This is a genomic window from Ruegeria sp. HKCCA6837 (genome assembly GCF_013034475.1).
In the GTDB taxonomy this organism is placed as follows: Bacteria; Pseudomonadota; Alphaproteobacteria; order Rhodobacterales; family Rhodobacteraceae; genus Ruegeria.
The window spans coordinates 1-112,508 of sequence record NZ_WQGD01000009.1; the positions used below are offsets into that span (position 1 = coordinate 1).

The window sequence follows — 112,508 nt, forward strand, 5'->3', positions numbered from 1 at the left end:
CGATCCGCGAAGGCGGCCGCACCGTCGGCGCCGGCGTTGTGTCGAAAATCATTGAATAATTCGCGTCAGCGAATGATCAGACGGAAAGGGCGTCCTTCGGGCGCCCTTTTTCTTTTTCGGAAACGTCCACCGGGATGCTAAGCTCTTTCGTATTGAAATATTGCAATTCGAAAGAGGTCATAAGATGTACGTATCGGCACGTTCGCTCTGTCTTGTTGCGGCAATTGCTTTTTCATCTAGTCCGGCGTGGTCCCAACAAATCGCGGATCGCATTTACCTAGGCGGGCCAATCGTCACGATGCATGACGATGACCCCTCTGCCGAGGCGGTCGCGGTCAAAGACGGGCGCATTCTGGCTGTTGGATCGCTGTCTGACCTGTCTGTGCATCAAGGTGATGGAACGGAAACATTCGATTTGAACGGACGGGCGATGCTGCCGGGCTTCGTGGACAGCCACGGACATGTTGTCATGGGAGGATTGCAGGCGCTTTCAGCCAACCTTCTCGCGCCACCCGATGGCGAGGTCGTTGATATCGCAAGTCTGCAATCCACGCTGACTGACTGGGCCGAGGAGAATGCGCAGGCCGTTGAACAGGTCAAAATGATCATTGGCTTTGGCTACGACAATGCTCAACTGCAGGAATTGCGCCACCCTACACGGCAAGAACTGGACGTGGTGTCCGAAGACTTGCCTATCATCATCATTCATCAGTCCGGGCATCTGGGTGTCGCAAATTCCAAAGCTCTGGAGTTGGCAGGCATCACCGCCGCTTCTGAGGCACCACCCGGTGGTGTAATTCAGCGTGATGAAGCAGGAGAGCCAAACGGTGTTCTGGAAGAATACGCCTTCTTTTCGGTTCTCGTACCCATGTTGGGAAATCTGGGTGAGGACGGCTTGGCTGCCTTCGCCCGAGCTGGAACCGAACTTTGGGCAAAGTTTGGATATACGACCGGACAAGAAGGCCGTTCTTCTGGCGAAATTGTAGAAGTTCTTAGGAAAGTTGCGGCCGAAGACGGACTTACAATCGACGTTGTAGCGTTTCCGGATGTTCTAGAGGCCAGGGAATTTATCGGTGCCAATACCTCAGAGGACTATGAAGACCGGGTTCGGGTCGGGGGCTGCAAGCTGACAATTGACGGCTCGCCTCAGGGTTTTACTGCGTTGCGGGATCGACCCTATTTTGATCCGGTTGGAAATTACGCTGCCGGGTATGCAGGATATGCAGCCATTACAATGGAGCAACTCCAAGATGCCGTGAACTGGTGTTACGAAAACGGCTTTCAGATTTTGGTGCATTCTAATGGTGAAGGGGCCTCTGACATGCTGATTGCCGCATTGGAAGAAGCGCAGATGAAGTATGGTGACCCCGGCAACCGTCCGGTTCTGGTGCACGGTCAGTTCTTACGAGAAGACCAGGTTGCCAGCTTCAAGCGCCTTGGCGTGTTCCCGTCCCTTTTCCCGATGCACACATTCTACTGGGGGGACTGGCACCGGGATCACACCGTTGGGCCGGTCAATGCCGACAACATCTCACCCACCGGGTGGCTGCGCGAAAGGGACATGATGTTTGGTACGCATCATGATGCCCCGGTGGCCTTTCCAGACAGCATGCGGGTCCTTGCGGCAACGGTCACGCGTCGCACACGGTCGGGCGACATTTTGGGCCCGCATCAGAGGGTGGATGTCATGACCGCCCTGAAGGCCATGACGATTTGGCCCGCATGGCAACACTTTGAGGAAGATGAGAAGGGTTCGATCGAAGTGGGGAAGGTCGCCGACTTTGTGATCTTGTCCGATGATCCAACATCCGTCGACCCCGAGACGTTGGCCGAACTGGAGGTGCTTGTGACTGTCAAAGGGGATGAAGTTGTCTATGAAGCCCAAGAGGGTGTCAAAGAAGGCAATCTGCAGTTTTCACCTTTTTCGAATGACCCGGTGATTGCGCATGTTTTCTTGCATGCGATCTATCAGGGAATGAAGGTAGAAGAGCCGTGGCTTGTACGGAATTAGGCTAGGGGTTTAGATTTCGGTTGCTTGAAGCCCTGAAATAGTCATGCCTGACCAAAACGCGTCGTTCAGCGTTGAGCTGATCGCACCGATCGCAACGGAAATAGGCCTGCGCTTCGCGACCCGCGGAGGCGACCGCACCGTCGGCGCTTGCGTTGTCTCGAAAACCATCGAGTAAGGCGCGCTTGCCGCAACTCGGTTGAACTAAAGAAGGCCGTCCCATATCGGGGCGGCCTTTTCTTGCAACAGCTTATAAATCAGGCTTTTGCGTTCAGTCCGTGGACACTGGGACAGCCTTGGGGAAAGTCCACGTTCCATCAAGGATTTCGGGACCAGGTTGGTACAGGCGCACTGCATAGTTCCACCCATCTGTCAACGGGATGCAGTTTACGCGTCCGTCACCGCATCCGCCAAGATGAACAGTCATGCTGCCGTCATCGTTTTCCGCGCCTGAAACAGAGTTTACATTGTAGACGCCGGTTTCGTTTTCCTCAAAAAAGCCATCCGCGTTGTAGACGCTGATGGACCAAAAGGCGTCCACCGGGACCGCAGCCGGGATATCGATTTTATATTCACCAACAGGGCGATTGGGGTCAATCGACAGATAGAAGGCGGATTCTTCCGGCAATCCCCCCCAGCCAAAAGCAGCGCCCAGAAAGTGGCGGATGGGGTCCACTTCACTTTTGGGACCAAACGTGGCCCGGCTATCAGGAATAAACCGGCTGAGCGATAGCGCAGCTTGCAATACGCCATCAAAACTTTTCTCGTCATAATTAGGCGAGATAAAGGGTTTTGCGGACTTTGCCTCTAAAGTGATTTTGTCTTGCAAAGCAGAAACTTCCGCGATGTCATCGGGATCGCTGGCATCCACTAGAAGCCTCACAATCATCACGACAAAAGGGGTGTCGAACGTGTCAAAATCCAATTCATAGGTTCCAGCGCCCAGAAACACCTTGTTCATATAGTGATCCTGATTGACGATCTGGGCCGAGATGTAGCGGTTCCCTCCGTCCGGTAAGGTGAGGGTTGCTCCTTCGGTGATGTCAATGACTGCCATACTGTAAAGGGTGTCCCGATTCATGCGGATCGTGGGTTGTTGGTCAATCGGGGTAGGTTCTCGAATGTGCAAAACTTTGTTGATACCGCCAGATAGTGCCACGTATTTCCCAAACTCGATATCCGTGGCGGCCCGTACAAAATTGTCGACCGTGACAGGAACATTGCGACTGTCAAAGAACTTTCTCAGGTCATTCGATGCGCCTTGTGCGGCAGAATCGTCAAAAGGCATTGTCAGTGCAGCGCCAAGGAGCACAGCAGTTGCAACATGCTTAAGCATCGTGATTCTCCTTTGGTAAAAATGGGTCGACCACTATCCCACGGGGGTGCCAGTTCAATTTGGTCTATGACTATCCGAGACAGAGTTTAATGATTGCGGCTTTCGTATGCATTGAGGTAAATCAAAGGCTGACCCGCGATGACGAGCAAGCGCCTCACTATCGGGTAGCTGCCTCGAGCAGTGTTGAAATTTCCCCCCTTGCCAAACCCCACCAATCCCACTAATACGCGCGAGTTCTCAATAAGAACATCAAGGCGGGATGATTCCCGCCTTTTGGGTTCGAAGAGGGTTGGCGATGCGCGTCTGTCCTCCTCTCAACCTCAACGCCTGATAAAAGGCTGTTAATATGCAAAGCCAAAACATCCGTATTCGGCTGAAGGCATTTGACTATCGCGTTCTGGACGCCAGCACGCAAGAGATCGTCAACACTGCCAAGCGGACCGGCGCGAACGTGCGCGGCCCGATCCCGCTGCCGAACAAGATTGAGAAGTTCACGGTTCTCCGTGGCCCTCACGTTGACAAGAAATCCCGCGACCAGTTCGAGATCCGCACGCACAAGCGTCTGCTCGACATCGTTGATCCGACCCCCCAGACCGTAGACGCGCTGATGAAGCTCGACCTCGCTGCTGGTGTGGACGTCGAGATCAAGCTGCAGTCGTAAGATCGGAGGGTATAGATTATGCGCTCTGGTATTATCGCAAAAAAAGTTGGCATGACCCGCCTGTTCATGGAAGACGGCAAGCAGATCCCTGTGACCGTTCTTCACCTGGACAACCTGCAGGTCGTTGCACAGCGTACCGCTGACAAAGACGGCTACACCGCCGTTCAGCTGGGCGCCGGTGCTGCCAAGGCAAAACGCACCTCGAAGGCCATGCGCGGCCACTACGCCGCTGCAAAGGTCGAGCCCAAGCGTAAGCTGGCCGAGTTCCGCGTCTCTGAAGATGGCCTGATCGAAGTGGGCGCCGAGATTTCGGCAGAACACTTCCTGGAAGGTCAGAAAGTTGACGTTTCGGGTACCTCGATCGGTAAAGGCTTTGCCGGTGCAATGAAGCGCCACAACTTTGGTGGTCTGCGCGCCTCGCACGGTGTTTCGATCAGCCACCGTTCGCACGGTTCGACCGGTCAGTGTCAGGATCCGGGCAAGGTGTTCAAAGGCAAGAAGATGGCCGGTCACATGGGTGCTGCCCGTGTAACCACCCAGAACCTGGAAGTTGTCAAAACCGACGCCGACCGGAACCTGGTCTTCATCAAAGGCGCCGTTCCCGGACCGAAATCGGGCTGGGTCACCGTCAAGGACGCCGTGAAGAAGAAAGCACCGGAAGGCCTGCCTTTCCCGGCTGCTGTGAAATCGGCTGCAACCGAAGCACCTGCGGAAGAAGCTCCCGCGGAAGGTGGTGAAGCATGAAACTTGATGTAATCAAACTGGACGGCGGCAAAGCCGGCGACATCGAGCTGAACGCCGATCTGTTCGGTCTCGAGCCGCGTGCGGACATCCTGCACCGTGTGGTCCGTTGGCAGCGTAACAACGCGCAGGCCGGCACCCACAAGGTCAAGACCCGCTCGGAAACCAGCTACTCGACCAAGAAGATCTATCGCCAGAAGGGCACCGGTGGCGCACGCCATGGTGACCGCAACGCGCCGATCTTCCGCAAGGGTGGTATCTACAAGGGCCCGACCCCTCGTTCGCACGGCCACGACCTGCCGAAGAAGTTCCGCAAGCTTGGCCTGCGCCACGCTCTGTCGGCAAAAGCCAAAGCAGGTGAACTGGTTGTGATCGAGAACGCCGAAGCCGAAGGCAAGACCGCTGCTCTGGCCAAACAGGTTGCAAACCTGGGCTGGAAACGTGCTCTGGTCATCGACGGCGCGACCGTGAACGAAGGGTTCCTGAAAGCGTCCAAGAACATCGAAGGTCTGGATATCCTGCCGTCGATGGGCGCAAACGTCTATGACATCCTCAAGCGTGACACCCTGGTGCTCACCAAAGCGGCTGTCGAAGCACTGGAGGCTCGTCTGAAATGAGCGCGAAGGCAGAACACTACGACGTGATCCGCAAGCCGATCATCACCGAAAAGTCGACCATGGCGTCCGAAAACGGCGCGGTTGTCTTTGAAGTGGCGATCGACAGCAACAAGCCGCAGATCAAAGAGGCCGTTGAGGCTCTGTTTGGTGTGAAGGTCAAGGCGGTGAACACCACCGTGACCAAAGGCAAGGTCAAGCGGTTCCGCGGCCAACTGGGCCGTCGGAAAGACGTCAAAAAAGCATATGTGACCCTGGAAGAGGGCAACACCATCGACGTGAGCACCGGTCTTTGATCCGACGCTTACTGCGACTATTTACGGCCTCGGCGGATCAACCCGCCGAGGCCGATTTCGTTTCAGACCCTGAGACCACGCGTACACAAGTGCTGGAGAAGATGCGCGCGTTCAGCGCCGAACCGTATTTCCAGATTGCTGACGAGCAACTGGGGCTTTTGTCTGTTTTCGATGATTTGAAATATGACCGGGCCGACGTAGACATGATCTCTCCGGCGATGCGTCGTCATGTGGTCGGCAAGCTTGGCCCATTGGGGTTCCGTCAGACCTCTGGTACGGTGCTTGAACACGCCGAGGCGGACATGCGCGTACACATCCCCAAATTCCACGCCTTGGGCGCGTCGCCGTTTGACATTGCGCGCTACACAGACAAGCGCCCGCAGGATTACTGCCTGCTGACCCCCACACAAGTTGCTTGCCAGTTCGTGGACCACTACGAGCTGGACGGTGCCGTGCAGCGGATCGAGTTGCTTGTTAAGAAACACCCGATCAACTTACTAAAACTGGCTGACTATCTGGAAGGGAAACCCAAGCACCGCGCGTTTCGCGAGGTATTAGGATACATCAAGCGTCAGCAGCGGCTGGCTGTGGAATCCGAACCTCTCTGCCGCAGGCGATCTTTAGGGTAGGGCCATGAGGTCGCTGAAGTTGGGGAGACACATTCCAGGCAGCTTATGAGGTGCCTGATGGCATTTGTCCTGCTTATGACAGTGCACCGGCTGATCCTGTTGGGTGACAAACGACGCAGAGCCCGAATTTAGCGCCTTACAGCCGCTTTTCGACCTTCTCGAGAGATATGGGTCATCCGGCGCTGTCTGATCGCACTGTGGGCTTCTGGTTGAAACAGAAAAGGCGCCCTGTGGCGCCTTTGTGTTCTTGCTTCGGGTATCCGCGATTATGAGCAATAAACGTGCTTGTGCGCGATGTCCGCGATATCACAGCGACGGACGCCGATGTCATCCAGCTCGCGGTTGGTCAGGTTTTGCAGTTCGCGGTAAGTGCGCTGATACTCAGCCGCACGGGCGCGCGCGGTTTTCATCCGTTCGATCATGTTTGCAATCCGGGCGCTGAAGCCGAAGCCGGAGTGTGTCAGTGTAGCAGTTGTCATCTTCTTATTCCTTTCTCAAATCAGGGCGTATTCCCTGACGTTTCCTTTTTCGTGTTCCTTCATTGGACAAGCGTGAAATAGGGTTGAGAGGTATCGCTAACAACCGAGTTTTCGGTCTACCGGCTATGCGTTTTCGGTATGTCCAACGTCAATCCTTGCGCAGAACGGATAGGAATAGTTTCATCGTTTCTCATCCTTTTAACACAATGGATCAAAGCGACACGTCAGTTGGTGTTAAAGGCAAGAAAAAAAACGCCCCCGACCAAAGTCAGAGGCGTTCTTAGAAATTCTCGAAGGCTTCGCGCTTAGCCGCGTTCTTCGACGATCTCTACCAGATGCGGGATCTTGCGGATCATACCACGAACCGAAGGAGTATCTTCCAGCTCACGGGTTTTGTGCATCTTGTTGAGGCCCAGGCCGATCAGGGTTGCGCGCTGTTCGGCGGGGCGGCGGATCGGTGAACCGATCTGCTTGACGACGATGGTTTTTGCCATGGGTCGCTCTCCTTATGCTTCTGCTTCAGCAGCAGCCGGTGCTTCGTCCCGCTTGGGCAGGATGTCGGCAACTTTTTTACCACGACGCGCGGCAACCGAACGCGGGCTCTGCTCTTTCTGCAGGCCGTTGATGGTGGCGCGGATCATGTTGTACGGGTTCTGCGAGCCCAGCGACTTGGACACAACGTCCTTAACGCCCAGCATTTCGAACACGGCACGCATCGGACCACCGGCGATGATACCAGTACCTTCAGGTGCGGTGCGCATAACCACTTTACCAGCGCCGTGACGGCCTTCGATGTCGTGGTGCAGGGTCCGACCTTCGCGCAGCTGCACGCGGATCATTTGACGCTTGGCTTGTTCGGTCGCCTTACGGATGGCCTCAGGTACTTCTTTCGCTTTACCTTTGCCAAAGCCGACGCGGCCTTTCTGATCGCCGACAACCACCAGAGCGGCGAAGCCAAAGCGCTTACCACCTTTTACGGTTTTCGACACGCGGTTGATTGCGACCAGACGATCTGCAAATTCCGGTGCTTCTTCACGGTCGCGGCCACGGCCCCGACGGTTTTCACGTTCTGCCATTTGGCATCCCTTTTCTCATGTGGCGCTTGTGACGCCGTTTGCTTCAATCCAAGTGAGCCCCGACTGTTGCCGAGGCCCCCGGATCATCGGGGCAGCCGCAAAGCTGCCCGCAAGTCTTAGATCTTCAGACCACCTTCACGCGCAGCGTCGGCAACTGCTTTCACTTTGCCGTGGAACAGGAAGCCACCACGATCGAAATAGGCCTCTTCGACGCCTGCCTTCTTGGCACGCTCGGCGATGGCTGCGCCCACTTTGGTGGCCGCTTCGACGTTGTTCTTGCCAACAACACCCAGATCTTTCTCCAGGGTCGAGGCCGAGGCCAGGGTCACGCCACGAACGTCGTCGATCAGCTGAACGCTGATGTTTTTGTTCGAACGGTGAACCGACAGGCGTACACGGCCGGCGTTGACTTTGCGAAGTTTGTTCCGAACGCGCAGGCGGCGCTTCAGAAACAGGGTTCTTTTGCTGTTTGCCATTGTTTGCGTCCTTACTTCTTCTTGCCTTCCTTGCGGAAGATGAACTCGCCCTTATAGCGGATGCCCTTGCCTTTGTACGGCTCGGGACGGCGCCACTCGCGGATTTTGGCCGCGGTTTCGCCCACCAACTGCTGGTCGATACCTTCCACAACGATTTCGGTCTGCTTCGGCGCGGTGATGGTGACACCTTCCGGAGCAGTGAAATCAACATCGTGGCTGTAGCCCAGGTTCAGTTTCAGGGTGTTGCCCTGCATCTGAGCCCGGTAACCGACACCCTGGATCTCCAGCTCTTTTTTGAAGCCTGTGGTCACACCGGTTACCAGGTTGGCAACCATGGTGCGGCTCATGCCCCACTGCTGGCGGGCACGCTTGGACATGCCACGGGGGTCGATCTTGACCACGTTGTCTTCAACCGACAGCGTTACGTCGTCGGTGGCGGTGAAGCTGCGGGTGCCTTTCGGACCTTTCACTTCGATGGTCTGGCCGGACACAGAGGCGGTAACGCCGCTGGGCAGCTCGACCGGTTTTTTACCAATACGAGACATTGCAGACCTCCTTAGAAGACGGTGCAGAGCACTTCGCCGCCAACATTGTTGGAGCGAGCGTTTGCGTCCGACATCACACCTTTCGGAGTGCTGACAATCGACACGCCCAGACCCTGACGGACCTGCGGGATGTCATTGACGCCCATGTAAACACGACGACCGGGCTTTGAGACCCGCTTCAGTTCGCGAATAACAGGGGTGCCTTCGTAGTACTTCAGGCTGATTTCGATGGCCGGATGACCGTTTTCGCCGGTCGTCTTTTCATAGCCACGGATGTAGCCTTCGTCCGCCAGCACATCCAGAACCCAACCGCGCAGCTTGGAAGCCGGGGTGGAAACGGTGGATTTGCCGCGCAGTTGCGCGTTGCGGATACGGGTGAGCATATCGCCGATAGGATCATTCATATCTATGTCTCCCTTACCAGCTCGATTTCACCATGCCGGGGATCTGACCAGCAGAACCCAGCTCGCGCAGCGCGATACGGCTGACCTTCAGCTTACGGTAGTAAGCGTGGGGACGACCGGTCAGCTGACAACGGTTGTGCAGACGGGTAGCCGAGCTGTTGCGCGGCAGTTTCGCCAGTTTCAGACGCGCCTTGAAGCGCTCTTCCATCGGGCGGCTCTCGTCATTCGCGATTTCTTTCAGCTCGGCACGCTTTGCGGCATATTTGGCCACCAGGCGTTCGCGCTTCTTCTCGCGTTCGATCATTGCTTTTTTAGCCATGTCTCAATCCTCCCGGCGCTTACGCGTTGAATGGCATGTTGAATGCTTTCAACAGGCTCTTCGCTTCAGCGTCGGTTTTCGCTGTGGTGGCAATTACGATATCCAAGCCCCAGACCTCGTCGACCTTGTCGAAGTCGATTTCCGGGAACACGATGTGCTCTTTCATGCCCATGGCAAAGTTGCCACGACCATCGAAAGACGGCTTAACACCGCGGAAGTCACGAACGCGCGGCAGCGCGATGGTGATCAGACGATCCAGGAATTCGTACATCCGGTCGCCGCGCAGGGTCACTTTTGCACCCAGCGGCATGTCTTCACGGACGCGGAAACCCGCGATCGACTTCTTCGCCTTTGTTGCAACGGCCTTTTGACCAGCAATCGCAGTCAGATCCTCGACAGCAGCTTTCGCTTTCTTCGAGTCTTTGACCGCCTCAGCACCACAACCGATGTTCAGAACGATTTTTTCCAGCTTGGGCAGCTGCATGTCGTTCTTATAGCCGAACTCTTCTTTCAGAGCGGCACGGATGGTTTCAACGTACTGAGCTTTCAGACGCGGGGTGTAGGTTGCGTTATCAAGCATCGATCACGTCCCCTGTGGTCTTGGCGAAGCGGACCTTCTTGTCACCTTCCATGCGGAAGCCAACGCGGGTTGCTTTGCCGTTCTTGTCCAGCAGCGCCAGGTTAGACAACTCGATCGGGTTTGCCTGAGGCAGGCGACCACCTTGCGAGGTTTGCGACTGACGGGTGTGGCGGATGGCGATGTTGATGCCATCGACAACAGCTTTACCGGCTTTCGGGTCAACCGAGGAAATGGTTCCCTCTTTGCCCTTATCCTTGCCGGCCAGCACGACGACCTTGTCGCCTTTGCGGAGTTTAGCAGCCATGATTACAGCACCTCCGGAGCCAGCGAGATGATTTTCATGAAGTTCTTGCCACGCAGTTCGCGAACAACGGGGCCAAAGATACGGGTACCTACGGGCTCGTTGTTGTTGTTCAGGATGACGGCGGCGTTGCGATCAAAACGGATCGCGGTGCCGTCTTCGCGACGGACTTCTTTGGCGGTGCGTACGACGACGGCCTTGCGGACGTCACCTTTCTTCACGCGGCCGCGCGGGATGGCTTCCTTCACCGAGACGACAATGATGTCGCCAACGGAGGCGTATTTACGCTTGGAACCACCCAGGACCTTGATGCACTGAACTCGGCGTGCGCCGGAGTTGTCAGCAACATCCAGATTGGTCTGCATCTGGATCATGTGGTTTCTCCCGACCTGTGGGGGCTGGTCTTGTTAAATCCCCCAGGGTTTCGACAAATGAAAAATCCCGGAAGCTTATGCTTCCAGAACTTCCCAACGTTTCGTCTTCGATTTCGGCGCGCATTCGATGATGCGTACGGTGTCGCCGACCTTGAAGGCGTTCTTTTCGTCGTGAGCCCGGTATTTCTTGGACTTACGAACGGTTTTTTGCAGCAGCGGGTGCTTGAAGCGGCGTTCGACAGATACGGTTACGGTCTGTTCGTTGGCGTCGCTGGTCACGGTGCCTTGCAGGATACGCTTGGGCATCTGATTACTCCTCGGATGCCGCGGCAGCGGCCTTTTCGTTCAGAATGGTTTTGACGCGGGCAGCATTGCGGCGGGCCGCTTTGATACCAGCTGTATTTTCCAGCTGACCGGTTGCCTGTTGAAAGCGCAGGTTAAAGCTTTCTTTCTTCAGGTTGGCCAGTTCCTCGCGGAGCTGGTCCGGGGTCTTGTCACGCAGTTCTTGGGCGTTCATCGCCTTTTTCCTTTGCTCAAAACACCAGAAGGCCCCCTTGCAGGGTCACCTTGGACCTGGTGGATGAATGATAGACATGCGAATCCCCCGACTCGGCCGGGGGACTTGCAGGATGCCGCCGTATAAGGGTTTAGGGGGTGGGTGGCAAGAGGAAGTTTCTAAAGGAAGAACATCCGCAAAAAATACACACGATCCTTACATTAAACCGAGGTTTCGAACGATTGTGGCACTGTCATAATAGTCGCGCCCTTCGACAACCATACCGTTCTTTACGCGCATTACAGAACAGTAGCGTACTTCGTATCGCTTACCCGTAGGTTCAAAATCTCCCAAACTGGAATGCAGGATACCAGTATGCGTACCAGTATTGTGAAACTCTACAATGGCCCACTCGCCACAATCGCTCACGATGACATTGTCAACGATACACTCCCCATCTGGAAATGCTTTTCGCCAACGCGCATAGTCTTCTTTATACGCGAGCTTTCCTATTTGCCTTTCACCACGGGCTACATCCTCAAACTTACAGTCATCAGAAATAACCTGCGCGCCACGTTCAGGGTCGCGCATGCCCCAGCTTTCGTGAAATTGGCGTACAACACGCTCTGCTTCTCTCATTACCGTTACTCCTCTATTAATGAGAGAGTAACGGCTGTAATTGAGATTGGCTTGTCCTAGTTTACCAGACCCCACAGAGTTCTAAGAGAACCCCTAACAGAGTGCACGCTACTCCCACTTGTAGTTGAAGCTGACGCTGATCCGTTCGTCCTCGGCCATGTTCATCGGCACCTCGTGGCGCAGCCAACTTTCCCACAGTAGGACATCCCCCACCTGAGGCTTCATATAAATGAACGGCTGCAATTCCCGCCGACCACCTTTGAGACGCGTCGGCGCTGCCATCATGCGGCCTGAGCGCGGATCTTCCAGCTTCAACGCGCTCGCCCCTTCGGGCATCGCCACATAGGTCGTGCCCGAAATGACGCTGTGCGGATGCAGGTGGCTGGAGTGCATTCCGCCTTCCGGCAATATGTTGATCCACAGATCCTCAAGCTTCAGCTCTCCTTCACCAAGATCAAACTCCAGATCCTTGGCAAAGGCCGCCACGTGTTGATCCAGCACTTTCACCAGATCGGCAAAGATCGGGAACCGCCAGGGCAGGTCCGTCAGCGAGGCATAGCTGGTATAGCCGGGATAGCCATTCTCTTCACACCAATCCTGTCCGGCCTCGTCATCTTCCGCGATAACAAGGCAAGAGTTTTCAAGCTCCTCTGAGTCTATTTTGGGATCAAACTCGGACAAAGCTGCGCGATAGAGACGGGTAACGAAAAGTGATTCAATCTGTGCCATGCGTCCTGTCTTAGACCAGTGATGCGGGGAAGGCGATGGCGGAATTGCGAGGCTCTGCCTCGCGCTCCGAGGTATTTTTGGCCAGATGAAAAATGGATTCCTGCTTCATCTGGCTAAAACTACCCCGGGGGAGGCGTGGCTTACCGCGGCGGGGGCAGCGCCCCCAACATAAAACCCCCGCCGGTGTCCCGACGGGGGGCAATCTTTTTGCGAACTGGGCCTTAGCCCCAATCGCTTACCAGTCTTCGCGAACCACGACGCGGGTCTTGATCGGCAGCTTCATCGCAGCCAGGCGCAGGGCCTCGCGGGCGATGTCGTCATTGACGCCGTCGATCTCGAACATCACGCGACCAGGCTTGACCTTGCAAACCCAGCGGTCCACCGAACCCTTACCTTTACCCATACGAACTTCGATCGGCTTTGCAGTGACCGGAGTGTCGGGGAAGATACGGATCCAGACACGACCCTGACGTTTCATGTGACGGGTCATGGCACGACGTGCAGCTTCGATCTGACGCGCTGTGACGCGTTCAGGCTGCAGAGCTTTCAGACCGTAAGTGCCAAAGTTCAAATCAGAGCCGCCTTTGGCTTCACCCTTGATCCGGCCTTTGTGCATCTTGCGGAATTTTGTACGCTTTGGTTGAAGCATCTCAATTCCCCCTTAGCGACGGCCGCCTGCACCGCGAGGTGCCGGACCATCCTGGAGTTCCTGTGCTTTACGGTCACGTGCCTGCGGATCGTGCTCCATGATCTCACCTTTGAATATCCAGACCTTGATCCCGATGATCCCGTAAGGAGTCATCGCTTCGGCATGTGCGTAATCGATGTCGGCACGCAGGGTGTGCAGAGGCACGCGGCCTTCGCGGTACCACTCGGTCCGTGCGATTTCGGCACCGCCCAGACGACCAGCGACGTTCACCCGGATGCCCAGGGCGCCCATGCGCATGGCGTTCTGAACGGCACGCTTCATCGCGCGGCGGAACGAGACACGGCGTTCCAGCTGCTGAGCGATCGACTCGGCAACCAGTTGACCGTCGAGTTCCGGCTTGCGCACTTCGACGATGTTCAGGTGCAGTTCGCTGTCGGTCATCTTGGCCAGCTTCTTGCGCAGAACTTCGATGTCTGCACCTTTCTTGCCAATGATGACACCCGGGCGTGCGGTGTGGATCGTGACGCGGCACTTCTTGTGCGGACGTTCGATGATCACACGTGCAACACCGGCCTGCTTGCACTCTTTGTTGATGAACTCACGGATCTTGATGTCTTCCAGCAGAAGATCACCGTAGTCCTTGGTATCAGCGTACCAGCGGCTGTCCCAGGTGCGGTTGACCTGAAGGCGCATGCCGATCGGATTGACTTTATGTCCCATTAGGCTTGCTCCTCAACTTGACGCACCTTGATGGTGATCTCCGAGAACGGCTTCATGATCTTGCCGAAACGGCCACGGGCACGCGGACGACCGCGCTTCATGACCAGGTTCTTGCCAACCCATGCTTCGGCGACGATCAGCTCGTCAACGTCCAGGTTGTGGTTGTTTTCGGCATTCGCGATTGCGGACTGCAGGCACTTCTTGACGTCCTGCGCGACACGCTTGTTCGAGAAAGTCAGGTCGGTCAGAGCCTTCTCAACTTTCTTGCCGCGGATCATTTGCGCAACCAGGTTCAGTTTCTGCGGGCTGGTGCGAAGCATGCGCGTTTTCGCCATTGCTTCGTTTTCAGCCACGCGGCGGGGGTTCTTTTCCTTGCCCATGACTTACTTCCGCTTCGCTTTTTTGTCTGCGGCGTGGCCATAATAGGTACGGGTCGGCGAGTATTCACCGAACTTCTGACCAATCATGTCTTCCGAGACGTTGACGGGAATGTGCTTCTGGCCGTTGTACACACCAAAGGTCAGACCCACGAACTGGGGCAGAATGGTGGAACGACGCGACCAGATTTTGATGACTTCGTTGCGGCCCGACTCGCGCGCTGCTTCGGCTTTTTTCAGCACGTAAGCATCGACGAAAGGACCCTTCCAAACAGAGCGAGACATAGATTAACGTCCCTTCTTCTTGGCGTGCCGCGAGCGGATGATCAGCTTCTGGGACGCTTTGTTCTTGTTGCGGGTACGCTTACCCTTGGTGTCCTTACCCCACGGCGTAACCGGTGTACGGCCACCCGAGGTACGACCTTCACCACCACCGTGCGGGTGATCGATCGGGTTCATTGCAACACCACGAACCGACGGACGAACGCCTTTGTGGCGCATACGACCGGCTTTACCGAGGTTTTGGTTGCTGTTGTCGGGGTTGGACACGGCACCAACGGTGGCCATGCATTCCTGACGGACCATGCGCAGCTCGCCCGAGCTCAGACGGATCTGAGCGTAGCCGCCATCGCGACCAACGAACTGAGCGTAAGTACCAGCCGCACGTGCGATCTGACCGCCTTTACCAGGCTTCATCTCGATGTTATGGACGATGGTACCAATGGGCATGCCCGAGAACGGCATTGCGTTGCCCGGCTTGATGTCGGCCTTGGCGGATGCCACGACTTTGTCACCAACAGCCAGACGCTGCGGAGCCAGGATATATGCCTGCTCGCCGTCTTCGTATTTTACCAGTGCGATGAATGCGGTCCGGTTCGGGTCATATTCGATCCGCTCGACGGTTGCCGCGACATCAAATTTGTTCCGTTTGAAGTCAACGATCCGGTAGAGACGCTTTGCGCCACCGCCGCGGCGGCGTGAAGTGATCCGTCCGGTGTTGTTCCGGCCGCCCGATTTGGTCAAACCCTCAGTGAGAGACTTGACCGGACGTCCTTTCCAAAGCTCCGAACGGTCGATCAGCACCAGCCCGCGCTGGCCCGGCGTCGTCGGCTTGTACGACTTGAGTGCCATGCTTTCTGTCTTCCGTTTAGCAAGTGCAGGGGATTTCCCTGCTATGTGATAGGCCCCCGTAGGTGCCAAGGGTATAGGGCCCCGAAGGTCCCCGGTTACAAATATCAGAGGCCCCGGAACGAATCCGAGGCCGCAAGATTGGGTGCGTTTAGCAGTGTTGGGGGTGGGTGTCTATAGGGTGGAGCGCTTATTTTGGTTAACCGAGCAAAAAGCGCATTGCCCTCACTGTTTCAGGTTTCTTAACCAACCACTCACAATTTCTTGGCAAACTTTCGCCGGGACACATGCAATGTTCATCGACCAGAACACCTACCAGATAGCCTTCGATGCCTACCTGAGAAAAGGCACCCCAATTGAGCTTGCGCTTAAACAGGACAAATCGACGGGATTCTATATCTGGCGAACCCGCGGCGACAACAAAGTACGATCATCTCATGCCGCCCAGGATGGTAAGGTTTTTGCTTGGGACAACCCGCCCTCTACTGGTCATCCCGGTGAAGGATTTGGATGTCGGTGCAAAGCTGAACCATATGTTCCAGCTGTAAGTGAATCGCTGAACGTGCAAATGGTAGGTGTGACCGACACTGGCAGACCATGGACCAACCGCGATTTCATCAATCACTATCGGAACGGCAACGGGGTACCCGTCAGGGTGCGAGATTTTGGCCACCTCCGAAAAATCGTTAACGAATATTGGGGCACCGTCTCCAATCGACTGGTTGGCCAAATCGCAGATGCCGCTCGTATACAAACATCTGGTCAATTTTCCTATCCGTTCACGAATATCTATCAGATGCAGCACATTGTATTCATTATTGGACACACGACAATCGAAGGGGAAGCAAAGGGTCAAGTCACTTTTCAGAAGAACGGTACCCTTCGCATAAGTGGTGATTGCGGCTTTGAACTTGTCGTCGAATTCGCCGATCCATTGGATATAGGAATTGAACTGCCGGGAGGCACCCCATATCCAATCTTAGATAGCTGGTCAGCGCGAATGTCAGGCACAATCGTTGCGGACGGAAACAAAAGCTGGATTCGTTTGGATGGCTAATGTGAGTACAATCATCTCACGGTTGGCTACAGGTGCAAGATACCTCCTTCTGACACTCAGTGCGTTTTTTATCATTCTAGTGCTGGCATATTCGGCTCTGTTTCTGCGACACCGTATCGAAGAATATGGATCCTGTGTGCGCTTGCCTAACGGCGTGATTGTCTCCTATCAGGCTCTGTTTGACCTCTCTCGGCCGTTTGGAACTCCAGTTCCGGTTGTCCGGGACCCAGACTTTCAAATTTTGTCCGTCGGCAACGATGAGAGACTCCTTTTCTCAAAGACAACTGTTTTTTGGGTCGATATCGATGAGCGTCAGGGCTCAGCGACCGGCCTTGTTTTCCAACCGGATGTCGGCCTCGTTACCCGCTCCGAGAACCGGGCTTTATACTCTGACATAATCGGCGAAGCCGGAGAATGGCTTGAACAAGGGGAACGGTTAAACAACACCAACGTTCTAGGTGTGCTTTACGCACTTAAGAATGACCCCGGGTACCAAGCGCCTTCCTGCCCAGTGCCTTTGGTCATCTGGTAAACACGAACAAAAAACCCTGCTTTCGCAGAGGTCTTTATCTCTCTCACCAAAAACGGGTTCGATCAAAGCCCGTGGGCACGTCGATGCTTTAGCCTTCCTCTAGGGTTCACGTGTTTTCCCAGCTGTTCACCCAAGCACGGGACAAGGCCGAAGGCTGCCGCTTTGGGGACGTTTGCGCCTCGCTATGAACTCGGATGTATCTGGCACCATAAAGCGCACTGATCAGGCGTGACAGCGCCATCCCACAGGCAGTTGCTGGCGCGGCTTATCGATCGGTCGGAACGGTCAGGATCAGGGTCAGGTTGACCCTTGCCCATACAACGCCCGCGCCTCGGCGAAGGACAGCAGGCGACGGCTTTGCTCATCCCACAGATGCAGCCGTGCGTTGGCGAGGCTTTCGCGGATGGTCATCCGGTTGCTGTTGGCCAGCTCATCATGATCGCGCAGCACTTCGGGCAGGCGATAAAAGGGAATACGGCTGTACAGGTGATGCACGTGGTGGATGCCGATATTGGCCGTGAACCACTGCAACACCGACGGCAATAAATAATGAGAGCTTCCGTGCAGCGCCGCTTCGTGCAGCTGCCAGTTCTCATCCGACTCCCAATGTGTGTCCTCGAACTGGTGCTGCACGTAGAACAGCCATACTCCGGCGGCTGCGGCAATCAGGGTTGAGGGCAGGAAGATCAGCAGCATCGGCATCAGGCCGCCAAAATAATAGACCGTCAGTAATATGGCCAGAATGGCGACATTGGTGGCCATGGCGCTGACCCAGAACCTGACGCTGTCGGTCAGGCCCAAGGGTAGGCGGTTCTGAAACAGAAACAGATAGCCGGGGCCAAACACAAATAGAGTGATCGGGTTTCGGTACACCCGATACCAGAACTGGTTCATTGGCGTTTTGGCTTGATACTCCGCCACGGTCAGGGTGTGGATGTCGCCCATCCCGCGCTTGCCCAAATTGCCCGAGCTGTTGTGATGCGTGGAATGTGTGCGACGCCAGACATCATAAGGTGTCAGGGTCAGAACGCCGATCCCGCGCCCGACCCAGTCACTGACGGCCCGGTTCTTAAAGAACGCGCCGTGCCCGCAATCATGCTGGATGGCAAACAGGCGCAGCAGAAAGGCCGCATTGAGCACGGAAATCGCAAAGGCCAGCCAATAGCTGACAGACAGCGACATCCAGGACAAAGCCCAAAGCGCGAAGAAGGGAACAATGCTGACGCCCAGCTCGAACGTGCTGCGCAGTTGGTCCGGTTCGCGATATTTGGCAAGCGTTGTTACCCAGTCACGTGCGGCCGTAGTCTCCGGCTTAACCCGAAGCGAGTGAGAAGGGTGAGTCATGCGCCTGCCAGTCTGGTGTTTACAGGCATCCCGATAGACTACCACTCCGGTATGGCAAGGGGTTTCTGCCAAAGTTGGTGAAATTCGTGCTCAAATAATGGTTAGAAACCGGCGAGGTCGCCCTTTTGGGAGCAGTTTACAGTCTGGTTCGGGTACCTTTGACTGCGCCGCAGAGCGGACGGCAATCTACAGACTTGCCAAGCTTGGCCATCGGGCCTATACGCCTGCGGTGGCTTTCCGCCATGAGAATCAAAACCAAGAAATGCCGTGTTTGGCCCATCACGCTTCGGGGGTCATATCCGGCTTAGGAGAAGCGAAATGAAACTGAACGAATTGCGCGACAATCCAGGCGCCGCACCTAAACGCACTCGCGTTGGCCGTGGTCCGGGTTCTGGCAAAGGTAAAATGGGTGGTCGTGGTATCAAAGGCCAGAAATCCCGCTCGGGTGTGGCCATCAATGGCTACGAAGGCGGTCAGATGCCATTGTACCAGCGTCTGCCCAAGCGTGGCTTCAGCAAGCCGAACCGCAAGGCATTCGCCGTTGTTAACCTGGGCTTGATCCAGAAGTTTGTCGAAGCCGGCAAGCTGGACGCTTCGGCTGCGATCACCGAAGACGCTTTGGTTGCGTCCGGTCTGGTCCGCCGCAAGCTGGACGGTATCCGCGTTCTGGCCAAAGGCGAAATCAGCGCCAAAGTAAACCTGGAAGTAACCGGTGCTTCGAAGTCTGCCGTTGAGGCAGTTGAAAAAGCGGGCGGTTCACTGAAGGTCACAAAAGCTGCTGCGGCAGAGTAATCGCTTGTGAGCGGGCCAAGACCCGCTTACATAGACCTCAGAGTTTTCCAAGACGCCGTCCGAGCCGGAAAACGGTTCCGGGCGGCGTTTGCATAAGAGAGACCGATTTATGGTATCAGCAGCAGAACAAATGGCAGCCAATACAAGCTGGGCTGCTCTGGGCAAAGCCACCGATCTGCGCAACCGCATCCTGTTCACGCTGGGTTTGCTGATCGTCTATCGCCTAGGCACTTTTATTCCGGTGCCGGGGATTGACGGGCAGGCGCTGCGCGAGTTCATGGAGCAGGCGGGGCAAGGCATCGGCGGCATGGTTTCGATGTTCACCGGCGGTGCGCTGGGGCGGATGGGTATCTTTGCCCTCGGCATTATGCCCTATATCTCGGCCTCGATCATCGTGCAGCTGCTGACATCCATGGTTCCCGCGCTTGAACAACTCAAGAAAGAGGGCGAGCAGGGCCGCAAGAAGATCAACCAGTACACCCGGTTCGGTACCGTGGCCTTGGCCACTGTACAGGCCTATGGTCTGGCGGTTTCGCTTGAAGCTGGTGATTTGGCGACAGATCCGGGGCTGTTCTTCCGCATGTCGACCATGATTACTCTTGTTGGCGGCACCATGTTCCTGATGTGGCTGGGTGAACAGATCACCGCGCGCGGCATCGGCAATGGTATCTCGCTGATCATCTTTGTGGGCATCATTGCTGAGGTTCCGGCAGCACTGGCACAGTTCTTTGCTTCGGGTCGTTCGGGTGCAATCAGCCCTGCAGTGATCGTTGGGGTGATCGTGATGGTCATCGCCGTGATTACCTTCGTGGTGTTCATGGAGCGCGCGCTGCGCAAGGTTCACATCCAGTACCCGCGCCGTCAGGCCGGGATGAAAGTCTATGAGGGCGGATCCAGCCACCTTCCGGTCAAAGTCAACCCGGCAGGCGTGATCCCTGCAATCTTTGCCAGCTCGTTGCTGTTGCTGCCGGTGACAATCTCGACCTTCTCGGCGGGTGCCTCAAACGGACCGATCATGTCGTGGATGCTGGCCAACTTTGGCCCCGGACAGCCGCTGTATCTGCTGTTCTTTGCGTCGATGATCGTGTTCTTTGCATATTTCTACACGTTCAACGTGGCGTTCAAACCCGATGATGTTGCGGACAATCTGAAAAAGCAAAACGGTTTTGTACCGGGTATCCGCCCGGGTAAGAAGACCGCCGAGTATCTGGAATACGTGGTCAACCGCGTGCTGGTTCTGGGTTCAGCCTATCTGGCAGCGGTTTGCCTGCTGCCCGAGATTCTGCGGAACCAGTTCGCCATCCCGTTCTATTTTGGCGGCACCTCTGTTCTGATTATCGTCTCTGTGACTATGGACACGATCCAACAGGTGCAGAGCCATTTGCTGGCGCATCAATACGAAGGGCTGATCGAAAAGTCACAACTGCGCGGTAAGAGCAAGAAACGCGGCAGGAAGGGACCCGCTCGTCGATGAACATCATTCTTCTTGGCCCTCCGGGCGCTGGTAAAGGGACGCAGGCGCGTCACCTGGTTGAAACACGCGGCATGGTGCAGCTGAGCACCGGCGACATGTTGCGCGAAGCCAAAACCTCGGGCACCGAGATGGGCCAGAAGGTTGCGGCGATCATGGATGCGGGCAAGCTGGTCACAGACGAAATCGTGATCGGCCTGATCGAAGAGAAGCTGACAACTGAAACCGGTGCTGGTTTCATTTTTGACGGCTTCCCGCGCACGCTGGCTCAGGCCGATGCCCTGTCGGCATTGCTGACCAAGCTGGGCCAGTCCTTGCACACAGTGATCGAGATGCGTGTGGATGACGAAGCCTTGGTGCAGCGGATCACTGCGCGTTCGACCTGTGGTGGTTGTGGTGAGGTTTACAACGATATCACCAAGCCGATCCCGGCCGACGGCAAATGTACCAATTGTGGTAAGGAAAACGATTTCCAGCGCCGCGCAGACGACAACGAAGACAGCCTGCGCACGCGCCTGATGGAATACTACAAAAAGACCTCGCCGCTGATCGGGTATTACTATGCCAAAGGCGATCTGCGCCCGGTCAATGGCCTGGCCGAGATCAAAGAAGTGACCGCCTCTATTGAGGCTATTCTCGGCTGACTTCAGGTTGGGGCTTGACGGCCCCACCAAAAGCCCATATCGACCCCCATCCCTAAAGGGAATCAAGTCTGCGTGAGGGATTCGTCCCAAACGCCCCGACCACCTCGAATAATGCTGAACCCTCTGGCCACACTGCCACGGTAAAGCGTTGTGAAAAAAGGTTCTGGAGTTACGGAACCGCAACGAAAAGGAAAGTGACACGTGGCACGTATTGCCGGCGTAAACATCCCGACTGCAAAGCGGGTACCAATCGCCCTCACATATATCACCGGAATCGGCAACACCTCGGCCAAAGCAATCTGCGAAGCCGTGGGCATTGAAGCGACCCGTCGCGTCAACGAACTGTCCGACGCCGAAGTTCTGGCCATCCGTGAACACATCGACGCCAACTACACCGTCGAAGGTGATCTGCGTCGTGAAGTTCAGATGAACGTCAAGCGCCTGATGGACTTGGGCTGCTATCGCGGTCTGCGTCACCGCCGCAACCTGCCGGTTCGCGGTCAGCGCACCCACACCAACGCTCGTACCCGCAAAGGCCCCGCAAAGGCCATCGCTGGTAAGAAGAAATAAGGGAGGGTCTGACTGATGGCACGTGATAAGACTCGCGTTAAACGCAAAGAGCGTAAGAACATCGCATCGGGCGTTGCCCATGTGAACTCGACCTTCAACAACACCAAGATCCTGATCTCGGACGTACAGGGCAACGCCATTTCGTGGTCGTCTGCCGGTACCATGGGTTTCAAAGGATCGCGGAAATCGACCCCCTACGCCGCTCAGATGGCTGCAGAAGATGCAGGCAAAAAGGCGCAGGAACATGGCGTCAAGACGCTGGAAGTCGAAGTTCAGGGCCCCGGTTCGGGTCGTGAATCGGCTCTGCGCGCGCTGGCTGCAGTGGGCTTCAACATCACGTCGATCCGCGACGTGACCCCGATTGCTCACAACGGCTGCCGTCCGCCGAAGCGTCGTCGCGTCTAAGCGATTTTGAATTGAGCTGGGGCTGTGTTTTTGCACGGCCCCAGCACGTCATTTTGAACCTCGGGCGTCTGCACCTTGTTGGTCATGGGGCGCGGACAGGAATGGAGGGATTACATGATCCACAAGAATTGGGCAGAATTGATCAAGCCGACTCAGCTGGAAGCCAAGCCGGGCAACGATCCCGCACGCCAGGCGACCCTGGTTGCCGAACCGCTGGAGCGTGGCTTTGGTCTGACTCTGGGCAACGCCCTGCGCCGCGTTCTGATGAGCTCGCTGCAAGGTGCGGCCATCACCAGCGTTCAGATCGACAACGTCCTGCACGAGTTTTCCTCGGTCGCAGGTGTTCGTGAAGACGTTACCGATATCATTCTGAACCTCAAGCAGGTTGCTCTTCGCATGGAAGTCGAAGGCCCTAAGCGCCTGTCGATCAATGCCAAAGGCCCGGCAATTGTCACTGCGGGTGACATCAGCGAAAGCGCTGGCATCGAGGTTCTGAACCGCGATCATGTCATCTGTCACCTGGATGATGGCGCCGATCTGTTCATGGAACTGACCGTCAACACCGGCAAAGGCTATGTTTCGGCTGAGAAGAACAAGCCCGAAGACGCACCTATCGGTCTGATCCCGATCGACGCGATCTATTCGCCGGTCAAAAAGGTCGCCTATGACGTTCAGCCGACCCGTGAAGGTCAGGTTCTGGACTATGACAAGCTGACCCTGAAGATCGAAACCGATGGTTCGATCACACCTGAAGACGCGTTGGCCTTTGCCGCTCGCATTCTGCAGGATCAGCTGTCGATCTTCGTCAACTTCGACGAGCCGGAATCGGCGAGCCGTCAGGACGAGGACGATGGTTTGGAGTTCAACCCGCTGCTGCTGAAGAAAGTGGACGAGTTGGAACTGTCGGTCCGTTCGGCAAACTGCCTGAAGAACGACAACATCGTTTACATCGGCGATCTGATCCAGAAAACCGAAGCCGAGATGCTGCGCACCCCGAACTTCGGCCGCAAGTCGCTGAACGAGATCAAAGAAGTGCTGTCCGGCATGGGTCTGCACCTCGGCATGGATGTCGAGGATTGGCCGCCCGACAACATCGAAGATCTGGCCAAGAAATTCGAAGACGCGTTCTAAGCGCGTCTTCCCAATGCCCGGCTTTCCGGGGACTGTCTGGGCGATGATGCCCCAAGGAGAGCCGGTGACACGCATCGCCGGCCAGACAAAGCAAAACGCAAGATAGGAATTGAAAAATGCGTCACGCACGTGGTTACCGCCGCCTGAACCGTACTCATGAGCACCGCAAGGCTCTGTTTGCGAACATGGCTGGCTCGCTCATCGAGCATGAGCAAATCAAGACAACTCTGCCCAAGGCAAAAGAACTGCGCCCGATCATCGAAAAGCTGGTCACTCTGGGCAAGCGCGGCGACCTGCACGCCCGCCGTCAGGCCGCATCACAGCTGAAAGAAGACAAAGACGTCGCGAAGCTGTTCGAAGTTCTGGGCCCCCGCTATGCCGAGCGTCAGGGCGGTTATGTCCGCATCCTGAAAGCTGGCTTCCGCTATGGCGACATGGCCCCGATGGCGATCATCGAGTTTGTTGATCGTGACATCGACGCCAAAGGCGCAGCCGACAAAGCCCGCGTCGCCGCCGAAGAGGCTGCAGACGAAGAATAAGAAAGCCCTGCATTCGAATAATTGGCCCCTGCGTCCCGAACGCGGGGGCTTTTTGGTTTTTGGCTTTGGGCCAAATTCCGAGATTTGTTGCCAGAATCATGAACTTGGGCGATCCTCAAAGAAATTGAAGGATCGCTATATGTTTAGATATCTGATTTTTGCGCCCCTGTTTTGCGCAAGCACTGCGCTTTTCGCGCAGGAAACCACAGATGAAACGACCGAGGCGGCGTCGCAAGAAACAACGGACCTTCTGACCGACGCAGAGCTGCAAACTCTGGTCGCGCCGGTTGCATTGTACCCGGATACTCTGCTCATCCAGATACTTGTCGCCTCGACCCAGCCGCTGGAGATTGTGAAGGCCGAGCGTTTTCTGATCGACAATGCAGACCGAGATCCGGCTGAGCTTGAGCCTGAAATCGAAGCGATGGGTTGGGACCCGTCCGTCAGCGTGCTTGCAACAGCGTTCCCCGAGATCGTTGGGCAAATGGCGACACATGTCGACTGGACCGAAACGATGGGAACAGCGATGTTGGCCCAATCTGACGATGTGATGGATGCCGTCCAGGTGATGCGGGATCAGGCAATCGACAGCGGTGCACTGGTGTCCGGCCCGGAACAAACCGTTGAGGTCGAAGAGGATGAGACCGTCGTCATCACACCGACCAACACGGAAACCGTTTACGTTCCGCAATATGATCCTGCCACGGTGTATACCGGACCATCAACGGGTGACGTCGTTGGGGCCGCTCTGCTGACCTTTGGCACCGTGGCGTTGATTGACGAGATTTTCGACGATGACGATGATTGGTACGATTATTGGGGGTGTCGAAACTGCGGTGGCTGGGGCGGTGGCCCGATCTACAGAAACCCGAATATCGACATAGACGTCGATGGTAACGTCAATATCGGTAACAACATTAATCGCAAAGATGTTGAATGGAAGCCTGATACGAACCGTCAGCAACAAGCGCGGAACAAAATCGCCGATCATAAACGCACTGGTGGCGGTGCCGGAACATTGCCCGTTGACCGGCCAAACGGCCGCACAGATGAGTTGCGCTCAAAGCTCAGCAGAGAATCCGGGGCTGCCGACATAAGTCGGGACGGCTCGGGCGCTGCGGCATTGGCGGCCGGGGCGGGCGCCGGGGCGATTGCGGGTGGTGCACTGGCCAACCGCGGCAATGATAAGCAATTGCCCAAGGTCAATCGGGGTAATGTCGACACTGACAGAGCCGCCGCGAAACAGAAGGCTGTGGACAGAACCAAGCAATCCTCTGGTGCCGCCAAGAAGCCGGTTAAAAGCAACGCCAAGACCGCCAAGAAACCTCAGGCCCAAAGGGCTGCAGTTCAGCAGAAAAAACCTGCGGCCAAAGGGAAAGCCATGCAAAAGAAAGCGTCCGGCAAGCGAACCCACAGCGCGTCAAAACGCGGGCACGCGGCCAAGGGAAAGCGGAGGAGATAAGATGCGAAATTTCATAGTTTCTTCTGCCATTCTTTTGATCACGGCGAGCACAGCGGCATCCGAGGGTGCCCGATACAATAGCCCGCAAGCGGCGTTGGATGCGTTTGTCGGTGCTCTGAAGTCGGATGATCGGAATCAGTTGCTGGATGTGTTTGGGGCTGAGGCCGAAGACTTGCTTGCAACCGGCGACCCCGAAGAAGACCGCGCCAGACGAGAGGAAGTGCTTGGCATGTATGCCGAGGGCTATCGTTTCCAGCCGGACGAGCACGGTGTTGTCGTTTTGCTGGGGGAAGACAGTTGGCCCTTCCCGATCCCTATTTCTCGGGCCGGTGAGGAATGGCACTTTGACCTCGAAGCTGGCATCGAAGAAGTTTCGGCCCGCGAGATTGGCTTGAATGAACTGGAAGTGATGGAATTGCTTGATGCTTATGTCGATCTTCAGGCCGCGTTCCGTTTGGCCGACCATAATGGCGACGGCGTGATGGAATTCGCGCGCAACATCATTTCCGACCCGGGCGTGAAGGACGGTTTGTTCTGGCCTGAGGAAGACAGCTTTGTCGGCGCGGCGCTCGCACGAGCGGTGGCCTCTGGGTGGAGTGACGGAGAAGAGGACCACGAACCTGAACCCTTCCTGGGTTATTACTACACAATCCTTCAGGGGCAGGGACCCAGTGCTCCGGGTGGTGCGTATTCTTACTTTGTTGGGGATCATTTTGTAGCAGGTCATGCACTGCTTGCCGTTCCTTCTGAGTATGGCGAGACCGGAATTCATTCGTTTCTTGTGGGTGAGAACGGGATCATTTTCGAGGCGGACTTGGGTCCTGACACGCTCGAACGCGCTGCGGATATCCAAGAGTATGACCCGGGCCCTGATTGGTCGCCAGCAGAGTAAAACCAAAAGCGTTTGCGAACGCGGACCAGATGGGTGTCGTATTTTAACAAGTTTCGGTGACTTCAGATGATGAACTGTGCTTTCTCACGCGTGAATATGGAAACAGCGTGATTGGAGGCAGCGATGACCGTGTTTTCTGAATTACCAGCGCAAATCACCGGTCCATCTGTTTGGAACGGACGGGAAATGGCAGCGCGGCAGAATGAATGGCTGTTGCATCTGAGCCCTGGGGATGTCGCTGACCTTGAGCAAGCCGCGCGCCATTATCTAAGCCTGGGGCGAGATATCGGTGAAATAACCAAAACAGATTTTCCGCTGCACCAGTTCGATCGCCATTTAGAGACCCTAATGGACACCCTGATCAACGGTATTGGGTTCGAAGTGATCCGGGGCCTGCCGGTCGAGACCTATTCTCAGGAGATGGCCGCCGCGATCTTCTGCGGGGTGGGTGCCCATTTGGGATCGGCGCGATCCCAGAATGCACAGGGGCATATTCTGGGTCATGTCCGGGACATTGGGGCGGACGTAAATGACCCGAACACGCGGATCTATCAGACCCACGAGCGGCAGACCTTTCACACAGACAGTGCCGATATCGTGGGGCTTTTGTGTCTTCGGGACGCCAAAGAGGGCGGGGATTCACTGCTGGTCAGTGCCGAAGCCATCTACAACCGGATGCGCGCCGAATGCCGGGACCTGCTGGAGCGATTGTTCGACCCGATAGCAACCGACCGGCGCGGTGAAGTGCCGGAAGGCATGCAGCCCTTTATGACCATTCCGCCCTTCAACTGGCATGATGGCAAGCTGACCGTGTTCTATCAGCGGCAGTATATCGACAGTGCGCAGCGGTTTCCCGAAGCCATGCGCCTGACCCCAGAGCATGTCGCTGCTTTGGACAAGTTCGACTCTTTGTCGAACGACCCAGATCTATATCTGACCATGCGGTTGCAACCCGGCGATATGCAATTTGTCTACAACCATTCTCAGTTGCATGACCGGACGGGTTTTGTGGACTGGCCTGATCCGGTCGACCGTCGGCATCTTTTTCGCCTATGGCTCTCACCCGACGGAGACCGGGAGTTGCCTGACGTTTTCAAACAGCGCTACGGGTCGATCGAAGTGGGTAATCGGGGCGGGATCATTACAAAAGGGACCCGCCTGCACGCGCCGCTGGATTGAGCGCGCCGGACAGGTGCTTGCATTAGCGCGCGCGTAGTCGCATATCCTACGCAGCTTTTGAGGTAGAGGTATCCATGCTTCGCGCGACACTTATCGCTTTGACCTGTGCAGTTTCCACATTTGCGACGGCTGAAACACGCGTGCCGCAGTCGCAGGCCGAGATTTCGCTGGGCTTTGCTCCTGTGGTGAAAAAAGCCTCTCCTGCGGTCGTGAATATCTATGCCAAGATCGTGCGGCAGGGGCGGGCCAGCCCGTTCTTTTCGGACCCGTTTTTTCAAGACTTCTTTGGCCGGGGCTTTGGCACGCCACAGCCGCGCGTTCAAAACTCGTTGGGCTCTGGTGTGATCCTGTCCGATGACGGTTACGTCGTCTCCAACTATCATGTGGTTGGGTCCGCAACAGAGATCCGGGTCGTCACCACGGACCGACGCGAGTTTTCGGCCACAGTTGTACTGGGTCATGAACAAAGCGACATTGCGATCCTGCGTTTGGAAGAGGCCGAAAACCTGCCTTTCCTAAGCCTGCGGGATTCCGATCAGGTCGAAGTGGGTGAACTGGCTTTGGCCATTGGGAACCCCTTTGGTGTTGGGCAAACCGTGTCCTCGGGCATCATTTCGGGTCTGGCGCGCACCGGAACAGCAACGGGCAACGGCCGCGGGTATTTCATCCAGACGGATGCGGCGATCAACCCGGGCAATTCCGGCGGCGCATTGATCGACGTGAATGGCGATCTGATCGGGATCAACACGTCGATCCTGACACGGTCGGGCGGTTCCAACGGTATCGGTTTTGCCATCCCCGCCAATCTGGTGGCTGAGTTCCTGAAACAGGCGCAGCAAGGCAATGACAGCTTTGTCAGCCCTTGGGCGGGAATGTCGGGTCAGCACATGAGCGCGGATATCGCGGAATCTTTGGGGCTGGTTATCCCGCTGGGCGTTGTGATCTCGGACCTGCATGACCTCAGCCCGCTGCGCGAGGCGGGGCTGAAGGTGGGCGACGTCGTCACCCATGTGGACGGGGACGAGGTGAACTCCCCCGCTGAAATGAAGTTCCGCATGTCTATTGCAGGTGTGGGGGGAAGCTCGGTTCTGACGCGGCTGCGCGGCGACCAAAGCGATGGGGTCGAGGTGGCCTTGATCAAAGCACCTGAAACACCCGCTGCCGAAGAAACCGCGCTGGACGACAATACAGTTCTGCCGGGCTTAGTTGTGTCTCGGATCAATCCGGCGGTGATTACCAAGCTGGGTCTGCCCCTGTCTCTGACCGGCGTTGTTGTGGTTGATCCGGGCCCTTATGGCGCGCGGGCCGGGTTACGACCTGGCGATGTAATCGAGACCATCAATGCGGTCGATATTCAGCGCCCCGGTGATGTCGAACGCGCAATGACAAACCCGGGACGCCGTGTGCAGATGGGGCTTCAACGCGAAGGCCGTTCTGTGTCCCTGCGATTCCGGCTGTAACGTATGAGCGATCTGTTCGACACCGGTCCTAAGGAGCACGCCGCTGCCCCAAATCGCCCTTTGGCAGATCGATTGCGGCCCCAATCGCTGGGCGACGTCATCGGTCAGGAGCAGGTGCTGGGGCCGGAAGCTCCGCTGGGCGTGATGCTGGCGGCGGGCAGTCTGTCCAGCCTGATCTTTTGGGGTCCGCCCGGGGTAGGAAAGACGACCATAGCGCGGCTTTTGGCGCAGGAAACCGATCTGCATTTTGTCCAGATCAGTGCGATCTTCACGGGTGTGCCTGACCTGAAGAAGGTCTTCGAGGCCGCCAAGATTCGCCGACAGAATGGGCAGGGGACGCTGTTGTTCGTGGACGAGATCCACCGTTTCAACAAGGCGCAGCAAGACGGGTTTCTGCCCCATATGGAAGACGGCACCATCTTGTTGGTGGGCGCAACAACCGAGAACCCGTCATTTGAACTGAATGCCGCTGTGCTAAGCCGGTCGCAGGTTCTGGTACTGGAACGCCTCAGCCTTGCCGACCTTGAGCGCCTGACGCAGCGCGCCGAGAAAGAGCTGGACCGCGTATTGCCTTTGACCCCGGCTGCGCGCGATGCGTTGCAGGAAATGGCAGACGGTGATGGGCGGGCGTTGCTGAACCTGATCGAACAGGTCTCGGCCTGGAAAGTGGACGCGCCGCTGGATCCCGATGCATTGTCGACGCGGCTGATGCGGCGGGCTGCGAAATACGACAAGTCGGGTGATGAGCATTACAATCTGATCTCGGCCCTTCATAAATCGGTACGTGGGTCTGACCCGGATGCTGCGCTGTACTGGTTCGCACGAATGCTAACCGGCGGCGAAGACCCGCGCTATCTGGCGCGCCGGATTACGCGGATGGCGGTTGAGGATATCGGTCTGGCGGACCCTCAGGCGCAGGCCATTTGCCTGCAATCGTGGGAAACGTATGAACGGCTGGGGTCTCCCGAAGGGGAATTGGCGCTGGCGCAAGCCTTGGTTTATTTGGCGCTGGCCCCAAAATCCAATGGGGCTTACGTGGGCTACAAAGCGGCCATGCGGCTGGCCAAGCAATCCGGCAGCGAGCCACCGCCCAAGCATATCCTAAACGCACCCACTTCGCTGATGAAGGATCAGGGATATGGTGCGGGTTATGCGTATGACCATGACGCCGAGGATGGGTTTTCGGGTCAGAACTATTTCCCGGAATCCATGAAACGCCCGGTCCTGTATCAGCCGGTGGAACGCGGGTTCGAGCGAGAGCTGAAAAAGCGCCTCGATTACTTTGCCAAGCTTCGGACACAGCGCAACAGTTAGTTACGCAGGGTCAGTATTGGACATGCCGCCGCGTCACAGGCGACAGGTTCGCAATAGATCGTTTCCCTTGGGTCAATACCAGCAAGGGAGGACGGAAAATGCCGGTTTCAATTGAAAAGACCCAAGACGTCTGGACCATCATCCATGACAGGCCGGATGCTCGGAATGCCGTTGATACGGAACACGCTGTAGCTCTGGTTGACGCATTCCTGAGTTTTGAAGCCAGTTCTGCCAAAGCCGCTGTGTTCTGGGGCAAGGGTGGCAATTTCTGCGCGGGCTGGGATCTGAAACTCGCCGCCTCGCTGGCCGATCCTGAACTGCGTGAGGCATATTTCGACAAGCATGCCTTTCCAATAGGTTCAGCCACTTCGACACTTGGGCCGATGGGACCGTCCCGGCTGGAGCTTTCGAAACCGGTCATCGGCGCGATTGAGGGTGCCGCCGTGGCCGGAGGCATGGAGCTTGCTCTTTGGTGCGATATCCGCGTGATGGCGGAAACGGCATATCTGGGTGTTTACTGCCGCCGCTGGGGGATTACGCTGATGGATGGCGGCTCGGTCCGGTTGCCGCGTTTGGTGGGGCAAGGCAAAGCGCTGGAGATCGCCTTAACAGGTCGGAAAGTCGAGGCCGAAGAATGTTATCGGATCGGGCTGGCAGAAAAGGTCGTCCCGCATGGTGAAGCGCGTTCTGCAGCTGAAGAAACGGCCCATGAAATTGCACGTTTTCCGCAAGAGGCTGTGCGGGCTGACCGCCGTTCGATCATCGAAACGCGGGGTATGCCGGTGCGCGAAGCGCTCAAGGTGGAATGGGCCAACGGGTTGGAGGCGATCCGTCGCGAAGGAACCTCGGGCGCGGGGCGTTTCCGGGATGGTGCCGGGCGGCACGGGGATTTCTCGAACATCTGATCGCAACGACCAGATACCTTGACTCTTGGTGCATTGCGCGCGACAGACGCCCATGATTTCTGGGACACGGACAAAGGTGCAATCCGGGCGGCTCACCCGCGCGGTGCAAGGGTTAGTGGCATGAGTGGCGTACAGATGATTACAGTCGCTGAAGGGGATGGCGACCAGCGCGTTGACCGCTGGCTGCGCCGTCTGTTTCCGCATGTCAGTCAGGGCCGCATTGAAAAGATGTGTCGCAAGGGTGAACTGCGTGTCGATGGCAGCCGCGCCAAAGCCTCGACCCGGCTGGAGGTTGGGCAAGTGGTGCGTGTGCCGCCTTTGCCTGACGCAGATCACAAACTGGCTGAGGTCAAACATCGTATCTCGGATGCCGATGCCAAGATGATCCAGTCCTGCGTGATCTACCGCGACGATCACATTCTGGCGCTCAACAAGCCGCAGGGCCTGCCGGTTCAGGGCGGCAGCGGGCAGACCCGGCATGTCGACAGCCTGTCCGAGGCGTTGCGGTTCGGCTATGACGAGAATCCGCGACTGGTCCACCGCTTGGACAAAGATACGTCAGGTGTTCTGCTGATGGCCCGCACGCGTGAGGCCGCCAAGGGCTTGACGGCCGCTTTCCGCCATCGTGACACACGCAAGATCTATTGGGCGCTGGTGGCCGGTGTTCCGACTCCCTACCTGGGTGAGATCAAGACGGGCCTTGTCAAAGCACCCGGTCATGGCAAGCACGGCGAAGGCGAAAAGATGATCCCCGTGCATATGAACGAAATCGACAGCACACCAGGCGCCAAACGCGCGCACACGCATTACGCGACCCTCTACCGGGTGGCCGGCCGTGCCGCATGGGTTGCAATGGAGCCGATCACCGGGCGGACGCACCAGCTGCGGGCCCACATGGCGGCCATCGGGCATCCGATTATCGGGGATGGTAAATACGGCGGTTCGGGCCAGGAAAACCTTGGCGACGGCTGGGGCGCGCAACTGGGCGGGATCATTAGTAAAAAGCTTCACCTGCATGCCCGGCGACTGTCGTTTCAACACCCAATGACCCGCAAGCCTGTGACAGTCACGGCACCTTTGCCGGATCATATGAAGCACAGCTGGGATACGTTCGGGTGGACCGAGGATCTGGCTGCTGACGATCCGTTTGAGGATCTGCAATGAGCGCACCCTTACGGCTGGTTCTGTTTGATGTCGACGGCACGCTGGTCGACAGTCAGGGCAGTATCGTTCACTCCATGACAACCAGCTTTCAGGCTGCTTCGGTGCCTGTCCCGTCGCGCGACGCGATCCTTTCGATTGTGGGTCTGTCCTTGCCACACGCCATTGCGCGACTGGCACCGGATCAACCATCCTTGGTCCAGGGTGATCTGGTTGAAGGGTACAAAGAGGCTTACCACGCACATCGGCTGGACCTGGGTGCGGCCAGTTCGCCGCTTTATCCCGGCGCGCGTGAGGCGATTGAAGCATTACACGCTGTGCCCGAAGTACTTTTAGGAGTAGCCACCGGCAAGTCACAGCGCGGTCTTGATGCGTTGATCGAGGCGCACGGGCTGGAGGCTTATTTTGTGACGCGTCAGGTTGCAGATCATCACCCGTCCAAGCCACACCCGTCCATGGTGCAGACCGCCTTGTCTGAAACCGGTGTTGATCCGGATTGCGCAGTGATGATTGGTGACACGAGCTTTGACATGGACATGGCTGCGGCGGCGGGTGTGCGCGGAATTGGGGTGACCTGGGGATACCATGATCGCTCGGCTTTGGCTTCGGCGACTTGCGTGATCGAGACATTTGACCAGTTGCCCACGGCGCTGGCTGGAATATGGAACTAGGAAATGAGCGACTGGAAACCAAAACGCTTCTGGAAAGACAGTGCCGTTGTCGAGGCCGACGGCGGGTTTGCGGTTGAATTGGACGGTCGACGTGTCAAAACGCCCGCCAAGAAAGGTTTGATCTTACCGACCCGCAGCATGGCCGAAGCGGTCGCGGTAGAATGGGATGCGCAGGAAAAAGAAGTTGATCCTGCGACAATGCCGTTCACACGTTCTGCCAATGCCGCAATCGACAAAGTGCGCGTTCAGCATGCAGAAGTGGCCGACATGCTGGCCGATTACGGCGATTCTGATCTGCTGTGTTACCGTGCCACGCACCCGCAAGAGCTGCAGAACCGCCAAAGGGACGAATGGGACCCGGCCTTGGATTGGGCCGAATCTACGTTGTCCGTTCGTCTGGTACCGGTCGCAGGGGTGCTGCACCAACCACAAGCGCGTCCGGCCTTGGAGACGCTGCGCGCACGGGTCCATGCGCTGAATGCGTTTCAACTGGCGGCCTTCCACGACCTTGTCAGCCTGTCAGGGTCGTTGATTCTTGGGTTCGCGGCAGCCTTGGATTGGCGCAATCCGGACGAGATATGGCGCATTTCGCGACTGGACGAAATCTGGCAGATCGAGCAATGGGGCCATGATGACGAGGCGCATGAGGTTGCTGAGGTCAAAAGGGCGGCGTTTCTACATGCAAAACGCTTCTTTGATATGTCGGTTTGAGCCATAATTCCTGATATTTGGGCAATTGTGCAAAGGGCTTGGGGGGTGAACCATCGATTTCGATGATCCGACCCTTGACGTTTGTTTATGAATACGCCCAAACTCAGTCCCACTAAAGGGGAGACACCTTTGGGGTAACCTATCCGGCATCCACTTGCCGGGCAGAGCCGTTTCTTATGAGACGGAAAATCAGGAAGAGGTAAAAATGAAAAAATCCGTAATCTTGGGCGCGGCGACGATTGCCGGTCTGGCTGCTGGTGCAGCTGCGGCGGGCACCATTGACGACGTCAAGGCGCGCGGCAAGTTGAATTGCGGCGTGACCACCGGTCTGGTTGGTTTTGCTGCACCCGACGCAAATGGTGAATGGCAAGGCTTTGACGTTTCGCTGTGCCGCGCTGTTGCTGCTGCCGTTCTGGGCGACGCAAACGCCGTTGAGTTTGTTCCGACCACCGGTAAAACGCGCTTTACCGCGCTGGCATCCGGCGAAATCGACATGCTGGCCCGTAACACCACATGGACCTTCAGCCGCGACGTCGACCTGAAGTTCGAATTCACTGGTGTGAACTACTATGACGGTCAGGGCTTCATGGTTCCCAAGGCGCTGGGCGTCAGCTCGGCCAAGGAACTGGACGGCGCAACCGTTTGTATCCAGACCGGCACCACAACCGAGCTGAACCTGGCGGACTTCTTCCGCTCGAACAACATCAGCTATGAGCCGGTTCCGATCGAAACCAACGCCGAAGCGCAGCAACAATATCTGGCTGGTTCGTGTGACGTTTACACCACTGACGCATCGGGTCTGGCTGCGACGCGCGCCACGTTTGAAGCACCGGACGAGCACGTTCTGCTGCCCGAAATCATCTCGAAAGAGCCTCTGGGACCGCTGGTTCGCCACGGTGACCACGAGTGGGGCGACGTTGTCCGCTGGACTCTGAACGCGCTGGTCTCGGCAGAGGAACTGGGTGTGACCTCGGCCAATATCGATGAGCTGAGCGGTGGCACCGACAACCCGGAAATCAACCGCCTGCTGGGTACCGAAGGTACTCTGGGTGAGATGCTGGGTCTGGACGCTGACTGGGCTGCCAAAGCCATCAAAGCAGGTGGCAACTATGGTGAAGTATTCGCCAAGAACATCGGTGAAGAAACTCCGATTGGTCTGGCGCGCGGCTTGAACGCTCAGTGGACCGAAGGCGGCCTGCTGTATTCGCCGCCGTTCCGCTAAAATCTACGGAGATGGGCGCAGGGTATAACCTGCGCCCTCTTCACATCAAAGAGCTGCGGAAGCATTCAGAGCGGGAAAAACTCGCCAAGACAAAAAAACCGCACGCTACGGGGATTTCAAAATATGTCGACTATGACTGATCCACCGAAAGCTGACTTTCGGTTGTCCATGCTCATTAACGACACTCGCTATCGCTCCCTGACGTTTCAGGTGATCGCGGCGATCGTTATTGCGCTTTCCATCTGGTATCTCGGAAACAACTTGATCCAGAACCTTCGGGCCGCAGGGCTCAACATCTCTTACTCGTTTTTGGGCGACTCCTCCGGGTATGACATCAACCAGAGACTGATAGAATATGACAGCCAGTCCAGTCACGGGCGTGCGGCTGTTGTTGGTATTCTCAACACGCTGTTGGTTGCCTTTCTGGCATGTATTACGGCCACGGTGTTCGGCGTGATCGCGGGGGTTCTGCGGCTTTCGAACAACTGGCTCGTTTCGAAACTGATGGCGGTCTATGTCGAGATATTCCGGAATATTCCGGTTCTGATCTGGATCATCATAATCTTCACCATCATGACGGCTGTACTGCCCGCGCCACGCGCGTTCCGGGGCGATGCCGCAACATCCAGTATGTTGTTCGACGCCTTTGCCTTTACCAACCGGGGTGTCTATATCCCGCGGCCCGAGTTCGCAAACGGGCTGTTTGGCGCAACCATTCTGAACTGGTTGCTGGTGATTGTCGTTTTGATCGGTTCGTGGTTCGCCTCGCACGAGATCGAAAAGCGGGCCACATTGAAACAGGAAGAGACCGGCGAACGTCCGAAGACATTCTTGGTCAAATTGGCTGTTTGGCTGGTGCCCTTTGCCTTGCTGATGCTCATCATGGGTTTGACCTGGGATATTCCCGCTCTGAAAGGCTTTAATTTCAGCGGTGGTATCAAGGTTGGCGGCCCGCTGATTGCATTGTGGTTCGCCCTGTCGATCTACACCGGTGCCTTCATTGCGGAAAACGTACGTGCGGGTATTCAGGCGATCAACAAAGGTCAGACCGAGGCCGCCGCCGCACTGGGTTTGCGTCCCGGACGGATCATGAACCTTGTCGTTCTGCCCCAGGCACTGCGGGTCATCATACCGCCGCTTATTTCGCAATACCTGAACATCACCAAGAACTCGTCGCTGGCGATCGCTGTTGGTTATGCAGACATCACAGCCACGCTGGGCGGCATCACGCTGAACCAGACCGGTCGTGCGATCGAATGTGTGCTGCTGCTGATGCTCTTCTATCTGACAGCCTCGTTGCTGATTTCGATGGCGATGAACATCTACAACGCCTCCGTTAAGTTGAAGGAGCGCTGAGCCATGAGTGATCAAACAACAAACCCGATCGCCTTTGTGGCCGAAGGCACTATCCCGCCTTCACCGCCACCTGCAAATGAAGTCGGAGTGGTCAAGTGGCTACGCGAGAACCTCTTCTCGGGCGTGACAAACACCATCCTGACGGTGCTGTCGCTGGTGCTGATCTACATTCTGTTGAAAAACACGTTGCCGTGGATTTTGAACGGGGTGTGGAATGCCAACTCTCTGGCGGAATGTCGCGAGATCCTGGACGGCAAGACCGGCGCCTGTTTTGCGGTTCTGACGGAACGCTGGCCTCAGCTGATCTATGGCTTCAAGTACCCGGCCGACGCTTATTGGAGACCAAACCTGGCCTTTGTGCTGATGCTGGTTGCCCTTGCCCCGGTGTTGTTCTTTGACCTGCCACGCAAGATGCTGCTGTTCACTGCGGTTTACCCGTTTGTGGCCTTTTGGCTGATCTGGGGCGGTACGATCCTGGTTCCTCTGGTGGCGCTTGTCGGTTTCATTGCAGCAGGTGCTGTGTTCCAGAAGCTGGGCAACAACAGTTTTGCTGCCGGCTTCTTTGGGGCTATCGTGACTGCGTTGGTCATCTGGAACGTCGGCGGAGCCCTGATCCCGGAAAGTGCATCAGAGAATGCTTGGCTCACAGCTGTTCCCAGCCGTGATCTGGGTGGCTTTATGCTGAACATGATGCTGGGCGTGACCTGTGTGTCTCTGTCGGTGCCACTGGGTATCGCGTTGGCTTTGGGTCGTCAGTCGAACATGCCGCTGATCAAGTGGGTTTGCGTTATCTTTATCGAATTCATCCGTGGCGTGCCTTTGATCACGCTGCTGTTCGTGGCTTCAGTGATGTTGGCGTATTTCTTCCCGCCTGACAGCACAGTCGACCTGTTCCTGCGTGTTGTGATCATGATCACCATGTTCTCAGCCGCCTATATCGCCGAGGTAATCCGTGGCGGTCTGGCAGCACTTCCGCGTGGACAGTACGAAGCAGCAGACAGCTTGGGCCTTGATTACCCGCAGGCGATGCGGCTGATCATCCTGCCGCAGGCTCTGAAGATCTCGATCCCCGGGATCGTGAACGTGGCCGTGGGCCTGTTCAAGGACACCACACTGGTTTCGGTCATCTCGATGTTCGATCTGGTGGGTATGATCCGGGGACCCATCCTGGCGTCGACCGAATGGAACGGCGTCTATTGGGAGCTTCTGGGCTTTGCCGCGCTTCTGTTCTTCGTCGTCTGTTACGGCATTTCTCAATATTCTCAGTGGCTCGAGCGTCGCCTTGCCACAGATCATCGTTAAGGAGTTCAACACATGTCTGAACTTGCAGTAGAACGCGAAATCGACCGCTCGAAGATGCAGGTGAGCGACGAGGTCGCCATCGAAATCAACGGCATGAACAAGTGGTACGGATCATTCCATGTGCTGCGCGACATCAATCTGACCGTCAATCAGGGCGAGCGGATCGTTATCGCGGGTCCGTCGGGCTCGGGCAAATCCACGCTGATCCGCTGCCTGAACGCGCTGGAAGAACACCAGCAGGGCAAGATCGTTGTGGACGGGATCGAGCTGTCGAATGACCTGAAGAACATCGACAAGATTCGGTCAGAGGTTGGCATGGTGTTCCAGCACTTCAACCTGTTCCCGCACCTGACCATTCTGGAAAACTGCACACTGGCCCCGATCTGGGTGCGCAAAACGCCCAAGAAAGAGGCCGAAGAGCGCGCGATGCACTTCCTCGAGAAGGTGAAGATCCCCGATCAGGCGTTGAAGTACCCCGGTCAGCTGTCCGGTGGTCAGCAGCAGCGTGTGGCGATTGCGCGTTCGCTGTGCATGATGCCGCGGATCATGTTGTTCGATGAACCAACATCGGCGTTGGACCCCGAGATGATCAAAGAGGTGCTCGACACCATGATCGAACTGGCCGAGGAAGGTATGACCATGCTCTGTGTGACCCACGAGATGGGCTTTGCCCGTCAGGTCGCCAACCGCGTGATCTTTATGGACGCGGGCCAGATCGTGGAGCAGAACGAGCCGGAAGAGTTCTTCAACAATCCGCAGAGCGAACGGACCAAACTGTTCCTCAGCCAGATTTTGGGGCACTAAACGGCCTGAAATTGAAGAAAGGGCGGGGTTTTGCCCCGCCTTTTTTTATTGCAGCAACTCGCGCGGAATGGCGAAGCCAAGGACTTTTCCGCGGTGCCATTGCACCTCGGCCCAACTGGTGACGTCAAATTCCATGACGGTCGTTGCGCAGGTCGGATAGTCCAGAAATCGCGGATGTGTCGGAGCATCCCGCACCAGCTGGTGAGCAAGCTGTGCTATCCCAGGATTGTGCCCCAACATCAAAACGGTTTGCCCTTTCGCATCGAACAGCTGGCGTATCATCTGGTCAGGTCCTGCCATGTAAAGCGCATCGCGAAACTGGACGTGCCGGGCTGTCATCGCCATTCTATCCCAGGTTTCGCGGGTTCGGGTCGAGGTCGAGCTGAGAACCTCATCCGGCACCCAACCATGTGTACGCAGCCATTTGGCAATTGCGGAGGCTGACTTGCGCCCGCGTTTGTTCAATGGGCGCGCATGATCGTCCAAAATCGGGTTATCCCAGCTGGATTTGGCGTGGCGTGTCAGGATCAGCGTGCGGGTCATGACGTGTGGAACGACCTCATGTGATGGGCCGACTGTTCTGATGTGCGCTTCGCTCCTGCACTGAGAGGGCATGCAAGGCGGGCAAGACATCCGCCGGTCATGCAGGTCTGTCCTTGGGTTGTGTCCAGGTGGCTGTGGCAGGCTGAGATGTTGTAGAATTCCTGAGCGTTCAGGGCACCGACCGGGCAGGCCTGCGCACATGGTGCGACGCAGGTAGTGCAGGGGGATCGTCCGGGTGTGTCCGGGATACTGAATTCTTCGGCAAAGTGCAGTGCACCTCGATATGAGATCATCATGCCCACCGTGTCATGCACCAAAGCGCCCACCGGGCTGCTGAAGGTCCGTCCCGATTTCAGGGCCCAATCGATGAAAGGGGCATAAGGTGGCCCGCCAAAAGGGAAATAGGCCTCGGCATTAAATGTCTGGGCTATTTCGCCAATGATCCTAGTGGACCAGCGGTCAACCGGGTCCGGTGCCCCCCATTCTGGTGCGGCCTTCAAGACAGGCCAAAAGTCCTCTCCGGCGCCTAAAAGGACCAACGTACCGGATTCAAGCTGTTTGGCTTCCACCTTACGGGGATGCAGTGCTCCCATGACAATCAGTCCCTCACGATGAGCAACCTCAACGATGTGGTCATAGGATATCGCATTTGGGTCAGAGGAAGGCTGCGCAAGATTGGCCATGTTTCATCCTTCCTTGAACGGTTCAGTCCGGCCTTATAAGCGACCCGGCCCCGTGTTCTGTAAACAGTTCAAGCAATACGGCATTCGGCGCGCGTCCGTCCAAGATCACCACGGCACGGACGCCGCTGTGCAGCGCGTCCAGGGCCGTTTCAGTCTTGGGGATCATACCGCCCGCGATCGTGCCTTCGCGGGTCATTTCGCGAATTTGTCCTGCCTTCAGTTCGGTCACAACATCTCCGGCGGCATTCTTGACACCTGAGACATCGGTCAGCAGCAGCAGACGGTCGGCTTTCAGGGCCGAAGCAATTGCACCCGCCGCCGTATCGCCATTGACGTTGAAGGTTTCACCATCGCGGCCGGCACCCAACGGGGCAATCACCGGGATCACATCATGAGAGAACAAGTCATGCAGAATCTTCGGATTCATGTCAGAGGGGGTGCCCACATATCCCAGAGATGCGTCCGTCTGGTCGCAGACCATCAGGTTTGCATCCTTGCCAGACAGCCCCACGGCAGACCCCCCTTGATCGTTGATCGCCTGGACAATGCGCTTGTTCACAAGACCAGACAAAACCATCTCGACCACTTCGACGGTTGCGGTGTCTGTCACACGCTTGCCGTTCACGAATTCGGACTGGATATCCAGCTTGTCCAACATAGAGTTGATCATCGGACCGCCCCCATGCACAACCACGGGGTTAACCCCAACCTGACGCATCAGAACCACGTCGCGGGCAAAGCTTTCCATAGCCTCATCGCTGCCCATCGCGTGACCGCCCAGCTTGATGACGACAATAGCCCCATCGTAGCGCTGCAGATAGGGCAGAGCGCTGTTGAGTGTGGCTGCGGTGGCGATCCAGTCCCGGTTCATATCTCTTGTCTTCATGGCTAAAGTCCCTTTGGAGACCTGTGTTAGGGCCTTTGTCCGGCCCTGCCAAGTGTGAAGCTATTCCAGATGCGCAATGATGGACCGCAGGGTTGCGATACCGTCGCCTTTCTCGGAAGACGTTAGCACGATTTCCGGGAACGCCGCGGGGTGCTTGGACAGGGCGGCGCGTGTTTGGTCCAGCACCTTTTCGCGTTCCTTGGCCTTGACCTTGTCCGACTTGGTCAGAACGCATTGAAAGGTCACGGCGCTGGTGTCCAGCAGTTTCATGATCTCGGCATCAACCGGTTTCACGCCGTGGCGCGCATCGATCAGCACAAAGGCGCGACGCAAGGTCTGGCGACCACTGAGATACTGTTTCAGCAGTTTTTGCCACTTCTCCACCACTTTCAGCGGGGCGTTGGCGTAGCCATAGCCGGGTAGGTCCACCAGATAAAGCTCGGGGCCTTGGGTGAAAAAGTTGATCTCTTGCGTGCGACCGGGCGTGTTCGAGGCGCGCGCCAAACCCTTGGTGCCGGTCAACGCGTTGATCAGGCTGGACTTGCCGACATTTGACCGGCCTGCAAAGCAGACCTCCAGCCGATCGGGGGCGGGCAGGCCGTTCATGGCGACCACGCCTTTGACAAATTCAGAAGGGCCCGCAAACAGCTTGCGCCCGCGTTCTTTGGAAAAATCATCCGGCTCTTCAGCCAGTGGAAACGGAAGCGATGTCATAGCACGCGCACCTCATCATTCAGGCGGACTTCACCACCCTGAATGACTTCGGCGTAAACACCGAAATCCTGATGGCCCCAATTGCTCAGCGCACCCAGAGTATCCGCGTCTCGCGTGCCTGTGTCAGGGTTGGCGGTGGTGGCCATGCAGCGGGTAATGCGTTCGCGGATACGGAACACGGCCTGCCCAATGCGGACGTCGCGCCCCAGCCAGTCAAACTCTTCCCACAAGGGCAGACCGTCAAACCAGATGTTCCCGCGCCAGCGGATGGTGGACAGCGATTGTCCTAGCTTTTGCTCGACCGCGCGGTGGGATGCCATATTGCACAGGCTGATGGATGGGAAATCGCTATCCGTCATGCCACGTCCTGGAACCCGGACAATTCGGGCGGATGCTGCGCGGTCCGCTGGCATCAACGGCTTCACCCAATCCAGAAAAACCTCTTGTTCGGTATCCGGCGCAAATTGCAGATCAGGCCGGTTGGGGTGGCGGAGTGTCACTTGCTCTTCAAGCAACTCGGCCGAGATAGCCGCCAGTTCGGGGGCCTTTGCAACGCGGCTGAAATTCGAACACGGGGCCCAGTCCGAACCATCTGTCTTGGCCGCCTCATGAGCCACCGCCCAAACGCGATCCCCGGGCATGGTCTGCCCGGGGATGACTGTGACTTGGCTCAGCGCTTCTCGACCATGGCTTTTGATCGGGTGACGCCAGAGGTTTGAGACTGTGCCGCTCATTTGTTGTCCGTCTTCGGCGTCTTCTTGAAGCCGGACTTTATGTTCCCGAACACGTCCGGGGTATAGCCCTGACTGCGCATGATCAGATATTGCTGCGTGAACGTGATCGTGTTGTTCGCAATCCAGTAGACAACCAGACCGCTGGCGAAACCGCCCAGCATGAACATGAAGACCCAAGGCATCCAGGCAAAGATCATCGCTTGTGTAGCGTCAGTTGGTGCCGGGTTCAGCTTTTGCTGCAGCCACATCGAGATACCCAGCAAGAGCGGCAGAATACCGATGAAGATCAGCGCCATGAAGCTTTCGGGCGCGGGTGCGGCCCAGGGCAGCCAGCCAAAGAAGTTGAAGATTGAGGTCGGATCCGGCGCGCTCAGATCCTGGAACGGGCCGAACCAGGGGGCCTGACGCAGTTCGATCGTGACAAAGATCACCTTATACAGCGAGAAGAAGATCGGGATCTGCAACAGGATCGGCAAACAGCCCGCAGCCGGGTTCACCTTTTCCTTCTTGTACAGTTCCATCATGCCTTGCTGCATCTTCTGACGGTCGTCGCCAGCGGCCTCTTTCAGGGCCTCCATCTGCGGCTGCAGTTCCTTCATCTTCGCCATCGAGACGTAGGATTTGAACGCCAGCGGGAACAGGATCGCCTTGATGATCAGCGTCAGGCCGATGATCGACCAACCCATGTTGCCAATCAGCACGTTGATGTTATGCAGCAGCCAAAAGATTGGTTTGGTCAGGAAGAAGAACCAACCCCAATCAATACTGTCGATGAATTTCTGAACACCTTCAGACTGGTATTCCTGAATGGCTTCCCATTCTTTTGCACCGGCAAATAGACGTGTTGAGACCTGCTCGGTCGCACCCGGCGCTACGGTCAGCGTCGGCAGAACCGTTTCTGTCTGATAGATCTTGCGGCGCGAGTCATACTTGGCGGCAGCTTTGAATGCGGAACCAGGCTCAGGGATCAGAGTGGTCATCCAATAATGATCGGTGAAACCGATCCAGCCATTTTCCTTTACCTGATATACCTCGGCCTGCGCACGCTCATTCGGGTCGATGTCGAAATCACGGACGTCGCCATAGTCCACCTCCGTCAGTGTCCCGTCGGCCATGCCGATGACGCCTTCATGGAGAATGAAGAAATTCTTCAAGCCAGGCAGATCACCGTCTTCGCCGATACCGTGGCGTGCCAGGATGCCGTAGGGGGCCATGCCGACCTCGGCCTCGGTGGCGTTTTCAACCGACTGTGTGACGCTGAACATATAGTTCTCATCAACCGAGATAGCGCGGCGGAAGGTCAAACCATTGCCGTTGTCCCAAACAAGCGTCACCGGGCTGTCTACGCCAAGGGTCTCGCCCTGTTCAACGGACCAGATTGTGTTGGGTCCGGGAACGTCGGCACCGCTCAAGCCCGCGCCAGGGGCCCAACCGTATAAGGCATAGTACGCGGACTCGGACCCCACCGGTGACATCAGTTCGACAATCGGAGAATCGTCGGCCAGCGAAACCTTATAGTCTTTCAGCGACAGCTCATCGATGCGACCACCGGCCAGCGACAGGCTGCCGGTCAGGCGCGGCGTGTCAATACTGATCCGAGGGGCTTGGGCCTCAGGTTCAGCTTCGGTCGCTGCTGCGGTTGCCTCTCCTACAGTGCCGGTTTCGGCAGCGCTGGGCGTCTGAACGTCATTGCCTTCGACATTGGCAATTTCAGCCTGTTCCGGTGCGGGCGTTGGTTCCGGCGGAGGGAACAGCACAAACCAGACCAGGATCACGAGAAAGCTGAGCGCAGTTGCGAGGATGAGATTCTTGTTCTGATCGTCCATAGGGGACAGCCACCTTGAGCAGTGAAAGACACCCGCAGGGTTCAACAGAGTGCGGGCCCAAAGGTCAAGCGGAATCGCCCTTCAATTCGTCACGTACCGGTCTTCTTTGGCTTGATTTGGGGTTCTTTAACCTGTTTCCCGCCCAATTTTGGGTACTCGGTTCAATTTGCTGCGATAGGACATGATCCAGTCCCTGGTTTTTTCGACTGGCATCGGCTTGCTGATACCAAAACCCTGAACATGGTCACATCCCAACTGGGCCATCAATGCATGCTCGCCTGGCGTTTCGACGCCTTCGGCCAGTGTTTCCAGATTCAAACGTTCAGCCATGGTCAGAATGGCGCTTGCCAGTTGCTGCTGGCTGGGGTCTTGATCGGCTTTTGCGACAAAAGACCGATCGATCTTTATGCGCGACACGTTGAATCGTTTTATGGATGCGATCGAGGCATGGCCGGTTCCAAAATCGTCCAAATCAATGCAACAGCCCATTGTAGCCAACCCGGTGACGTTGCGGGTTATGACGTCATCGGGTCGACGGGAAAAAACGGTCTCCAACACTTCGACTGCCAACCTGTCGGGTGTCAGGTCGAAATGATCCAACTCCCATTTCAGGCGGTCGATCAGGCCCGGATCGCGCAGCTCGTCCGAGGAAAAGTTGATGCCGATACGCGGCACATAAAGCTCTGCCCTATCCCAGTCGCGCATGGCAGAAAACGCGCAGTGCCGCATCGTCTGTCCCAGCCGACCCATAAGATCGGCATGTTCTGCAAACGGCAGAAAGACGTTGGGGCCCAGAACCCCCTTTTTTGGGTGTTCCCATCTGGCCAGCGCCTCAAAGCCAGTGACGCGCCCGGTGTCGGTGGAAATCTGAGGTTGAAACCAAGGACGAATCTCACCGCTGTCCAGGGCAGTTTCAAACTCCTTGCGCAGATTGGAGCGAACCTGAGCCCGGCGGCGGGTCTCGGATGAAAAGGCGCGAATCGTGGATGGGCCATTCTGTTGCGCTTCAAGCAGGGCGTTATTCGCAGCATCGCGCCAGTCCATAGCCGACCCGTCCGGAAAGCTGCCGCTTAGGCAGGAACCGATCGAGCACGACATGTAGACGCCGGTTCCATTTAACATGATCGGCTCTTCCACCGCCGATTGCATACGCCCGACATTTGAATGCAGGCCTCTAGATCCAGTTGGTCAGAGGGCCGCAAGACCACCATCATCTTATTCCCGCCAACGCGTGTCGCGCAGTCGTTCGTGCGGATCATGGACATGACACGCGCGCAAAACTGCTGTGCAACGTGGTTTGCGGCTGCCTGACCATGAAGATCAAGCAACTGAGTGTAATCATCCAGAACCACGGCAAAACAAGCAGAGTCTTCGCCTTTGCGACAGGTTTCAGCAAACACTTCGTTTAATGCGGATGCGAAGTCGTCGTTTGACAATAGGCCAACCGACCGCCCCAAGCGCGGACGGGTTTGTTTGGACGAAAACGCACCAAGGCCTGTGATTGCCAAGGGGAGGCCCAATGCAATTGAAACCAAAGCACGTTCGCCCCCGATCCAGAACGCACCCAAACTGAGCGCGGGAATAAACGCCAGCGCTGATGGACTGTTAAAAACGGAGTTCAAAGAACGTATAAAACGGTCGATAGAAGAATGGTTCCGCATCGTGCTTTTGGCCTTGGGCATGAATGACACGCCGTTGAGCCTAGGAAACCAGTCTGAGTCAGTCGTTAACGCAGCTGCGGAATTCCGTCCAAGTTTTCGGTTTTTTTGTCAGAATTTATTGAAAGGTTAAGGAAATCAAACAGTTTCGCGTCCAGCAGATGCGAAGGACGTGCATTTGTTAAGGCGCGGAACATAACTTGACGCCGACCCGGGCTGTTCTTTTCCCATTGATCGAGAATCTGTTTCACCTGCTGGCGTTGCAACCCGTCCTGACTGCCGCAAAGATCGCAGGGTATGATCGGGTATTGCATTGCATTGGCAAATTTCTCGCAATCGGCTTCGGCAACATGGGCCAGCGGTCGGAAGACAAAAAGATCGCCCTCTTCATTCACCAGCTTCGGCGGCATGGTGGCCAGACGACCGCCGTGGAAGAGATTCATGAAAAATGTCTCAAGAATGTCGTCGCGGTGATGGCCCAGAACAACCGCCGAGCACCCCTCTTCACGCGCGATGCGATACAGGTTGCCACGGCGCAGGCGTGAACACAGGGCGCAGTAGGTTCGGCCCTGCGGAACCTTGTCCATCACAACGGAATAGGTGTCCTGGTACTCGATTCGGTGCGGTACATCCATGCGTTCGAGAAATTCGGGCAGGACTGTCGCGGGAAATCCGGGCTGACCTTGATCCAGATTGCAGGCCAGCAGATCCACAGGCAGCAGGCCACGCCATTTCAATTCGTAGAGAACGGCCAGCAGCGTATAACTGTCCTTGCCGCCTGACAGACAGACCAGCCAGCGTGGCGGTTTGCCGTCCTTGTCGTGGGCAGACGGGTCTACCATCCCGTATTGCTCGATCGCTTCGCGGGTTTGCCGTACGATACGCTTGCGCAGCTTCTTGAACTCGGTGGTCGAGGGCGCGCCAGCAAACAGCGGGTGGATATCGTCTGCATCATCAAACATGCGCTGCCCCTACAGCAGTTGGCCCAACCGGGCAAGATGGTGACAGGATGCCGGGTCTAGCCCTTATCGGTCGAGGTATCGGACTCAGGGACCGGATCGTAGCCGTCGCCACCCCACGGATGACAGCGCCCGATCCGACGCGCGGCCAACCATGCGCCCTTTATCGCACCGTGCTTTTCCAATGCCTCCAGCGCATAAGCTGAACACGTTGGCTGATATCGACAGTTAAAGCCAACCCACGGGCTGAAAATCAGCCGATAGGCCCGAACGGGCAGCGCGAGGATATGGGCCAGAAATGTCATTTGCCCTGTGCGTGAACCTTGCGCAACGCATTGCGCAGGTCACTCAACAGTGCGTCGTAGGGGCGGTTGGCCGTGACTTCGGCCCGGCCGATCAGAACGTAATCCCACCCATCGCGACCAGATTCGGGCAGTATGGCCCGCGCGGCTTCGCGTAAGCGACGTTTGGCGCGGTTGCGGGCCACGGCGTTGCCGACCTTCTTCGAGCAGGTAAAACCTACGCGAATCCCGGATGCCTCTTCTGGAGTGCGTCTGCGCGCCTGGACCATCATCGACGACGTTCCTTGCCTGCGCGCGCGTGCGGCTTTCAGAAAGTCGGACCGATTTTTAAGAACGACAAGAGGTTCAGGTGAACAAACGGACGCCGCCGGGGGCGTATTCCCGGGCTGGTGCATACCATCCTCAGGGGCCTCCGGCGGCGTCATGTTCATAACCTGATCGGTGAGCGGTTTACGCGCTCAGCGACTTGCGGCCGCGTGCGCGGCGTGCGTTCAGGATCTTGCGGCCGGCCTTGGTGGCCATGCGCGCGCGGAAACCGTGGCGGCGTTTGCGAACCAGGTTCGAAGGCTGATAGGTGCGTTTCATCGCTCCGTCTCCAATCTATAGCGGTGGGGTGCGGCGCGGATTCGCCTGGCCCTAGTGTTCGAAGCCCGTCCTCTACTGCTAAGCGGGTGGTAAGTCAAACCCCAACAGTGGGGTTTTCGCGCCTTTTGCAACAATTCTGTACCCGCAGAGCTGAAAAGGTTTCAAAACACCCAATTATCGATGAAATCTCTCACATTCAGCGCCACAAAGATCAAGGCCCCGTGATCCCTCTGTTGCTTGACCGATTGGAAGCGCATCTTGGGCACAGAATGAAACAGAACGAACCGGAAAACCTGATGTCTGAAACAAGCCAGGCACCGCGCAGCGGGTTTGCGCGCCATATTCCGTTGCTGGTGATCCTTGGTGTTGCCGTTGCGGGCTTTTTCACGCTGGGGGATTACCTGAGCTTTGAAACCTTGCGGGACAACCGCGAGGCGCTTTTGGCTTGGCGGGATGGTCATTATTGGGTCATGGCCGCAGCGTTTGTGGCCATTTATATCGTCATTGTGGCGTTCTCGCTGCCGGGGGCGGCGGTCGCGTCGATGACAGGCGGGTTCTTGTTTGGATTGTTTGCGGGCACGGTTCTCAATGTTGTGGCTGCAACCATCGGAGCTTCGGCTATTTTCCTGGCGGCACGCTGGGGATTGGGTGAGTCGCTGACCGCCCGTTTGGAATCGTCGGAAGGGACGGTCAAGAAACTGAAGGATGGTCTGCGCGAGAATGAGATCTCGGTCCTGTTCCTGTTGCGGCTGGTCCCGGTTGTTCCGTTCTTTGTTGCAAATCTGGTGCCTGCTCTGGTCGGCGTGAAGTTTCGCAACTTCCTGATCACCACTGCCCTTGGCATTATCCCCGGGGCGATTGTCTACACGTGGATTGGTGTCGGGCTTGGTGGTGTATTCGATCGCGGCGGAACACCGGATGTGTCTCTGTTGTGGGAGCCGTTCGTGATCGGACCGATTATCGGCTTGTGCGTTCTGGCCGCTTTGCCCATCGTCATCAAAGCCTTGCGCGCAAATAAGGACAGCTGAGCCATGACCGAACTGAAAACAGACCTCCTGGTCATTGGGGCCGGGTCCGGCGGCCTGTCAGTTGCAGCTGGGGCCAGCCAGATGGGTGCAGATGTCGTTTTGCTGGAAGGCCACAAGATGGGCGGCGATTGCCTGAATTTCGGCTGCGTCCCGTCCAAGGCGTTGATCGCAAGCGGGAAGGCCGCTTATGGTCAGGCGCATTCCGCGGCGTTTGGGGTAGCGGATGTGACTCCTCAGATCGACTATGGGGCGGCCAAGGACCATGTGCATAACGTCATCGCCCAGATCGAACCGATGGACAGCCAAGAGCGCTTTGAAGGATTTGGCGTCAAGGTGATCCGAGAATACGGCACCTTTATCTCTCCCAACCAAGTGCAGGCAGGAGATCACATCATCACTGCGCGCCGGATCGTGATTGCAACTGGGTCCTCGCCCCTGGTGCCGCCGATTCCCGGGCTGGATGCGGTTCCTTACTTTACGAATGAAACTATTTTCGACCTGCGCGAGCGGCCGGATCATTTGCTGATCATTGGCGGTGGCCCGATCGGTATGGAAATGGCGCAGGCCCATCGACGCCTCGGCAGTAAGGTCACGGTCATAGAGGGTCAAAGGGCGCTGGGCAAAGACGACCCCGAAGCCGCGGCGGTGGTGCTGGAAGCGCTACGTAGCGAAGGTATCGATATCCGCGAAAGCGCCATGGTGGCACAGATCCGAGGCAGCGAAGGCGCGGTAGAAGTGGTGACCGAAAACGGTGAGATTCTCAAGGGATCTCATCTTTTGATCGCGGCCGGGCGCAAGGCAAACATTGACCAGTTGAATCTGCAAGCGGCGGGTATTGACCGCACCCGGACCGGCATTAAGACAGATGAAGCCCTCAGGACGACAAATCGCCGGATCTATGCCATTGGTGATGTTGCAGGTGGGATGCAGTTCACTCATGTGGCGGGCTACCATGCGGGTATCATAATTCGCTCGGCGTTGTTTGGTCTGCCGTCCAAAGCCAAGACCGCGCATATCCCCTGGGCGACCTACACAGATCCTGAACTGGCGCAAGTTGGTCTGACCGAAGCTCAAGCGCACGACCAGCATGGCGACAGGCTCGAAATTGCCCGCTTTGACTATCATCACAACGACCGGGCCATTTCCGAGCGTAGGACAAACGGCTTCATCAAGGTCATGGTTGTCAAAGGCCGTCCTGTTGGGGCCACAATCGTGGGTCATCAGGCAGGCGAGTTGATCAACTTGTGGTCGCTTGCATTGGCCAATAACCTGAAGATGGGGCAGATTGCTGCAATGGTTTCGCCCTATCCGACGGTCGGAGAGCTTAACAAACGCGTGGCGGGTGCTTATTTCACGCCAAGGCTGTTTGAGAATCAGACAGTTAAACGAGTGGTCGGGTTCGTCCAGCGCTGGATTCCCTGACCTGAGGAGGGGCGCATTTTGAATTCGCTGTCGGGCCGATTTCTGATCCTGACGACGGTCTTCGTCATGTTGGCCGAAATCCTGATTTTTGTCCCGTCTATTGCCCGGTTCCGCGAGGATTTCCTGCTGAACCGTCTGGAGCGCGCCCAGATTGCTTCGCTGGCGTTGCTGGCAGACGATATGCTGGCTGATGACCTCGAGGCAGAACTGCTGGCGAATGCGGGTGTTTATAACGTGGTTTTGCGTCGGGACGAAGTTCGGCAGCTTATGTTGTCTTCACCGATTCCGGATTCAATTGCCAAGACATACGATCTGCGCGAAGCGGGGCCCTGGGTTCTGATCCGGGACGCCATGAGCCGGATTGTCACGCCCGAAAATGAAATCATTCGAGTTATCGGCGAGCCGGTCAAAGGTGCGGGCTTGCTGATTGAAGTCACCACAGACAGCACGCCATTGCGAATGGCGATGGTGGACTATGGCCTGCGTATTCTTGGCTTGTCTTTTGTCATTTCGATTATCACCGCTTCGCTGCTTTTCTTGGCTGTTCGGGTTGTGCTTGTACGGCCAATCAAAAGCGTAGTGGGGTATATGCAGCGCTATGCCAGCGCGCCCGAAGACGCGCGGGGGATCATCTCGCCGAACTCGAAAGTGACAGAGCTGCGCGAAGCTGAAGAGGCGCTGCAAATGCTGCAGACTGACCTCACACAGGCGCTGCGACAGCGCGAGAGGTTGGCGCAGCTGGGTGGTGCCGTCGCCAAAGTCAGTCACGATTTGCGCAATATTTTGACATCGGCACAGCTGTTCACGGACAGGATCGAATCCAGCGATGATCCACTGGTTCGTCGGATGGCCCCTAAATTGGTGAATTCCATCACCCGTGCCGTATCTTTGTGTGAAAGCACGCTGGCCTTTGGGCGCGCGGAAGAACCGGCCCCGACGCTGACGATGGTTCCAGTGCGGTCGCTGGCCGCGGATGTAGCAGCCAGTGAACAACTTGCCGTCGCCGATGCCTGCGTCGAAATTGTGAATGAAGTTCCCGAAGATCTGATCGTCCGCGCAGACCCCGAGCAGCTTTTTCGGGTCATCATGAACCTCGTGCGCAACGCGCGTCAGGCCCTGGTTGCGGCGGGCAAGCCTGGGCGCGTTACAATTGCCGGCTGCGAATATGGCGACACTTGGTGTGTTGAAATCCGTGACACAGGCCCGGGCCTTCCGCCGAAAGCGCGGGAAAACCTTTTCACGCCTTTTCAGGGCGGTGTCCGAAAGGGTGGTTCAGGTTTGGGGCTGGCAATTTCTCAGGAACTGGTGCGTGGGCATGGCGGAGATCTGACTTTGAAACAGACCGGACCCGAAGGAACCGTGTTTGAAATAAGCCTTCCGCGCGGCGACATGACTTTTTGAAATATTTTTGAAGAATCGACTTGCACGTCCTGGGCGGCAGGTCTAAACACCGCCTCACCAACGCGGACCGATAGCTCAGCTGGATAGAGTACTTGACTACGAATCAAGGGGTCGGGGGTTCGAATCCTCCTCGGTCCGCCATTGGTATCTGTGTAGGGCGACACATAGTTCTGCCACCAGTGACAGAACCTTTCCATTTTCGCCTCACTTCCTTCATCCAGCACCTAGAGCGATTTCAATGATACTGACCTCCCTTTTGGGAAAATCAGGGCTGATTTGCAGATCAGACGCCGAAGGCGTTTATGCTTGCTGATCTGCCACGTGACGAACGCATACGGGCGCCAGGCCATGTTATTAGACAATAGGAGTGCGGCGCGCAGGCGCAGCCGAGGACACGGTGTTGTTTAATAGGGTAGCCCGAGGCGGAAGGCAGCACCTTGCCCCAGACGGTCAGGGTCGTTTGGGTTGTCCAAATCCCACTGACCCCAAAACCTGTGCGGCGGTGTGGGCTGCGCCGTAAACCTTTGCGCCGGAAAACGTTGTTTTTTTAAAGAATGGGCTGGAAGCAGTCATAAAACTGCCAGTCACTCCTTACTGAATTCTCTACTGAAAAATTCCGTTCAAAACGAAATCCGCTGTGCTTGGGCTGCTTGCGAAAGGTAGGTCGTAAACAATCGCCAGGCGGCTGAGAGCTTTGACATCCACATCATGGGGCATCGGTGACAGTGGATCTATGAAGAAGAATAGGCCATTGAGCTTACCCTCACAAATCATCGCACCAAGCTGCTGATCGCCCCCCAACGGACCGCTTTTGAGGGCGGTCAGTTGAAGCTCGGGCAGGGCTGCGTTTATACGCCCGCCAGTGGTACCTGTGGCAAAAAGGTTGGCTTGACGCAATGTTTCGGAATGCCTTCTGGCCCATTCGACCATCAGGTCTTTCTTGGCGTCATGCGCAACCAATGCTAGTTGCAGCCGACTATCTGATGAACTGCTCGACATAATCCGCACCCAAGCCGACTTCCTCATAGTGCTTACGGCACATGTCGATTTTTGTGAAGACGTCCTCGTAACCCATGGTTTTGCCCCATGGGTCGACATAGAGCATTACTCCGTTCACCTGAAAGTATGTGATCATCTCCTCCACATCATCGGGCACGACTAGCGTATGAGTTTCACCCGGCGGCTCATACACATAGCCGCCTTCTTGTGCGACCCAGTCATGTTCCAGATAGTGCCAGCGCCCCTTCAGAACAAACCCATGCACGGGTTGAGGGTGCCGATGCCGGGACAGGACACCTGATTTCCGGACGCGCAGAAGGTTCATCCAATAGCCTTGCGACCTGTTCAGGCACAAAGGCCGGAACGACACGTTCTCGGTTTGGGGAACCCAGATACGCTCATCCAATGCAATCGCGTCGGGGATCACGATCTCTTCCTGCGCCTCTTTGGGAAACGGCAGTTGATACGGCATTCTCGGATCGTCGTCGTTTTCTTGTAATCGCATTTTCTGCTCCTTTGTCACATCGCGGAATAACCGCCATCGACCGGGTAAACGGCTCCGGTTACAAATGTTGCCTCGTCTGACAGTAACCATGCGGCCAGCGCACCAACCTCCGCTGGCTTGCCCCAACGATCCAGCGGTGTGCGGCCAAGGATCGGTTGGTTACGCGCTGGATCGGCGCGCAAGGCTTCGGTCATTTCGGTTTCGATCCATCCCGGTGCAACCGCATTGACGCGCACGCCATCCTCAGCCCATTTCCCGGCCAAAGCCTTGGTCAACTGGGCGACCCCGCCTTTGCTGGCAGAATAGGCCGGAACAAGTGGCCCACCAAAATAGCTTAGCATCGATGCGGTGTTCACGATGGCTCCGCCTGACGCGGCCAACAGAGGTTGCGCGGCCAGACAGCAGCGCATTGTGCCGGTCAGGTTGATGTCGATTACTGTCTCAAAAACATCGATCTCATATTCCGCGCCGCGCGCCAGAATACCTGCGCAATTGACCAGCCCGTCGAGGTGCTCAATCCCACCGAAAAATGCGGTAACGGCCGAAGTATCCCGCACATCCAATTGTGCGCAGACACCGTCAGGGTGCTGCGTAGCATAGGCCGAAACCTCGTCAGCCCCGACGCCGGTTGCTGTGATGCGCCATCCCTTGCGGCGAAGTTCCCCTGCGATACCAGCGCCAATGCCGCGGGTGCCGCCAATAACAACAGCGTGCTTCATGGGTCAGTCTCCTTCCGCAAGAAACACCTCGACCGCGTCTTTGCGAGGCATTGGGGCAACTGCACCGTACCCTTGGGTCGAAAGGGCGGCGGCGGCGTTGGCATAACGTGCGGCCTGAAACGGGTCATCGCCCAAAACAATACGAGACAGGAAGGCACCGTCAAATGTGTCGCCCGCGGCCGTGGCATCCACCGCTTCGACCCGGCGGCCTTTGACACGCTCACGCTTTTCAGGTGTCGCAACCAGTGTCCCTTCGGCCCCCAGCGTCAAAGCGACAATTTTTGCCCCGAGGTTCAAGTAGAAGTCTGCGATGGCATCTGGATCGGAAAGGCCTGTCAGTTGCTCTGCATCATCCAGACCGGGAAGGGCAATATCGCACTGTGACATGGCGGCATGTGTTACGGCGCGCGCGCGCGCGATCGGCCAGAGCTTCAGGCGCAGATTGGTGTCGTAGGACACGAGGCCCCCGGCATCCTTCACGATCTGTATTGCGCGGAATACAGCATCAGCCGCAATATCCGATATTGCCTGACTGATGCCCGAAACATGCAGGATTTTGGCCGATTGCAACGCGGCTACCGGCAGATCTTCTGGTCCCATCCGGCTGCTGGCAGAGCCTGCACGAAAATAGCTGAACTCGTGCCCGGTCGCACCATGCGTCACGAAATAAACCCCGGTATGAGCGTCCGCGACCTGACGTACGGTCGAGGTGTCGATCCCCTCAGCCTTCCAAAGGTCCATGAAGGAATTGCCGAACGTATCCGCGCCGATATGCGTCACATAGCCGACGGATGCCCCCTGTCGCGCGGCTGCGATGGCGCAGTTCGAGGTGTCGCCGCCATGTCCGGGCAGGTAGTTCCCATCAGGCTGCTGGTTGAATTCCAGCATCGGTTCGCCAAGGCACAGAATATCGGGGGTCATTGCTGTCTCATTTCACGTAAAAGGGTCAGCCCGTTAGGGCTGACCAAGTTGTATGGGAGGATTATTCGGTCGTATAGCTTTGGCCGACACCCGGGATCTTCCAGATTCGGAAGTTCGGGATTTCGGGGTCTTCAAAATTCATGTCGCCATCGACCCAGATGTGCAGGTGGTTCGACACCACATACGTCTCACCATCCGGTCCCCAGGCCAGCGTGTCGGGCCAGTTCATTTCCGGGTGGTGGACGAAACGGCTGACCTCACGCGTGGATTCATCGAACTTCATGATCCCGTCCAGTGACAGCGCGGACATGTAGATGTTGCCTGCGTTGTCCGCCGTCATCCCATCGGTGTTCGAGGGCAGCACTGCGGCAACCTCAACCGCGTTTTCGATGACCGTCTCATTGGTCTCGAAATCACGCAGGATTTCGGTCGGCAAACTATACAGGTGATTGCCGGTCAAATTGGTCCAGTAAAGCGTTTCCTTGTCGCCCGACAACGCGATGCCATCGGCACCGGTGCGCATGCCGCCATTCTTCAGTACCGGGCGGTCGTCGATGTTGAAGAAGAAATTAGGTTCATCATTGGTGAACCGGTGCTGATCCAGAATGCGGCGCACCGAGTTGGTGTTGCTGTCATAGACGATCAGGCCGCCATGCAGCGGGTCGCAGAAAATGCCGCTGTCCGCGATATAGGCAAAGCCGGTGTCGTTATCGACGGCCAGATCGTTCAGGAAAGAACACTGACGATCCGCTTCTTCCGCTGTGAAGACATAGCGCTGGATTTCCTTGTTCTCTTTCAGATCCCAAAGCACCAGCTTGGCGTCACCGTCTTCAAACGGAGGGCCGGCCACGTGGCCCTGATCCAGGATCCACATAACATCGTTGCGGTCGATCTCAAAACCCAGAACGGCCTTAAGGCCATCAGGGTTCGACATGCTGTTCATTTCCTCAGACGGAAACGCCTCCAGTTCCCACGTGTCGCCGTTCTTGGCCAGTTTCGAGACGGTCGAGGGGATCTCGGCCCCGCCCCAGCGCGCGGTGGACACATAGATGTTGCCCTGGCTGTCGACCTTGGCGCCCTGAACCAGCGCTTTACCGAAGATTTCGCTGCCTTCCCATGCGGATTTTGTCGCCTCGTCCTTGACGGCATAGGGCAGACTGTTCCATTCCGCTACTACCTCGGGCTCGATCGCAAGCGCCGGGGTGGCCAGAACGACGGTAAGGGCCACCGTGTTGAGCATTCGTTTCAGCATGTATTCCTCCCTTGCTGAGTTTTGGTGTTCCGCAGGCCGTTGCCGCGGCCTGCGGAACGTTTGGTTTAGATACGACCGTATTTCGCCAGACCTTCGCGCAGCGAGCCACTTTCGATAATCAGGCGGGCCTGTTCGGCTTCGCGCTCGTCGATCTCGCGCGCCATTTCCAGGATTGCCTCGGCATGGTCGCGCGGCACGGCCACCGCACCGTCAATATCGGCTACGATGATATCGCCGGGGTGCACGATGACTTCGCCCATCGCCACTTCGACATTCGAGGCCAGCGTCCGGATGCGGCCTAGCGTGGTGCCCGGGCTGACGCAGCGGGAATAGACCGGGAAGTCATAGTCACGTTTGATTTCGACCAGATCGCGGACACCGCCATCCAGAACCGCGCCTTCGTGCTTGTTGGCGACAGCGCCCGCAGTCATCAGACCACCCCACAGGGCAACGTCAGTGGTGCCGTTGGTCGAGATCACAATGACCGAACCAGCCTCGGACTCATCAATGGCGTCCAGCGCGTGCTGGGGTGGCATAAATTCATCAGTCGGACCTTCCAGTATGGTCACGGCAGGGCCAACGATTTTCTTTTCGTTGATGCGCGGCTTGATCGAGGCAGGCAGAAAGCCGGTTTTACCTGCGATCTTGTCAACCGCGTCTGCGACGGATGCGGTGGCCACTTTGCGAAACCCGGCAACGAGTTCTTGAGTGTTCATGAGTATTATCCTCTTGGGTAAGATAGTTAGAAGGCGGGGCGTCTCACCACGGGTTTTTCCAGCTTTTGGGCTGATCCCCGTTGAGAACGCGGGTGATTTCTTCGGCTGCATTTCGTTGCAGAACCGCGACTGAACGTTCCGAATACCAGGCGGCATGGTCGGACACGATGGTGTTGGCGCTGTGCAGCAGTGGATTATCCGGGGCGACCGGCTCGTGTTCGAACACGTCGATGCCTGCGCCAAATATGCGCCCGTGGTTTAGAGCGTCGGCCAGCGCCTCCTCATCGATCAGGCCCCCGCGCGATACATTGATCACGATCGAACTTGGCTTCATCAGCGCTATGTGTTCGGCATCCAGGATATGCCGCGTTTCAGGGGTAAGCGGTGCGTGCAGGCTGATCACGTCGGCTGCCATGCAAAGCTCGGTCAAACCGACCTTTTGCACAGCGGCAGCGGCTGCGGCCTCGTCGCTCATATACGGGTCAAAGACCAACACGGACGCAAACCCCAGCGCTCGAAATTTCTGGGCTGCCTGTAAACCGATCTTGCCACACCCGATCAGGCCAAGGGTGGCGTTTTCGCGGCTGGGGATCAGGGCTGCTTGGCCTATACCCCATTGGCCCTGTCGCACTTCAGCATCACGCGATGGGATACGCCGCTGAACCCCCAGGTAAAGCGCCAGCGCATGTTCGCTGACCTCAGTTTCGGCCCCATAATCGGGGACGTTCGCGACGTAAATGCCACGCGACTTCGCGTAGTCCAAGTCGATGTTATCGACGCCCACACCATAGCGGACGACGACTTTGAGATTTGGGCAGGCATCGATTACGGCTGCGTCCACGGCGCGTTCGCGAACGAGGATGGCAACCGGGTCCAACGCCTGCAAAGCTGGGACCGCCGCTGTTTCCGGCGTGACCGGTGCAATCTGAACATCTTGCTTAGCCAGCACCGAAGCCTCGGTGTCATAGGCGGCATAGCCTGGTTCAAGGATTGCGATGGTCTGGTTGGTCATGTGACGATCCCTCGGCATGGATTACTGTGCCTTGTAAGCTTCGACGGCTGCGTCGAGGCGGTTTGGCCAGTCCTCACCGATTTCGCTGACGATGTACTCACGCACAGCAGGCTGAGCGGCGGCGCGGAACATGGCCTTTTGCTCGGGGCTGACGGGAACAACTTCCATGCCTTTTTCGGACAGGATCGCAGTTGCGTTTGCGTCCTGCGCGGCGGTCATGCCGCGGTGGATCGTTTTCGAAATCTCGACGCACTGCTCGACAGCCTTCTTCTCGTCATCGGTCAGGCTTTCGAAAAACATGTCCGACATCAGATAGGCGTGCCAGCTAAACACATGTCCATCCAGAGACACGTATTTCTGATGCTGATAGAGCGAGGCGTTGACGATGTTCGTCACGCCGTTTTCCTGCCCGTCCACAACTCCTTGCTGCAGAGCGCCCGGCAGTTCCGGCCATGGCACTGGAGTTGCCGATGCGCCCAGGCTTTCGACCAGAGTCACCCAGACCGGCGCGGTCATTACGCGCATTTTCAAGCCTTCCATATCGGCAGGCTCGGCCACGGGTTTGACGTTATTAGTGAAGTTGCGCACGCCATTATCGGCCACACCAAAGCTGCGGATGCCGGTCTTTGCCAGCATATCGTCGGCCAGCGCGTCACCGAATTCGCCGTCCATCACTGCCCAGGCCATCGCCTGATCGTCGAACAGGTAGGGCATCGCCAGAACTGAGAAGGGTTTGTAGACCGCTGAGATCGGGCCGTCGTGGATCGCTGCCATCTGAACGGTGCCCAGCTGCAGACCTTCCATGATCTCGGACCCTCCGCCCAGCTGCGAGGCCGGGAAGATCTGAACGTCGATCGAGCCTGAGGTCTTGCCCTCGACGCAGGCTTCAAACGCCAGCGCCGCGGCGTGTTTGGGCGAGCTCAGGTCAGCGGCCTGAAAATGCGCGTATTTCAGCTCTTTAGCCGAAGCCGCACTGGCGGCGGTCATTGCAACAACGGCTGTTGCCGTCATCAGTTTCGACATGGTTTTCATGAGGTTCCTCCCTTTCATGTCAGTTCGCAAATCCAAAGAAGTTGGGGATGAAGGTGCTGACACCCGGCACGAGAATGACCAGAAGCAGCACCACGAGCTCAGCCAGCAGCAGCGGCAAAACCGCTTTTGACAGGCGTTCGATTTTCAGTTGTCCGACGGTGGCGATCACGAACAGTACTGGACCAACCGGAGGGGTGATCATTCCGATGGTGAGGTTCAGCACTAGCATCATCCCGAATTGCAGCGGGTCGATCCCCGCAGAATAAGCGATAGGGCCGAGGATCGGCGTCAGGATGATTAAAGCGGGCAGCGTGTCGATGAAGAAGCCGCAGATCAGTGCGAATGCCGCAAGAATGAACAGAATGCCCAGACGGTTGTCGGTGATCTGGGTGATCAGTTTGGCCAGTTCCTGCGGGATTTGCAGATAGGTCAGCAGCCAGGCAAAGATCGACGCCATCGCCACGATCAGGAAGACCGACGACGTCACCACCGCGGCCCGCACAAACGCGGCGTACAGAGCGCGGACCGTGAAAGCGCGCAGGATGAAGCCAAGAAACAGAGCGTAGGCAGAGGCCACCGCGCCCGCCTCGGTCGGGGTGAACACACCGAACAGGATGCCGCCCAGAATGATTGCTGGCATGATCAGGGCTGGAATGGCCGCCAGAGTTGCGCTGCGCAATTCAACCATGGTGGCGCGATGTTCGCGCCCGCGGTAGCCGTTGCGGGTGGACACGATATGGTTCGCGATGGCCAGCGCAACGCCCAGCAGAACCCCAGGCACAATTCCAGCCAAAAACAGTCCCGCGACCGTCACTCCATTTGTAGAGATCGCAAAAATAACAGCCAGAATGGACGGTGGGATGATCGGACCGATGGTGGCTGTCGCGGCGGACAAGGCACCGGCATAGTTCTTCTCATATCCAGCTTCACGCATCATCCTCATGACGATGGCAGAAGGCCCTGCGGCATCCGCGAGGGCAGAACCGCTGATCCCCGCGAACAGCATCGACACAAGGATGTTCACATGCCCCAGCCCACCACGTACGTGCCCAACCAGAGCGTTGGCAAAGCGCAACAAAGCGTTTGTTAGCCCGCAGGCCGTCATCAGCTCAGACGCGAGAATGAAGAACGGTACCGCCATCAGCGGGAAGCTGTCGATCCCGGCGAACATGCGTTGGGTTGCGACCAGTGGGTTCAACGAACCGTCGATAAAAATCGCCGACAGGCCGGCGATCCCCATCGTGAAGGCTACGGGAACACCCAGAAACAGCGTCGCGAAGAACAAGATGATCAGGGTTTTTGCCACGGCTCAGACCTCCGCCTCGTCGCCGTCGGGGTTGGGGCCATGTTCAAAATCCTGATTGACGAAGCGTTTGGCGAAGAAGGCCAGTTGGATCAGAAACAGCGCGCAACCAATCGGGATGGCCAGATACGGAATGCCGCGCGAGATACCGGTGGACATAGTTTCCTTGTTCCAACCGAATTCGACGAACTGGATGCCCAGCCGCAGCATCGTTGCCATGAACCCAAACATCACAATGACGATGCCCCAGCGCAAAAGGCGGGCCAACGCATCCGGCAGCAAGTCCGGAATTGTGGTGATTGCGACCAGCCGGCCCTCGCGCAAAGCAAGACCAGCACCACAAAACGCACCAAGGATCATCAGGTGGCGGGCGACCTCTTCAACCCAGGCAAAAGATGCGCCGAAACCGTAGCGCCCAACCACGTTGGCAAAGACGATTGCGAAAACCGTAGCCAGGGCCACGGCGACCAGCGCCCGGTTCAGTGCAACAATCCATGTCTCCAACCTTTGCAAAGACGCCCCTCCCGATGCCGTCTCTTTATGAGAATCAAAACTGGCATACAGTATGCTAATATGTCAACACTAACACATTGTATGCCAGATACATCACTGCTACTGTCGAACTGAGGAGAGCGACATGAGCCCATTCAACAGACCGAAATCATTGACGGAATTGGTGACCGAAAACCTGCGCGAGCGGATTATCAAAGGCGAGTTCGAACTGGGTGAACAACTTTCTGAGGCTCGAATCGCGAAGAATCTTGAGGTCAGCCGCACCCCTGTTCGTGAGGCAATCAATCGACTTGAAATGGAAGGGCTGCTCGTCGTCGAACCGCAACGTGGGTCCTTCGTGTTCAACTTGGAGCCCGAAGAATTGGCAAAGCTCTGCGACGCGCGTGTCTGCCTTGAGACAACCGCTTTAACTTCGGCCATGCAAGCAAACCCGCAAGAACTTCAAGCCGCACTTGCCGAATGCATCGATCGGATGAAGGCGGCGCGAGAGGCGGTGAACGATGCAGAGTACCTGTATCAGGATACTCTTTTCCATCAGTGCCTATTTGATTGTGCGGATAATCGGTTTCTGAATGACGCGTACCAGACGATAGCTCTAAAAATGGCGGCATTGCGCAGCCGGTTGGGACACCACCAGGATCATATGGCTAAGTCCTATCGCGAGCACATTGAGTTGCTTCAGTGCGTCGAGAATGGCGATGTTTCAAAAGCGTTGGACGTACTGAAACTCCACATAGACAGGAAAGAGGGGTCCTATTGGAGTGACGCAACTAATGTGGACAGTCAGACCCAGCAGGTGAATTGAGCGGTTCCGTCTCCTGCATAAAACCAAACACGTTGTCTGCAAGTCAGATAACTGCGAAAACTGGCCAAGGTCAGTGCGGTAAACAGAAGTTGCCACTGAGGTATGCAGACATCTGACATTCCGAGTCGTTGCTTAACAGCGAAGGGAATGGGCATCCTTCGGCCGCTGGGTCGATATCATTGGGGCGTTTTCATGCAAAACCTGACGATAAGCCCGAAGCGGTTCTCGCAGAACATTTTGCCCTTCTGTATCCTCAGGTAAACGCGCATAAGGTTCAGCACTGGCGGGGCGGCAAGTTGCGTGATTTCATGATTTGCAAGGAGGTATTTTCGTCACTCCTGTCGGGATACGCTCGAGTTGGCGATGGTACGATTAGTCTGATGACGTTGTTCTCACGCTGGACCCGGCGAAGTTTGAATGCTTTGTATGGTCCGGATTTGGTGTGTTCCTTGATCCGCAACAATTCCGAGACTTGCCACAGCTCTCGGTCCTTGATCTTTGTGCTGCTTTTGCGGCGCGCTGAGGGCGCTCGGATCGTCAACGTGTCGTCTGCTGCGGGGTCCTGGCCGGCAAGCCCGGCTATGGTATCTCCAAAGCGGTGCTGAATGCTGTGACTATCAAAACCGCTGCCGCGTCGAATCCTCATGGCATTCTCGTCAACGCCGCATCCCCCGGCTGGGTCGCCACGGATATGGGCGGTCACCGCCCTTTTTCTGAGGGGACGAAAGGTACAGCCTGGGCAGCGAATTTGCCCAAAGGCGGCGCGACGGGAGGGTTCTTTCGCGACGGAGTCCCAATTGATTGGTAGGTTCAGCCGCGTGCCATGAAGTCAATCAGCTTCCTGACCCGCGCTGGTAAAAGGCGGTGGCTGGGATAGACGGCGAACATGTTCCGGGTCAAAGGCAGGGTGTCTGTGACCTGCAACTGCTGCAGGTCTCCGTCCACCATATCCAATGGCAGCATCGCGACACCCAGATTACGGCGGGCGGCCAGCGCAATGACATCAAGGTCGGATAAGCTGTGTGCGGTGTGCTTTGGGTGCAATGTTTCCCCGCTCTCAAGCACCCAGGGCTGACCAGCTGCAAGCGCGGGCAAAACAAGAAGATCCGGTCTGGATATCGGCCTATCCAACCTATGCTCGTGGATGAAACCCAAACCGGCGCAAAAGCAGTAAGGGATCGACCATAGCCGTTTCGCGACAAGGCTGGAATCTGTCAGCGGGCCGACCCGAAAGGCCAGATCAATATTGTCGCGAAAGAAATCCATCATGAGATTTGTTGTCGTCAATTCGAGTTCCACACCTGGATTCTGTTGCGCAAAATCCAGCAAGCGCGGGCCGATGGTTGTCCGAGCAGCAAGCGGTGGTGCCGTAACTCGGATTCTGTGGCGTTTGGTATCGTCGGCAAAGCCCACAACACCTTGAAGCGCCTCGACCGGGCCCTGACAAATGCCGAGAAGACGGCGACCCTCTTCAGTCAGGCGAACCTGTCGGGTTGTCCGCTCGAACAGTTTAGTGCCCAGGTAGTCTTCCAACTCTGCGATCCTGCGGCTGACCCGGCTAAGCGGTATCCCCAAGCGGTCTGCGGCCTTGGAAAAGCTGAGATGGTCGGCGACTACAGTGAACAGGGCAAGGTCGTTATAGATCATTATCCTATTGTTGGGATTATAAGTTTCAATATCAACTATTATCATTGAATTTGCGGACCTCTACCTTCTGCGCAACAGAAGGAGACAGATGATGCCTTTCGCAGTTGAAATCACCCAGACCGGCAAGCCGGATGTTTTACGCAAAACCAGCCGTACGACCCCAACCCCAAATGCTGGGGAAGTCCTGATCCGGAACAAAGCCGGGGCGGTCAACTTTATCGACACCATCATCCGTTGCGGCGAGATGCCTGAGGGGATGATGCCTGATCTGCCGCATGTCCCTGGGGTCGAAGGGGCCGGAGTTGTAGAGGCGCTGGGTGAGGGGGTGCAAGGCTTCTCTGTTGGGGACCGAGTGGCATGGATGGGACCGATTGGAGCCGGTGGATATGGGACGCATTCGGTGATCGCTGCGCCCTGCATCACACGGTTGGCCGACGCCGTGGATTTCGAAACCGCAGCCGCAATCCCCGTCAACGGGATGACTGCTTATCACATGCTGGTCAATCTGGGCGGCGCAACGGCTGGTAATTCCGTTCTTGTTCATGCGGCAGCCGGAGGTGTCGGCACCATGGCGCTGCATATCGCGAAACACCTGGGCATGACGGTGATCGCCTCGACCAGCACTGACAAGGTTGGGTATGCGAAGGATCAAGGTGCTGATCACGTTATCGACTATCGCACCGAAGATGTCACCCAGCGGGTGATGGAAATTACCGAAGGATGCGGCGTGGATCTGACGCTGAACCCAATCTCGGGCGAGTCTATTAAATCAGATCTCGACGTTCTGGCACCTCTGGGCACCGCAGTTCTGTTTGGGTTCCTTGCCGGTCCGCCCGCAGGCAGTTTTGCCGAGGATTTGGCGAAGCACTTTCAGAAATCCGTCTCAGTTCGGGTCAGCGACATATACACATATTTCGGTAACCGACCCGATCAGTTCAACACGGACATGGCCACAGTGTTTAATCTGCTTGAAACGGGCGTTCTGCGTCCGCAGGTCGCGACCCTGTCCATTGATCAAGCTGCCGAGGCGCATCGTCGTCTGGAAGCCGGCGAAACCACGGGCAAATTGGTGCTGAGCATCGACTGACCGACCCAACAAGGAGAGGAGACATAGCAATGAGTACGGTTTTCGAAACCGAGCTGAAAAGCAAGCATATCGTCATCGTCGGTGGTAGCAGCGGCATCGGGAAGGCTACCGCAAAGATGGCTGCGGCCCTTGGCGCGAAGGTTACGATTGCCAGCCGAAGCGTTGCCAAGATGCAGGCCGCTGCAGTCGAAATCGGGAACGGAGCGCAGATCGCGCCAGTTGATACGACCGATGAGGCGGGCGTCACCTCCTGGGCCAGAGGGCTGGGGCCGGTGGATCATTTGGTGATCTCTGCTTCAAGTGCTGCGCATGGGGCGTTCACCGAGCTGCCCACAGACGATCTGCGCACCATGTTCGAGGCCAAGTTTATCGGCCCCTATATGGCTGCGCGCGAAGTGTTACCCGCGTTGGTCAAAGGTGGGTCCGTTACGTTCTTTTCCGGTGTGCTCAGCCGCTGCCCGTCTGCCGGCGCGACAGGTCTTGGTGCTGTAAATGCCGCGGTCGAGGCACTGGCCAAGGGGCTGGCGCTTGAACTGTCTGGACGGGCGCGTGTGAACTGCATCAGTCCCGGCATGGTCGCCACGGAAGCCTATGCTGTGATGCCGGACGAGGCACGAGACGATATGTATGCTAAAGTCGGCGCCAGCTTGCCCGTCGGACGCGTCGGAGTGGCGGAAGAGGTTGCGCAAGCCGTTATCCTGGCGATGACAAATGGCTTCCTGACCGGCACCGTCCTGGACATAGACGGTGGCCATCTGGTCCGCGGCTAGAACCTGCAACGAGCCGTGTTTGGAGTACATCACGCCAAAAAACAGCCCCTGTAACATGCGCCTATCTGCGAAACCCATAAGCCAATGCCTCAAAACAATGTCCGCGATGCCTAATGCAAGTGCAGCATTGCAATACTCAATTGAATGACCGGGTTGGGCCGTCCTCGTCCAAGCGGAATATGTCTGAGCCCCAAAGGTTATAATGCGTCCAGGGTCTGCTTCGAGCCCGACTGAGTTGCAACGTGTTTTTTACGCTTGAGTTCAGCTGGGCAAACCGGCCGCACGCAGACCAGCAGCAAGGCGTCCGAAATCATCTGGTCGCCGCCACATGGTCTGGAATCCACGAGCGAGGGCAGAAACAGTTTCTTCATTTACTTGGATGTCTCGGCTCATGAGTTCGTCGCGACGTTCGGTTGTGAAGTCAAGTAGGGCTGCCTCGGCTTCGACCTGGCGACCAAGCTTCGCGAAGGAGGCAGCCACGAAAGCCGTCGCCAAGGAATTGAGTCGGGCCTCTCCCATCAGTAACCCGAGGGCCGCTTCAAAGTCTTCACAGAAGAATTGTATCTGTCCCATTATCCAGTCGATAGCCGGGGGGTGCAGAGGATCCATCTGCATTGCCTCAGAAACGACGTCTCGCGCCTTCTCATGCCTTCCAAGCAAAAGAAACGCGTATCCGCACCAAGCCATGGACTCCGCCTCGGTTTCGATCAAAGACAGCGTTTTTTCAAACTGGGTTTCAGCCTCCGTCCAAAGGCCGGCGCACAAATAGGCGAAACCGAGTTGGTCCTGGATGTAGACATCCTGGTTATCCAACGCCGCTCCCTTTCGAGCGATATGCAATGCATGGTCTGCCGCGTCAGAGTCCGCCAATCCCAGCCAAAGATCTATGACATATGTATCTGAGAGGTACATGAATGACCTCGCGATTGACGGATCGAGAGCGACGGCCCGTTCCAGCAGGGCCCGAGCTTTTGCAGTATCGCGTGCATTCAGGCCGTCGCGAAGGGCTTTGCCCTTCAGCATCAGCTCGTAAGCCTTCATTTCATTTTCCGGCTTTCTGGTTGAACGATCGGCTACATCGTGCTGGACGCGCCCGGGAAGGACCGCCACGATGCTTCGTGTCACATCGTCTTGAACCTCCAGAACGTCCTCCAATTCATGAACATATCGATCCGACCATAATTGTGATCCGGAATTAGCGTCGGAAAGCTGTACCGAAATCCTGACGCGGCTCCCTGCCTTCCGTACACTGCCTTGCACAAGATAATCCGCACCCAAAGCTTCCGCGGTTTCAGCCGGATTGGCCTCTTGGCTTCTAAAACGAAAGGAGGCGTTTCTTGAGACCAACTGGAGAGTGCGAAAACGCGACAAGCCGGTGATGATGTCTTCTGCTATGCCATCGCTAAAAAAAATCTGTTCTGGATCGTTGCTCATATTGTGGAACGGCAAAACAGCGATTGTCGGTTTTAGTTTTGCTTCCGAATGCGGCCGTTGGTTGTGGTCCCTGTCCGATCCGCCAAACCGCCATGCGTGTACGGGCTCGGCAACGTTCTTGACATTGAAAGTCCCCGCGTCTTCCCAAGAGATTGTCAGACGATTGCCTGCGGCGCGATACACTGCGTCAGACACAAGCACGCCACCGGGTGGAGCGAGTTGTTCCAGACGTGAAGCCAAATTCACACCTGAGCCGAACACGTCTCCATCGCGCAAAATTATATCACCTAGATTGATGCCTATGCGGAAGCAAAGTGGATCACTGCCGTCTGGCGGTGCTTTTTGCCAATCAAGCGCGCAAGAAACGGCATCTGAGGCGCTTTCGAATTGAGCCAAAAGGCCATCCCCAAGCAATTTTATGACTTTGCCGCGATTCCGTTCAACAAGCGGGATGACAAATTCAGTCATGTGGGCTGACAGAGTTTCAAGCGTGCCGGTTTCGTCCCGCTCCATTCGGGCTGTATAGCCGACCATATCGGCCACCAGTATAACCGCCAGCTTTCTCTCCACGTTTTCCCTCCCATCTACTGAATACCTTTTGCGAGGCTATACGACCACCAGTAACTGAACCACTCAATCCGACCGTCGTCAGCAATACCTGCCTTTACTGAGTTCTCTGGTGTCCAATCTTGCGCTCGTAGCGATTGTCGGCAACACGGGCGGCGAACACAGCAACGCGTAGGGACGGGGAATATCTCTTTTGGGCCGCCCCTCTCAGACGGCCCCACGTCCTAGATTTCAATGGTTTCGGCGATAGCCAGGGCATTCTCAATTTCCACACCAAGGTATCGGGCGGTGCTGTCCATCTTGGTGTAGCCAAGAAGGAGCCGAACAGTTCAACGGTTTCCGGTCTTCGTGAAAATCTGAGTGACTTTGTTTCTCCTCATTGGATGGGCGCCGTAGGCGCTCGCCTCGAGACTGAACGATGTCACCCAGTCGCGGACGATCCTTGCATGTTGGCGCGTCGAGATGTGCAGGCGATCATGAAATCGCCCTGGCCTGTCTGACGTCAGCGCCAATGGGACATTTTGGGGTGATTTTATAAGAGAGGGTTTCTGGCACATCGTAACCACCAAGGAGTGGAGTTGAGACAGAAACCCGGAACACGCCAAAGCCACGGCGAGAAGGTTGTTAAGGACATCCGCCGTGCCACACGCAAACAGTATTCTGCCGAAGAGAAGATCAGGATCGTACTGGACGGCCTGAAGGGCGAGGACAGTATTGTCGAGCTGTGCCGTCGCGAGGGCATCGCTCAGAGCCTGTATCATAGCTGGTCGAAGGAGTTCCTCGAAGCCGGGAAGAAACGCCTGGCCGGGGACACAGCCCGTGAGGCAACGTCTAATGAGGTCAAAGGTCTTCGCCGTGAGGCACGGGACCTGAAAGAGGTTGTGGCCGAACAGGCCCTGGAACTACGCCTTCTCAAAAAAAGCATGCTCGGGGATGGGGGCGACGACGAATGAGGTATCCCTCATTCGAGAAACTGGAGATCATTCGCCCCGTCGAAGGGTCGCGCCTTCCGACGAAACGCACGTTGGACAAGCTGGGCATCCCCAGGACCACCTTCTATCGCTGGTATGGCCAGTATCTGTCGGGTGGGCCCGAAGCACTTGAGGATCGCAGTCCCAAACCGTCCCGGGTCTGGAACCGCATTCCCGAGCCGGTTCGAGAGAAGATCAAGGACCTGGCCCTGAATTAAAGCGATTTGTCGCCGCGCGAGTTGGCTGCGCGCTTCACCGACACGGAAAAGTACTTTGTGTCAGAGGCTTCAGCCTATCGCATCCTGAAATCCTACGACCTGATCTCCAGTCCGGCCTTTGTGGTGGTGTCTGCGGCTGACGAGTTCCGGGATAAGACCAATCGGCCAAACCAGCTTTGGCAGACAGATTTTACTTATCTCAAGGTTATCGGCTGGGGCTGGTTCTATCTCAGCACTATCCTCGACGACTACAGCCGCTACATCATCGCCTGGAAGCTCTGCACCACGATGAAGGCGGGCGACGTGACCGACACGCTGGATCTGGCGTTGCAGGCCTGGGGCTGTGATCAGGCAACGGTTCGGCATAAGCCGCGCCTGCTCTCGGATAATGGGTCGAGTTACATCTCGGGTGAACTGGCCGAATGGCTGGTGGATCGGCAGATGGATCATGTCCGGGGTGCGCCCTATCACCCGCAGACCCAGGGCAAGATCGAGCGCTGGCACCAGACCCTGAAGAACCGCATCCTGCTGGAGAACTATTACCTGCACGGTGATCTCAGGTAAAAGATCGATGCCTTTGTCGATCATTACAATCACCGGCGCTATCACGAGAGCTTGCAAAACCTCACCCCGGCCGATGTCTACTTCGGGCGCGGCCAGGCCGTCTTTAAACAACGAGAAAGGATCAAACGGAAGACTATCGAAACGCGATGCTTGCTTCACCCCAAATCCGCCGCATAATCAAGCCAACCAGATGAGCCAGATCCTCTCTTAGCTCAGGACGCCATCTGTCCCAAAACCCCTGACGACGGACAAAGAGCAAGGGAAAGAGGTTGCAAGACTTGGTCGCAAATACGCGAAACAAGGCGTTGTAGCTATCGACCTTGCAGGCGATGATGCCAATTTTTCGATTGATACGCATATTCCAGCCTTCAAACTTGTCAGATAAGCCGGTCTGAATTGCATTGCCAATGCGGGCGAGACAGCGTCGTAGAGACAATTGAAAAGCTGAACCCGCAGAGGATCGGTCATGGTGTTCGATCCATCGAAGACCCCAATCTGGTTGAACGATTGGCCAAAACTTGGACGCATCTTGAAGTCTGTCCGACCTGAAACGTTCAAACTGGCACTTTTTCAGCCATTACCCGGCACAGTCTGGCACCGTTGAGGGTGGTAGCGGTTGATCTGGGCCTCAATACGGGCCCTCCATCGCCATCACTTTCTGCGGCTGATGCTCCAGTGTGTTTAAACCATGAAGATCGCCAGCAACGATCTGCAGAGGGGTGACCAGAACGGCCATCCACTTTGCCATCGAGAACATGCGGGTGACCTCGGCCGCGCGATTACCACTTAGCAGGTGCCATGCCGCAACCCCGGCCACCATGAAAGAAGTGGTGAGCTAAAACAGGCAATCCATCTATTCGATCGAAAAGCAAAAGCTTGGAGCAAAGAGCCATGTGCTCGGTTCAACTGGTGCTTCCCGCAACCAGCCTCACTTGGGAGTTTCGCCGAAGTAACCTCCAAAAAATGCAATCATTACCACCAACACACTCAACAACACCACAATCACCCAAAGCGCTCCGCTACCTCTGGCGAAGTATCCCAACGAGATTAGACCAACCACGAAGATGCCAACTAAGAAGTACAGTACCGTATTGTCCAATTTACTCCCCCCAGAAATTAATACCTAAACTCAAAAGCCGCCTGCTTTGCAAAGGCGATCTAAAGACCGTTTGAAAGGCGATATCAAACGGCTTTCGGTGAATGTCGAATGCCACTCAGCGTGGCGAACAAAACCGGGACCAATATCATTGTGAGCATCGTGCCCACCGTTAGCCCGCCCATGATCGTAACGGCAAGACCCACCCAGAACACGTCCGGCAGCAGCGGTATCACACCCAGAACTGTCGTGGCCGCGGCCAGTACCACGGGGCGAAGCCGTGAGGCCCCTGCATTCAAAACCGCGTCATAGCCCGGCTGACCTTCGGCCAAGTTATCGTTGATCTGGTCGATCAGAACGATTGCGTTTTTGATCATCATGCCCGCCAGGCTCATGCCCCCCAGCAGTGCTACGAACCCAAAAGGTGTATTCGTGAGCAGCAAGCTCGGAACAATGCCTATCAGCACAAACGGCACGGTCAGGAAAATGACCAGCGGTCTGCGGTATGAGTTGAATAGTCCGACGACGATAAGCGCCATGATCGAAAACGCAGGTATCATCCCCGGAATCAAGGACGCTTGCGCAGACACCGTGTCTTCGTATTCTCCGCCCCATTCCATGCTATAGCCCGGCGGCAAGTCAGCCTCCAAAGCGTCAAAATCAGCGAGAACTGCAGCGCGATAGCTGGGCAGAGTGACACTGTCGATCGGATTGGCCTGAACGGTCAAAACACGGCGCCGGTCGCGGCGATTGATCGTGGGGTCCTCGGGTTGGATATTCACACCGCGAACAACCTGCGCCAGTGGAACAGGCTCGACAGAAAACGGTGACTGCAGTTGCAGCAGTTCAAAGTTATCCACGGCAGCCACGTCGTCCGCGCCAGGTCGAACAATGATGGGCAACAACTCGTCACCTTCGCGGTAGAGGCCGACCGAGCGTCCGTCGAATGCACGCTTTGTCGTATTTCCAAGATCTTCGTATGTGATGCCGGTCCATCGTGCCCGATCCTGGTCATAGTCGGGGACTGTTTTCAGGACACGGTTGCGCCAATCGGTGCGTGCTACCTTTGTCCATGGGTGCTGATCCAGTATCGCGACGGCTCTGTCGCCAATTTCGCGTAAAGTCTCAGGATCGGCATCCGCTGGGCCGATGATGCGGTTTTCGAACGCCCAAGTATTGCTGGGCCCCACACCGAATTGACGTGTGAAGGAGGTCGCCTCGGGCATATTGGCTGCAATCCAAAGCGAGATCTCTTTGGTCATCTCTGGAATGTCGCGATAATCCTCGACGTTCACGATGACTTGCGCGTAGGACGGGTTTGTTCCTTCAGGGTCGACCGGCAAGTAGAAACGCGGCGGGCCAGCGCCGATAAAGCTTGCGATACCGGTCACGCGATCATCCATTTCCACCTGCGCTTCGATCCGCGTGATGGCTTCGGAAACCGCTTCGATCCGGGTTCCTTCAGGGGCGTAATAGTCGATCATGTACTTGGTCATCGAAGAGGTCGGGAAGAACAACTGTGTAACGGTCCCAAACCCGATCCCGGCAATAACCAGCGCAGCGACGGCCACTCCGATCGTCAGATAGCGAACCCGGATCGCAGCGGCCAGAAAGCGGCGGTAAACGGCGTATAGACCGGTGTCAAAGGTCTCTTTGGCTCCACCCTTTGGGTCCGGCAGCATGGCAACACACTGTAAAGGCGTGACTGTCATCGATAACAACCAACTGACCAACAACGCAATTCCGACCACCGAAAACAGCGTCCGGCAGTATTCTCCTGCGCTCTCAACTGACGCAAAGATCGGGTAGAACGCCATAACTGCAACGAATGTTGCCCCAAGCAGAGACATAGCGGGGCGCGTGGCAGCGTCGATAGCGGCTTTCGCCCGGTCCATTCCCTGTGACATTCGAACCATGGCTCCATCTGCAACCACGATCGAGTTATCGACCATCATACCAAGCGCAATGATCAACGCGCCCAAGGACATGCGCTGAAGATCTATTCCTAGCATCGCGAGCGGGATAAAGGTGGCAAGTATCGTCAGGATCAATCCGCTACCTATTATGATGCCCATGCGAACACCCATCGCCAGGGTCAAAACGACCAGAACAATCGCGACAGCTTGTCCAAGGCTGACTAAGAAGCTGCTGACTGCCAGATTCACGTCGTCAGATTGCCAATGAACCCGTTCTACCTCGATGCCTACCGGCAGGCCTGCGATCAGTTCCGTTACTCTGGCGTCTACGGCCTCACCAACGCTGACAACGTTGACACCAGACTGGAAGGATATCGCCAAACCAATAGACGGAAGGCCGTTATAACGCATCATGGTCGTCGGTGGATCAGCATAGCCTTCCTGGACCTCAACGATTTCACCAAGCCTTAGTAACTCTGGTCCACGGCGCTGGCCGCTTTGAGCTTGGTCCAGACCGCTTGGCCGAACAACCAAATCAGCGATGTCTTTCGGGCTGGTGAATGTGCCGCTTGGCGCAATGCGCATGCGATAGTCGCCGATATTTACGCGGCCTGCATCCACAATCGCGTTTTGGGTTTGCAAGGTATTGAGGATGGTCTGAGCCGAAACACCCAATGCTGCCAAGGCTTCTTCCCGTGTCTCCAAATAGATGACCCTATCGCGATCCCCCCAAAGATCGACTCGGCCGACGCCGTCGATCAACGAAAGCTCTCGTTTGAAGTCTTCGGCAAAATCGTCAAGCTCGCGGGCGGAGAAGCCATCAGACGTCATCGCCAGAAGTAGACCGAAAACATCACCGAAATCATCATTGATCGCAGGACGACCAGCGCCTGGTGGAAGGTCTGTTTCAACGTCTCTGACTTTGCGACGCAACGTGTCCCAGATCTGCGGTAGTTGATCCGACCAATAGTTCGGGCGGATCTCGACTATGATTGTCGACACACCCGCTCTGCTTTCGCTCGAGATGTAGTCAATCTCTTTGATCTCTTGGAGTTTTAGTTCGATCCGTTCGGTAACCTCCTGCTCAACTTCGGCCGGGCTGGCACCGGGATAGAGGGTGGTCACAACAGCAGTCTTGATTGTGAATTCGGGGTCTTCCAACTGCCCAAGGCTAAAGAATGCTGAAATGCCGCCCAACGTGAGCATGACGACAGTGAACCAAACAAATTTGGCGTTGCGGATCGAAAAAGCCGCCAAACCCATTAGTCCGTGTCCTCAGAAAGCAGCGAAACTTTCTGACCTTCTCGCAGAGAGTTTGCCCCGGCAGTGACAACCACGTCACCAAATTCCAGCCCCTCGCTAACGGCCACCCCTTGCGACCGTGGAGTGCCAAGCGAAACCTTCCTTGCCGTTACAGTTTCTGAGCCGGTATCAAATACCCAGACATGCGGATCGGTTTCCCCTTCAGGCACGAAAACCGCGCTGGCAGGAACCATGATCGCATCGAATGGTTCGTGCCCTTCCTTTGGTTTTCCGCGAACGCGCCCTGCCATACCCGGAAGAACAAGTGCGTCTTCGGGCTGCTCCATTATCAATGTGACAGGAAATGTTCGTGTCGTCGCCGAAGCCTCTGATCCAATCTCACTAATTTCTGCGGGTAGAACAACGTCCCCCAAAGCGTCAAAAGTGACGGTTATGTCTTCAATGTGCGGGATAAGGGCAATGTATCGTTCGGGGATATCGATCACCACTTCGATGTGCTCGGCATCCAGAATGCGCAGCACTGGAGTTTGTGCTGCGACTTCTTCAAAATCTTCAATGTATTTGGCGACAACACGACCATCGAACGGTGCGGCCAAGCTCGTATAGGTTAAATCCAAAGTCGCTCTGTCCAGTGCGCCTTGAACAGAATTGATTGCTGCCTGAGCCGACGTTTCGCCTGCAACAAACCGGTCGAGTGTCGCCTGAGCGGCAACATCTTTTTCAACCAACGATCGCTGCCGATCTGTTTGCAATTTGGCGTTTTCGAACGTCGCCTGCGCGCTCTCAAGCTCAGCAGTAAGCCGATCGACTTCAGCCTGGTAGGGGGCCGGATCCAAGGCCGCGACAACAGCACCTTTCGTCACAAGGTCACCAACCTGAACGTCGACGCCAACAACATTGCCCGGCACGCGAAAGGCCAATGATACTTCGCGTGCAGCTCTGGCCGTTCCCACAAAGTAACGATCATGCAAACTCGAAAGGTCAGAAATCTCAGTTGCTCTGACAGGTCGGATTGTTGTTTCGGTCGCTTCTTCTTCCTTCTCCCAGCAGCCGGTAAGCAACACGAAAGCAAAAAGCCAAACAGATAGTTTCCTCATATCCCCCTCCCGTACGACCCGCATTTCTCTCTTCGTCTCTGTGAAGGTGGCTCAACTTGCGGATTTTGCGTCTAAAGCTGTTGAAATTGTACGCGCTTATTTAACAAAGTCAAAAATCCGAATTTATTTACTGCGAAGAAGAGAATTCTGAGAAAACCTATTCAGGCGACCAAAATTTTAGGCTGACAACTTCGCAACACGACGTCGTCTTGATGCTGCCGTTTGTCTTATCGATCGTGCAGAAGGCTGTTTTTTTGAAATTGGAGAAGCTGCGCCGGAAGACAAATACCCAGAGATTACTGTGTGCCAGAACACAGCCAAGAGCGGCTTGTGGAAAATCCAGCCCCATTACGATGCAGTCTGAGACATTCTGCGTCGGTGTCATACTTTCGCCAGATGTGCATTTTCAGTTGCTGGGGCAAATGATGATCCTTGGACCTGGTGGCAAAACAAGCGTTCGCACAGGTGAATAGGGTATGCGTCTTATCGCAACCTTACGCGCATCGCTGAGGGAGGTGCGTTGTGGCTGGTGGAACTTCGTTTCATTGTCCAGAGACATGATTGAGCAAGTCAAAAAGGCATGGAAGGCGGCGGATTGGTTCAAAGGTCAATTCCAGCTACCGCCGGGTGATGTTGCCGACCATATCCCGATCACGCAAGAACTTGAGCGAACACCGCCGCAAAGTAAATTCGAGCCTTAGACCTGTCGTTTTGGCCCGGGGTAGTCATTTCTTGATAGTCCGTAATCCCGATTTACAGCCCCAGAATGTCTCGTGCCTGATCAACTGTGGCAACCGGACGATTGTACTGGGCGCAGATTTCAGCAGTCCGCATCACGAGCGCTGCGTTTGATGGTGCCAGCGTATTGCGATCCAGGCGCACGTTATCTTCTAACCCTGTTCGCGCATGACCACCTGAGGAAATCGCCCAGTGGTTCAGAACCTCTTGTTGCGCACCGATGCCGGCCGCACACCAAGGTGCCCCCGGAAACAGCCGGTTGACAGTTTTCACGTAGAAATCAAAGACGTCCCGATCAGCAGGCATTGCGTTTTTGACACCCATGACGAACTGCACATAGGGCGTGTTTTTTATCTGCCCTTTCGTGTGCATCTCAGCCGCTTTCAGAATATGGCTGAGATCGAAGGCTTCGATCTCAGGCTTGATGTCATACGTCACCATCTCAGCCGCCAACCAGTCGACCAGATCGGGCGGGTTTTCGTAGACGCGTGTGGGGAAGTTGTTCGATCCTACCGACAAAGAGGCCATGTCCGGTCGCAACGGCAACATGCCACCACGCGTCTTGCCCGCTCCGGACCGTCCTCCGGTTGAAAACTGAATGATCATACCGGGGCAGTGTTTCTCCAGCCCCTCTTTCAACCTTGCGAACTTTTCCGGGTCGCTTGAAGGCGTTTCATCATCATTACGCACATGTGCGTGACAGATAGCTGCACCCGCCTCAAAAGCGGCCTGTGTGCTTTCGATTTGCTCTTCGACTGTTATGGGCACTGCCGGGTTGTTGGCTTTGGTCGGCAAGGACCCGGTTATTGCAACACAGATGATGCAAGGTTCGGACATTTCAGGCCTCTTTCGGTGCGAGGACAAAGTCGAATTCGACATCCCAATAGGGCCCCTCAAAGCCAACTCCCGCAGAACGTGTCGGGTCATCGACGCGGCGGAATTCGGCGATCAGGCTTTCTTTGACACCAAAAACGGAATCCGAATGGAGGTATTTGTCCTCGGGGTCAAAAATGTGGGTTGTCAGTTCGTCATACCCTTCCTTTGACACAATGTAGTGCAAATGGGCCGGGCGAAACGGATGGCGACCCAACCGGTTCAACAAATCTCCGACGGGGCCATCGTCAGGAATAGAATAATGTTTGGGCCTGACAGCGCGGAACCAGTATTTTCCGTCCGGTCCCGTTCTAAAAACACCGCGCAGGTTAAAGTCGGGTTGGATGCCTTTTTGCTGAACGTCATAGAACCCTTCGTCGTTTGCCTGCCAGACGTCGATTTTGACGCCTTCCAACGGTTTGCCGTCAACGTCTGTCACACGCCCGCGCACCACCATATCTTCGCCCTTTTGATCAAGGCATATGTTATGCCCCATTGCATATTCAGGGGCATCGCCAACGTGAAATGGGCCCAACACAGTGTTCTCGGAGGCTCCGGTTGGGCGACGAGAATTCACGGCATCCACCAGCATCGACACGCCCAGAACGTCGGACAACAGAATATACTCCTGCCGCCAGTCATCGCACATGTGCCCGACCTTGGTCAGGAACATGATCGCCTCGAACCATTCCTGCTGCGTTGGTTCAATTTCCTTCACGGCTTCATGGAGCTTTCGCGTGATGACCTCCATCACCTGCTTCAGCCGTTCGCTTTCTGCGTTTTTGTTCCGTGCGGTGACGACCTCGGCCGAGTTTTCTTCGGTAAAGTATCCCATCTCATGCGAGTCCATTTTGGCCTCCTGACTTGTGTAAGTTTGCTCCAGATTGGCTCATCGCGAAAGTACTGTTGTCAGCGCGCGACGCAGTTCGGCTTCGGCATCCGCAACCATATCGGCTGAGCGCCACGCCACATGTTGATCAGGACGGACCAACAAACAGCCTGTATCCGAAATCTCGGACGCGCGCGCCCAATCCCCGGTGTGGTCAACATAGGTCTGGCGCGGGCCGATAACGTGACAGCGAATGGGCATGCCCAGCTCTTTCGCGATCATCTCGGCTGCTTTTACCCATGCCTCGCCACCAATCCCGGTCAGCACAGTGAATTCTCCACGACCGCACAGATCCAGCGTTGAATGCTTGTTCCCGGTGTCATGATCGAACACCCAGACATGCGGAATGCGCGCACCGGGCCATGTCGTCGGCTGGTAGTGCAGCTCGGCATCCTGATCAAAACCGGGATTGGGTTGACCATCCGTTTCAATCGCACAGGAGTCGTAGCGTTGGTTCATTTCCACGCCATGTGCATCGAACTCATACTTCTTGAAGGCAATCGCCTCGCGGATGGCTTGTCTTTGTGCTGCGGCTTCAGGCGTTGATCCTGAGCGTGCCTCAAGGTTGCTTTGCATGACCTCTGGGTCGACGCCTTCGGCCATTCCGAGCGATTCAAAGATCGGTCCGAATTCACCGATGGATTGATTGGCCCGTGTGACGATCTGCTTTGCCACTGGCGCACGTTCTTCGCTGTAGCTGTCCAGCAGGTTTTCTCCGGCATGACCTTTCAGGACAGCCGCCAGTTTCCAGGCGAGGTTGAAGCTATCCTGAATCGACGTGTTCGACCCAAGCCCGTTTGACGGCGGATGGCGGTGCGCCGCGTCGCCCATGATGAAGACGCGATCTTTCTGCATATGGGTCGCGTACATGTTGTTGACGGTCCAGGTGTTGGCGCTGATCAGTTCGATCTCAAGCTCGGGGTCGCCAACAAGCTGGCGCGCTACCTGCGTTGCCATGGCCTCGTCAACTTCGGGCGCTGGTTGGTTGATGTCATAGCCCCAAACAATGAGCCATTCGTTCCATGGGCGGACCATGCGGACCAGACCCATGCCGATGCCACCGACATTCGCGCCGGGTTGCATCACCCAATAGAGGACCGATGGCCGATGCGCGACGTATTTGCTGAGATCTGCCCGGAACAGGATGTTCATGGACCCGCCGACGCCCATCTGACCTTCGAAAGGCAGACCGGTATGTTCGGCGACCAGAGAATTGCCCCCATCCGCGCCCACCAGATATTTCGACCGGATCGTGATTTCTTCGCCCGACAAGCGATCCAAACACGTCGTCGTTACACCATCTGCGTCTTGCTCATGTCGCAAGTATTCGGTGCTCATCCGCGCTTGCGTGCCTCGCCGGCAGGCCGTGCCAAATAAGATCGGCTCCATGAATGTTTGCGGAAGGTCGTTCATCATCGTCGGGCTGGACAGCAGGTGCTCGGCCTTGGACAGTGGATGATTGCCCCAGCTTTTCATCCGTCCGATTTCCTCGCCCGCGAGGCTTTCGCAGAACACGTTTTCGCCCATCAAGTCCTGGTGCGCGGCATGCATATAGGCTTCGGCCTCGACCTCGTGACCAAGGTCGCGCAGCACCTCCATCGTGCGCTGATTGGTGATATGCGCGCGCGGCGTATTGGCCAGCCAGCGATAGCGGTTGATGACCATATTCTCGACGCCATAGCTCGACAGCAAAGCCGCCGTTGCAGACCCCGCAGGTCCGGTCCCGATAATCAGAACATCCGTTGTGATGGTGGCCATGTTACGCCTCCCTCTGTTTGTCAGATTGAATTGAGTTGAGGCCGTCCTTTGGGTTCGTCAGCACAAGGCGACGGCGCACAGGGAAAATCTGCAGCCCAGTCTTTTCTGAGATCAGCCCCCACAGACCGCGTGGTGCGAAAAGCATGACGGCGATCCCGATTAGACCAAGCACCATGAGATACCACGAGCCGTAGTCGGCCAGCAGGCTCTGCAAGATGAAGAAGATCAGCACGCCCAGGATCGGGCCTTCAATGGTGCCAATTCCGCCGATCACGACGATGAAGATCACATAGGCAGTCCAGTCGGTGACCGAGAACGCTGCATCCGGAGAGATGCGCAATTTCTGTACGTAAATCAGAGCACCGGTCAGCCCGGTTCCTGCGGCTGAGACCAAGTAGACCAGCCATTTCATCCGCACCGCATCGACGCCAACGGATTTCGCGGCTTCAACATTGTCACGTACTGCAGCAAGCGCCAGCCCGCGCTTTGTTCTGAGCAGCCAGTAGATGCCCGCAATCGTTGCGATCACCAGCGCCAAGACCAGCCAATAGGTCAGGATGTCCCGCGCTGCTGCACCGCGAACGTCAAACGTGGTCTGTATCCATTCGGTGGCCCACATCTCACGCGTTGCGGTGCGCGGCAAAGAGGTTCCGGTGCCTCCGCCGAGCACTTTCCATTGCGCCACCAATAGACGCATAACCTCGGCGATGACCCAAGTGCCGATGGCGAAATAGGCCCCTTGCAGGCGGAAGGCGAAAAAGGCTGTGGGTATGGCTACAATCAGGGCTGCAACACCGCCCAAAAGGATCGCCGGAACCGGGTCCATCCCCCAAAGGATGACACCACCAAACATGGCATAGGCTCCGATGCCTACGAAGGCTTGCTGCCCGACGGACACCAGCCCGCCATATCCTGCGAGCAGGTTCCAGAATTGCGCCAAAACCAGCATCGTGAAGATAAAGAACAGATCCTGGATCAATCCCCGGCTAGCGAAGGTAGGCAGCAGGATGAACAGGATGATCAGAGCGATACAGACAGCTCCGGCGCTATAAGAGGCGCGGGTCTGGGTCTGGACACGATACGTCGAAATATCAGCCATCAGTCCACCGCCCTTGGAAACAGGCCTCTGGGCTTGATCAGAAGCACGATGAGAAAGGCCAGATGACCGGCCAGGATTTGCCATTCGGGATTGATCGCCGCGCCGACAGTCTGAGCGACACCGATAATGATGCCTCCGACAAGAGTGCCCCATAGGCTGCCGAGGCCACCAATGATCACAGCCTCAAAGGCATAGATCAGGCGCGCTGGGCCGATATTGGGGTCAAAATTCGCCCGCATGCCCAGATAAAGCGCTGCCAAGGTCACCACGAGCATTGCGATGGCTGTAGCGCTGGCGAAAATACGTTCTGGGCGGATACCCATCAAACCCGCCGTCACCGCATCATCCGAGGTCGCGCGAAACGCGCGGCCCAACTCCGTGCGGTAGAAAAGTTGGTTCAGACCGACGATCACAAGGATCGCCGAGGCAAAGGTCAGCAGCGGCAGCACGCCGAGGTTCAGCCCGCCCATCTGAACGGACGCCGTTGCGATTTCACCCGCAGGCAGACGTTGGCTATCCGCCGAGAACCCTTCGAGTAATGCGTTCTGCAAGACGACAGACAAACCGAACGTCACGAGCAAGGGCGGCAGGATATCAGGCCCCAGCACGCGGTTCAGCACATGTCTCTGCAAGGCCCAGCCCACGCCAAACATAATCGGCGCGGCTATGATCGCGGCCAGAAACGGAGAAAGACCAAGCAGTGAGACCAGCAGAAGGATCAGATAGGCGGCAAAGACAATCAGATCGCCATGGGCCAAGTTGACCAATCGCATGATCCCGAACACGAGGCTCAGACCTGCGGCGAACAGCGCGTAGAGCCCGCCCAACAGAACGCCCTGAATGATGGTGTCGATCCAGATCATGCGGCGGCTCCTCCGAAATAGGCGTCGTGTATGGCCTCGCGGCTGAGCGTGTCTGCGGTGCCTTCCAGCGTGACGCGGCCTTCCATCATGCAATAGACGCGGTCGGAGACCTTTATTGCCTGGCCAATATCCTGTTCCACAACGATGAGGCTGGCGCCGGCCTCCTGAATGCGAGGGACGGCATCGTAGATGTCTTTGATGACTACCGGCGCGAGGCCAAGGCTGATCTCGTCACAGAGCAGAACACGGGGATTGCTCATTAGCGCGCGACCGATTGCAACCATCTGCTGTTGCCCGCCAGACAGGGCTGTACCGGGATGGTTCCGGCGCTCTTTCAGGATTGGGAACAGGTCGTAGATTGTTTGCAGGGACCAATGGCCCGATACCTTTCGGCCATAGGTTCCGATCAGTAGGTTTTCCTCGACACTTAGGGAAGGAAACAGCCGACGCCCCTCGGGTACCATGGCCACTCCGCGCGCCATGATCTCGTCCGCACCGAGGTCTCCGATGGGCTGTCCGTCAAAGCGCACTTGGTCTGTCCCGTTGGTCAGAACACCCGAGATCGAGCGCATGAGGGTCGATTTGCCCGCCCCGTTTGCACCGATGATGGCAACTGTTTCGCCTTCATCCAGATGCACATCCACGCCAAACAGGGCTTGGAAATCTCCGTAGTGGGCGGTCAGCGAATGGGTCTGTAGCAGGCTCATCAGACTTCGATCCCTAGATAGATTTCTTTGACTTCCCGGCTGTTCATGATCTCGTCCGGATCGCCCAGACCGATCACCTTCCCGAAATCCAGAACCAGCAGCCGTTCAACGACCGATGTGAGCGCATGCAGGACATGTTCGATCCAGATGATCGTGACGCCACTGCTATGCAGCCCCTTGATCGTGTTGATCAGCGCGGTGCATTCCGCATCGGTCAGCCCTCCGGCGATTTCATCCAGCAGCAACAGCTTTGGGTTTGTTGCCATGGCGCGCGCCAGCTCTAGCCGTTTGCGTTGCAGCAGCCGCAATCCACCAGCTGTGTCATTGGCCACTTCCAGCAATTCCGTTTGCTCAAGAATGCGGGCGCAGTTCTGTTCGACCTCGTGTTCGGACTTGTTCTGTCCATGCGTCGCAGCCACCAGCAGGTTCTCGAATACAGTCAGATGATCAAACGGCTGAGGGATCTGGAACGATCGCCCTATGCCCGACAAGCATCGTTGCATAGGTGGCACCCGAGTAACGTCAGCACCATCGAAATGGATCGATCCCGCATCAGAGGTCAGGTTGCCCGTGATCAGGTTGAACAGAGTCGACTTGCCCGCCCCGTTTGGGCCAATGATCCCAAGGGCTTGGCCTTGCTCGACGTCGAAGCTGACATCGTCGGTGACGGTCAGAGCACCGAAGCTTTTCGAGACGTTTTTAAGCGAAAGAATGGTCATACCGGTGTTCCTGCCCCGGAATAAATCCGGGGCGTTGATTTCATTGCGATCAGGAGATTTCTTCCATCACACCCGCGGTCGGAATTTCGGGCGCGGAAGAGTTGTCGACGATCACAAGGTCATAGCTGCCATTGTCGAGCAGCCTCCATTGCCCCCCGACCAGGGGCGTTTTGGCAACGTTCTGCGCAGCGAAGGGCGGCAGGCCCGCACCATCAAACGCGATCCGGCCAACAATGGAGTCAAGCTGCGTAGCTGCGATGGCTTCGGCCACTGCATCCCCATCACCCGCGTCATCAACCCGGCCCATGACGTTTGCTGCCATTTCGAACAGCGCATGCACAAAGCCGATGGGTTGGGTCCACTGACGGTTGGTGGCGGCCATGTACCCTTGCGCCAGTTCAGCCGAGCTTGCGCCGGTCAGCGATGACGAGAACGGATGGGTGGGGGACCACCAAACTTCAGAGCTCAGGTTGTTGCCTGCGTTGCCCAAAGCTTCGACGGCTTGCGGGAACAAGATGGCCTTGCCAATGCTCGCGGCTTTCGGGGTGAAGCCTTGCTGTTTGGCCTGGCTCCAAAAAGTGGTGAAGTCAGGCGGGATCGGAACGCCGGTTACGATTTCAACATTCGCCTGCCGGAACGCGTTGATCTGGGACGAGAAATCATCGGTAAGGTTCTGGTACCGCCCGGGATCCGTCAATGTGTAACCCAACTCTGAGAGAACAGGCGGGAAACCTACATTTGGGTCGCCCCAAGCGTTGCCATCGCCGTCATTCGGGAACAGCGCACCGACCTGCTTGTTGGTCTCCAACTGGTTCCACATTGCCGTGAAAACCGAGATTACGTCCTCAAGGCCCCAGAAGAAGTGATAAGCGTAATAGAACGGCTCCCAGCTGGCTGGATCACCGGGATTGCCCTGCTGGCCGATGAACCATGGCTGCCAGGGCGCAACGGTGGAAATACACGGCACTTCCTCGGCCTCACAGGTCGAGGCAACCGGGTTGGTCGTTTCGGGTGTCGAAGCGACCAGCATCAGGTCGATCTCATCATCCACGATCAGTTCGCCCGCGACGTCTGCCGCTCGGTTCGGGTTCGACTGGCTGTCTTTGACGACGACTTCGAAATTCGCACCGGCTTCGGATGCGGCGAAATTCTCCAGAATAAACTTGTCTGCCTCGGAGAAGGCGGCCAGAGGACCTGATTGCGGGCTGACATAGCCCAACTTGATCTTGGCGCCCTGAGCGATAGCGGGCGCAGCGAGCGTGCCGGCGGCCAATCCCAGGCCGGTTGCAGCGCTGGATTGCAGCAATTTGCGTCGTGTGATCATGTGTCCCTCCCTTGACACGGTGAAGTCAAACGCTTGGGGCAGTGCCTGCCCATGCGTTTTGAAGAAGCGCCCGCAGCCCATCAGCAGTGACCGGTTGCGGGTTCCAATACGGGTTGTTGAGTGCGATTTCGGTGGCGCGATCCAGATCGGCCTTGGAAAGTCCAAGGTCCTTTAAAGCCATCGGCGCGCCCATGCTTTTGGCAAAATTCCAAAGCGCCTGGCCTGGCTTAGAGCCACCGAGAATATTTGACACGGGTTCCAGCAGCTCTGGCACACCCACCGCGTTGTAGGCGATGGCATGGGGCAAAATGATCGCATGGGTTTCCGCGTGTGGCAGATTGAATGACCCGCCCAGCGTATGGCAAAGCTTGTGATGCAACGCCATTCCGACCAGACCAAGCACCGTACCGCAGGCCCATGCACCACGCTGCGTTTCTTCTCTGGCTTTCAGGTCGTTGGGGTTTCCGACAACGGTTGGCAGTCCCTCTGCAAACGCCTTCAGACCGTCGATAGCCAATTCCGTGGTCTCATCAGTTCGGTCCTTGGCATAAAGCGCCTCGGCGGCATGAGCCATCGCGTTCAAGGCGCTGGTCACGGTCATTGCGGGCGGCAATGAGGCAACAAGTTCCGGATCGTACAGAATGACCCGCGGCAGAACCTTCTGGTCTGTCAGGGTAGTTTTGATGCCATCCTCAGTCTGACCCAGGATCGGAGTAGCCTCGCTGCCGGCATATGTGGTCGGGATGGCGACTTGCGGCAAATCGGTCCGAAGGGCAATCGCCTTGCCTAAGCCAATCGTTGAGCCTCCTCCGATAGACACGATGCTATCCGCATTTACAGACAGGGCGTGTTCAACCGCTTCTTCCGTCACGTCGACCGGGGTGTGCATCGTTGCTCGCGTAAAGACACCCGCAGCACGATCCCCAACAGTTGTCGCAAGCTCCATGGCCATATCGACTTGCTGAGGTGTCGAAAGGATGAGCGCTTTGTTCGATCTCAGCGCTGTTAGTTCCGTGCAGATGTCGTCACGCAAACCTACGCCGAACCGGACTTTCTGGCCATTGATACTGATGGTACTGAGAGCCATTGGGCGAATTCCTGACAAGCGCTGGATTGCAGATCTGAAGGAAACGCTAGCAGGCAAAGACAGCACTCTTGATCGAATTATCGACGCTCAATATAACTTTGGGTTATGAAACTTGATCCAAGACATCTCGAGATTCTTGCCGCTATTGTCGAAGCCGGCGGATTGACCGAAGGCGCTGCTTTACTTGGGAAATCGCAACCCAGTGTCTCCAGAAGCGTCTCTCTGTTGGAGGATAGGGTGGGGGAGCCTCTATTCCTGCCAACCCGAAGGCCATTGCAACCCACTGAGCTGGGTCTTGCTTTGGCCCAGGAAGGTCAAAGAATTCTGAGCGCTGGTCGCCATGCAAGCCGTCTTGTCGACGAACACCGTCAAGGTCTTGCCGGTGCAGTACGGGTTGCTGGCACGCCGATCTTCATGGACGGTGTCATCTCGAACGTTATTGCAGAGTTTCAAGCCGAGTACCCCAATATTCGGATCGACCAATCTTATGGATACCCTACCGAGCTTTTGTCCCAGTTGTCCGCCGAAACTCTGGATTTGGCCATTCTCCCTATGCGCCCGGCAGACGTGTCAGATGAGTACGAGTTTCGTCAAATCCTACCGGGTCGAAACGTCATTACTTGCCGCGTTGGGCACCCATTGGCGCGCAAGAAAGAGGTGAAGCTGGAAGATATCACCGAGTATTCCTGGATTGCGCCACCCGCCAACAGTCCGCTGTTTCGTGATTTGCGAAACACGTTTGATGGTATCGGTATGCGAGACTTCAAAATAAGTTTTACCGGCGGGTCGCTGAGTGCAGTTGTGAACGTTCTAACAGGCTCGGATTCCCTGACTGTTCTGCCGTTTTCAGTGGTCTTCATGATGCAAAGGCAAAAAACTCTGACGGCACTTCCGATAAAAATCGGTGATCCCGATCGTCACTTGGGCTGCGTCACACTAAATGCTCGTAGCACGTCAGCCTCGTCAAACCGTGTGCTCGATTTCATCAAGCAGAAGTTCGAAACGCTTGATCGGTTGATCTGCAGCGCGTCAGGATAGCTCTGAGCGGTCGGCCCTGAAAAAAGCCTGAGAACGAATTCTTCGACGACGTTTTGGCTGCCAATGGAGTCAAAGGTTAATGTCGTTTCACAGTAGATTTTGGGCGATGGATAGTTCTTCCATCAGTGGCATAACCTTGCCATTTTCGCCTTACACCGTTCATCCGGCATCTAAATCGATCTGTTTGATCCTGACTTCCTTTTGGGAAAAAACTGGGCTCATGTGCAGGTCAGACGATAAAGGTGTCTGTTCTGGCTGATTTGCCGCGTGGCGACAGAGGATGGGGGCAAAGCCGTCATTCATCGCGAATGCAGCGAGCCGGCATGGCATGCACTGTCGTGAATTTACGACATCAGTTAGACTGCGATTAGGAGGGTCCTATGCAGCGCCGACTTGCCGCAATCATGGCTGCAGATGTCGTTGGGTATTCGTCGTTGATGGGAGACGATGAAGCGGGGGTATTGTCCGCTCTCAAATTGCTGCGTTCGGAGATTTTTGATCCTACGATCGACAGATATAATGGGCGCATCGTCAAGTTGATGGGAGACGGTGCCCTTGTCGAATTTTCTTCGGTCGTAGATGCCGTAAACTGTGGTGTCGATATTCAGCGTGCTGTGGCCAGGACCGCGCCGACACTTGCCAATGGATCCCGGCTGCAGCTTCGGATCGGTATTAACCTCGGCGATGTCCTGATTGCTGACGGGGATCTTTTTGGTGATGGGGTGAATATTGCTTCGCGTCTTGAAGGTTTGGCCGACCCCGGTGGTGTCGCGGTCTCCGAGAGTGTCGTGGGTCAGGCAATGGGCAAGGTCGAAGCCGCATTTGAAGATCTTGGCCTGCAAAAACTTAAGAACATTGCAGAACCAGTTCGCGTTTTCCGGGTCTTGTACGACGGAGCTTCTACCCCTCGGTGGCAATCAAACAAACGCCTATTGATGGCAATCACATCGGCGCTGATTTGCCTGTGCGCGGTGGGTTTTTTGGCGTGGTGGATCGGAATTGGTCGCGAGCAGTCCAACGTCACGACTTTCGATGACAGGGTAATTTTGGCGGAACCAACTGGCCCGACGGTTGCTGTTTTGCCATTTCAAAACCTTAGCAACACTGATGCTCGCGATTTGTTGGCGATAGGCATTGGCGAAGACATCATCGTTGAACTAGGAAGTTATCAGGACCTCAATGTATTGTCCCGCCAGTCCACCCATACTGTTGATCCGAAAGAAAGTGATCCGCGCAGTATCAGGCAGAAATTCGGAGCGGACTATGTGCTGGAAGGCACGGTCCGGCAGGTTTCAGAACGCCTTCGCGTGACGGCACGGCTGATCGACACAACATCAGGCCTTCAGGTCTGGTCGGATGCGTATGACGAAAGTCTCACAACATCGAATATTCTCGACGTTCAATTACAAATTACTGAAAAAGTTGCCTCTGCAGTCGGGGACGCCGGTGGCGCGATTAAACGCATTCATGCCGGGCACGCGCGCGCGAAATCTCCTGAACACTTGTCGTCTTATGAATGTTCTCTGATGCGTGTCGGGTTTATGAACAGGCGAGACATTCAAGAGCGCGTCCGTGGTTGTATAGAACGTGTCGTCGAGGACGAACCCGATTATTGGCGCGGCTGGGCGCAGTTATCCGAGGCGCTTCTGACGGACGTCAAGTTCTTTACCGGTTTGTATGACGGCACACAGGACGAAAAAATCGCTCGGGCCGAAGATGCCGCCCGCAGGGCCGTTTCGTTGAATCCGTATTCGGCGCGTAGTCATTACCTGTTGGCTCTTGTTTTGCAGATTCAGCGCGATCTTGATGGGTTTTTCTCATCTGCCGAGACCGCACTCGCGTTAGGGACAGACCGTTATCTGCAGGGCCAGATCGGTTACGAGTTTATTTGGTCCGGGCGTCTGGAATTGGGCGCTGCTCTTGTTGATAACGCAATTGCCCTTGACCCAAATGCAGCAGACCCGAACTGGTTCCAGGCGCTTGCCGAGTATCACTTCCTAAATGAGGATTATGAAACAGCATTGGAAACGTACGGCAAAGGTGCGCAGCCTGATCTGTGGTGGTCGGTTTCGATTGAGGTCGCGATATTGGCCGAGCTTGGTCCACATAGCGCTGCATTGGCGGCGAGAGACAGGCTCGACAGAATCCGCCCAAATATTAAAATCGCCGATATCGTTTGGATGTACCGGCGTTTTGCGCGACCGGATGAACTTATCCGTCCATTTGTTGAAGCATATAGGGCTGTGGGATTACCCGAAGGACAGTACGCCCCTTTGGAAGTGGAAAACGGAGGTTAACGCGTCTAGCCGCCGGTTCAGAGCGTTTATTGCATCCGACTGCTCACAAAGAACTAAGCACTATTCAGGCACGCCCGCTCTTTGCAGGCTCGCCAACCAGACTCGGCGGTTTTCAGGATGGTTTTTGGACCCTACGAATTGCCTACGCATCGCTGAAATCGACAGTTTTGGGTTAATCTTCAGCGCAGCGTCGACGGCTTTTTGTGCCTCTTCTGGTTTGTTCATTTCGGCAAGAGTGGCGGCGCTCAGCAGATGATGAAACAGCCGCCACGTATTGCTGGTCGCCACTGCGCCCAACTTACGGGCGGCTTCCAGCGCTTCTTCGTAGCGTTCAAGGTGAAACAGGATGTGCCCTTTATAAAAATACATGTTTTGCAACATTGGATCGCGCGGACTGAGTCTGATCGCCATTTCTATCTCGGGCAGGGCGCGATCCTGCATTCTGAACCAATCATAGGTATGCGCCAGTTCCAGTCTAATGCGTGCGTCATTAGGGTTAAGTGCGACGGCGCGTTCAAGGTTAGCGATGGCAGGATCTGCTTCACCGGTAAAGCGGTAGATATAGCCAAGGGCTGCATGCGCCTGCGCGTCCTGATCATCCAGCTCAATCGCCCGTTTGGCCGCTTCGGTTGCGGCTATCAGCGTATCCTGAGGAGCGTCTGACCACTGAAAGAAGAAAATCGTGCCCAACGCGCGGGCCAACAGACTGTGTGCCGCAGCGAACCCAGGATCAGTGTCGATGGCTTCCTGCGCAAATGCCACCGCGTCCTGTTGCGCCTCGTGCGAAAAGATCGCCTGCCGTGCCCGACCACGCAGATACAGATCCCACGCCCCCATATCCTGGGTTGGTTTTCCCAGCGATCTCGTTTCGCCAGACTCATAGATTTTGGGTAGCAATTGGCCGGCGATGGACTGGCTAATCTCGTCCTGTACGTCAAAGATATCTGTCACCAGGCGATCGAAAACCTCGGCCCAGATGGTTTCGGCACTGTCGACATCGATAAGCTCTCCGCTCACGCGCATCTGACCACCCACGCGGCGAACGCTACCGCGGACCACATACTCAACGCCAAGATCGCGTGCGATTTCGAGCGGGGTTGCTTGATCCTTCGCGTAAGAGAACATGGTTGCACTGGACACGACGAACAGTTCGCGATTGCGCGAAAGATGCGCGCTCAGGTCGTCGGTGAGACCATCGACGAAATACTGCCCTGTTCTTTCGCCCCCAATGTTGTCAAACCGCACGATAGCCAAAGAGGGCTTTCCATTGTCCGGCAATCTCTGTCGGTCGGCAAAAAAGGAGATTGAGAACAGCGCTATGGCCAGACCCAGCAGAGCACCCGCGATGAGAAGGCCGGTTTTCGGCGTGTTGGCATCACGCTCGGGCAGGGCGTCATCCGATTCAACCGGGGCCACAAATTGAAACCCGCGCTTGGGGTAGGTTTTGATATAATCCGAATTTGCCGCGGTGTCTCCCAAAGCCTTGCGTACGGACCGGATGCGCGTGTTCAAGGCAGCGTCTGTGATTGCGGCCCCACCCCAAATCTCGTCAATAATCTCGTGTTTGCTGACGATCCTGTCTCGGTTCCTGACCAGAAACTCAAGCAATTGCAGGGCCTGTGGTTCCAACGGAACAGGTTGGCCAAGGCGGTTCAAACCCTGCGTCGGATCAAGTCGGAACTCCAAGAAACGGTACATACTGCAACCTACACCCCGCTTTATCCTTGGCTCAACGAAGTTTGGGGATTGTCAGAAGAATGTCAGAAAAAATCAGCTTCTGATCAAGCCCGACGTGCCTGCTGCAACTAGCGTTTACTTGGCTAACGCTCTTTTGCTTTGCCCAACACTTTATGGAGATAGGATATGGTACACTTAAAAACACTTTGCGTAGCGGCTGCTGTAGCCCTGGCGGGAAGCCCTGCATTCGCTCAATCTGATCTTGAAACGGCATTGAACAATGGAGCCGAGCGTCTCGATGCTGAACAGATCGCGGAACTTTTGATCGGCAAAACCGTCACAGCCACGTCCGGAGAGAAGACGTTTCGCTTCTTCTATGACCCGAATAACATCGTGAGCGGAGAGCTGACGAACGGTGGTTGGAGCGGAGCGGGTGCCTTTGCCATCACAGACACAGACAAGGTTTGCGTTTCAATGGTTGCCGACAAAGGGCGCTACCGCTGTATGACTGTGCTGCGTGTCGGGGGCTCGATACAAAAATTCAATGCCGACGGAAAAAGGACTTTCGAACTTCACAGCTTTGAGCCTTCTACCGGTCTCTGAGGCAGGCTCAGTCTGGTTGTAGTGCAGCAGCAGCCATCTTTTGAATGACGAGCTGTGGCAACTAATATCCGACCGCGAGGGGATTTGCGCAGACAACGAACACCCAATATTTTGTTGAGATCTCGAGCAAAAAAAAATCGGGAACTTTTGAATAGGGCGCTGTCGGAAGCCAATTCTGAAACGCCCTCGCAAGTCGATGATCGCCGCTCAAAAAAACGGCCCAAGCTCGGTCTCTTTCGCCAAGGTTGTTCGTCCCATAGCGATGCCACCCACCGCGTTCAGAGTGTTTTCTACGAAAAGGTCAGCCTCCAGCTCTGGATTGTGCGCACAAAGCTAAGGTGGCGCGCATCGCTGCGCCGGAAACCAGAATGTGTCGTAAACCGTCGGCTCATCGCGAAAGTGAAACCGGATCACGGATCGCTTGTCGGGCAAGGCACCGACTAGAAGGACGCTTTGGCATTTCCACATCATCTTGGATGCCAATGCGCCTGCCAGTGCCACCTCGGCTTCGATGTTCTGCTGTGCTCAAAACCCCAATGCCTTGATGACGGGTTCCTTTGCTGTCGCATCGGGCGTTGCCGCCAATCTACTAGGGCAAGAAATCTGGTTGCCTCTCGAGCCGCCGGTGCCTGCGTTTTGGTTTCTAACGTTTGGCTTTCATCTAGCGATCCAAACGTGAAATTGGCTTGGTGAAAGGCTTCGACTGCTATGCAAAAATTGCAAAGCGAGTATTCGAGAAATCTTGGTAGTCGGAATCGCGATGCTCTCATATATGCGTCCGGTAAATGAAACTCGTGATGAGGACCAAGACGATGGCAAAAGAAATCAAAGATGCGTTCAGCCTCTTGAGCCTGATCGCTGCAACCGCCCTGCTGATTGGTGTGCATGCCTGGATTTATGTTCAGTAAGTCAAACCTAACCACGATTGATCTGATGAATGCAGATTGATTGGATTGGAAAAGGTTGGCTGCGTGGCCGTCTGCGAATGAAAAAGGAGCCCGAAGCCCGGGCTCCTTTCTTTGTTTTTAGTTGAATCCATTACCGGCTGAGCAGCAGTTCCGGAAGCCAGAGCGACAATGACGGGACAAAGGTGGTCAGCATCAGCGTCGGCAACCAGGCGAACACGATGAAGATCAACGTTGGCCACAGCATCTTGGACACGGACGTGTCGCAAATCTGCGCACCGAGATAGAGCAACGGCGCCGTCGGAGGCGTGATGTTGGCCATACCAAGATTGACACCGATGATCGCAGCGAAGTGGATTGGATCGACACCTACACTTTGGGCAATCGGCAACAGGATTGGCGTGGCCAAGAGTAAGCCCGAGATATCGTCCATAAGCATGCCGATCAGGATCATGACCACGTTGATCATCAAAAGGATCACGATCGGATTGTCCGATACCGAGTAAACCATATCCTTGGCCAACTGAGGCGCACCCTGCGAGATCAGGTTGTCCGAAACGATCAGCACCATAAAGATCATGACCATGACCACACCGATCGTCACACCCGAAGTCTGGATGGTCTGAGCAAGCGTTTTCCAGGTTAGCCCACGATAGAAATAGATCGCAACCGGGATAGCATAGCATACCGCAATGCCTGCGGCCTCGGTCGGGGTCATGACCCCGCCATAGATTCCACCCAAGATAATGATGGGCATCAAGAGCGCTGGACCCGCCAGACGGCCCTGACCCAAGAGCGCGGGCATGAACGGATCTGGTCGCTCCTTCAGTTGAATGTCGTCATACTTCCGCAACATGAACTGGTTGGTGACAATCAGAAGAGTTATCAGGATGATTGCCGGAATCACGGTTGACAGAAAACACTTGAGCACGTGCTGTTGCGCCACCCAGCCATAAAGAATGTGCGACGAGCTGGGCGGGATCAAAAGGCCCAAGGGTGCTGCACTGACGATAAGCGCCGCCGATTGCCCGCCTGGATAATTCGCCTTTTTCAGATGCGGCATCATGATACCGCCAATGCAGGTCAGTGTCGCATTCGCACTCCCCGAGATCGAGCCGAAGACCCCACAGGCCAGTACGGAGGCCGCATTCAGGCCGCCCTTTATGTGGCCGATGAACATCTCGGCCAGCGCCACAAGGGGGGCTGCGATTTTACCTTTTTCCATGATGCCGCCGGCGATCATGAACAGTGGGATTGCCAACAGCACCAGTGAACGGATTCCAGTCGCACCGGTCGGCAGATAGCCGGTAATGGACTGATCCCCAACAATGGCAATAAAGATCAGAACCGATCCAAAGGCCACGTAGACGCTGACACCGAGCAGCAGCATTAGGCAGACGATAATCAGGCTTCCGGTGATAATCATTTGGCGGCTCCTTTCATCGTCTCAGACCGAAGGGGCAACCCAAGGCCTTTTCGGATGTGCACGTAGAGATACGCAGCGGTGAACATCGCCATGAAGCCGAAGGCACACATGATCGCAATGCGCCAGGTGACAAACGGAATGCGCAACACCGGGGTGGACCGTAGTCGCGGGAACGAGAAGTCGTCCAGCAGCGAAACATAGCAGGCGTAAAAGAGAAACAAGATAACCACGAGTTCAACCAGCAACACCACGAAGCTGCGCCACCAAATCAACCGTTGATTATGTATTACAATGCTGAGGATATCAGCGTTGATGTGCAGATTGCGGGCAGAAGCCAGAACGGCCCCGGCAAAAAAGCCGATAATGGAGAAGGCCAAAAGCCATTCCTCATAGGCAAAAAGATCGCCTCCAAAGCCGTATCTGATCACGACAACAGCGCCAAAGGTGAATGCCATCAAGAACCCGCAGAACATTACGAGCTGTCTACAAACGAACGCGATCACCTTCATGGGATACCCAATGATAGGCGGAAGTTCGTCTGTGATTTTTTGTGGTTTGCCCTCGTCTTCATCGCCGACGAACCGTGGCAAGCCGTCTTCGTCATTCGGCATATCTGTCCCCCCCATTTTGGCATTTTTTTTGAGGAATTAGCAAAAAAAGGGCCGGCAAATATGCCGGCCCTTCCGTGGTCAGGTTATCAGTTCTTCGCCGCCAGCAAGCGATCGATCACGTCCTGGCCGACGCTTTGGGCCATCATAGGCCAGATATTTTCCTGGATATGGGCGGCCATGGCAGCCTGCTCTTCGTCGCTCAGGCTCAGGATTGTGTAGCCCTTGTCGATAAGCTTCTGTCCAAAGGCCGCGTCATTGTCGCGGTTATACTGGAAGAAGTCATCCGAGGCCTTGGTCATCGCGGCCTGAAGCGCTGCACGCTGCTCATCGTTCAGTTTATCCAGCGTGCGCTGTGACGCGTAGAATGTGGTCAGTTCCGAGATCGAGTTGTACTCGACAAAGTGCGTACCAACATCCGACTGGGCGAAGATCGAGTAGGTTGCCGTCTTGGTGCAGCAGATTGCGCCATCAACGATACCGGACTGGATCGCGGGGAAGATATCACCCCACGCCATGGTCGTGGCCTGGTAACCAAGCGCTTCCACCATGGCTTTCACGGCGGGCGACGACCAAACACGAATGTTCATGCCTTTGTCGTCGAAGTTGTTCCAGTTGGTCGGTTCCTGCGTGGCCACGATACCCACAAACCCTTCGGGGTTCTGGGCCATGACGCTCACGCCGTACTCGTCGGTGATTTCCTGCAAGATCTGATTATACTCAGAATCCATGTTGCGCATGATGTTGTCCATGTCGTCCCAGCCCCCTACAAGGAACGGCATCGACAGGAACTCCAGGCGCGGGTCAGTATCGGCATAGATAAAGGCCGCAGCCAGATCGATATTGCCTCGCGCAACATCTTCGAACAGCGCTTCGCCCGAACCAAGCTGGTTGGCTGGGAACACCTCGATTGTCAGGCCGACATCTGCCGCTGCAACATCTGCGGCGACCTGCTCCATCATCTTGGTACCTTGGTGATCAATTGGAAACACGCCGGCAAAGCGCAGCTTGACATCGTCAGCAATTGCGGCAGTCGACATCAGCGCGCTCATTGCACCAACCACGATGCCCGTGGTTAATTTCGCAAAGTTCATGGAATACTCTCCCTGTTGACGTTTGTTCGTTCAGATATTTTTGCTGACCTTAGCTGGTCAATCTGTCCGGCCAGCCTATGCAAACAAATTGCACAGTGCAATTTGATTCACGTCTGCTGGTTTTTTTGATTTTAGCCCCTCCTTCAGTTGATTTTTTTGAGTAACTCTTGGTTTCGCGGCTCGTGGTAACAAGGCTTTGCGTCATCATTGTCGGGAAAGCGCGATTGGTTGGCCGAGCTTTGCCGCAAGGGCGATATGCCTGTGCTTCGCGGCCAGGGTGGCATCCAGTGTATCGTTAAAGGCCATCATGTCTCATGTAGTCGCTGTAGTCGGTCCACGCGTTCGGCCTGCAATGTATCCCCTTGACTCATGCGGACCTGCCCTCGAAGCCGTCGAGGAAAGACTGCAGGTTTGTGCCCAATTCATTGCAGAGATACCCGCCTTCCTGCACAATCACGGTAGGCAGGTTGAGCGCTGCCAGCATCCTTGCCATCTTGGCAAATCCAGGTGTCGAAACCGCCAGACCACCAAAGGGGTCGCCTTCGAAGGCATCAAGTCCAAGGGCTATGACGATTGCACCGGGCGCGAAGTTCCTGACGACGTTCAAACCTTCGTTCAGACCCTTCATAAACCCGTCATCCCCGGTGCCACGTAAGAGCGGTATGTTCAAATTGTATCCGTGCCCCGCGCCTTCACCGACCTCATGAGCGTGACCCCAGAAGAATGGATAGAACCGCGCCGGGTCCGCGTGGATAGACAGGGTGAATACGTCGTTACGTTCGTAAAAGATGCCTTGCGTTCCGTTGCCGTGGTGCAGGTCAACATCGATGATCGCCACGCGGTCATGAGTTTGCCGTAGGTATTGTGCAGCAATAGCGCTGTTGTTGAGATAACAGAATCCGCCAGCTAGATCGCTAAAGCAATGATGCCCCGGCGGCCGGCAGAGCGCATAGGCCACGTTGTCCCTGTCCAATACTGCCTGGGTTGCGCTCACGGCGCAGTTTGCGGACCAGCGCGCTGCTTCCCAGGTGTGTGCACCGATAGGGCAGGACATGTCGGTGACGTGAAATCCTGCCTGACCGACTGCCGACAAGGGATAGCTGGCCGTGCGGCGATCCGGGTGGATATTCGGGAATATCTCGGGCGTGGCGTCTGGAATGCGCGCCCACCGTTCATAAACCGTCGACAGGAACTTCAGGTAGGCCGGAGTGTGTACTGCCGCGATCGGAGCTAGGCCATGATCAGTCGGGGCGTGCACAGCGTGACCGCCCGCCGCGACGCCTGCAAGTAGGCGCTCCAACCGCTCAGGTTTTTCGGGGTTGGGTTGCATAACTCCGTTTACCAGAAACCCGCTGGGATTATGCTGGCCCTGCTGTTCCTGGTCAGAAAAGACTTTCATGTGTCAGAACCCTACCTTGTCTGCCCCTTTAAGACCGAGCATCGCGCGCGTCTCGTCAGGTGTTGCGATCTCGTATCCCAGCTCCTCCAGAACCGACCGGATTTTAGCGACCTGTTGAGCGTTGCTGGTAGCAAGTTGCCCGCGTCCGATCATCAGGCTGTCCTCGAGACCGACACGCACATGCCCACCCAGGATGGCGCTCATAGTGCCCAGTGGCATCTGCTGTCGCCCTGCGGCAAGCGCCGAAAACTCGTAGGCGTCGCCCAACAATCGGTCAGCCGTTTCCTTCAAATACATCAGGCTGTGCGGGCTGGCGTCGATCCCGCCCAATACACCCATCACAAATTGCAGAAAGACCGGTGGCACAAGGCTCTTTTGCTTCAGATAGAACGCCAGCGTCTGAATGTGCCCCACATCGTAACATTCACATTCAAACCGCGCGCCACCAGCATCGCCCAACATTCGAAACACGGTTTCTATGTCATGGAATGTATTCTTGAACACAGTGTCGCGTGTGTTCTCCAAAAAGGTCTCTTCCCAATCATGGGTCCAATCGGAATAGCGATCCTTCATCGGGAAGAGGCCGAAATTTATGGAGCCCATGTTGAGCGAACACATCTCGGGCGCCAGTTCCACGGGGGCCGAAAGCCGCTGTTCCACACTCATCTGTGAGCTGCCGCCCGTGGTCAAGTTTATAACCGCGTCACTCGCGTCCTTGATCCTTGGCAGGAACTGGCGAAAGACATTGATATCCGCGCTTGGGCGGCCGGTGTCGGGTTCGCGCGCATGCAGGTGTAAAACAGATGCGCCAGCTTCTGCTGCCTCAATTGCAGACTTGGCTATTTCGTCAGGCGAAACCGGCAGGTGTGGGCTCATGGTCGGCGTGTGGATCGAGCCTGTCACGGCGCAAGTCAGGATAATTTTTTGCGCCATGGGTCAAACCTCCAATGCACATTCACGGGCAAAGTCCCGGAGACTGTCGTCAAGTATGTTCAGGATTTCGTTGATCTGCGCTTCGGTCGCGATCAAAGGCGGGCAAATCAGGAAATGATCGCCCTCAACACCGCCGCGAGTGCGGCGCGAATAAGTGATCAGGTTGCGCTCGTAGCAGATTTCTACGAACCGTTCATAGGCGTTCAGGTCCTTGGGCAATGGTGACATGGTGTCCCGATCCGAGACCATTTCAAAGGCGGTTAGCAGGCCTTTTCCCCGCACATCACCGATAAACGGGTGACGCGCCATGAGGTCCATGAGCCCCGCCATCAGGATTTCGCCCATGATCCGCGCATTGGTCATCAGGTCCAGCCGGTCGATTTCGTGCAGAACAGCCGACCCAGCGCTGCATGCGAGCGGGTTACCGGCATAAGTGTGGCCGTGGGCAAATCCGCCGCTGTCCAGCACGGTTTCAACCATCGCTTTGTCGGCGATCATGGCCCCCAGCGGCGCATAGCCTGCGCCAAATCCCTTGGACAGGGCCACAAGATCGGGGCGGATGTTCCAGTGCTCCGAAGCCAGAAACGTACCAGTGCGTCCGACACCAGACATGACCTCGTCCATGATCAGCAGGACGCCAAATTCGTCGCAGATCTCGCGCACCCGCCCATAGTAGCTGTCGGGCGCAACCAGCGCCCCGGTAGATGCACCGCCCACCGGTTCCATGGCAAAAGCCAGAACCGTGTCGGGCCCTTGTGCAATGATCTCATCCCTTAGCATCTCGGCATATTTCAGACCACGATCGTGGTCGGACAGGTTGTCGCGGTCCAAATAGCAAGTGGGCGCAGGAATTTTCGGCATTTCCTTGAAAAGCGGCGCAAACGCGTTCGTCAGCGGCCCGTATCCGGTAATCGCCAGCGCGCCCAAGGTAGAACCGTGATAAGATGGAAAGCGCGAGATGACTTTCCACCGACTGCCTTGCCCATCAGCAAGCGCCCATTGTCGCGCGAATTTCACGCAAGACTCCACGGCCTCGGACCCGCCAGAAACAAAAAAGACCTTGTCCAGTCCTTCCGGTGTGCGATCTGCGATGGCTGTGGCCAGGTCTTCTGCTGGGGCGTTCTCAAAATGTAGACGATAGGCAAAGGTTGCGCTGTCCATCTGCGCCTTCATTGCAGCCAGAACATTGGGATTTGAATGGCCAATATTGCTGACCATCGCCCCGGACGAACCATCAATATAACGCTGGCCGTTCTTGCCCCAAATATAGATTCCTTCTGCGCGATCGACCTCGGGGCGGCGCGCGCGACTTTGATAGAAAAGGTTCGATGCCTTCACGGTTTTTCTTCTTTGACAGGTGTGGCGATGCAGGAGCGATACCCAACCTTGTGTTGGATTCTTTTATAGGGCAAATAGATAATGAGAATTAAGCATATTGATTGAATCAATGGATAACGCCACTGAACAGGACAAATTGATCCGCGAGCTGGATTGGAATCTGCTTCGCACCTTTATGGTCATTGTTCAGGAAGGCAGCATCACCCTGGCGGCCCAGCGCCTAATGCGGCGACAACCTTCCGTCAGCCAAGCCCTGAAACGTCTTGAGACACGGCTTGGAATGCCGCTGATTGATCGCAGCCCATCGCATTTCCGCATCACACCGGCCGGGCAGACACTGTACCAGGAATGTCTGGACATGTTCGGAAGCCTGGCGCGGGCTATCCAAAGCGCACAGGGAACGGAAGACATCGTGACGGGTACCGTCAAACTCGCGCTTCTCAGTAGGATTGAAAGCGAGTTTTTTGATGCGATACTGGCGGACTTTCATCGCCAATTCCCCGAAGTCAGCTTTGATATTGAGGTTATGTCCAGCAAAGCCGTCAGGCAGGCGGTTCTTGAAAAATCCGCGACACTTGGCGTCTGCTTGGTGCATGACACCCATCCAAGTCTGCAGCATGAGGTTCTTTATCGGTCCTATTTTGGGTTCTACTGTGGTCCCAGCCACCCATTGTTCGGGCAACGCGATCTGAAACTCGACGACTTGCGAGACCATTCGTCGGTTTCATTCCGGACAGACCAGCTTTGGGATGCGTTACGTCCGGTGGCGTTGCTGCGCGCGCAGCACAAGCTCGACAACAAAGTGATCGGTTACACTTCTGACCTGGGCGAGGCGCAGCGGATGATCGGCGCGGGGCTCGGGTTTGGCCCTCTGCCTGTTCACATCGCCGAACGCTTCGTCAATCGCGGCGAACTGTGGCGTTTGCCACCTTATGAAAATGCGTTGGCAATTGATATTCATCTGGTGCACCACAAAAGCGCCCGCCTGAATCGCGCGGAAAAAGCACTGCTTGACATGTTTCGAAACCGGCTTGCATCGGTGCCGCTTGAACAGCGCAGCTACAATCCAACCGAAACAATCGAGCCAAGGATCCAAGAGGGGTAAGCCAAACAATGACATCAAGTGACACCCTGTCTCTGCTGGCTTGTCAGATCGAAATCCCCGCCACCGAGAGCGCCGCCGCGAGAGACAGACATCTTGCGGAAAGCGCCGCGAAAGTGCGCGATCAGCTCAGCCGCCGGAACGTGGACCTCGTGGTTTTGCCTGAGCTATCCAGTATCGATTATGCCCGCTCGGCCTTCGACCGGCTCAATGAGATCGCGGAACCCCTGGAAGGCGCTTCTTTTGAAAAATGGCGCGAGGTCGCCAAAGAATTCGGTGTCCTTGTCTCTTACAGTTTTGCGCGCCGGGGGGAATTGGGGACGCATATTTCAATTGCGGTCGTCAACCCGGACGGTGCGCTGACCGGCTATTACGACAAGCTTCACCTTTGCCAATATGGCGCTTCGATGGAGAAGGAATACTTTGACGCTGGGGATCACATATTCACATTCAAAATCAATGGAATAACTATCTCTCCAATCATTTGCTACGATATCCGAATTCCCGAACTTGCACGCACCCTGACACTAAGGCACGACGTCGATCTCATCCTGCATTGCGGGGCATATTATCGCGACGAGTCCTTCCAAACCTGGCACAATTTCGCCATGGCGCGCGCGATGGAAAATCAGATCTTTTTCTTGTCCCTTAACCGGGCCGGAGAAACGTGGGGCAATTCGATCTTCTGTTGGCCTTGGATGGATGAAAATATTCTGCCTGTGCGGTTTGCCGAAACAGCTGAAGATTTCCGTCACCTGACCATCAACAAGGGCCAGCTCTTGCAAGCAAGAAAAGACTATACATTCCTCAAGGACCGACTGGCGGATTATGATGCACTGTGAAGGGTCAGACAGTGTTTTGTTGGCGGTTGCGAAACATAGGTAAGGTTTCGAATGACACAGGTTGCCATCTCTCCGGTGACGCTCGACAAAATAAACGATCTGGATTTTGCGCTAAGGGCGTTGTCGGCTGAAATGAACGACAGGCACGTCGCGAATGTTGACGTTTTGAAAGCTGCATTCGCTGATGACCATCCGGCCTTCAACGCTTTGCTCGCCTACAATAAGGCCGAAGTCGTCGGTGCAATTGTTTGGACGCCAGTGTTTTCAACGACCAGGGGGGGGGGCGGCTTGTTTGTAAGTGATCTTTGGGTTTCCTCTTCGGCGCGAGGGCGAGGTATTGGAAACAAACTGTTGTCTCGTTCGGTTTTCGATGCGGACAAATCTTCAGGCGCGTGCTTCCTTAAACTGGCAGTCCATCGCACCAACCCTTCTGCTCTTGCCTACTACACCCATATCGGATTCAGAGAAGAAACGGACATGAGGACCATGATCCTCGAAGGTGCTCCTTTGCGGAGTTTAAAGAACTTCTGAAGGCTAATTGCGGCGAAGTCGTCAAGTCGATCAACCAATTAAGGCTGTCGCGATGGTGGTTTTGGAAAGCTAAAGAGGGTGCGTTCCGTATCTTGCAAAAAGACACTTTTGCGCAATCGAACGACAAAATGAAGTTGGTTGTCAAAGCATGAATTTGATCCGAAGCGCCAATTGATTCACACTTTGTTAACAACTTTTGCCCGCCTCTCAGACGTTGCGCAAAATCCGATGATGAGCAGCTTTGGCGTCAAAACCGATTGCTGACGAGATCTTCGTCAAATCGGTAAAACACGGCGCGAAATTTCAAGAAAGTATACGTTCAACCACGCGTCGCCCGAATTCATGTGTCGGTCCTTCCCAATACGGACTGAGGCGACCGCCGTCATAGGCAGGCGACAGGCGCCCCTGCTGCAGCAGTTCGAGCATACCAAGATCCTCTCGGTTGAGATCATCCCACATTTGCATGAGTTCGGCCCTTGCGTTGGCATGGTCCTCTGACGTCGCAGCATCTCCGATCAGGAAAACATGCAGCTCTTCACGCGTTTTGTTCGGTGCAATTGGATAACTTACTAGAACTGTATATTGGTCTGGGAAGACTTCGGCGGCGAAGTGTGGGAAGCATAAAAACCAAAGACCGCGTTTGGCATCTTCTTGTGACAGATCGGGATAGTGCGGCAGACGATCACCGCGCCCTTCACCCAATTCAGGAAAGATGTAGTCGTTGTAGAATACGTGTTGGTCCCATTCACCCGACCACCGCACGTTCATCGGCGCAAACTTCAAAAGTTTGGGATGCACGGCAAAGACATGATAGCCCTCCATGTAATTCTCGTAGACCAACTTCCAATTGGCATTGACTTCGAAATCGATTTTCCCGGCCCAGCGGATCGATGTGAAATCATAACCCGGCGTACGTGCAAGCATCGGTTTCAACCAGTCCTCTAGCGGCTCTGCATCCCCTGAGATATTGACGAAAACACAGCCGTTCCAGACCTCGCACCGGACCTCTTGTAGATCGAGCTTGTCGCCACCTCCGTCTTTGAAGTGGTCCGTTATATCCGGTCCGTTGAAATGGGGCCGTGCTCGCAGCTTGCCGTTCAGACCATAAACCCAGGCATGATATGGGCAAGTCAGGGTTGATCTCTTGCAGGGTTCAGTGACAAGTTTTGCGCCGCGATGCCGGCACACATTGTGCAGTGCGCGAATGGCTCCGTCCTGGTCGCGTAGGATGATCAGTGGCGCACCACCAATGTCGACCGGTTTCATGTCGCCGCGCTCGGGCAATTCCGCGTCGGCCCCCGCAAATACCCACGACCTGCGAAAGCAATGCTCCTGCTCCAATGCCAACCATTCTTTGGACCAATAGGCTGCATTTGGAAGGCCGCTGGCTTCCTCAATCGGGGCAAATGTCTGGACTAACCCTTCTTCACCCAGCAATGCCTTAACCTTTTTGAGGATCGGTGTATCGGGGAACTGGCCACTCATGAGGCCTCCATTCGGATAATTCTTGCGCAACTGGGAAAATTATGCACGGTAAATTTTCATGATCGTCAAGAAAAAACTTCAAACCTGCAATCAAGAGTCGCTCAATAAGTTGGGTGAAGACTTACGCGCCCTGCGCAAAGCACAGAACATGACCCTGAACGACTTGTCTGAAACTTCGGGGCGCTCGGTTTCGTTTCTGTCAAAGATTGAACGCGGTCTGGCCCGACCCTCAGTCACGGCGCTGCAGGAGGTCGCCGAAGCACTTGGAGTACCTGTCGGATGGTTCTTCGAGACCGATGGCCCAGCTCCCGCCGAAGAACGCCCCTTTGTCGTGCGCGCCGACAGGCGTCGCAAGCTGACCTATTCCGGGCTTTCAGGGACAGACTATATGGGGTTCGAAGATCACTTGCTGTCCGCCAGCCTTGACCGACAGCTGGCGATGGGCATTTCCACCTATGAGCCCGGAGGCAGCACCGGCGACGACCTCTATACCCATGAAGGGGAAGAGGCCGGGATGGTGCTGAAGGGTGAAATCGAACTGACCTTGGATAGCCAGGTCTTTCGCCTTCAGGCTGGTGATAGCTTTAGCTTTTCCGCTGACATCCCACACCGTTACCACAATCCCGGCAAAGTCGAGGCCCAGGTCGTCTGGGCCAACACTCCCGTTACCATGAAAAGACAATAGATGACTGAACAAACGCGTGTTGTTGTAATCGGTGGCGGCAATATGGGGGCGAGCGTCCTGTACCATCTGGCAAAAGAAGGATGGACAGACGTTGTTCTTGTTGAAAAGGCCGAGCTGACATCGGGGGCCACTTGGCATGCGGCGGGATTGGTCAGTCGTATGACGGCGGGCCATGCGTTGGGGATCTGTCACGATTATGCGGTGGATCTGTATAAAACCATTGAGGATGAGACCGAGCAGGGCGTCAGCTGGCACAATTGCGGGTCCTTGCGCGTGGCCGCGACCGAGGATCATCGTGCCTGGCTGATGCACACGCGTGACGCGGTTTTGGCCCGCGGGCAGGAGTGTCGCTGGGTTATCCCCGAAGAAATCGCCAAGCTGAACCCGATCTATGACACGTCGCATATCATCGGCGGGATTTATACGCCCGATGACGGCCATGTTGATCCGTCGGGCACCTGTCAGGCGATGGCCAAGGGCGCGCGGATGCGGGGGGCCAAAGTGCTGCGCCGCAACCGGGTGACGGATGTGCAGCAGATGCCCTCGGGCGAATGGAAGGTGGTGACCGAGCAGGGCGACATCATCTGTGAGCATGTGGTCAATGCCGGTGGATACCATGCGCGCCAGATCGGGGCCTTCAGCGGGCTCGACCTGCCGATTGTCCCGATGCAGCACCACTATGTGGTCACCGATGCGGTGCCCGAGTTCGAGGCGATGGGTCATGAAATCCCCGTCACCCGCGATGATTACTTCACCGGCTATCTGCGCCGCGAACAGGGTGGGGCGCTGATCGGACTTTATGACACCCATGATGCGCTGGCCAAATGGCGCGATGGCTGCCCCTGGGACAGCGAGAACGAACTGTTTGAACCCGACTATGACCGTATTATGCCGTGGTTGGAGAAATGCTTTGAACGCTATCCCTGCCTGATGGAGCGCGGCATCAAACGCATCGTCAATGGCGCAATCACCTATACGCCGGACGGGCACCCGCTGGTCGGGCCTGCGCTGGGCTTGCGCAATCACTGGCTGGCCTGCGGTGCGACCGTGGGCATTGCCTGGGGGCCGGGACTGGGCCGGGCGCTGGCGCAATGGATGGTGCATGGCACGGCCGATATCTCGATGCGCGGGTTTGATCCGCGTCGGTTCCATTCACGCGTTGATAAAGATTACACCTATCAGCGCTGCCGCGAAAATTACATGACGCGCCTGTCGTTGCCTTATCCACAGTTGCAATATGAAACTTGCCGCGAGATCCGAACCTCTGGCGTGCATGACAGAACCAAGGCGCTGAACGCGGTGTTTGAGGAAGCGGGCGGATGGGAACGCCCGCGGGTCTATGGCAAACCGGAATGGGATGGCAAAGAACCGCAATCATGGAAGCGTGGCCCGTCGTGGGAGGCTGCGCTGGCCGAGGCGCTTGCGGTGCATGAGAGCGTCGGCATTGGCGACTTCTCGGCCTTTTCCAAGTTCGAAATCACCGGACCCGAGGCCGAGGCCTATCTGAACCGCCTTTGTGCGAACAGAATGCCGAAAAAGGTGGGCGGCACGTGCCTGACCCTTTTGCTGAATGAACGAGGCACGATTGAGGGCGAGGCAACGATTGCCCGGCTGGCCGAAGATCGGTTCTGGTTCGTCACCGGCGGCCCCTCAGAGCGCCGGGTCTGGGACTGGATCACGGTTCATCAGCGCGGGTCCGAAGACGTGACGGTCAGGAACCTGTCCGATGACTGGGGTATCCTGACCGTGGCCGGACCCAAGGCGCGCGCGGTGCTGGGTCAGCTCAGCGATGCGTTTCTGGAAAACTCCGATTTCGGGTGGCTCAAGGCGCGCGAAATCGCTGTGGCGGGCATCCCGCTGATCGCGATGCGCCTGTCATTCTCGGGCGAACTGGCGTGGGAACTGCACGCAAACATGGACCAACTTGGCGTGCTTTGGGATGCGGTTTGGGACGCGGGCAAACCCCATGGCATGGTCCCGTTTGGATCGGAGGCGTTGGAAATGATGCGCATGGAAAAGGCCTATCGCGGTGGGCATGAACTGGCCAATGACACCAGTCCCGTGCACACCGACCAGATGCGCTTTGTGAAATTCGACAAAGAGTTCATAGGCAAAGACGCGCTGCGCAACTGCGCCGAAACCGGCAGCAGTTCGCTTATTGCGTATCTCGACATTGAGCTGGAGGACACAGACGTGCTGGGCGGCGAGGCGGTTTATTTGGATGGCGAGAAAGTAGGGTCGGTTTCCTCAGGCGGGTTCGGCCCGGTAACTGGTCGCAATCTGGCCTTTGCCTTTGTCAAACCAAAGGCAGCGAACCCCGGTACGGCGCTGGAGGTGATCGTATTTGGCCAGATGTGCAAAGCCACAGTGCTGGCCGATGCGGTGTTCGACCCGAAAAACGAAAGGTTGAAGGCATGAACACCCCTACTGACTTTGGCAAAGCGATGCTGCCAGCGCCTGAAATCGATTGGACCAAACTGAACGATTATCGCATGGGCCGCATCCGCGAGGCCATGGCCGAACGGGACGTGGAACTGGCTGTCATTACCAACCCGCTGACCATGCGCTATGCGGTGAATTACCATGAATACATGCAGTTCCAGGCGCGTATCCCGCTGATGATGCTATTTGTCTTTGCCGACGGCCCGGTGGTCTTCAGCGGCGCGTTCATCAAGAATCTGGACCATGTCACGGAATACATCCCAATGTTTGGGCTAGCGCCATTCCTTGCGGGCTTTGATCAGGTGGAGAATACGCGCAAATTCGTAGACTTCGTCCGCGGCCGTTTGGCCGGCAAAGGGCGTTGCCGTGTGGCGCTTGACCGTTTGGACGCCTCTGCTGTTCAGGGCTTGATGCAGGCCGGGTTCGAGGTCGTCGACGCGCCCGGTTTTCTGGAAAAGGCCCGCTCGATCAAATCAGAGGAAGAAATTACGCTGTGCCGCTATGCAATCGAAGTGGCGCAGCTGGGTATCGCCCGGATGCGCGAAGCCTTCCAGCCCGGCATTTCGGAAAACGAGCTGTGGAGCATCCTGAGCCAGGTTAACATCGCCCATGGCGGCCTGTGGTCCGAAGCCCGCATGTTGGCCTCGGGCGAGCGGACAAACCCCTGGCTGCAAGAGGCAGGCGAACGCCGCGTTCAAAACGGAGAGCTGATGGGCTTTGACACCGATATGGTCGGCCCTTTTGGCTATATGTCCGACATCTCGCGCACCTGGTACTGCGGCGAAGGGAAGGCGCCAAACGCATTCCGAGACCTCTACAAGCGCGCTCGGGACGAAATCGAACACAACAAGGCCAATGTGCGACCCGGTGTGTCGTTCAAAGAACTGGTGGACAAGAGCTTCCGCCACCCGGAAGAATTCCACGCGCACCGCTATCCGTGCATCATGCACGGTGTGGGGATGTGCGATGAATACCCCTATGTTCCCTACCCGCAGGACTGGGACGACATTGGCTATGACGGGATCATAGAGGAAAACATGATGATCTGCGTTGAGGGGTATGTTGGATCAGATCGAGGCGGCAGCGGCGTCAAGATCGAGCATCAGTTTCTGGTCACCGCGACAGGTCTCGAACAGTTCGACAGCTATCCTTACGACGAAAATCTGTTGAATTAATAGCCGATGAGAGTTCTGACCGACTGACAACAATTAGGTTGCCAGAGCGTGGTCGCGAGTTTTGCGTGAATCACCAGTGGCCAGGTGAGCGGTCGCACTGCTGCGTTCAGTGTCACGCTGACGCTCAGAACTACTGACGCGAATGCGCGCGGAAACAAGTCCCAAAGTACTTGGTGGGCTTTCATCAGGCCTCATTTGCGCGGAGGATTGATGGCTGCTTCGCTTTGGCCGCAGTATGATGAAAGAAATACTTGCGACAGTATTTGCCTGGGAAGATACCCAAACCTGAACCGATGCCTCGGTTCCTGCTGTAAAAGCAGCAAGTTGCCTACAGAGCTGACCGTTTTTTCAATTTGCGATCTTCACGGTATTGAGGTTTCAGCGACGTATTCTGATAGGACTGCTCGGCTACCGTTTTGCCATATCTCAGACACCGTGGACGTAAAGGCATCGGCAAAACGTATATTGCGCCCAATCTCACCATAGTACTGGGCTTGTTGCAGCCAACACTCTGGGTCAGATCGGGACGCTAATGCGGTTTTTTGCAGGTTCTGCCATTGCGGGTCATTGGGCACGATTTCAGAGCCGTCTTCCCGAACACCGGCACACATTCGGCACCAAAACGCTTCGGCCAGCGCCAGCCCGTTCACAGAAGAACCAGACGCCAATGCGTCGCGCAGCGACGGCAGCAGGAACCCTGGGTGTCGTGCCGATCCGTCAAACGCAACCCTACGCGTCGTATCGTGAATCGCGGTGTTCGCAAATCGCGTCTCGACCAGCTCAAGATACTCTTTCGCGGTGGTTCCGGGAACGGCGTCGACATGAGGAAGAATTTCTTCGGATTGAACCTTTCCGAAAAACGCCTGGATGTCCGGATCCTGCATACAGTCGGAAATCGTCGGGACGTTCAAGATTTCCCCGACATTTGCAAGCAGTTGGTGTCCTCCGTTCAAAATCCGCAGCTTCATCGTCTCATAGCTGTGAACATTGTGAGTCAGCGTCACCCCGACCTGTTCCAATGGCGGCCGACCTGCGCAAAAGTCATCCTCGATCACCCATTGGCGAAAGTTTTCGTGCGAGACCGGAGCGCGGTCATCAATGCCAAGTGCCCTGCATTGAGATACTACTTGTTCCGTCGTCGCCGGCACGATGCTGTCGACCATCGAGTTTGGGAACGCGCCGTTTTGGTCGATCCAGTCGGCCAGATCAGGATCGGACATCCGCGCCAAACCTACAACGCAGTTTCGCAGGATTGTCCCGTTGCCCTGAAGGTTATCGCAACTCAGCGCCGTGAAGGGGGTGATGCCTTTCATTCGTCGTTGTCTGAGGGCTGCAACCATGGCTCCGAAAACTGTGCGTGGTTGATTTGGGTTGGCCGCGTCATGACGAATGTCTTCGTGATGTGTATCGAAAGCGCCAGTATTGGCGTCCAGATAGTACCCGCCTTCGGTAACAGTTAAGGACACAATACGGATGGAAGGGTCTGCCATCTTGACGGTCAGCGCTGTGTTGCCCGGCTCAATCGGCAGGTAGTCGATCATCGGACCAATCACCTCGGCTGATACGCCGTTCGGATTCAGCTCGATCAGCGTTGTCAGGCAATTCTGCTCCAGCAGCTTACTTCGCATTTCGGCGTCGTAGCTTCGAACACCTGCGCCGATGATCGCCCAATCGCGGGCCTGACCTTGCTGCATAAGCTGGTGAATGTACCAGGCCTGATGCGCGCGGTGAAAATTTCCCAACCCGATATGCACTATGCCCGGCGTCAGATCCGAGGGGGCATATGCAGGTGTCCTGACTGTTACGGGCAGGTCTTCAAGCCTGTCACGCCGCAATCGTACCGGAGTTTTTGCGTTCGCCACGGGGTCCATCAGCTCATCCAGTTCCCACCATCGACGTTGTAGGTTTGGGCTACAATGTATTTCGCATCGTCCGACGCCAAAAACACCGCCATGCCGGTCAGGTCTTCGGCGCAACCCATTCGGCCATACGGCACAGATGCTGCCACTTCGCGTTTCTTTTGACCGGGGGCTTTGCCTTCGTATTTCGCAAAGAAAGCATCCACTCCGTCCCAGTGCTCGCCGTCAACCACGCCTGGAGCTATTGCGTTCACATTGATCCCATGAGTGATCAGGTTCAGCCCCGCAGATTGGGTCAGAGATATGATTGCGGCTTTGCTGGCGCAGTATACCGCGACCAAGGGCTCGCCTCTGCGCCCGGCCTGCGACGCCATGTTGATGATCCGGCCCTCGGTGCGGTGTTCGATCATATGGCGCGCGACCGATTGCATTGTGAACAATGCACCAGCGACGTTGATGTCGAAAACACGGGTGTAGTCGGCGCGCTCGATCTCAACGATTGGTGCGGCCGTGAAGATGGCCGCGTTGTTGATGAGGATGTCGATGGGGCCAAGGCAGGAGGCTGTTTTGGCGACGGCCGCGTCTATGCTCTGCTGTTCGGTCACGTCCATCTCGATTGCGATTGCATCCTCGCCAAATTCGGCGGCTGCGACCTGCGCGCGTTGAAAATCGATGTCAGCGATGGCAACACGGGCGCCCTCGGCCACATAGGCCTTGGCAAAGGCCAGCCCGATGCCCCTTGCGGCCCCGGTGATCAGGGCGGTTTTACCTGCAAGACGTGTCATTCGATACGCAGACCTTGCGCGTCAAACCGGTGGATTACATCCGTCCGTGGGGTCAGGTGAATGCGATCTCCGTGACGAAATCCAACCTCGCCATCTGCACGGACGGTGATTGTTTCTGCCAGACCGGTTTCGTGCACGTGGAAAAAGGTATCCGATCCGAGATGCTCCGAGACGCTCACAACGCCGGACCAGTCCCCTTCGGTTTCAGAAACCCCAATATGTTCTGGTCTGATCCCGATGGTTTGAGCGCCGTGTTTTGTGGCCTCGGGCCCTTCAATGAAGTTCATCTTCGGTGAGCCAATGAAACCTGCCACGAACAGGTTGCGGGGCGATCGGTACAGCTCTAGCGGGCTTCCAACTTGCTCGATGACACCGGCTTGTAGAACGACGATCTTGTCGGCCATTGTCATCGCCTCGACTTGGTCGTGGGTCACGTAGATCATGGTGGTCGCAAGTCGCTCGTGCAGCTCGCTGATCTCCAACCGCATGCCAACCCGTAGCGCGGCGTCGAGGTTTGAAAGCGGTTCATCGAACAGAAACGCGGCCGGCTCGCGGACAATCGCACGCCCGATGGCGACACGCTGCCGCTGACCGCCGGACAATTGCCCGGGGCGTCGATCCAAGTAGTCGGTCAGGTTCAAGACGCTGGCTGCGCCTTCGACACGCTTGTCGATCTCGGCTTGATCCAGTTTCGCCATACGCAGAGGAAAGGCGATGTTCTTGCGCACCGTCATGTGTGGGTACAAAGCGTAGGACTGGAACACCATTGCCAACCCTCGTTTTGCAGGTGGGACATCAGTGGCGTCCGCACCGTCGATGTCGATGGAGCCCGAGGTGATATCCTCCAGCCCTGCGATCAGACGCAATAGCGTGGACTTACCGCAACCCGAGGGACCGACAAAAACTGTGAACTCACCATCCTCAATGGTCAGGTCAAGCGGTGGAATGACCTGCACGTCGCCGAAGCTTTTGGTCACGGACTTGAGTTGAATACGTCCCATGTGTCGTGTTCCTTATTTCACAGCGCCGAATGTCAGGCCGCGTACAAGTTGTTTCTGGCTGAACCAGCCAAGGATCAGGATTGGTGCAATCGCCATGGTCGAGGCCGCGCTGAGCTTGGCAAAGAACAAGCCCTCGGGGCTGGAATAACTGGCGATGAAGGCGGTAAGGGGGGCGGCGTCGACGGCTGTCAGGTTGAGCGTCCAGAACGCTTCGTTCCAAGCAAGGATGAAGTTCAGTAGCACTGTCGAGGCGATGCCGGGAATGGCCATTGGCGTAAGGACATAGAGGATTTCCTCTTTCAGCGTCGCGCCATCCATTCGGGCCGCTTCCAGAATTTCACCGGGAATTTCACGGAAGTATGTGTAGAGCATCCAGACGATGATCGGCAGGTTGATCAGCATCAGGACCACGACCAGCCCTCCACGCGTGTCCAGCAGGCCCAGACGGATGAACAGCAGGTAAATCGGGTAGAGCACGCCAACCGCAGGCAGCATCTTGGTGGACAGCATCCAAAGCAGGATGTCCTTGGTACGCTTTGAAGGCACAAAGGCCATCGCCCATGCAGCGGGAACGGCAATGATCACTCCCAGAATGGTCGAGCCACCAGCAATGATGACCGAATTCCAAAGGAACCGCATATAGTCCGATCGTTCTTGCACGATGGCATAGTTCTCAAGTGTCCAGTCGAAGTTCAAAAACAGCGGTGGGCTGGCAATGGCCTGCGCCTCGGTCTTGAAGCTGGTCAGGATGGTCCAGAGGATCGGGAAGAAGATCAGCAGTCCGACGGCCCAGGCAAGGGCAGTGTTCAGCGATTTACGGCGGGTTGTGACGGCGCGGGCCATGGTCTTACCTCCTCACGCGTCCAGGTTCTTGCCGACGATGCGCATGAGGAAGATCGCAACGATATTGGCAAGGATGATGGCATAGACACCTCCGGCTGATCCAAGGCCGACATTCTGGCTTTCCAGCACGCGCTGGAAGATCAGGTAGGTGAGTGTACGGGTGCCGAATGCGCCGCCGGTGGTCACGAAGATCTCGGCGAAGATCGACAGAAGAAAGATGGTCTGGATCAGGATCACGATCGTTATCGCGCGGCTCAGATGCGGCAGGATGATGTGGTAGAAGCGCTTCAGCACCGGCGCGCCGTCCATTTCCGCTGCTTCAAGCTGCTCACTGTCCAGCGACTGGATCGCTGTCAGCAGGATGAGCGTTGCAAAAGGCAGCCATTGCCACGAAACGATCATGATGATCGAAGTCATTGACGCCTCGGACAGCCACGAGATCGGTTCGGCCCCGAAAAAGCGCCAGAGATGGGCCAGCAGGCCGTTGACCGGGTCCATGAACATGTTCTTCCAGACCAACGCGGATACTGTAGGCATGACAAAGAAAGGCGCGATCACAAGGATACGGACAACGCCCTGACCCCACATCGGCTGGTCGAGGAGCATCGCCAGAAGGATACCCAGCACGACCGTTATGACTAGAACGCCGCCAACGATCATCAATGTCGCCTGCACCGCTGGCCAGAAAGAGCTTGAGGAGACAAATCGGACATAGTTGTCGAAGCCAACCCAGCCCAAGTCACCACCACGCAGGGGCAGATATTTTTTAAAGGAAAAATACAGCGTCATCGTCAGCGGCACGAGCATCCAGCCAAGCAGCAGGACCACTGCGGGTGCCATCATAAGGCGAGCAACGGATCGGGAATGTTCGGTAGCCATGACGCAAGACCTCTCTGTTCAGGCGTAGCTTAGCCTGCGAGATAAACGCGGGTTAGGGAAGGGTCTGGTGTGGCGGGGGGCAGGGGGCTGCCCGCCCGCTTCAGCTGGGGCCTCAGTAGCCTGCGGCTTCCATTTCTTCGGCAGTAAAGGCCTGAGCTTTTTCAAGCGCTTCTTCCACCGTTTGCTGTCCGGCATAGACCGCCGAGAACTCCTGGCTCACCTGCGTGGCGATGCCTGCAAATTCTGGGATCGCGACGAACTGAATGCCTGTGTAAGGCGTTGGTTGTGCGCAGCAGTTTTGCGGGTCGGCCATCAGGATCGACTCCAAGGTCATGTTCGCAAAGGGAACTTCCTTGTAGTTCGGGTTCTCATAGAGCGAGGTCCGCGCACCGGGTGGTACATTGGCCCAGCCTTCGTTTTCGGCCACCAATTCGATGTAGTCTTTCGACGTTGCCCATTCGATGAACTGTTTCGCCGCATCCTCTTGCTGTGTGCCGGCCGGAATTGCCAACGCCCAGGCCCAGAGCCAATTGGCGCGCTTGTCTACGCCTTCCGAGTTAGGAGCCAGAGCGAAGCCGACCTTGTCTGCAACGGTCGAGTCATCCGGGTTGGTCACAAAAGACGCCGCAACAGTGGCATCAATCCACATCCCGCACTTGCCTTGCTGGAACAGGGACAAGTTTTCATTGAACCCGTTGGTGGCATAGCCTGCCGGACCCGATTCACTCATCATATCGACAAAGAATGTAAGCGCTTCTTTCCATTCGGGTTGATCGAACTGGGGTTTCCAGTCCTCGTCGAACCAACGCGCACCAAATGAGTTTCCGGTGACGGTAATGAAGGCACCACCTTCACCCCAACCGGCCTTGCCGCGCAGGCAAATGCCGTTGATGTCGCTGTCGCGGTCCGTCATTGCAGCCGCGGCTTCCCGGATAAACTGCCAGGTCGGTGCCTCGGGCATTTCCATGCCGGCCTTCTCCATAAGGTCGGTTCGGTACATGATCATCGAACTTTCGCCGTAGAAAGGTGCCGCGTAAAGCGTTCCATCGTGGCTCAGACCGCCAGCCATCGCAGGCAGGATGTCGTCAACGTCATACTCGTCTGACATGCCGTCCAACGGCACCAGCCAGCCATTTGCGCCCCAGATCGGCGTCTCATACATGCCGATGGTCATGATATCGAACTGACCGCCTTTGGTGGTGATGTCGGTGGTCACGCGCTGACGCAGTACGTTTTCTTCCAGCGTCACCCATTCCACATCAATGCCGGTCGCTTCGGTGAATTTGTCGGTATAGCCCTGCATCCGGATCATGTCGCCGTTGTTCACAGTGGCGATCGTGATGGATTGTGCATGAGCCGCTGCCGTTGCGACGAAAGTCAGTGCAGTCGCCGCACGAAGTGCGTTCTTCAGATACATCCCTGTCCTCCCTGAGCTTGGATGTCGTACAGAGAGCCTAGAGTGTAAGTTGTCGCGCCGTCAATAAAAACTTTACGCGCGTTAAAAAATTGAATTATGCAGAATCCCTCAAGACAAGTCGCGCGGGGAACAAGGTTTCAGTGCGCGTTGAGAATTTCCCACCACTTTCAATGAGTTCGAACAGAGTTTCGACGCTTCGGCCGGCTACATTATCGTAGTCATGCGCAGCTGTCGTCAAAGAGGGACAGGTAAACTTTGCGAATGGGTGGTCATCGTTTGAGGCGACACGAAGCGAACAATCTTCTTTCCGACCAACCCGAATCCCTTGTTCGAAACAGGCTGCCAGAAAGCCGATGGCCAACCGGTCGTTGCTGCACAAAACAGAATCTGTCTTCAGCCCGCGCTCTTGCAGGACTTTCAATGCGCCTCGGAGGCCGA

117 protein-coding genes, 1 tRNA gene and 4 pseudogenes (1 of these 122 running past the window's edge) are annotated in these 112,508 nt (G+C 56.3%); 49 read left to right on the plus strand and 73 right to left on the minus strand.

Features of this window, described 5'->3' with window-relative positions:
- The first annotated feature begins 298 nt into the window (after nt 1-298).
- Nucleotides 299-2,011, plus strand: a complete 1,713-nt coding sequence (locus GOV91_RS13290; protein WP_254440676.1) for an amidohydrolase — start codon at nt 299-301, stop codon at nt 2,009-2,011.
- A 34-nt stretch (nt 2,012-2,045) separates the two neighbouring features.
- Nucleotides 2,046-2,186 (plus strand): annotated as a pseudogene (gene tuf, locus GOV91_RS13295) (elongation factor Tu); the annotation flags it as partial.
- A 93-nt stretch (nt 2,187-2,279) separates the two neighbouring features.
- Here the strand turns inward: tuf and GOV91_RS13300 are convergent.
- Nucleotides 2,280-3,344 carry a DUF1214 domain-containing protein gene (locus GOV91_RS13300; RefSeq protein ID WP_217352034.1) on the minus strand — a complete coding sequence of 355 codons (1,065 nt, stop codon included), beginning with the start codon at nt 3,342-3,344 and terminating at the stop codon, nt 2,280-2,282.
- Between the two features lie 346 nt (nt 3,345-3,690).
- Between GOV91_RS13300 and rpsJ the strand changes: the two genes are divergently transcribed.
- The 5 genes from rpsJ to GOV91_RS13325 are packed head-to-tail and all read left to right on the plus strand — an operon-like array spanning nt 3,691 to nt 6,285.
- Complete coding sequence (gene rpsJ / locus GOV91_RS13305) at nt 3,691-4,005, plus strand: 30S ribosomal protein S10 (protein WP_008756422.1); 315 nt, start codon at nt 3,691-3,693, stop codon at nt 4,003-4,005.
- A gap of 18 nt (nt 4,006-4,023) precedes the next feature.
- Nucleotides 4,024-4,749, plus strand: coding sequence for a 50S ribosomal protein L3 (gene rplC, locus GOV91_RS13310; RefSeq protein ID WP_170574972.1), 726 nt, complete (start codon nt 4,024-4,026; stop codon nt 4,747-4,749).
- Nucleotides 4,746-5,363 carry a 50S ribosomal protein L4 gene (gene rplD, locus GOV91_RS13315; RefSeq protein WP_068340788.1) on the plus strand — a complete coding sequence of 206 codons (618 nt, stop codon included), beginning with the start codon at nt 4,746-4,748 and terminating at the stop codon, nt 5,361-5,363. Before rplC ends, rplD begins: the two co-directional genes overlap by 4 nt.
- Complete coding sequence (locus GOV91_RS13320) at nt 5,360-5,656, plus strand: 50S ribosomal protein L23 (RefSeq protein ID WP_008757532.1); 297 nt, start codon at nt 5,360-5,362, stop codon at nt 5,654-5,656. Before rplD ends, GOV91_RS13320 begins: the two co-directional genes overlap by 4 nt.
- Nucleotides 5,653-6,285 carry a hypothetical protein gene (locus tag GOV91_RS13325; protein ID WP_171181590.1) on the plus strand — a complete coding sequence of 211 codons (633 nt, stop codon included), beginning with the start codon at nt 5,653-5,655 and terminating at the stop codon, nt 6,283-6,285. The genes GOV91_RS13320 and GOV91_RS13325 overlap by 4 nt, the downstream gene beginning before the upstream one ends.
- Nucleotides 6,286-6,551: 266 nt before the next feature.
- Here GOV91_RS13325 and GOV91_RS13330 read toward each other — a convergent pair whose 3' ends face one another.
- The 19 genes from GOV91_RS13330 to rplB form a co-directional block, all read right to left on the minus strand.
- Entirely contained in the window at nt 6,552-6,764 is a 213-nt protein-coding gene (locus tag GOV91_RS13330) for a DUF1127 domain-containing protein (protein WP_171181592.1), read from the minus strand.
- A gap of 305 nt (nt 6,765-7,069) precedes the next feature.
- Nucleotides 7,070-7,258 carry a 50S ribosomal protein L30 gene (rpmD, locus tag GOV91_RS13335; protein ID WP_050605831.1) on the minus strand — a complete coding sequence of 63 codons (189 nt, stop codon included), beginning with the start codon at nt 7,256-7,258 and terminating at the stop codon, nt 7,070-7,072.
- Between the two features lie 12 nt (nt 7,259-7,270).
- Nucleotides 7,271-7,840 (minus strand): 30S ribosomal protein S5, encoded by a 570-nt coding sequence (gene rpsE, locus GOV91_RS13340; protein WP_155148691.1) that lies wholly within the window; start codon nt 7,838-7,840, stop codon nt 7,271-7,273.
- A gap of 116 nt (nt 7,841-7,956) precedes the next feature.
- Entirely contained in the window at nt 7,957-8,316 is a 360-nt protein-coding gene (rplR, locus tag GOV91_RS13345; RefSeq protein ID WP_039523386.1) for a 50S ribosomal protein L18, read from the minus strand.
- A gap of 11 nt (nt 8,317-8,327) precedes the next feature.
- Complete coding sequence (rplF, locus tag GOV91_RS13350; protein WP_170467582.1) at nt 8,328-8,861, minus strand: 50S ribosomal protein L6; 534 nt, start codon at nt 8,859-8,861, stop codon at nt 8,328-8,330.
- A gap of 11 nt (nt 8,862-8,872) precedes the next feature.
- A complete protein-coding gene (gene rpsH, locus GOV91_RS13355; protein WP_171181595.1) occupies nt 8,873-9,265 on the minus strand; it encodes a 30S ribosomal protein S8 in 393 nt (130 codons plus the stop codon).
- A gap of 13 nt (nt 9,266-9,278) precedes the next feature.
- Entirely contained in the window at nt 9,279-9,584 is a 306-nt protein-coding gene (rpsN, locus tag GOV91_RS13360) for a 30S ribosomal protein S14 (protein WP_068340744.1), read from the minus strand.
- Nucleotides 9,585-9,603: 19 nt separating this feature from the next.
- On the minus strand, nt 9,604-10,164 hold the full coding sequence (rplE, locus tag GOV91_RS13365) for a 50S ribosomal protein L5 (RefSeq protein ID WP_171181607.1): 561 nt from the start codon (nt 10,162-10,164) through the stop codon (nt 9,604-9,606).
- The gene (rplX, locus tag GOV91_RS13370) at nt 10,157-10,468 is read right to left on the minus strand and encodes a 50S ribosomal protein L24 (RefSeq protein ID WP_171092002.1); all 312 of its coding nucleotides are present in this window, start codon (nt 10,466-10,468) and stop codon (nt 10,157-10,159) included. Before rplX ends, rplE begins: the two co-directional genes overlap by 8 nt.
- A 2-nt stretch (nt 10,469-10,470) precedes the next feature.
- Nucleotides 10,471-10,839 (minus strand): 50S ribosomal protein L14, encoded by a 369-nt coding sequence (gene rplN / locus GOV91_RS13375; RefSeq protein WP_008757934.1) that lies wholly within the window; start codon nt 10,837-10,839, stop codon nt 10,471-10,473.
- A gap of 75 nt (nt 10,840-10,914) precedes the next feature.
- Entirely contained in the window at nt 10,915-11,145 is a 231-nt protein-coding gene (rpsQ, locus tag GOV91_RS13380) for a 30S ribosomal protein S17 (RefSeq protein WP_171181609.1), read from the minus strand.
- A 4-nt stretch (nt 11,146-11,149) separates the two neighbouring features.
- Nucleotides 11,150-11,356 carry a 50S ribosomal protein L29 gene (gene rpmC, locus GOV91_RS13385; RefSeq protein ID WP_010437082.1) on the minus strand — a complete coding sequence of 69 codons (207 nt, stop codon included), beginning with the start codon at nt 11,354-11,356 and terminating at the stop codon, nt 11,150-11,152.
- A 195-nt stretch (nt 11,357-11,551) separates the two neighbouring features.
- Complete coding sequence (locus GOV91_RS13390; RefSeq protein WP_171235886.1) at nt 11,552-11,974, minus strand: ester cyclase; 423 nt, start codon at nt 11,972-11,974, stop codon at nt 11,552-11,554.
- A 108-nt stretch (nt 11,975-12,082) separates the two neighbouring features.
- Complete coding sequence (locus GOV91_RS13395; protein WP_171181613.1) at nt 12,083-12,703, minus strand: 2OG-Fe(II) oxygenase family protein; 621 nt, start codon at nt 12,701-12,703, stop codon at nt 12,083-12,085.
- A 235-nt stretch (nt 12,704-12,938) separates the two neighbouring features.
- A complete protein-coding gene (gene rplP, locus GOV91_RS13400) occupies nt 12,939-13,352 on the minus strand; it encodes a 50S ribosomal protein L16 (RefSeq protein WP_117872242.1) in 414 nt (137 codons plus the stop codon).
- Nucleotides 13,353-13,364: 12 nt separating this feature from the next.
- On the minus strand, nt 13,365-14,072 hold the full coding sequence (gene rpsC, locus GOV91_RS13405; RefSeq protein ID WP_171091997.1) for a 30S ribosomal protein S3: 708 nt from the start codon (nt 14,070-14,072) through the stop codon (nt 13,365-13,367).
- The gene (gene rplV / locus GOV91_RS13410; protein ID WP_039538267.1) at nt 14,072-14,452 is read right to left on the minus strand and encodes a 50S ribosomal protein L22; all 381 of its coding nucleotides are present in this window, start codon (nt 14,450-14,452) and stop codon (nt 14,072-14,074) included. Before rplV ends, rpsC begins: the two co-directional genes overlap by 1 nt.
- Before the next feature lie 3 nt (nt 14,453-14,455).
- Nucleotides 14,456-14,734, minus strand: a complete 279-nt coding sequence (rpsS, locus tag GOV91_RS13415) for a 30S ribosomal protein S19 (protein ID WP_005980699.1) — start codon at nt 14,732-14,734, stop codon at nt 14,456-14,458.
- Between the two features lie 3 nt (nt 14,735-14,737).
- Complete coding sequence (rplB, locus tag GOV91_RS13420) at nt 14,738-15,580, minus strand: 50S ribosomal protein L2 (RefSeq protein WP_008757664.1); 843 nt, start codon at nt 15,578-15,580, stop codon at nt 14,738-14,740.
- Nucleotides 15,581-15,869: 289 nt separating this feature from the next.
- Between rplB and GOV91_RS13425 the strand changes: the two genes are divergently transcribed.
- On the plus strand, nt 15,870-16,634 hold the full coding sequence (locus tag GOV91_RS13425; RefSeq protein ID WP_171235887.1) for a phage minor head protein: 765 nt from the start codon (nt 15,870-15,872) through the stop codon (nt 16,632-16,634).
- A 1-nt stretch (nt 16,635) separates the two neighbouring features.
- Nucleotides 16,636-17,166, plus strand: a complete 531-nt coding sequence (locus GOV91_RS13430) for a hypothetical protein (RefSeq protein ID WP_171235888.1) — start codon at nt 16,636-16,638, stop codon at nt 17,164-17,166.
- A 297-nt stretch (nt 17,167-17,463) separates the two neighbouring features.
- Here the strand turns inward: GOV91_RS13430 and GOV91_RS13435 are convergent, their stop codons facing one another.
- The gene (locus GOV91_RS13435; protein WP_171235889.1) at nt 17,464-18,510 is read right to left on the minus strand and encodes a fatty acid desaturase; all 1,047 of its coding nucleotides are present in this window, start codon (nt 18,508-18,510) and stop codon (nt 17,464-17,466) included.
- Nucleotides 18,511-18,828: 318 nt separating this feature from the next.
- On the opposite strand from GOV91_RS13435, the gene rplO reads away from it, so the two are divergent.
- The 20 genes from rplO (at nt 18,829) to GOV91_RS13535 (ending at nt 38,501) form a co-directional block, all read left to right on the plus strand.
- Nucleotides 18,829-19,302, plus strand: a complete 474-nt coding sequence (rplO, locus tag GOV91_RS13440; RefSeq protein WP_171091991.1) for a 50S ribosomal protein L15 — start codon at nt 18,829-18,831, stop codon at nt 19,300-19,302.
- A 109-nt stretch (nt 19,303-19,411) separates the two neighbouring features.
- Nucleotides 19,412-20,776: a preprotein translocase subunit SecY gene (gene secY, locus GOV91_RS13445; protein WP_171235890.1), complete on the plus strand. Its 1,365-nt coding sequence runs from the start codon at nt 19,412-19,414 to the stop codon at nt 20,774-20,776.
- Complete coding sequence (locus GOV91_RS13450; protein ID WP_171181622.1) at nt 20,773-21,417, plus strand: adenylate kinase; 645 nt, start codon at nt 20,773-20,775, stop codon at nt 21,415-21,417. Before secY ends, GOV91_RS13450 begins: the two co-directional genes overlap by 4 nt.
- A 201-nt stretch (nt 21,418-21,618) precedes the next feature.
- Nucleotides 21,619-21,987 carry a 30S ribosomal protein S13 gene (gene rpsM, locus GOV91_RS13455; RefSeq protein WP_170328762.1) on the plus strand — a complete coding sequence of 123 codons (369 nt, stop codon included), beginning with the start codon at nt 21,619-21,621 and terminating at the stop codon, nt 21,985-21,987.
- Nucleotides 21,988-22,002: 15 nt separating this feature from the next.
- Entirely contained in the window at nt 22,003-22,392 is a 390-nt protein-coding gene (gene rpsK, locus GOV91_RS13460; RefSeq protein ID WP_008757289.1) for a 30S ribosomal protein S11, read from the plus strand.
- Nucleotides 22,393-22,506: 114 nt separating this feature from the next.
- Nucleotides 22,507-23,523, plus strand: a complete 1,017-nt coding sequence (locus tag GOV91_RS13465) for a DNA-directed RNA polymerase subunit alpha (RefSeq protein ID WP_050605850.1) — start codon at nt 22,507-22,509, stop codon at nt 23,521-23,523.
- A gap of 116 nt (nt 23,524-23,639) precedes the next feature.
- Nucleotides 23,640-24,062, plus strand: a complete 423-nt coding sequence (gene rplQ, locus GOV91_RS13470; RefSeq protein WP_171181624.1) for a 50S ribosomal protein L17 — start codon at nt 23,640-23,642, stop codon at nt 24,060-24,062.
- 139 nt (nt 24,063-24,201) lie between these two features.
- Complete coding sequence (locus GOV91_RS13475; protein ID WP_171181626.1) at nt 24,202-25,524, plus strand: DUF3300 domain-containing protein; 1,323 nt, start codon at nt 24,202-24,204, stop codon at nt 25,522-25,524.
- A 1-nt stretch (nt 25,525) separates the two neighbouring features.
- Entirely contained in the window at nt 25,526-26,416 is an 891-nt protein-coding gene (locus GOV91_RS13480; protein ID WP_171235891.1) for a DUF2950 family protein, read from the plus strand.
- Between the two features lie 123 nt (nt 26,417-26,539).
- Complete coding sequence (locus GOV91_RS13485) at nt 26,540-27,595, plus strand: TauD/TfdA family dioxygenase (protein ID WP_171235892.1); 1,056 nt, start codon at nt 26,540-26,542, stop codon at nt 27,593-27,595.
- Between the two features lie 74 nt (nt 27,596-27,669).
- The gene (locus GOV91_RS13490) at nt 27,670-29,055 is read left to right on the plus strand and encodes a trypsin-like peptidase domain-containing protein (RefSeq protein WP_171235893.1); all 1,386 of its coding nucleotides are present in this window, start codon (nt 27,670-27,672) and stop codon (nt 29,053-29,055) included.
- A 3-nt stretch (nt 29,056-29,058) separates the two neighbouring features.
- Nucleotides 29,059-30,369: a replication-associated recombination protein A gene (locus GOV91_RS13495; protein ID WP_171235894.1), complete on the plus strand. Its 1,311-nt coding sequence runs from the start codon at nt 29,059-29,061 to the stop codon at nt 30,367-30,369.
- 98 nt (nt 30,370-30,467) lie between these two features.
- Complete coding sequence (locus tag GOV91_RS13500) at nt 30,468-31,274, plus strand: crotonase/enoyl-CoA hydratase family protein (RefSeq protein WP_171181637.1); 807 nt, start codon at nt 30,468-30,470, stop codon at nt 31,272-31,274.
- Between the two features lie 120 nt (nt 31,275-31,394).
- The gene (locus GOV91_RS13505; RefSeq protein WP_171235895.1) at nt 31,395-32,438 is read left to right on the plus strand and encodes an RluA family pseudouridine synthase; all 1,044 of its coding nucleotides are present in this window, start codon (nt 31,395-31,397) and stop codon (nt 32,436-32,438) included.
- Entirely contained in the window at nt 32,435-33,106 is a 672-nt protein-coding gene (locus GOV91_RS13510; protein ID WP_171235896.1) for an HAD-IA family hydrolase, read from the plus strand. The genes GOV91_RS13505 and GOV91_RS13510 overlap by 4 nt, the downstream gene beginning before the upstream one ends.
- A 3-nt stretch (nt 33,107-33,109) precedes the next feature.
- Nucleotides 33,110-33,817, plus strand: coding sequence for an ATP12 family chaperone protein (locus GOV91_RS13515; protein WP_171235897.1), 708 nt, complete (start codon nt 33,110-33,112; stop codon nt 33,815-33,817).
- A 205-nt stretch (nt 33,818-34,022) separates the two neighbouring features.
- A complete protein-coding gene (locus GOV91_RS13520; RefSeq protein ID WP_171181642.1) occupies nt 34,023-35,039 on the plus strand; it encodes an amino acid ABC transporter substrate-binding protein in 1,017 nt (338 codons plus the stop codon).
- Nucleotides 35,040-35,162: 123 nt separating this feature from the next.
- On the plus strand, nt 35,163-36,395 hold the full coding sequence (locus GOV91_RS13525) for an amino acid ABC transporter permease (RefSeq protein WP_171181644.1): 1,233 nt from the start codon (nt 35,163-35,165) through the stop codon (nt 36,393-36,395).
- Between the two features lie 3 nt (nt 36,396-36,398).
- A complete protein-coding gene (locus tag GOV91_RS13530) occupies nt 36,399-37,697 on the plus strand; it encodes an amino acid ABC transporter permease (protein WP_171181646.1) in 1,299 nt (432 codons plus the stop codon).
- Nucleotides 37,698-37,709: 12 nt separating this feature from the next.
- Nucleotides 37,710-38,501: an amino acid ABC transporter ATP-binding protein gene (locus GOV91_RS13535; protein WP_280922860.1), complete on the plus strand. Its 792-nt coding sequence runs from the start codon at nt 37,710-37,712 to the stop codon at nt 38,499-38,501.
- A 45-nt stretch (nt 38,502-38,546) separates the two neighbouring features.
- Here the strand turns inward: GOV91_RS13535 and GOV91_RS13540 are convergent, their stop codons facing one another.
- The 12 genes from GOV91_RS13540 to rpmH form a co-directional block, all read right to left on the minus strand.
- On the minus strand, nt 38,547-39,044 hold the full coding sequence (locus GOV91_RS13540; RefSeq protein WP_171235898.1) for a histidine phosphatase family protein: 498 nt from the start codon (nt 39,042-39,044) through the stop codon (nt 38,547-38,549).
- A complete protein-coding gene (locus GOV91_RS13545; protein ID WP_171235899.1) occupies nt 39,041-39,727 on the minus strand; it encodes a ferredoxin in 687 nt (228 codons plus the stop codon). Before GOV91_RS13545 ends, GOV91_RS13540 begins: the two co-directional genes overlap by 4 nt.
- A gap of 22 nt (nt 39,728-39,749) precedes the next feature.
- The gene (gene argB / locus GOV91_RS13550) at nt 39,750-40,613 is read right to left on the minus strand and encodes an acetylglutamate kinase (protein ID WP_171235900.1); all 864 of its coding nucleotides are present in this window, start codon (nt 40,611-40,613) and stop codon (nt 39,750-39,752) included.
- A gap of 60 nt (nt 40,614-40,673) precedes the next feature.
- On the minus strand, nt 40,674-41,327 hold the full coding sequence (gene yihA / locus GOV91_RS13555; RefSeq protein WP_171186628.1) for a ribosome biogenesis GTP-binding protein YihA/YsxC: 654 nt from the start codon (nt 41,325-41,327) through the stop codon (nt 40,674-40,676).
- Nucleotides 41,324-42,061: an MOSC domain-containing protein gene (locus GOV91_RS13560; protein WP_171235901.1), complete on the minus strand. Its 738-nt coding sequence runs from the start codon at nt 42,059-42,061 to the stop codon at nt 41,324-41,326. Before GOV91_RS13560 ends, yihA begins: the two co-directional genes overlap by 4 nt.
- Nucleotides 42,058-43,887: a membrane protein insertase YidC gene (gene yidC, locus GOV91_RS13565; RefSeq protein WP_171235902.1), complete on the minus strand. Its 1,830-nt coding sequence runs from the start codon at nt 43,885-43,887 to the stop codon at nt 42,058-42,060. Before yidC ends, GOV91_RS13560 begins: the two co-directional genes overlap by 4 nt.
- A 126-nt stretch (nt 43,888-44,013) precedes the next feature.
- Complete coding sequence (locus tag GOV91_RS22925) at nt 44,014-45,009, minus strand: EAL domain-containing protein (RefSeq protein WP_371732320.1); 996 nt, start codon at nt 45,007-45,009, stop codon at nt 44,014-44,016.
- The gene (locus tag GOV91_RS22930) at nt 45,003-45,569 is read right to left on the minus strand and encodes a diguanylate cyclase domain-containing protein (protein WP_371732321.1); all 567 of its coding nucleotides are present in this window, start codon (nt 45,567-45,569) and stop codon (nt 45,003-45,005) included. The genes GOV91_RS22925 and GOV91_RS22930 overlap by 7 nt, the downstream gene beginning before the upstream one ends.
- A gap of 44 nt (nt 45,570-45,613) precedes the next feature.
- Nucleotides 45,614-46,507: a tRNA 2-thiocytidine(32) synthetase TtcA gene (gene ttcA, locus GOV91_RS13575; RefSeq protein ID WP_171235903.1), complete on the minus strand. Its 894-nt coding sequence runs from the start codon at nt 46,505-46,507 to the stop codon at nt 45,614-45,616.
- A 56-nt stretch (nt 46,508-46,563) separates the two neighbouring features.
- Nucleotides 46,564-46,809: a membrane protein insertion efficiency factor YidD gene (gene yidD / locus GOV91_RS13580; RefSeq protein WP_171235904.1), complete on the minus strand. Its 246-nt coding sequence runs from the start codon at nt 46,807-46,809 to the stop codon at nt 46,564-46,566.
- Nucleotides 46,806-47,231, minus strand: a complete 426-nt coding sequence (rnpA, locus tag GOV91_RS13585) for a ribonuclease P protein component (RefSeq protein WP_171235905.1) — start codon at nt 47,229-47,231, stop codon at nt 46,806-46,808. Before rnpA ends, yidD begins: the two co-directional genes overlap by 4 nt.
- 25 nt (nt 47,232-47,256) lie before the next feature.
- The gene (gene rpmH / locus GOV91_RS13590) at nt 47,257-47,391 is read right to left on the minus strand and encodes a 50S ribosomal protein L34 (RefSeq protein WP_005980833.1); all 135 of its coding nucleotides are present in this window, start codon (nt 47,389-47,391) and stop codon (nt 47,257-47,259) included.
- Nucleotides 47,392-47,660: 269 nt separating this feature from the next.
- Here rpmH and GOV91_RS13595 point away from each other — a divergent pair, with 269 nt between their 5' ends.
- From GOV91_RS13595 to GOV91_RS13610, 4 genes are all read left to right on the plus strand, one after another.
- On the plus strand, nt 47,661-48,419 hold the full coding sequence (locus tag GOV91_RS13595) for a TVP38/TMEM64 family protein (protein WP_371732322.1): 759 nt from the start codon (nt 47,661-47,663) through the stop codon (nt 48,417-48,419).
- 3 nt (nt 48,420-48,422) lie between these two features.
- Nucleotides 48,423-49,841: an NAD(P)/FAD-dependent oxidoreductase gene (locus GOV91_RS13600; RefSeq protein ID WP_171235906.1), complete on the plus strand. Its 1,419-nt coding sequence runs from the start codon at nt 48,423-48,425 to the stop codon at nt 49,839-49,841.
- A 15-nt stretch (nt 49,842-49,856) separates the two neighbouring features.
- A complete protein-coding gene (locus GOV91_RS13605; RefSeq protein ID WP_171236008.1) occupies nt 49,857-51,242 on the plus strand; it encodes a HAMP domain-containing sensor histidine kinase in 1,386 nt (461 codons plus the stop codon).
- A gap of 64 nt (nt 51,243-51,306) precedes the next feature.
- Nucleotides 51,307-51,383, plus strand: a tRNA-Arg gene (locus GOV91_RS13610).
- A gap of 462 nt (nt 51,384-51,845) precedes the next feature.
- On the opposite strand, the gene GOV91_RS13615 is transcribed toward GOV91_RS13610, so the two are convergent.
- From GOV91_RS13615 to GOV91_RS13660, 10 genes are all read right to left on the minus strand, one after another.
- Nucleotides 51,846-52,241, minus strand: a complete 396-nt coding sequence (locus GOV91_RS13615; protein WP_171235907.1) for a methylglyoxal synthase — start codon at nt 52,239-52,241, stop codon at nt 51,846-51,848.
- Entirely contained in the window at nt 52,219-52,746 is a 528-nt protein-coding gene (locus GOV91_RS13620; RefSeq protein WP_171235908.1) for a 2,4'-dihydroxyacetophenone dioxygenase family protein, read from the minus strand. The genes GOV91_RS13615 and GOV91_RS13620 overlap by 23 nt, the downstream gene beginning before the upstream one ends.
- A gap of 14 nt (nt 52,747-52,760) precedes the next feature.
- Complete coding sequence (locus GOV91_RS13625) at nt 52,761-53,465, minus strand: SDR family NAD(P)-dependent oxidoreductase (protein ID WP_171235909.1); 705 nt, start codon at nt 53,463-53,465, stop codon at nt 52,761-52,763.
- Between the two features lie 3 nt (nt 53,466-53,468).
- Nucleotides 53,469-54,386 (minus strand): sugar kinase, encoded by a 918-nt coding sequence (locus tag GOV91_RS13630; protein WP_171235910.1) that lies wholly within the window; start codon nt 54,384-54,386, stop codon nt 53,469-53,471.
- Nucleotides 54,387-54,447: 61 nt separating this feature from the next.
- A complete protein-coding gene (locus GOV91_RS13635) occupies nt 54,448-55,638 on the minus strand; it encodes an L-dopachrome tautomerase-related protein (protein WP_171235911.1) in 1,191 nt (396 codons plus the stop codon).
- A 65-nt stretch (nt 55,639-55,703) separates the two neighbouring features.
- Nucleotides 55,704-56,354 carry an RraA family protein gene (locus GOV91_RS13640; protein ID WP_171235912.1) on the minus strand — a complete coding sequence of 217 codons (651 nt, stop codon included), beginning with the start codon at nt 56,352-56,354 and terminating at the stop codon, nt 55,704-55,706.
- A 43-nt stretch (nt 56,355-56,397) separates the two neighbouring features.
- Nucleotides 56,398-57,366, minus strand: coding sequence for a C-terminal binding protein (locus GOV91_RS13645; RefSeq protein ID WP_171235913.1), 969 nt, complete (start codon nt 57,364-57,366; stop codon nt 56,398-56,400).
- Between the two features lie 21 nt (nt 57,367-57,387).
- Nucleotides 57,388-58,398, minus strand: a complete 1,011-nt coding sequence (locus GOV91_RS13650) for a DctP family TRAP transporter solute-binding subunit (protein ID WP_209509718.1) — start codon at nt 58,396-58,398, stop codon at nt 57,388-57,390.
- 19 nt (nt 58,399-58,417) lie between these two features.
- Complete coding sequence (locus GOV91_RS13655; RefSeq protein WP_171235914.1) at nt 58,418-59,704, minus strand: TRAP transporter large permease; 1,287 nt, start codon at nt 59,702-59,704, stop codon at nt 58,418-58,420.
- Between the two features lie 3 nt (nt 59,705-59,707).
- A complete protein-coding gene (locus GOV91_RS13660) occupies nt 59,708-60,214 on the minus strand; it encodes a TRAP transporter small permease (protein ID WP_171235915.1) in 507 nt (168 codons plus the stop codon).
- Nucleotides 60,215-60,338: 124 nt separating this feature from the next.
- Between GOV91_RS13660 and GOV91_RS13665 the strand changes: the two genes are divergently transcribed.
- Together GOV91_RS13665 and GOV91_RS22935 are read left to right on the plus strand one after the other, a co-directional pair.
- Complete coding sequence (locus GOV91_RS13665) at nt 60,339-61,019, plus strand: GntR family transcriptional regulator (protein WP_171235916.1); 681 nt, start codon at nt 60,339-60,341, stop codon at nt 61,017-61,019.
- 610 nt (nt 61,020-61,629) lie between these two features.
- Nucleotides 61,630-61,827 carry a hypothetical protein gene (locus GOV91_RS22935; RefSeq protein ID WP_371732323.1) on the plus strand — a complete coding sequence of 66 codons (198 nt, stop codon included), beginning with the start codon at nt 61,630-61,632 and terminating at the stop codon, nt 61,825-61,827.
- A 2-nt stretch (nt 61,828-61,829) separates the two neighbouring features.
- On the opposite strand, the gene GOV91_RS13675 is transcribed toward GOV91_RS22935, so the two are convergent.
- A complete protein-coding gene (locus tag GOV91_RS13675; protein WP_171235917.1) occupies nt 61,830-62,666 on the minus strand; it encodes a LysR family transcriptional regulator in 837 nt (278 codons plus the stop codon).
- Between the two features lie 91 nt (nt 62,667-62,757).
- Here GOV91_RS13675 and GOV91_RS13680 point away from each other — a divergent pair, with 91 nt between their 5' ends.
- Both GOV91_RS13680 and GOV91_RS13685 read left to right on the plus strand, forming a co-directional pair.
- Complete coding sequence (locus GOV91_RS13680; protein WP_171235918.1) at nt 62,758-63,753, plus strand: zinc-binding dehydrogenase; 996 nt, start codon at nt 62,758-62,760, stop codon at nt 63,751-63,753.
- A gap of 29 nt (nt 63,754-63,782) precedes the next feature.
- A complete protein-coding gene (locus GOV91_RS13685; protein WP_171235919.1) occupies nt 63,783-64,523 on the plus strand; it encodes an SDR family oxidoreductase in 741 nt (246 codons plus the stop codon).
- Between the two features lie 261 nt (nt 64,524-64,784).
- Here GOV91_RS13685 and GOV91_RS13690 read toward each other — a convergent pair whose 3' ends face one another.
- Both GOV91_RS13690 and GOV91_RS22730 read right to left on the minus strand, forming a co-directional pair.
- A complete protein-coding gene (locus GOV91_RS13690; protein ID WP_171235920.1) occupies nt 64,785-66,527 on the minus strand; it encodes an adenylate/guanylate cyclase domain-containing protein in 1,743 nt (580 codons plus the stop codon).
- A 221-nt stretch (nt 66,528-66,748) separates the two neighbouring features.
- A pseudogene (locus GOV91_RS22730) lies at nt 66,749-67,015 on the minus strand (integrase); the annotation flags it as partial.
- Between the two features lie 87 nt (nt 67,016-67,102).
- Here GOV91_RS22730 and GOV91_RS13695 point away from each other — a divergent pair.
- Nucleotides 67,103-68,454: pseudogene (locus tag GOV91_RS13695) on the plus strand (IS3 family transposase).
- 219 nt (nt 68,455-68,673) lie between these two features.
- Complete coding sequence (locus GOV91_RS22575) at nt 68,674-68,826, plus strand: hypothetical protein (protein ID WP_217352036.1); 153 nt, start codon at nt 68,674-68,676, stop codon at nt 68,824-68,826.
- Nucleotides 68,827-68,908: 82 nt separating this feature from the next.
- Here GOV91_RS22575 and GOV91_RS13705 read toward each other — a convergent pair.
- The 3 genes and pseudogenes from GOV91_RS13705 to GOV91_RS13715 all read right to left on the minus strand — a co-directional run.
- Nucleotides 68,909-69,112, minus strand: a pseudogene (locus GOV91_RS13705) (cytochrome ubiquinol oxidase subunit I); the annotation flags it as partial.
- A gap of 347 nt (nt 69,113-69,459) precedes the next feature.
- Complete coding sequence (locus GOV91_RS13710) at nt 69,460-72,552, minus strand: efflux RND transporter permease subunit (RefSeq protein WP_171235921.1); 3,093 nt, start codon at nt 72,550-72,552, stop codon at nt 69,460-69,462.
- Nucleotides 72,552-73,649 carry an efflux RND transporter periplasmic adaptor subunit gene (locus GOV91_RS13715; protein WP_171181793.1) on the minus strand — a complete coding sequence of 366 codons (1,098 nt, stop codon included), beginning with the start codon at nt 73,647-73,649 and terminating at the stop codon, nt 72,552-72,554. The genes GOV91_RS13710 and GOV91_RS13715 overlap by 1 nt, the downstream gene beginning before the upstream one ends.
- Nucleotides 73,650-74,125: 476 nt before the next feature.
- Here GOV91_RS13715 and GOV91_RS13720 point away from each other — a divergent pair, with 476 nt between their 5' ends.
- The gene (locus GOV91_RS13720; RefSeq protein WP_171235922.1) at nt 74,126-74,350 is read left to right on the plus strand and encodes a hypothetical protein; all 225 of its coding nucleotides are present in this window, start codon (nt 74,126-74,128) and stop codon (nt 74,348-74,350) included.
- Between the two features lie 52 nt (nt 74,351-74,402).
- Here GOV91_RS13720 and GOV91_RS13725 read toward each other — a convergent pair whose 3' ends face one another.
- From GOV91_RS13725 to GOV91_RS13765, 9 genes are read right to left on the minus strand one after another with little or no spacing between them, the layout of a single operon-like run.
- Complete coding sequence (locus GOV91_RS13725) at nt 74,403-75,224, minus strand: 3-keto-5-aminohexanoate cleavage protein (RefSeq protein ID WP_171235923.1); 822 nt, start codon at nt 75,222-75,224, stop codon at nt 74,403-74,405.
- A 1-nt stretch (nt 75,225) separates the two neighbouring features.
- Entirely contained in the window at nt 75,226-76,110 is an 885-nt protein-coding gene (locus tag GOV91_RS13730) for an intradiol ring-cleavage dioxygenase (RefSeq protein ID WP_171182531.1), read from the minus strand.
- Nucleotides 76,111-76,149: 39 nt separating this feature from the next.
- Nucleotides 76,150-77,907, minus strand: coding sequence for an FAD-dependent monooxygenase (locus GOV91_RS13735; RefSeq protein WP_171235924.1), 1,758 nt, complete (start codon nt 77,905-77,907; stop codon nt 76,150-76,152).
- A gap of 1 nt (nt 77,908) precedes the next feature.
- On the minus strand, nt 77,909-79,006 hold the full coding sequence (locus GOV91_RS13740) for a branched-chain amino acid ABC transporter permease (protein WP_171235925.1): 1,098 nt from the start codon (nt 79,004-79,006) through the stop codon (nt 77,909-77,911).
- Entirely contained in the window at nt 79,006-79,869 is an 864-nt protein-coding gene (locus GOV91_RS13745) for a branched-chain amino acid ABC transporter permease (RefSeq protein WP_171182525.1), read from the minus strand. The genes GOV91_RS13740 and GOV91_RS13745 overlap by 1 nt, the downstream gene beginning before the upstream one ends.
- On the minus strand, nt 79,866-80,576 hold the full coding sequence (locus tag GOV91_RS13750) for an ABC transporter ATP-binding protein (protein WP_171235926.1): 711 nt from the start codon (nt 80,574-80,576) through the stop codon (nt 79,866-79,868). Before GOV91_RS13750 ends, GOV91_RS13745 begins: the two co-directional genes overlap by 4 nt.
- A complete protein-coding gene (locus GOV91_RS13755; RefSeq protein WP_171235927.1) occupies nt 80,576-81,295 on the minus strand; it encodes an ABC transporter ATP-binding protein in 720 nt (239 codons plus the stop codon). Before GOV91_RS13755 ends, GOV91_RS13750 begins: the two co-directional genes overlap by 1 nt.
- Nucleotides 81,296-81,344: 49 nt before the next feature.
- The gene (locus tag GOV91_RS13760) at nt 81,345-82,619 is read right to left on the minus strand and encodes an ABC transporter substrate-binding protein (protein ID WP_171235928.1); all 1,275 of its coding nucleotides are present in this window, start codon (nt 82,617-82,619) and stop codon (nt 81,345-81,347) included.
- A 25-nt stretch (nt 82,620-82,644) separates the two neighbouring features.
- Complete coding sequence (locus GOV91_RS13765) at nt 82,645-83,706, minus strand: maleylacetate reductase (protein ID WP_171235929.1); 1,062 nt, start codon at nt 83,704-83,706, stop codon at nt 82,645-82,647.
- A 105-nt stretch (nt 83,707-83,811) separates the two neighbouring features.
- Here GOV91_RS13765 and GOV91_RS13770 point away from each other — a divergent pair, with 105 nt between their 5' ends.
- Both GOV91_RS13770 and GOV91_RS13775 read left to right on the plus strand, forming a co-directional pair.
- Entirely contained in the window at nt 83,812-84,744 is a 933-nt protein-coding gene (locus tag GOV91_RS13770) for a LysR family transcriptional regulator (protein WP_171235930.1), read from the plus strand.
- A 380-nt stretch (nt 84,745-85,124) separates the two neighbouring features.
- The gene (locus GOV91_RS13775; protein ID WP_171235931.1) at nt 85,125-87,041 is read left to right on the plus strand and encodes an adenylate/guanylate cyclase domain-containing protein; all 1,917 of its coding nucleotides are present in this window, start codon (nt 85,125-85,127) and stop codon (nt 87,039-87,041) included.
- Nucleotides 87,042-87,101: 60 nt separating this feature from the next.
- Here the strand turns inward: GOV91_RS13775 and GOV91_RS13780 are convergent, their stop codons facing one another.
- Nucleotides 87,102-88,739 (minus strand): winged helix-turn-helix domain-containing protein, encoded by a 1,638-nt coding sequence (locus GOV91_RS13780; protein ID WP_171235932.1) that lies wholly within the window; start codon nt 88,737-88,739, stop codon nt 87,102-87,104.
- A gap of 165 nt (nt 88,740-88,904) precedes the next feature.
- Between GOV91_RS13780 and GOV91_RS13785 the strand changes: the two genes are divergently transcribed.
- On the plus strand, nt 88,905-89,321 hold the full coding sequence (locus GOV91_RS13785; protein ID WP_171235933.1) for a hypothetical protein: 417 nt from the start codon (nt 88,905-88,907) through the stop codon (nt 89,319-89,321).
- A 1,038-nt stretch (nt 89,322-90,359) separates the two neighbouring features.
- Here GOV91_RS13785 and GOV91_RS13790 read toward each other — a convergent pair.
- The 6 genes from GOV91_RS13790 to GOV91_RS13815 all read right to left on the minus strand — a co-directional run bounded on the left by GOV91_RS13790 (nt 90,360) and on the right by GOV91_RS13815 (nt 97,024).
- Nucleotides 90,360-91,652, minus strand: coding sequence for a TRAP transporter large permease (locus GOV91_RS13790; RefSeq protein WP_171181766.1), 1,293 nt, complete (start codon nt 91,650-91,652; stop codon nt 90,360-90,362).
- On the minus strand, nt 91,649-92,263 hold the full coding sequence (locus GOV91_RS13795) for a TRAP transporter small permease (protein WP_171181764.1): 615 nt from the start codon (nt 92,261-92,263) through the stop codon (nt 91,649-91,651). The genes GOV91_RS13790 and GOV91_RS13795 overlap by 4 nt, the downstream gene beginning before the upstream one ends.
- Before the next feature lie 86 nt (nt 92,264-92,349).
- Nucleotides 92,350-93,354, minus strand: coding sequence for a TRAP transporter substrate-binding protein DctP (dctP, locus tag GOV91_RS13800; RefSeq protein ID WP_171181762.1), 1,005 nt, complete (start codon nt 93,352-93,354; stop codon nt 92,350-92,352).
- Nucleotides 93,355-93,721: 367 nt separating this feature from the next.
- The gene (locus tag GOV91_RS13805; protein ID WP_171235934.1) at nt 93,722-94,753 is read right to left on the minus strand and encodes a histone deacetylase family protein; all 1,032 of its coding nucleotides are present in this window, start codon (nt 94,751-94,753) and stop codon (nt 93,722-93,724) included.
- A 3-nt stretch (nt 94,754-94,756) separates the two neighbouring features.
- Complete coding sequence (locus GOV91_RS13810) at nt 94,757-95,686, minus strand: 3-keto-5-aminohexanoate cleavage protein (protein WP_171235935.1); 930 nt, start codon at nt 95,684-95,686, stop codon at nt 94,757-94,759.
- Between the two features lie 3 nt (nt 95,687-95,689).
- Nucleotides 95,690-97,024 carry an aspartate aminotransferase family protein gene (locus GOV91_RS13815; protein ID WP_371732324.1) on the minus strand — a complete coding sequence of 445 codons (1,335 nt, stop codon included), beginning with the start codon at nt 97,022-97,024 and terminating at the stop codon, nt 95,690-95,692.
- Between the two features lie 109 nt (nt 97,025-97,133).
- Here GOV91_RS13815 and GOV91_RS13820 point away from each other — a divergent pair, with 109 nt between their 5' ends.
- From GOV91_RS13820 to GOV91_RS13830, 3 genes are read left to right on the plus strand one after another with little or no spacing between them, the layout of a single operon-like run.
- A complete protein-coding gene (locus GOV91_RS13820) occupies nt 97,134-98,129 on the plus strand; it encodes a LysR family transcriptional regulator (protein WP_171235936.1) in 996 nt (331 codons plus the stop codon).
- A gap of 8 nt (nt 98,130-98,137) precedes the next feature.
- Nucleotides 98,138-98,968, plus strand: coding sequence for a carbon-nitrogen hydrolase family protein (locus GOV91_RS13825; protein WP_171235937.1), 831 nt, complete (start codon nt 98,138-98,140; stop codon nt 98,966-98,968).
- A 51-nt stretch (nt 98,969-99,019) separates the two neighbouring features.
- The gene (locus GOV91_RS13830; protein ID WP_171181751.1) at nt 99,020-99,499 is read left to right on the plus strand and encodes an N-acetyltransferase; all 480 of its coding nucleotides are present in this window, start codon (nt 99,020-99,022) and stop codon (nt 99,497-99,499) included.
- A gap of 303 nt (nt 99,500-99,802) precedes the next feature.
- On the opposite strand, the gene GOV91_RS13835 is transcribed toward GOV91_RS13830, so the two are convergent.
- The gene (locus tag GOV91_RS13835; protein WP_171235938.1) at nt 99,803-100,984 is read right to left on the minus strand and encodes an aromatic ring-hydroxylating dioxygenase subunit alpha; all 1,182 of its coding nucleotides are present in this window, start codon (nt 100,982-100,984) and stop codon (nt 99,803-99,805) included.
- 58 nt (nt 100,985-101,042) lie between these two features.
- On the opposite strand from GOV91_RS13835, the gene GOV91_RS13840 reads away from it, so the two are divergent.
- Genes GOV91_RS13840 through GOV91_RS13850 form a run of 3 tightly spaced genes read left to right on the plus strand, consistent with a single transcriptional unit; the run spans nt 101,043 to nt 105,286 of the window.
- Complete coding sequence (locus GOV91_RS13840; RefSeq protein ID WP_171235939.1) at nt 101,043-101,669, plus strand: cupin domain-containing protein; 627 nt, start codon at nt 101,043-101,045, stop codon at nt 101,667-101,669.
- Nucleotides 101,670-104,087, plus strand: a complete 2,418-nt coding sequence (locus tag GOV91_RS13845) for an FAD-dependent oxidoreductase (protein WP_171235940.1) — start codon at nt 101,670-101,672, stop codon at nt 104,085-104,087.
- Nucleotides 104,084-105,286, plus strand: coding sequence for a Xaa-Pro peptidase family protein (locus tag GOV91_RS13850; RefSeq protein WP_171235941.1), 1,203 nt, complete (start codon nt 104,084-104,086; stop codon nt 105,284-105,286). The genes GOV91_RS13845 and GOV91_RS13850 overlap by 4 nt, the downstream gene beginning before the upstream one ends.
- A gap of 362 nt (nt 105,287-105,648) precedes the next feature.
- Here the strand turns inward: GOV91_RS13850 and GOV91_RS13855 are convergent, their stop codons facing one another.
- From GOV91_RS13855 to GOV91_RS13885, 7 genes are all read right to left on the minus strand, one after another.
- Nucleotides 105,649-107,157, minus strand: a complete 1,509-nt coding sequence (locus GOV91_RS13855; protein ID WP_171235942.1) for a mannitol dehydrogenase family protein — start codon at nt 107,155-107,157, stop codon at nt 105,649-105,651.
- Nucleotides 107,157-107,930 (minus strand): L-iditol 2-dehydrogenase, encoded by a 774-nt coding sequence (locus tag GOV91_RS13860; RefSeq protein ID WP_171235943.1) that lies wholly within the window; start codon nt 107,928-107,930, stop codon nt 107,157-107,159. Before GOV91_RS13860 ends, GOV91_RS13855 begins: the two co-directional genes overlap by 1 nt.
- Complete coding sequence (locus GOV91_RS13865; protein ID WP_171235944.1) at nt 107,927-108,931, minus strand: ABC transporter ATP-binding protein; 1,005 nt, start codon at nt 108,929-108,931, stop codon at nt 107,927-107,929. Before GOV91_RS13865 ends, GOV91_RS13860 begins: the two co-directional genes overlap by 4 nt.
- 12 nt (nt 108,932-108,943) lie before the next feature.
- Nucleotides 108,944-109,774 (minus strand): carbohydrate ABC transporter permease, encoded by an 831-nt coding sequence (locus GOV91_RS13870; protein ID WP_170614620.1) that lies wholly within the window; start codon nt 109,772-109,774, stop codon nt 108,944-108,946.
- 12 nt (nt 109,775-109,786) lie between these two features.
- Entirely contained in the window at nt 109,787-110,653 is an 867-nt protein-coding gene (locus GOV91_RS13875) for a carbohydrate ABC transporter permease (RefSeq protein WP_171181732.1), read from the minus strand.
- A 112-nt stretch (nt 110,654-110,765) separates the two neighbouring features.
- A complete protein-coding gene (locus tag GOV91_RS13880; RefSeq protein WP_171235945.1) occupies nt 110,766-112,070 on the minus strand; it encodes a sugar ABC transporter substrate-binding protein in 1,305 nt (434 codons plus the stop codon).
- A 94-nt stretch (nt 112,071-112,164) separates the two neighbouring features.
- Nucleotides 112,165-112,508 carry the 3' end of a LacI family DNA-binding transcriptional regulator gene (locus GOV91_RS13885; protein WP_171235946.1) on the minus strand. 682 nt of this gene lie beyond the right edge of the window, so 344 of the gene's 1,026 nt are visible here — the last part of the coding sequence; its start codon lies beyond the right edge, outside the window; its stop codon occupies nt 112,165-112,167.

Excerpts from the sequence above, each read along its gene's own strand:
- GOV91_RS13290 (WP_254440676.1), top strand. The coding sequence starts at position 299 with ATGCATGACGATGACCCCTCTGCCGAGGCGGTCGCGGTCAAAGACGGG.
- GOV91_RS13300 (WP_217352034.1), bottom strand. The coding sequence starts at position 3,344 with ATGCTTAAGCATGTTGCAACTGCTGTGCTCCTTGGCGCTGCACTGACA.
- rpsJ (WP_008756422.1), top strand. The coding sequence starts at position 3,691 with ATGCAAAGCCAAAACATCCGTATTCGGCTGAAGGCATTTGACTATCGC.
- rplC (WP_170574972.1), top strand. The coding sequence starts at position 4,024 with ATGCGCTCTGGTATTATCGCAAAAAAAGTTGGCATGACCCGCCTGTTC.
- rplD (WP_068340788.1), top strand. The coding sequence starts at position 4,746 with ATGAAACTTGATGTAATCAAACTGGACGGCGGCAAAGCCGGCGACATC.
- GOV91_RS13320 (WP_008757532.1), top strand. The coding sequence starts at position 5,360 with ATGAGCGCGAAGGCAGAACACTACGACGTGATCCGCAAGCCGATCATC.
- GOV91_RS13330 (WP_171181592.1), bottom strand. The coding sequence starts at position 6,764 with ATGACAACTGCTACACTGACACACTCCGGCTTCGGCTTCAGCGCCCGG.
- rpmD (WP_050605831.1), bottom strand. The coding sequence starts at position 7,258 with ATGGCAAAAACCATCGTCGTCAAGCAGATCGGTTCACCGATCCGCCGC.
- rpsE (WP_155148691.1), bottom strand. The coding sequence starts at position 7,840 with ATGGCAGAACGTGAAAACCGTCGGGGCCGTGGCCGCGACCGTGAAGAA.
- rplR (WP_039523386.1), bottom strand. The coding sequence starts at position 8,316 with ATGGCAAACAGCAAAAGAACCCTGTTTCTGAAGCGCCGCCTGCGCGTT.
- rplF (WP_170467582.1), bottom strand. The coding sequence starts at position 8,861 with ATGTCTCGTATTGGTAAAAAACCGGTCGAGCTGCCCAGCGGCGTTACC.
- rpsH (WP_171181595.1), bottom strand. The coding sequence starts at position 9,265 with ATGAATGATCCTATCGGCGATATGCTCACCCGTATCCGCAACGCGCAA.
- rpsN (WP_068340744.1), bottom strand. The coding sequence starts at position 9,584 with ATGGCTAAAAAAGCAATGATCGAACGCGAGAAGAAGCGCGAACGCCTG.
- rplE (WP_171181607.1), bottom strand. The coding sequence starts at position 10,164 with ATGCTTGATAACGCAACCTACACCCCGCGTCTGAAAGCTCAGTACGTT.
- rplX (WP_171092002.1), bottom strand. The coding sequence starts at position 10,468 with ATGGCTGCTAAACTCCGCAAAGGCGACAAGGTCGTCGTGCTGGCCGGC.
- rplN (WP_008757934.1), bottom strand. The coding sequence starts at position 10,839 with ATGATCCAGATGCAGACCAATCTGGATGTTGCTGACAACTCCGGCGCA.
- rpsQ (WP_171181609.1), bottom strand. The coding sequence starts at position 11,145 with ATGCCCAAGCGTATCCTGCAAGGCACCGTGACCAGCGACGCCAACGAA.
- rpmC (WP_010437082.1), bottom strand. The coding sequence starts at position 11,356 with ATGAACGCCCAAGAACTGCGTGACAAGACCCCGGACCAGCTCCGCGAG.
- GOV91_RS13390 (WP_171235886.1), bottom strand. The coding sequence starts at position 11,974 with ATGAGAGAAGCAGAGCGTGTTGTACGCCAATTTCACGAAAGCTGGGGC.
- GOV91_RS13395 (WP_171181613.1), bottom strand. The coding sequence starts at position 12,703 with ATGGCACAGATTGAATCACTTTTCGTTACCCGTCTCTATCGCGCAGCT.
- rplP (WP_117872242.1), bottom strand. The coding sequence starts at position 13,352 with ATGCTTCAACCAAAGCGTACAAAATTCCGCAAGATGCACAAAGGCCGG.
- rpsC (WP_171091997.1), bottom strand. The coding sequence starts at position 14,072 with ATGGGACATAAAGTCAATCCGATCGGCATGCGCCTTCAGGTCAACCGC.
- rplV (WP_039538267.1), bottom strand. The coding sequence starts at position 14,452 with ATGGGCAAGGAAAAGAACCCCCGCCGCGTGGCTGAAAACGAAGCAATG.
- rpsS (WP_005980699.1), bottom strand. The coding sequence starts at position 14,734 with ATGTCTCGCTCTGTTTGGAAGGGTCCTTTCGTCGATGCTTACGTGCTG.
- rplB (WP_008757664.1), bottom strand. The coding sequence starts at position 15,580 with ATGGCACTCAAGTCGTACAAGCCGACGACGCCGGGCCAGCGCGGGCTG.
- GOV91_RS13425 (WP_171235887.1), top strand. The coding sequence starts at position 15,870 with ATGTTCATCGACCAGAACACCTACCAGATAGCCTTCGATGCCTACCTG.
- GOV91_RS13435 (WP_171235889.1), bottom strand. The coding sequence starts at position 18,510 with ATGACTCACCCTTCTCACTCGCTTCGGGTTAAGCCGGAGACTACGGCC.
- rplO (WP_171091991.1), top strand. The coding sequence starts at position 18,829 with ATGAAACTGAACGAATTGCGCGACAATCCAGGCGCCGCACCTAAACGC.
- secY (WP_171235890.1), top strand. The coding sequence starts at position 19,412 with ATGGTATCAGCAGCAGAACAAATGGCAGCCAATACAAGCTGGGCTGCT.
- GOV91_RS13450 (WP_171181622.1), top strand. The coding sequence starts at position 20,773 with ATGAACATCATTCTTCTTGGCCCTCCGGGCGCTGGTAAAGGGACGCAG.
- rpsK (WP_008757289.1), top strand. The coding sequence starts at position 22,003 with ATGGCACGTGATAAGACTCGCGTTAAACGCAAAGAGCGTAAGAACATC.
- GOV91_RS13465 (WP_050605850.1), top strand. The coding sequence starts at position 22,507 with ATGATCCACAAGAATTGGGCAGAATTGATCAAGCCGACTCAGCTGGAA.
- rplQ (WP_171181624.1), top strand. The coding sequence starts at position 23,640 with ATGCGTCACGCACGTGGTTACCGCCGCCTGAACCGTACTCATGAGCAC.
- GOV91_RS13475 (WP_171181626.1), top strand. The coding sequence starts at position 24,202 with ATGTTTAGATATCTGATTTTTGCGCCCCTGTTTTGCGCAAGCACTGCG.
- GOV91_RS13480 (WP_171235891.1), top strand. The coding sequence starts at position 25,526 with ATGCGAAATTTCATAGTTTCTTCTGCCATTCTTTTGATCACGGCGAGC.
- GOV91_RS13485 (WP_171235892.1), top strand. The coding sequence starts at position 26,540 with ATGACCGTGTTTTCTGAATTACCAGCGCAAATCACCGGTCCATCTGTT.
- GOV91_RS13490 (WP_171235893.1), top strand. The coding sequence starts at position 27,670 with ATGCTTCGCGCGACACTTATCGCTTTGACCTGTGCAGTTTCCACATTT.
- GOV91_RS13495 (WP_171235894.1), top strand. The coding sequence starts at position 29,059 with ATGAGCGATCTGTTCGACACCGGTCCTAAGGAGCACGCCGCTGCCCCA.
- GOV91_RS13500 (WP_171181637.1), top strand. The coding sequence starts at position 30,468 with ATGCCGGTTTCAATTGAAAAGACCCAAGACGTCTGGACCATCATCCAT.
- GOV91_RS13505 (WP_171235895.1), top strand. The coding sequence starts at position 31,395 with ATGAGTGGCGTACAGATGATTACAGTCGCTGAAGGGGATGGCGACCAG.
- GOV91_RS13510 (WP_171235896.1), top strand. The coding sequence starts at position 32,435 with ATGAGCGCACCCTTACGGCTGGTTCTGTTTGATGTCGACGGCACGCTG.
- GOV91_RS13515 (WP_171235897.1), top strand. The coding sequence starts at position 33,110 with ATGAGCGACTGGAAACCAAAACGCTTCTGGAAAGACAGTGCCGTTGTC.
- GOV91_RS13520 (WP_171181642.1), top strand. The coding sequence starts at position 34,023 with ATGAAAAAATCCGTAATCTTGGGCGCGGCGACGATTGCCGGTCTGGCT.
- GOV91_RS13525 (WP_171181644.1), top strand. The coding sequence starts at position 35,163 with ATGTCGACTATGACTGATCCACCGAAAGCTGACTTTCGGTTGTCCATG.
- GOV91_RS13530 (WP_171181646.1), top strand. The coding sequence starts at position 36,399 with ATGAGTGATCAAACAACAAACCCGATCGCCTTTGTGGCCGAAGGCACT.
- GOV91_RS13535 (WP_280922860.1), top strand. The coding sequence starts at position 37,710 with ATGTCTGAACTTGCAGTAGAACGCGAAATCGACCGCTCGAAGATGCAG.
- GOV91_RS13540 (WP_171235898.1), bottom strand. The coding sequence starts at position 39,044 with ATGACCCGCACGCTGATCCTGACACGCCACGCCAAATCCAGCTGGGAT.
- GOV91_RS13545 (WP_171235899.1), bottom strand. The coding sequence starts at position 39,727 with ATGGCCAATCTTGCGCAGCCTTCCTCTGACCCAAATGCGATATCCTAT.
- argB (WP_171235900.1), bottom strand. The coding sequence starts at position 40,613 with ATGAAGACAAGAGATATGAACCGGGACTGGATCGCCACCGCAGCCACA.
- yihA (WP_171186628.1), bottom strand. The coding sequence starts at position 41,327 with ATGACATCGCTTCCGTTTCCACTGGCTGAAGAGCCGGATGATTTTTCC.
- GOV91_RS13560 (WP_171235901.1), bottom strand. The coding sequence starts at position 42,061 with ATGAGCGGCACAGTCTCAAACCTCTGGCGTCACCCGATCAAAAGCCAT.
- yidC (WP_171235902.1), bottom strand. The coding sequence starts at position 43,887 with ATGGACGATCAGAACAAGAATCTCATCCTCGCAACTGCGCTCAGCTTT.
- GOV91_RS22925 (WP_371732320.1), bottom strand. The coding sequence starts at position 45,009 with ATGTTAAATGGAACCGGCGTCTACATGTCGTGCTCGATCGGTTCCTGC.
- GOV91_RS22930 (WP_371732321.1), bottom strand. The coding sequence starts at position 45,569 with ATGCCCAAGGCCAAAAGCACGATGCGGAACCATTCTTCTATCGACCGT.
- ttcA (WP_171235903.1), bottom strand. The coding sequence starts at position 46,507 with ATGTTTGATGATGCAGACGATATCCACCCGCTGTTTGCTGGCGCGCCC.
- yidD (WP_171235904.1), bottom strand. The coding sequence starts at position 46,809 with ATGACATTTCTGGCCCATATCCTCGCGCTGCCCGTTCGGGCCTATCGG.
- rnpA (WP_171235905.1), bottom strand. The coding sequence starts at position 47,231 with ATGACGCCGCCGGAGGCCCCTGAGGATGGTATGCACCAGCCCGGGAAT.
- rpmH (WP_005980833.1), bottom strand. The coding sequence starts at position 47,391 with ATGAAACGCACCTATCAGCCTTCGAACCTGGTTCGCAAACGCCGCCAC.
- GOV91_RS13595 (WP_371732322.1), top strand. The coding sequence starts at position 47,661 with ATGAAACAGAACGAACCGGAAAACCTGATGTCTGAAACAAGCCAGGCA.
- GOV91_RS13600 (WP_171235906.1), top strand. The coding sequence starts at position 48,423 with ATGACCGAACTGAAAACAGACCTCCTGGTCATTGGGGCCGGGTCCGGC.
- GOV91_RS13615 (WP_171235907.1), bottom strand. The coding sequence starts at position 52,241 with ATGTCGAGCAGTTCATCAGATAGTCGGCTGCAACTAGCATTGGTTGCG.
- GOV91_RS13620 (WP_171235908.1), bottom strand. The coding sequence starts at position 52,746 with ATGCGATTACAAGAAAACGACGACGATCCGAGAATGCCGTATCAACTG.
- GOV91_RS13625 (WP_171235909.1), bottom strand. The coding sequence starts at position 53,465 with ATGAAGCACGCTGTTGTTATTGGCGGCACCCGCGGCATTGGCGCTGGT.
- GOV91_RS13630 (WP_171235910.1), bottom strand. The coding sequence starts at position 54,386 with ATGACCCCCGATATTCTGTGCCTTGGCGAACCGATGCTGGAATTCAAC.
- GOV91_RS13635 (WP_171235911.1), bottom strand. The coding sequence starts at position 55,638 with ATGCTGAAACGAATGCTCAACACGGTGGCCCTTACCGTCGTTCTGGCC.
- GOV91_RS13640 (WP_171235912.1), bottom strand. The coding sequence starts at position 56,354 with ATGAACACTCAAGAACTCGTTGCCGGGTTTCGCAAAGTGGCCACCGCA.
- GOV91_RS13645 (WP_171235913.1), bottom strand. The coding sequence starts at position 57,366 with ATGACCAACCAGACCATCGCAATCCTTGAACCAGGCTATGCCGCCTAT.
- GOV91_RS13650 (WP_209509718.1), bottom strand. The coding sequence starts at position 58,398 with ATGAAAACCATGTCGAAACTGATGACGGCAACAGCCGTTGTTGCAATG.
- GOV91_RS13665 (WP_171235916.1), top strand. The coding sequence starts at position 60,339 with ATGAGCCCATTCAACAGACCGAAATCATTGACGGAATTGGTGACCGAA.
- GOV91_RS13675 (WP_171235917.1), bottom strand. The coding sequence starts at position 62,666 with ATGATCTATAACGACCTTGCCCTGTTCACTGTAGTCGCCGACCATCTC.
- GOV91_RS13680 (WP_171235918.1), top strand. The coding sequence starts at position 62,758 with ATGCCTTTCGCAGTTGAAATCACCCAGACCGGCAAGCCGGATGTTTTA.
- GOV91_RS13685 (WP_171235919.1), top strand. The coding sequence starts at position 63,783 with ATGAGTACGGTTTTCGAAACCGAGCTGAAAAGCAAGCATATCGTCATC.
- GOV91_RS13710 (WP_171235921.1), bottom strand. The coding sequence starts at position 72,552 with ATGGGTTTGGCGGCTTTTTCGATCCGCAACGCCAAATTTGTTTGGTTC.
- GOV91_RS13715 (WP_171181793.1), bottom strand. The coding sequence starts at position 73,649 with ATGAGGAAACTATCTGTTTGGCTTTTTGCTTTCGTGTTGCTTACCGGC.
- GOV91_RS13720 (WP_171235922.1), top strand. The coding sequence starts at position 74,126 with ATGCGTCTTATCGCAACCTTACGCGCATCGCTGAGGGAGGTGCGTTGT.
- GOV91_RS13725 (WP_171235923.1), bottom strand. The coding sequence starts at position 75,224 with ATGTCCGAACCTTGCATCATCTGTGTTGCAATAACCGGGTCCTTGCCG.
- GOV91_RS13730 (WP_171182531.1), bottom strand. The coding sequence starts at position 76,110 with ATGGACTCGCATGAGATGGGATACTTTACCGAAGAAAACTCGGCCGAG.
- GOV91_RS13735 (WP_171235924.1), bottom strand. The coding sequence starts at position 77,907 with ATGGCCACCATCACAACGGATGTTCTGATTATCGGGACCGGACCTGCG.
- GOV91_RS13740 (WP_171235925.1), bottom strand. The coding sequence starts at position 79,006 with ATGGCTGATATTTCGACGTATCGTGTCCAGACCCAGACCCGCGCCTCT.
- GOV91_RS13745 (WP_171182525.1), bottom strand. The coding sequence starts at position 79,869 with ATGATCTGGATCGACACCATCATTCAGGGCGTTCTGTTGGGCGGGCTC.
- GOV91_RS13750 (WP_171235926.1), bottom strand. The coding sequence starts at position 80,576 with ATGAGCCTGCTACAGACCCATTCGCTGACCGCCCACTACGGAGATTTC.
- GOV91_RS13755 (WP_171235927.1), bottom strand. The coding sequence starts at position 81,295 with ATGACCATTCTTTCGCTTAAAAACGTCTCGAAAAGCTTCGGTGCTCTG.
- GOV91_RS13760 (WP_171235928.1), bottom strand. The coding sequence starts at position 82,619 with ATGATCACACGACGCAAATTGCTGCAATCCAGCGCTGCAACCGGCCTG.
- GOV91_RS13765 (WP_171235929.1), bottom strand. The coding sequence starts at position 83,706 with ATGGCTCTCAGTACCATCAGTATCAATGGCCAGAAAGTCCGGTTCGGC.
- GOV91_RS13770 (WP_171235930.1), top strand. The coding sequence starts at position 83,812 with ATGAAACTTGATCCAAGACATCTCGAGATTCTTGCCGCTATTGTCGAA.
- GOV91_RS13775 (WP_171235931.1), top strand. The coding sequence starts at position 85,125 with ATGCAGCGCCGACTTGCCGCAATCATGGCTGCAGATGTCGTTGGGTAT.
- GOV91_RS13780 (WP_171235932.1), bottom strand. The coding sequence starts at position 88,739 with ATGTACCGTTTCTTGGAGTTCCGACTTGATCCGACGCAGGGTTTGAAC.
- GOV91_RS13785 (WP_171235933.1), top strand. The coding sequence starts at position 88,905 with ATGGTACACTTAAAAACACTTTGCGTAGCGGCTGCTGTAGCCCTGGCG.
- GOV91_RS13790 (WP_171181766.1), bottom strand. The coding sequence starts at position 91,652 with ATGATTATCACCGGAAGCCTGATTATCGTCTGCCTAATGCTGCTGCTC.
- GOV91_RS13795 (WP_171181764.1), bottom strand. The coding sequence starts at position 92,263 with ATGCCGAATGACGAAGACGGCTTGCCACGGTTCGTCGGCGATGAAGAC.
- dctP (WP_171181762.1), bottom strand. The coding sequence starts at position 93,354 with ATGAACTTTGCGAAATTAACCACGGGCATCGTGGTTGGTGCAATGAGC.
- GOV91_RS13805 (WP_171235934.1), bottom strand. The coding sequence starts at position 94,753 with ATGAAAGTCTTTTCTGACCAGGAACAGCAGGGCCAGCATAATCCCAGC.
- GOV91_RS13810 (WP_171235935.1), bottom strand. The coding sequence starts at position 95,686 with ATGGCGCAAAAAATTATCCTGACTTGCGCCGTGACAGGCTCGATCCAC.
- GOV91_RS13820 (WP_171235936.1), top strand. The coding sequence starts at position 97,134 with ATGGATAACGCCACTGAACAGGACAAATTGATCCGCGAGCTGGATTGG.
- GOV91_RS13825 (WP_171235937.1), top strand. The coding sequence starts at position 98,138 with ATGACATCAAGTGACACCCTGTCTCTGCTGGCTTGTCAGATCGAAATC.
- GOV91_RS13830 (WP_171181751.1), top strand. The coding sequence starts at position 99,020 with ATGACACAGGTTGCCATCTCTCCGGTGACGCTCGACAAAATAAACGAT.
- GOV91_RS13835 (WP_171235938.1), bottom strand. The coding sequence starts at position 100,984 with ATGAGTGGCCAGTTCCCCGATACACCGATCCTCAAAAAGGTTAAGGCA.
- GOV91_RS13840 (WP_171235939.1), top strand. The coding sequence starts at position 101,043 with ATGATCGTCAAGAAAAAACTTCAAACCTGCAATCAAGAGTCGCTCAAT.
- GOV91_RS13845 (WP_171235940.1), top strand. The coding sequence starts at position 101,670 with ATGACTGAACAAACGCGTGTTGTTGTAATCGGTGGCGGCAATATGGGG.
- GOV91_RS13850 (WP_171235941.1), top strand. The coding sequence starts at position 104,084 with ATGAACACCCCTACTGACTTTGGCAAAGCGATGCTGCCAGCGCCTGAA.
- GOV91_RS13855 (WP_171235942.1), bottom strand. The coding sequence starts at position 107,157 with ATGGACCCCGTGGCGAACGCAAAAACTCCGGTACGATTGCGGCGTGAC.
- GOV91_RS13860 (WP_171235943.1), bottom strand. The coding sequence starts at position 107,930 with ATGACACGTCTTGCAGGTAAAACCGCCCTGATCACCGGGGCCGCAAGG.
- GOV91_RS13865 (WP_171235944.1), bottom strand. The coding sequence starts at position 108,931 with ATGGGACGTATTCAACTCAAGTCCGTGACCAAAAGCTTCGGCGACGTG.
- GOV91_RS13870 (WP_170614620.1), bottom strand. The coding sequence starts at position 109,774 with ATGGCCCGCGCCGTCACAACCCGCCGTAAATCGCTGAACACTGCCCTT.
- GOV91_RS13875 (WP_171181732.1), bottom strand. The coding sequence starts at position 110,653 with ATGGCTACCGAACATTCCCGATCCGTTGCTCGCCTTATGATGGCACCC.
- GOV91_RS13880 (WP_171235945.1), bottom strand. The coding sequence starts at position 112,070 with ATGTATCTGAAGAACGCACTTCGTGCGGCGACTGCACTGACTTTCGTC.